The sequence below is a fragment of the Motilibacter peucedani genome (assembly GCF_003634695.1).
GTDB classification, from domain to species: domain Bacteria; phylum Actinomycetota; class Actinomycetes; order Motilibacterales; family Motilibacteraceae; genus Motilibacter; species Motilibacter peucedani.
On sequence record NZ_RBWV01000009.1, the window covers coordinates 167878 to 279727 of the forward strand.

Below are 111850 nucleotides of genomic sequence, written 5' to 3' on the forward strand. Positions count from 1 at the left end.
GGAGCTGACCCGCGACGCCGTCGAGTACCGCGCACCGGGCGCGCGCGGCCAGTCGGACCGTGCGTACCCCGTCGAGTCCGACCAGGAGGCTGCGGCATGAGCACGACCACCGCCCCCACCCGCCCGGCCCACACCCCCGGCGTGTCGGCCGGCGCCGGGATCGTGACCTTCCCCCGCGTCGTCGCGTCGGAGTGGGTCAAGTTCCGGACGCTGCGGTCGAGCTGGCTGACCCTGCTCGGGGCCGTCCTCGCGCCGATCCTCATCGCGATCCCCATCGGCTACAACACGGGGAAGAACTGGGGCGGCCTGGCACCGGAGGACCAGGCACCGTCGGGCGTCCTGCAGGGCTACTTCCTGGCGCAGCTGCTCATCGGCGTGCTCGGTGTGCTGTTCGTCTCCGGTGAGTACTCCACCGGCATGATCCGCTCCACCCTGGCGGCGGTGCCGAAGCGGGTGCCGGTGCTCGTGGCCAAGGCGATCGTCTTCGGTGCGCTGTCGGCCGTGGCGCTGACAGCCGCATCCGTCCTCGCCTTCCTCGTCGGCAACGTCTACCTCCACGCCGACGGCCACGGCTACTCGCTGACCGACGCGACCGTTCCCCGTGTCGTCGTCGGCACCGGCATCTACCTCGCGCTCGTGGGGCTGCTCGGCGGGGCGCTCGGCTGGATCGTGCGCAGCACGCCGGGAGGGATCTCAGCGCTGGTGGCGATCGTCATCGTCATCCCCACGGTCTTCGAGATCCTGCCGGGCACGTGGGCGAAGGACGTCGGCCAGGTCCTGCCCAGCAGCGCCGGAGGCTCGTTCGTGTCGAGCGTCCACGCCGCGCATACCCTGCCGCCGTGGACGGGACTCGGGGTGATGGCGCTCTGGGTGGTCGGCTCGCTCGGAGTGGCGGCGGTGCTCCTGAAGCGGCGGGACGGCTGACGGCGCCGCCCTGGCGCTCGCACGCAGCCGATGCCGGCGTGGCGGCGGCGGTCCTGGTCTTCTCCCTCGCCAGCCGCGAGGAGGACGGCCGTCAGGGGGCGGCCTGGAGCTGGCTGCTCGCGGTCGCCCTCGCCGTCCCGCTGCTGGCCCGCCGCCGGGCCCCGTTCGCGGTCCTGCTGGTCCAGAGCGCTGTCGCCTTCACCCAGTGGCTCGTCGACACCCAGCCGCCGGCCGACCTCGCGTTCCTGGCGGGGCTGTACGCCGTGGGCGCCTACGACTCGCGGCGCCCTCCGATCGTGGCGTCCGCCCTCATCGCCGAGGTCGGCGTCGTCCTCGCCACCCTGAAGTGGGCACCGCCGGGCCACAGCTGGAGCGCGCTCGTCCTGCTGACCGGCACTGTGACCGCAGCATGGGTCCTCGGCGTCCACATGCGGACGAGGCGCGCGTACCTCGCGTCGGTGCTGGAGCGGGCGGCAACGGCCGAGCGCGAGCGCGACCAGCAGGGCGTCATCGCCGCCGCGTCGGAACGAGCGCGGATCGCGCGCGAGATGCACGACATCGTGGCGCACAGCCTCTCCGTCATCATCGCCCTCAGCGACGGTGCCAGCGCGACGGTCCGCCGGGACCCCGAGGAGGCGGCGGGGGCGATGGACCAGGTGTCCCGCGTGGGACGCCAGGCCCTCAGCGACACCCGCAGACTGCTCGGCGTGCTCCGGTCCGGTGACGAGCCCGAGCTCGAGCCTGCGCCGGGTGTCGACCAGCTCGACGGCCTGATCCGTGACGTGCGCGGCGCTGGGCTCCCCGTGGAGCTGGTCGTCGAGGGCAGGGTGGTGCGGCTGGCGCCGAGCGCTCAGCTCGCTGCGTACCGTCTGGTCCAGGAGAGCCTCACGAACGTCCTGAAGCACGCCCCGTCCGCGACCGGGGCCAGCGTCCTGCTGCGCTACGGCCCGGAGGTCCTCGACATCGAGGTCACCAACGACGCAGCTCCGGACGGCACGTCTGCGGCGGGCGCCGCCGGTCACGGCATCCGGGGGATGAGTGAGCGCCTGACGATGTTCGGAGGGAACCTCGAGGCCGCACCGCGGCCCGGAGGAGGCTGGCGCGTGGCCGGGTCACTGCACCTCGACCCCGACAGGAGGAACCAGTGAGCGCGATCCGGGTCCTGCTCGCGGACGACCAACCGCTCGTGCGGCAGGGCTTCCGCATGGTGCTGTCCGCGCAGGAGGGCATCGAGGTCGTCGGTGAGGCGGGCGATGGTCGACGAGCGCTCGAGCAGACGCTGGCCCTGCGGCCCGACGTCGTCCTGATGGACGTCCGCATGCCCGTGGTGGACGGGATCGCGGCCACGCGCCGCATCGTCTCCGAGGCTCCGGACTCCCGGGTGCTCATCCTCACGACGTACGACATCGACGAGTACGCCTTCTCCGGTCTCCGTGCCGGAGCCAGCGGCTTCCTGCTCAAGGACGTCCTGCCGGAGGAGCTCGTGGCGGGGATCCGCACCGTCGCAGGAGGTGACGCCGTGGTGGCGCCGCGCGTCACCCGCCGACTCCTCGACGTCTTCGCCGCCCAGCTCCCCGGAGGCACGACACCCAGGCCCGACGTGCTGGCCTCGCTGACCGGGCGCGAGCGGGAGGTCTTCCAGGAGATCGCCGCCGGGTCGAGCAACGCCGAGATCGCACGCACGCTGCACCTGTCGGACGCCACCGTCAAGACCCATGTCGGCCGCATCCTCGCCAAGCTCGGACTGCGCGACCGTGTCCAGGCGGTCATCCTGGCCTACGACCACGGCATCGCGTCGCCCCTCCAACGGCCCTGACGACGTGATGGCTGCCGCCCCGCAGGTCCTGCGTAGCGTCGAGGGCATGGCTCTCCGGGCGCTCGCGCTCGCCGTCGTCCTGGCGGGGTGCGGCACGAGCAGCGGGGCCGCCGTGTCGGCTGCGACGCCCTTCTCCAGCGGCGACCTGGGCAAGGTGGCTGCGTCACCCGCCCGCAGGGCCACACCGCCCGCCACCGCGGCACGGGTGACGAAGGTGCTGACGGTCGTGGAGGAGAACCGGCGCTCGAGCGGGGCCGCACTCGCGATGCCCTACCTCGCCGCCTTGGGCCGCACGTACGGCGAAGCGGGCGACTACCGCTCACTGACGCACCCCTCGCTGCCGAACTACCTGGCGATGGCAGGGGGCAGCACCTTCGGCGTGACCGACGACAAGGGCCCGGCCAGGCACCCCCTCCACGGCCCCTCTGTCTTCGACGTGGCCCTGGCCGCCGGCGCGAGCGCGAGGGTCTACGCAGAGGCGATGCCAGCGCCCTGCACCACGCGCACGACCGGCCGGTACGCCGTGAAGCACAACCCGTGGGCGTACTTCGCGGACGCTGCCTCACGACGCAACTGCGCCCGGTACGACGTCCCGGCGGGCTCGCCGTCGAGCGGCCTGCTCCACGCCGACATCGCCGCGGGGCGCCTGCCGGAGGTCGGGCTGCTCGTGCCTGACATCTGCGACGACGGCCACGACTGCTCGCTGGGCAGGGCCGACGCGTGGCTGCACCGGTGGCTGCCACAGGTCTTCGCCGGCCCCGACTGGCGCGCGGGACGGCTCGCCGTCGTCGTGACCTTCGACGAGGTCGAGGGCCACGGCGGAGGGCACGTGCTGACCGTGGTGATGGCGCCGGGGCTCACCGGCGCCAGGCCTCGCTCCGCTCTCGACCACAGGTCGTGGAGCCGCTGGATGAGCGAGCTCACCGGCACGGCTCCCCTGCGGGAAGCCGCGAGCGCGCCCTCGCTCGGTCGTGCGTTCGGACTCGACTGAGCGGGACCACGCGGGACCGCCCGGGTCGCAGCACGTGTCAGCCTGCGGTTCGTCGTTCAGGCGGTTGTCATGCGCGCGAGCGCAGGATCGCTCGTATGCAACGGCTCCCTGACCACCTCGTCGACGACGCAGCGCCCCGCGCGCACTGGCACAACAAGGTGCCCGAGATCACGATCTTCTTCTGGGTGGTGAAGGTCCTCTGCACCACGGTCGGCGAGTCGGCCGCCGACTACATCAACGAGACGCTGGGCTTCGGCCTCGGCCCCACGACCGCTCTCATGACCGTCGTCCTCGTCGTGGTCCTGGCCCTCCAGTTCAGGACCCGCGTCTACACCCCGTGGGTCTACTGGCTCACTGTCGTGCTCGTCAGCGTGGTGGGGACGCTCGCGACGGACAACCTGACCGACGGGCTCGGCGTCAGCCTGCTGGTCACCACCCCCGTCTTCGCCGTGCTCCTCGCCGCGGTCTTCGCCGCCTGGTACCGCAGCGAGGGCACGCTCTCCATCCACTCCATCGTCACGCCTCGCCGGGAGGCGTTCTACTGGCTGGTCGTCCTCGTGACCTTCGCGCTCGGAACGGCGGCGGGCGACCTGCTGGTCGACCGGCTCAGCATGTCGCTGCTGGCAGCGGTCGCGGTGTACGCGGCAGCCCTCGCGCTGGTCTTCGTCGTGTGGCGCACGCGCCTCGTCGGGCCGCTCACGACCTTCTGGGTGGGGTACGTGCTCACCCGGCCGCTCGGGGGTTCCACCGGCGACTACCTCAGCGGCGACAAGGCTGACGGTGGCGCCGGGCTCGGTACGGCCGTCACGACCTCGGCGTTCCTGCTCTGCATCCTCGCGACCGTCGCCTACCTCAGCGCGAGCGGGCGTGACCGAACGCCGGATCCGACGATCGCCGGCTGAGAGGCGTACGAGGACGCGGAGCGCTCGGCGTGCGACCGGGTTCTTGGCGCAGCGCGGCGGTGCAGTGCGCCTGGGCGGCGGGCGCCCTCGCTCTGCTGGCTCTGGTGGTGGTCCGGCAGCCGGCGGCGGTGGTGCAGGGACTGCGTACCCTCTCGACAGCGAGTACGCCGTGGCTGGGGCTCGCCGGCGCGGCGGTCGTCCTGCTGTGGGTCAGCGGGACGCTCACGCAGCTCGGGGCCCTGCCGCTCAGCCCACCCGTCGTCCGACTGTTCGCCGTCCAGGTCGCGGGTTCGTTCGCCAACCACGTCTCCCCCGCCGGCGCCGGCGGCTTCGCCGTCAACTTCCGGTTCCTGCGCCGCCAGGGCCTCACCCGCGAGTCGGCCGCCGCGTCACAGGTGCTGGGCTCGGCGGCCGGGGTCACCGCTCACCTGGCGCTGCTCGTCACCGTCGCGGTCGCCGCCCCGCGCGTCGAGCAGCACGCTGCCCTCGTGCCGCTCCGGTCGCTGCTCCGGGAGCCGACGGGCTGGGTCGTGCCGGCAGGGGCAGTCCTCCTGCTGCTGCTGGGTCTGCTGGGCGTGATGACGGGGGCCCGCGGCGGCTGGGTGGCGACGCGGACCAGGGCGGCGGCCGCTGGTGCCCGGCGTACGCTGCTCGCCCAGGCTGCGATCCTGCGCGACCCGCGGCGCGCCGTGCTCCTGTGGGGCGGCGCCGTCACCGGGCCGCTGTTGCACGCACTGGTGCTCTTCGCCGTTCTCCGAGCACTGGACCACCCGCTGCCGCTGGTCACCGTGACGCTCGCCTACTCGGCCGGCTCTGCGATCAGCGCCCTCGTGCCTTCACCGGGCGGGCTGGGAGCGCTGGACGTCACCCTGCCCGCCGCCCTGGTGGCAGTGGGGCTGCCGGCTTCCGTGGCGGTCGACGCACTGCTCGGCTACCGGTTCATGACCGTGTGGGTGCCGCTGCCGCCCGGGGCGGCCACGCTCGCCGTCCTGTCCAGCCGGCGGATCATCTGATGTGCACCGACGCGCAGGTCAGCGGGGTGGGCCGCCAGGGGATCGAACCCTGAACCCGCGGATTAAAAGTCCGCTGCTCTGCCGATTGAGCTAGCGGCCCGTGGCGCCCATCTGCAGCACCACGGCGAGCCTACCGAGGCCTGTCGCCCCCCACCGCGGACCGCGAGGCTCCGCAGCGAGGTCGCCACCTCATGCCGGAGCCACTCGATCACGAACAGATCACAGTCGGTCGAACCAGAGCACCCGTGGACTCAACCGGACCTTGACGCACGTACGCTCGGGCCACTTCGCTAGTACCGCCCGAGTCGGGCGCTCCCCGGCGCCCGCTTTCAACGTTGAAAGGGACCACGTGCCCACACGCCTGCGCAGACGCCTCGCCGAGCTCGGAGGGGCGGCGCTCGCCCTCGCCCTGCTCGTGCCCGTCGGAGCCGGGACCGCGTCCGCGGCCGAGAAGCTCCCCGACGGCTCGCGCCTCTCGGTCGCCCCGGTGATCGACTCGAACTTCGCCGACCCCGACGTGCTGCTGGTCGACGGCGTCTACCACGCCTACGCGACCAACGACAGCGGTCAGAACGTCCAGCACCAGACGTCGAAGAACCTGCGGAGCTGGACGCCGCAGCCCGACGCGGCCCCGACGCTCGGGCCGTGGGTCGGCGACTGCAGCTTCACGCCCGGCGGTGCTACCGACCGCTGCGTGTGGGCGCCCGAGGTGACGAAGGTGGCCGGCGGGTACGCGCTCTACTACACCGCGCGCGACCGCGCCTCGCAGCGCCAGTGCATCGGCGTCTCGACCGCGACCTCGCCGAACGGGCCGTTCCTCCCGGTCGGAGACGGCCCGCTGGTCTGCCCGTCCGACCTCGGCGGCGCGATCGACGCCAGCACCTACACCGAGGGCGGCCAGCAGTACCTCCTGTGGAAGGCCGACGGCAACTGCTGCGCGCTGCCTGCCACGATCTTCGTCCAGCCCCTGTCGGCTGACGGGAAGACCCTGACCGGCCCGGCGACACCGCTGATCCACAACGACCAGCCCTGGGAGGGCGCGGTCAACGAGGCACCGAGCCTGGTCAAGCACGGCTCGACCTACTACCTCTTCTACTCGGCCAACGACTTCTACGGCGGCAACTACCGCACGGGCTACGCGACCGCGACGAGCCTGACCGGGCCCTACACGAAGTCGAAGACCGAGCTCATGACGAGCGACCGCTTCCAGGGCGACGTCCGCGGCCCCGGTGGCGAGGACGTCATCACCCGCCGCGACGGCAGCACCGCGATCGTCTACCACGGCTGGGACCCGACCTACACGTACCGCGCGATGTACGTGAGCGACCTCGACTGGACCGCCAGCGGCCCGAAGGTCGCCGATGAGTCCACCCGCTACCAGGCCGAGGACGCCACCGTCACGAACGCCCGCGTCGTCGGCGACGACAGCGCCTCCGGGCTGCAGAAGGTCGGCGGCATGGACTTCGCCGACAGCTCGATCACCTGGAAGGTCTGGGCCGACGCGGCCGGGCCGCAGACCCTGGGCATCCGCTTCGCCAACGGCTCGACCGACGGCCCCACCCGGGTCCTGTCGACCGACCTGCTGAGCGTGAACGGCGCCGCCGCCACGACGGTGACCTTCCCCCACACCACGTGGGGCAACTGGCAGCTCTCGGAGCAGCGGGTGCAGCTCAAGAAGGGCTGGAACACCGTCACGCTCACCCGCGGCACCTACTACGCCGAGATCGACTCGCTCGACGTCTACTCGGCGCTCCCCGACCCCTCGCCCATGGGCGTGCCGGCCGGCGCTCCCCGCGGCACCCGCTACGAGGCCGAGCAGGGCGTCATCACCGACGCGCACGTACGCAGTGACGGCGCCGCGTCCGGCGGCGCGGTCGTCGGCGGGCTCGACAACGCCGACAGCTCGGTGACGCTGAAGGTCTGGGCCGACGAGTCGGGTCACAAGACCCTCGGCATCGTCTTCGCCAACGGCTCCGAGCGCGGTGGCTACCTGCTCGAGTCGACCTCACGCGTCACGGTGGACGGCCGCGACGAGGGCATCGTGGAGTTCCCCCACACCCGTTGGGGCAACTGGACCGAGGTGACGCACGACGTCCGGCTGAAGCACGGCTGGAACAACGTGACGATCACCAAGGAGACGTTCTACGCGGAGATCGACGCGGTCGACGTCTACTAGCCGACCCGCACGCACGACGAAGGGGAGGGAGCCCGAGGCTCCCTCCCCTTCTGCGTCGCTCTGCGCCTCAGCGCACCGGGGTCACTTGGCCGAGTGCGACCAGACGCCGTTGACCGGGCCGTACATCCGGAAGTTGCCGCTGTCGTAGAGCATGCCCAGCAGGTAGAGCATGCCGTCGTAGTAGCGCGCCCGGCCCGAGGGCACCGGCGTGTTCCAGAAGTCCTTCACGAACTCCAGCCGCTTGGGGTTGGTGGACGTGATGGCGGAGGTCGAGTTCATCGCCACGAGTCCCTCGGCGTGCTTGGGCTCGTAGGTGTTCTGACCGCCGACGAGCGGCGTGCCGTTGAGCTGGTAGCGGCTGACGTAGCTGTTCACGCCCTGGCCGATGAAGAAGTTCTCCAGCGTGTTGGAGAACTGGGTCTGCCACGGCTGCACGCCCCACCACGACGCGTCGAGGTTGGCGTTCGCGATCACGCGCCAGGCGTCCTCCTGGAAGGTGATCGAGTAGCTCTCGTCAGACGGCGGGAACTCCCAGAAGGCGCGGTGCGGCGTGCCGTCGAAGTTCGAGTAGCACGGGGAGAGCCCTGTCGTCGGGTTGTGCGCGACCTGCAGCATCTTCTCGCCGGCAGCGACCGCCTTGCCCCACAGCTTCGCGTCGTCCGGGTCGGCCTTGGCGAAGACGCGGTAGAACGCCGGGAGGGCGTAGGACGCGTCGCTCCAGTCGTTGACGCCGGGCGGCGAGAACGTCGGGAGGTAGGCCTTCGAGTCGAACATGTTGACGCCGCCGGTGTCGGCGTTGTGCCACATGGCGTGCAGGATCTGCTTCGCCTCGGGACCGTAGGCGTACTTGCCCTGGCCGTTGCCCCAGCGGCCGGCCGCGAAGGTCAGCGCCGCGGCGATCCACTGGTCGCCGTCGGGAGCGATGCCCGGGTCGATGATCGAGCCGTCGGTGCGGGTGTGCCAGGCGAAGAAGTACTTCGTCGGGCCGCTCTGCAGCTGCATGTTGGTCTTCGCGAAGTTCCACAGCGAGTCGAACTCGTGCTTCTTGCCGAGCTGGACCGCGATCATCATCGCGTAGCCGATGCCCTCGGTGCGCACGTCGTGGTTCGCGACGTCGGTCACGTAGCCCATGTCGGGGCTGACCTGGTAGTAGATCGACTGCCCGTCGAAGTAGTCGGGCGCCGTCCCAGGGTTGCCGTGGAAGAGCTGGTTCCACGCGGCGTCGATCTTGCGCTTGACCGCGTGGTGCGAGTAGCCGGCCTCCTCGAAGACGTTGGCGTAGTGGCCGCCCGTGGGGCCACTGTGCCGGTCGGGCCCCGTCGCCGCCTGGGCGGTGGCCGAGCCGGCGAGCACCGTGGCCGCGGACAGCGCGGCCATCCCGATGCGTACTGCCTTGCGCATGCGGCACTCCTCTGTGTCGTCCCGCCGGGCGACAGCCCGGCGGGGGCACGTTAGGGAGGGTCGTTGAACAAAGTCAAGAGTGCACCGGTATGTCACGGCGTGTCCCCGAGCGCCCCGCGCGTGTCGGGGCGCTCGGCGCGCTCGACCGAGCGCTACTTCTCGCAGGCGATCCCGTCGTGGTCGCGGTCCGACTTCGTGTTGGCGTTGTAGAGCGCGCGGTCGTAGACCGGCCTGTGCTTGGCGTGCCCGCCGCCCTTGCGCTTGTCGACCGCACCGGGCCGCGCGACGCCGCCCTTGTAGACCGCGTTGAGCGCGGTGCAGTTCGCGAACGTACGCGGTGAGGCCTCCGCCGGGCCCGCGGCGACGAGCCCCGCGGCCACCATGCCGGCCGCTGCCGCCGTCACGACGATGCGCTTCATGTCCGTCTCCCCCGTCCGGCTGGTCCGCCCCCAGCCACAGGTTAGGCGAGGCAAGCTTCCGCTGAAGGCCGCTCAGGCGGATTTCAGACCGCCCGACCTACGGTCGTCGGCATGTCTCTGCGCCACCCCCGCTTCCCCGACCCCGTCGCCGCCAAGGTGCCCGAGGTGACCGTGCTGTTCTGGGTCATCAAGGTGCTCACGACCGGGATGGGGGAAGCAGCCTCCGACTACCTCGGGAACACGAGCCTCGTGCTCGGTGGTCTGGTCGGCGTGGGCGGCTTCGGCCTGGCGATGTGGCTGCAGCTGCGCTCGACGCGCTACGCGGCACAGACGTACTGGTTCGCCGTCGCCATGGTCGCCGTCTTCGGCACGATGGTCGCCGACATCCTGCACGTCGCGACGAGCCTGTCCTACTGGGTCACCAGCGCGTTCTACGCGGTCGCCGTCGGCGTCTGCTTCGTCCTCTGGCGCCGCAGCGAGGGCACGCTGTCCGTGCACAGCATCGTCACGGCCCGGCGTGAGCGCTTCTACTGGTGCACCGTGCTGGCGACCTTCGCGCTCGGCACGGCCGTCGGCGACCTCACCGGCATGACCGTGGGGCTCGGGTTCTTCTCCTCCGGAGTCATGTTCGCCGTCGCGATCCTGGTCCCGCTCGTCGCCTGGCGCCTCGGCGCGAACCCGGTGCTGACGTTCTGGACGGCGTACGTGCTGACCCGGCCGCTCGGCGCCTCCTTCGCCGACTGGTTCGGCAAGGAGCGTTCGATCGGTGGCGGCCTCGGCTTCGGCGACGGCACGGTGACCGCCGTGATGCTGGTGCTCATCGTCCTGCTCGTCCTATACGCGGCCCTGTCGGGCACGGACGCGCAGCCCGAGCACGACGAGCTCGTGCCCGCGGCCACCTCGGCCTGACGGGTGACGACGCTGGCCTTCAACCCCCTCGACGCCCACAGCGTCCTCTCGAGCTTCGGGACCCTCGGCATCTTCGTCGTCCTGTTCGCCGAGACCGGGCTGCTCGTCGGGTTCTTCCTGCCGGGCGACTCCCTGCTCTTCACGGCCGGCCTGCTGTGCACGACCGAGACCACCTCGGCGACCCACCTGTCGCTCGGACCGGTCCTGGTGGCCGCGGCGGCAGGGGCGGTGCTCGGAGCGCAGACCGGCTACGTCATCGGCCGTGGCGCGGGCTCGACGTTCGTCGACCGCCCCGACCGGCCGCGGCTCCAGCTGGCCGTCGAGCGGGCGCGTACGACGCTCGAGAGGTACGGCGTGGCCAAGGCCGTCGTGCTCGCCCGCTTCGTGCCGCTCGTGCGGACCGTGCTCAACCCGCTGGCCGGCGCCGCGCGCGTGCCGGTCGTCGAGTTCACGCTGTGGCAGGTCGTCGGCGGGGTGCTGTGGAGCTGCGGCGTGACGCTCGCGGGGTACGCGCTGGGCTCGCGCATACCGAGCATCGACCGCTACCTGCTGCCGATCGTCGCGGTGGTGGTCGTCGTGTCCCTGGTGCCCGTGCTGCTTGAGCTGCGTCGGGCGCGACGGGGCTAGCCGGCCCGCTCGGGCTCGACGGGGATGCGCTCCGGCGCACCGAGGAAGCCGATGAGGACCACGGCGGTCACCGACTGCGCGCACAGCAGCGCGGCGAGGACCACCGCCTGGAAGCGGGCGGCCTGGGTCGGGCTCGCGCCGCCGAGCAGCGCGCCGATGAACGAGCCGGGGAGCGTGACGAGCCCGGTCGTACGCGTCTGGTCGAGCGCCGGCACGAGCGCCTCGGCCACCGAGCTGCGGGCGATGTCGAGCACGGCCTGGCGGGGACGGGCGCCGAGCGCCAGCCAGCCCTCGACCTCCTCGCGCCGTGCGCGGAGCCCCGCGACGAGGTGGCGCCCGGTCAGGGTCGCGCCGGTCATCGTGCCGCCGATGACGATGCCGCCCATCGCGATGAGGTAGCGCGACTCCCGCGGCAGCACGGGGATCGCGAAGACCACGCCCAGGGCGACCGCGGTGCCCGCGGCGCACGCCGCCACGACAGCGCGACCCGCGCGGTCGAGGGCGCGCAGCCGGCTCGTCGCCGTCCACGACGCCGTCGTGAGCATCACCGCGAGCACAGCGATCACCGCGGGCAGAGCGGTGATGGCGCCGCGCAGGACCAGACCGACCACCGCCAGCTGCGCCACCCCCCGCGCCAGGGCGACTGCGGGGGCCCGGCCGATGCGTACGCCGGCCGCGAGCAGCACCCCCTGCGCCACCGCGAGCAGCGCCACGAGCCCGACCGCCAGGTGCACCACCTGCGAGGTGGTCATGCGGGCGGCAGCTCGACCTGGAAGCGCGCGCCTCCCGGGCCCGGCAGCAGGCGCACGTCACCGCCGGACGTCTGCGCGAGCCGGCGCGCCAGCGCGAGGCCCAGGCCCGCACCGCCGTGGCCGTCGTCCACGCGCCGCCCGGGCGTGAAGGGGTCGTCGGCGACGGCCGGGTCGACGCCCGGCCCGTCGTCGCGCACCTCCACGAGCACCGCCTCGCCCTCCCGTCGCGCGCTGAGCACCACCGTGGACGAGGCGTGGCGCAGCGCGTTGTCGAGCAGCGGGGAGACCGTCCGCTCGAGGACCTCGGGCGCCACACCGGCCCACACGGGCGGGTGCCCGATGACCCGCACGCCCACGGCCGCCGTGGGCACTCCGGCGCGCAGCCGCTCCAGCACCTCCACGCACTCGGCGCGGCCACGCACGCCCGCCTCCGTGCGCGCCGTCGTGAGCAGCGTCTCCAGGATCCGCGTCATGCCGTCGGCCTCGCCGAGCACCGAGGACAGCGCCCCGCGCACGTCCTCGAGCGGCCGCCCGGGGCGCAGCGCCAGCTCGGCCTCCGCGGTGATGCGGGCGATGGGCGTGCGCAGCTCGTGCGACAGCTCGGCATTGAGCTGCTGCTCGCGGCGCAGCACGGCCGAGAGCCGGTCCAGCACGTCGTCGAGCCGCTCGGCCAGGACCTCGAGCTCCTCCGGCCGCCGCGCGGCGCCGAAGCGGCGGTCGACCTCGCCGGTGCTCCACTCGGCCGCCTGGGACGCCATCTCCTCCACGGGTCGCAGGGCCCGCGCCACGCTCGCCCTCGTCACGAGGTACATCGCCACGAGGAGCAGCGCACCGAGGGCCAGCAGCGCCACCTGCACGAGGTCCTGGGTGCGGCTGTAGGGGTCGAGCGCGAGAGCTGTGACCACCGTGCCCACCTGGCGGTCGCCCTGGCGCACCGGCAGTGCGAGGAACCGCACGGCCTCCGGCTCGTCCGTCGTGACCAGCACCTCACCGCGCTGGGCGAGGCCGCGTACGGTCTGCTCCCACTCGCCCTCCCCCGCCGCCCGCTCGACCAGCGTGGTGCCCTGCAGCACCCACACTCCCGAGACGGTCGCGGCGTCCTGCACCGCGTCGGCCAGCCGCAGCGTGCCGTCCGGACGGACCTCCACCGTGCTGAGCACGGCGGCCCCACGCGTACGCAGCACGGAGTCCGCGTTGCTGCGCAGCCGCACCGAGAGCGCGACGTCGAACCCCACGGTCAGCACCAGCACCCACGCAGCTGTGACCGCCAGCGCGGAGAGCGCGAGGCGCCCGCGCAGCGACCCCGGCAGGCGCGGCGGCCACACCCTGCGCAGCAGCGGCTCGAGCCGCCTCACTCCGGCGCGGAGCACCGGTAGCCGATGCCGTGCGCCGTCTCGAGGACGACGGGCGAGCCCGCCTCCCGCAGCTTGCGCCGGAGCCGCGCGACGTACTGGTCGAGGGTGTTGTCGTGCACGCGGGCACCCTCCGGCCAGCCGGCCCGCACCAGGTCGCGGCGGCGCACCACCTGCCCCGGCCCGGCGACCAGCGCGCTGAGCAGCCGGAACTCCGTCGGCGTCAGCGGAACCGGGCCGCCGGGCGTCAGCATCGAGTGGCTGACCGGGTCGAGCTGGAGCCCGGGGAGGGTGACCGGCGCGGGCGGCGTCCGCTTCAGCAGCGCGCTCAGCCGGGCCACGAGCTCGGAGAAGTGGAACGGCTTGGTCAGGTAGTCGTCGCCGCCCGCGGCGAAGCCCGAGAGCCGGTCGTGCACGGCGTCCCTGGCCGTCAGGAACAGCACGGGCGCGAGGACGCCGCGGGCCCGCAGCGCCGCGCAGAGGTCACGGCCGTCGGCGTCGGGCAGGCCGACGTCGAGGACGAGCAGGTCGGTGCCCCGCTCGGCCAGCTGCACGGCGGCAGCCGCGTCGGGGGCGGTCGCGACGGTGAAGCCCTCGTCACGCAGGCCCGTCGCGATGAGCCGGCGCAGCGCCGAGTCGTCCTCGACGACGAGGACCCGCGCGGCGACCACCCGCCCATGGTGCCGTACGCAGCGCCCGTCGCGGTCGTGCCCACCGCGTGCGTTCAGGCGGCGTTCAGCGGGTCACGCAGCGGGCAGCCGGTAGAACTCGGCCGGGTCGCCGGCGAGGCTGGCCTTGACGCCCCGGCTCCACTCGTCGACGAGCACCTCGAAGCGCCCTGCCCGGACGCCGTCGAGGGCCGCCCGCGCCGCGTCGGCCGGGTGGATCTTGGGCCCGTCGTAGTCCCTGGTCATGTCGGTGTCGGCGCTGCCGAGGTGCACCCCGGTGACCAGCGTGCCCTGCGCGGCGAGCTCGAGCCGCACGCCGTTCGTGAGGCTCCACGCCGCTGCCTTGGCCGCCGCGTAGGCGTTGGCACCGTCGTAGGAGAACCACGACAGCGCCGACAGCACGTTGACGATGGCGCCGCCGCCGTTGCGGGCGAGCACCGGCGCGAAGGCGCGCACCATCGACAGCGTGCCGAAGAAGTGGGTCTCCATCTCGAGACGCACACGGTCCTCGTCACCCGACACGAGGTTGGCGCCCGTCGAGATCCCGGCGTTGTTGACCAGCAGCGTCACGTCGACCGCCGCCCCGGCCGCCGCGGCGACCGACGCCGGGTCGGTGATGTCGAGGGCGAGCACCTCGACACCGGGTACGTCGACGCTGCGCGGGTCGCGCGCCGTGGCGTAGACCTTCGCCGCGCCGCGCCTCTGCAGCTCGAGGACGAACTCCCGCCCGATGCCCCGGTTGGCGCCTGTGACCAGTGCGGTCGATCCTGCGATGTCCATGTCGTCCTGTCCTCCTGGGTGCGGTCGCGGGGCCCTTCGCCCCGGCCACTGCGTACGCTAGGAGTTGACGTTGGCGTCAAGGGCAAGTGTGGCGACGGATCTCGCAGGCAGGAGTCCCCCATGCGGATCGGTGAGGTGGCGGCGGCGGCCGGGGTCAGCACGCGCGCGCTGCGCTACTACGAGGAGCAGGGCCTGCTCAGCTCGGTACGGAGCACGAGCGGGCAGCGCCACTACGACGCCGGCGCGGTCGAGCGCGTGCACTGGGTGCGGGCGCTCTACGCCGCCGGGCTCAGCAGCAAGGCGATCGTCGGCCTGCTGCCCTGCGTCCACACCGGCGTCGCGACCGAGGAGATGATCGGGCAGCTCTCGGCCGAGCGTGACCGGATCGACGCCCAGGTGCGCGAGCTGGCCGCCACGCGCGACCGGCTGGACGACGTCATCGCGGCGGCCCGGGCCACTGCGGCGGGCCGGTCCTGCACCGACGTGGAGGCTGCCGCTTCCTGACGTCGAGTGCCACCGGCAGGCAGGATGTCGCCATGGCCACCGAGGAGCAGCGCGACGGCGTCCGGCTCACCAACCTCGACCAGGCGCTCTACGAGGGCGCCGGAGCCACCAAGCGCGACCTCGTCGACTACCTCGACGCCGTGTCCGACCGCCTCGTACCGGTGCTCGCCGGGCGAGCGCTCAGCGTGGTCCGCGCGCGGCCCGGGCAACCGCCGTTCATGCAGAAGAACCTGCCCGCCTACGCGCCCGAGACCATCGCGACGCTCGAGGTGCCGACGCAGGACGGCCGGCGGGTCGTGCACTACCCGGTCTGCGACTCCCGCGAGACGCTGCTGTGGTTCGCGAACCAGCGCTCGGTGGAGTACCACCCCACCCTCTTCCGCGGCCACGACGCCGGAGCGCCCACGCACCTGGTGCTCGACATCGATCCGCCGGCGGGCGAGGACGCGTTCGGCGCCGCTGTCGCCGGTGCCCTGCTCGTGCGCCAGGCACTGGCGGACGCGGGGCTGGAGGCGCTGGCCAAGACCAGCGGCGCCAAGGGCGTCCACGTCGTGGTGCCGCTCGCGCCCGGCACGACCTCTGCGGACGCTGCGGCCGCGACGCGGGCCCTCGCCGAGCGCGCCGAGCGGCTCGACCCGGTCCTCGCCACGACCGCCTTCGTCATCGAGGAGCGGCACGGCAAGGTCTTCATCGACGCGACGCGCGCCGGCGGCGCGACGCTCGCCGCCGCGTACAGCCCGCGCTGCCGCCCCGAGGTGCCGGTGTCGTACCCGCTGCCGTGGGACGAGCTCGCGGACGCGTCGCCACGCGACTTCACGATCCGTACGCTGCCCGCGCTCCTCGACGGCCGCGACCCGTGGAGCGAGCTGATGCCGGAGCCGCAGGCGCTGGACGCCGATCTCGTGGCCGAGGGCCAGGAGATCCCGGTGGCGCGGGTGGCCGCGATGCACGCCGGCAAGCGGCGCGCGGCTCAGCGCCGGGCGGAACCGCCCGAGGCCTGAGCCGGCGTCAGTCCCGCTCTGCGACCAGGCCGGGGGCGACGAAGACGCCGTTGTCGAGCGCGACGATGTCGCCCTGGAAGACCAGCTTGCGCAGCGCGACCTCGAGGTCGTCCTCCTCGGCGAGCTCCAGCAGCGCGTCCTCGGCACCGAGCACGACGTCCTCGTTGGCGACGCCGAGCACCGGGCCGTCGACCAGCGAACAACCGATGACGACCTCGGCGACGGGGATCGTGTCGCCGAAGTGGTCCTCGAGCGTGTCGAGGATGACGTCGACGGTCTCGTCCTCGACCGCGAGCTCCTCGACCCACTCCTGCGCTCGCATCTCGCGGGCCGTCCAGACCCGGTCGCCTGCCGGCACGCCCGCGCCCATCTCGCCGAGCGCGACCATCGACTGGAGGGGCACGGGAGAGTCGGTACGCCGCAGCACGAGCGACGGGCGGGTGCGGCGCGAGCTCATGGACGCCATGGTGCCACGAGGCTCACGCCGCGACGGCGGCCCGAGCACGGACGAACGCGTCGACGCACGCGCGTACGTCGTCCTCGGTGTGCGCAGCTGACAGCTGCACCCGGATCCGCGCCTTGCCCTGCGGGACGACCGGGTAGGAGAACGCGACCACGTAGACGCCTTCGAGCAGCATGGCCTCGGCGGTCCGGGCGGCCAGCGTCGCGTCACCGAACATCACGGGAGTGATGGGGTGCTCGCCGGTGAGCAGGTCGAAGCCCTCGTCCAGCATCAGCTGGCGGAACAGCTCGGTGTTCTTGCGCAGTGCCAGCCGCTTCTCGCCACTGCCCTCGACCAGCTCGAGCGCCTTGACAGAGCCGGCCACCACCGCAGGGGCGACGGCGTTCGAGAAGAGGTAGGGACGCGACCGCTGCCGCAGCAGCTCGACGACCTCGGACCGGCCGCTCACGTAGCCGCCCGAGGCGCCGCCGAGGGCCTTGCCCAGGGTGCCGGTGACGATGTCGACGCGGTCCTGCACGCCGAAGTGCTCGGGTGTGCCACCTCCGGTGTCGCCGACGAAGCCGACCGCGTGGGAGTCGTCGACGAGCACGAGCGCGTCATAGCGCTCGGCGAGGTCGCAGATCTCGTCGAGAGGCGCGAGGTAGCCGTCCATCGAGAAGACGCCGTCGGTCACGACCATCCGGCGCCGGGCGCCGCTCGCGGCCTTCAGCTGCGCCTCCAGGTCGGCCATGTCGCGGTTGCGGTAGCGGAGCCGCTGGGCCTTGCACAGGCGGATGCCGTCGATGATGGAGGCGTGGTTGAGCTCGTCGGAGATGACTGCGTCACGGGCGTCGAGCAGCACCTCGAAGACGCCGCCGTTGGCGTCGAAGCACGAGGAGTAGAGGATCGTGGCCTCTGTGCGCAGCAGGTGCGAGATGCGCTGCTCGAGCACGTGGTGCTGGGTCTGCGTGCCGCAGATGAACCGTACGCTGGCCATCCCGAAGCCCCACTCGTCGAGGGCGTCCTTGGCCGCCTGCACCACGTCGGGGTCGTCGGCGAGGCCGAGGTAGTTGTTGGAGCAGAAGTTCAGCACCGGCCGCACCTCGCCCGCGACGGCACTGCCGACGCGCGACGACTGCGGCGTCGTGAGCTCGCGCTCGGACTTGTAGAGGCCCGCGTCGCGGATCTCCTGCAGCGTCTCGCGGAGCTGCTCTCCGACTGCGCCGTACATCTAGGTCTCCGTCCAGTCGAGCACGACCTTGCCGTGCGCACCACCGCGTGCCACCTCGAACGCCGTCTTCCAGTCCCTCGCAGGGAAGCGGTCGGTGATGACGGGGCTCACGTCGAGCCCGGAGCGCAGCAGGGCGCTCATCGCGTACCACGTCTCGAACATCTCGCGACCGTAGATGCCCTTGATGGTGATCATGTGCGAGACCACCTTGGCCCAGTCGATGGTCACCGGCGCGCTGGGCAGGCCGAGGACGGCGACGCGGCCGCCGTGGTTGAGGTTGTCCAGGATCGCCGGCAGCGCTGACGGGCTCCCGCTCATCTCGAGCGCGACGTCGAAGCCCTCCACCATGCCCAGACGTCGCTGCGCGTCGGCGATGGTCCCAGTGGTCACATCGATGGCCAGGTCTGCACCCATCCGGCGGGCGAGCTCGAGGCGGGGTGCGCTGACGTCGGAGACCACGACGTACCTCGCTCCGACGTGCCGGCAGACGGCCGCGGCCATGAGCCCGATGGGGCCGGCTCCGGTGATGAGCACGTCCTCACCGACGAGCGGGAACGACAGCGCGGTGTGCACCGCGTTGCCGAAGGGGTCGAAGACGGCGGCGACGTCGAGGTCGGCGGTGGTCGCAGTCGCACCGGGATGGACCCACACGTTGCTCTCGGGCAGCACCACCAGCTCGGCGAACGCACCGTCGCGGTTCACCCCGACGCTCGAGGTGCGTATGCACAGGTGGCGCCGGCCTGCGCGGCAGTTGCGGCACGTGCCGCAGACGACGTGGCCCTCGCCCGAGACGAGGTCACCGACGCGTACGTCGCGGACCCCTGCCCCGACCTCGACGACCTCGCCGCAGAACTCGTGCCCCGGCACGAGAGGTGCGTCGACCGAACCTGCCGCCCACGCGTCCCACTCCCAGATGTGCAGGTCGGTGCCGCAGATGCCGGTACGCAGCACGCGGATCAGGACGTCGTGCTCGCCGCACGCCGGGTCGGGGCGGTCGACCCACTCGAAGCCCGGCGCAGCAGCCGGCTTGTAGAGCGCACGCACGGCCGGGTCAGCGCCGGTTGAGGGCGAGGACGGAGAGCAGCTCGTAGGCGACGTGCGCGGCGGCGATGCCGGTGATCTCGGCGTGGTCGTAGGCCGGCGCGACCTCGACGACGTCGGCCCCCACGACGTCGAGCCCGACCAGTCCGCGCAGAGTGTTCAGCAGCTCCCGGCTCGTCAGCCCACCCGCCTCCGGCGTACCCGTTCCAGGTGCGTGCGCCGGGTCGAGCACGTCGATGTCGACCGAGACGTAGACCGGCGCGTTCTCCAGCCGCTTGCGCAGCCGCTCCACCGCGCGCGCCACGCCGTCGGTCTCGTAGTCGTCCGAGCGCATCACCGTGAAGCCCAGTCGCGAGTCGTCCTCGAGGTCCTGCTTGCTGTAGAGCGGGCCCCGGATCCCGATGTGCATGCAGCGCTCGAGGTCGAGCAGCCCCTCCTCGCTGGCCCGGCGGAAGGGCGTGCCGTGGGTGTAGGGCGCACCGAAGTAGGTGTCCCAGGTGTCGAGGTGGGCGTCGAAGTGCAGCACCGCGATCTTGCCGTGGTCCTTGGCGAGCGAGCGCAGGATCGGCAGCGCGATGGTGTGGTCTCCGCCGAGGGTGAGCACGGACGCGCCGCTCGCGCGCGTCTCGGTCATCGCGCCCTCGATCGTCGAGATGGCCTCGCCGAGGTCGAACGGGTTGATCCCGATGTCGCCCGCGTCGGCCACCTGCTGCGTGCCGAACGGGTGCACGTCGAGCGCCGGGTTGTAGGGCCGCAGGAGCTTGGAGGCGGCGCGGATGTGCGAGGGGCCGAAGCGCGCGCCCGGCCGGTAGCTCACGCCCGAGTCGAACGGCATGCCGAGCACCGCGACGTCGACCCGCGACACCTCGTCGGTGCGCGGCAGCCGGGCGAACGTCGCGGGGCCGGCGTACCTCGGCACCCGGGTCGCGTCGACCGGGCCGACGGGCGGGACGTCCATGCGGGGTGCCTCCTGGAGTCATCCGGTCGTGCGGACCGTGCGTCGGGCTGGTCCGACGGAGCCAGCGTTGACCCGGCGTTTCGTGCTTGTCAACCTCGGTTTACCGACAGGGCTCCGACGTGCATCATGGGAGCTCGCCCACGTCCCCGGCTGGAGGTGCCCCGCATGACCGCCCCGGCGATCGGCGTGCGACTGCGCGACGCGCGGATGGCCCAGCGGCGCACGCTCGACGAGGTGGCGGAGGCGAGCGGGCTCACCAAGGGGTTCCTGTCCCGGCTCGAGCGCGACCGGGCCAACGCCTCCGTCGCGGCCCTGATGCGGGTGTGCGGCGCGCTCGGCATCGCGCCGGGGAGCCTGTTCGACGCGCCGAGGGCCGGCGAGGTCGTCCGCCGGGGTGCCTGGCCGGAGATCGGCTTCGGGGGTACGGGTCTGGCTGAGTTCCTGCTCACCCCGCGCAGCGAGCGACGCCTCCAGGCGATGGTGAGCGTCATCGAGCCCGGCGGCGGGAGCGGCGCCGAGGCGTACTCGCTCCCCGTCGACGTCGAGTTCGCGTTCGTCCTCGCCGGCTCGCTGCGGATCTCCTTCGAGGACGCGGACGCGGTCGAGCTGCACGAGGGGGACGCCTTCACGTTCACGCCCCGGCGCCGGCACGGCTTCGAGTCGCTGCAGGCGGCCGGCCCGACGCAGGTGCTCTGGGTGCTCTCACCCGCGCTGCCCGACTCCGAGGAGAGCCGCCGATGACCTCCGCCGTCCCTGTCGCCGTCCGCGAGGGCGAGGAGCCGCAGAAGCCGCTCACGATGTTCGGGCCGGACTTCCCCTTCCCCTACGACGACTACCTCGCCCACCCCGCTGGTCTCGGCTCGGTGCCGGAGGCGGAGTACGGCGCCGAGGTCGCGGTCATCGGCGGTGGGCTCTCGGGCATCGTCACCGCCTACGAGCTGATGAGGATGGGGCTGAAGCCGGTCGTCTACGAGGCCGACCAGATCGGCGGGCGCCTGCGCAGCGTGGGCTTCGAGGGTCACCCGGGCGTCGTCGCCGAGATGGGGGCGATGCGCTTCCCGCCCTCCTCCACCGGCTTCTTCCACTACGTCGACGCGCTCGGGCTGTCGACGACCCGCTTCCCCAACCCGCTCGACCCGGCGACGCCGAGCACGGTCATCGACCTCAAGGGCGTCACCCACTACGCGCGCACGCTCGACGAGCTGCCCGACGTCTACCGCGAGGTCGCCGACGCCTGGCACGACACGCTCGTCGCGCAGGCCCGCTCCGACGAGATGCAGGCGGCGATGCGGCGCCGCGACGTGCCGGCCATCAAGGCGATCTGGGACGAGCTGGTGGAACGCCTGGACAACCAGACGTTCTACGGCTTCCTCTGCGACTCGCCCGCCTTCGCGTCGTTCCGACGGCGGGAGATCTTCGGCCAGGTCGGCTTCGGCACCGGCGGCTGGGACACCGACTTCCCCAACTCGATCCTCGAGATCCTGCGAGTGGTCTACACAGGTGCTGACGATGACCACCGCAGCATCGTCGGCGGCTGCCAGCAGGTGCCGGAGCTGCTGTGGTCTGCTTCGCCTTCGGGGATGCCGCACTGGCCCGAGGGCACGTCGCTGGCGTCCCTGCACCGTGACGGACGCCCGCGGCCGGCCGTGACGCACCTGCGGCGTACCGCTCCCAACAACATCACCGTCACCGACGCGAGCGGCGAGATCCGCACCTACCCTGCGGCTGTCTTCACCGCGCAGAGCTGGATGCTGCTCAGCCGCATCGAGTGCGACGAGACGCTGTTCCCGAGCGACCACTGGACTGCGATCGAGCGCACCCACTACATGGGCTCGTCGAAGCTCTTCCTGCTGGTGGACCGGCCCTTCTGGCTCGACAAGGACCCCGTCACCGGCCGCGACACCATGAGCATGACGCTCACCGACCGGATGACCCGCGGCACCTACCTGCTCGACAACGGCCCCGACCGGCCGGGTGTGATCTGCCTGTCCTACACCTGGTCCGACGACTCGCTGAAGTGGGTGCCGCTCTCGACCGAGGAACGGCTCGAGGTCATGCTCAAGTCGCTGTCGCAGATCTACCCGGGCGTCGACATCCGCCGGCACGTCATCGCCACGCCGGTGACGGTGTCGTGGGAGACCGAGCCCGACTTCATGGGCGCCTTCAAGGCGAACCTGCCCGGCCACTACCGCTACCAGGAGCGGCTCTACACCCACTTCGTCCAGGACGCCCTGCCCGAGGTCTACCGTGGTCTGTTCCTGGCCGGTGACGACATCTCATGGACGGCGGGCTGGGCCGAGGGAGCCGTGCAGACCGCCATCAACGCCGTCTGGGGAGTCATGCACCACTTCGGCGGGTCCACCGACCCGGCCAACCCCGGCCCGGGCGACCGGTTCGACGAGCTCGCCCCCCTCCGCTTCCCCGACGAGTGACGTGTCCGAACGCGATCGCCCGTCCGCGCTGGTCAGCGCGGCGCGCGTTCGGACACAGGCGAAGGTGAGGAAGGTGACGCCGGCGAGCAGGTACGCGTTGGCCGCGACGGTCGTGGCGCCGTGCCAGCCGTACTCCCCCGGAGTCCCGTGCGCCGGCGTCCACCACGGCGGCGCGACGACGAACACTGCGTACACGCACCCAGCCGCCACCCGGTGCCCGTCGCGCACCAGCACAGCCAGAGCCGGCAGGACCCACACCCAGTGGTGCGTCCACGAGATCGGCGAGACGAGCAGGCCTGTCGTGCCGGTCGTCGCGGCGGCGGTCAGCCAGTCGCCGCGGCGCGCGTACGCAGCGGCCACCACCAGCCCGACGGCCGCGACGAGCGGTGGCACCACTGCGTACCAGTGCCCGACACCGCCGGAGTCGTGGAGGATGCGGCCTGCCGCGCCGAAGGGCGACTGGTTGCTGATGTAGATCGCGCCGACGCGGCGGGTGTCGTGGAAGGTCCGGGTCCAGTAGAGGAGCGACGCCTCGGGAGCGATGGCCCAGGCGAGCGCGGTGCAGATGGCGAACGTCGACGCCGCCCGCACCGCCGCCCGGGTGCGCCCAGCGAGGAGCAACAGCACCACGAACACCGCGGGCGTGAGCTTCACCGCCGTCGCGAGCCCCACGAGCACACCCGCCCTGCGGCCGTGCGACACCAGCTGCACGTCGACCAGCACGAGCGCGAGCAGGTAGAGGTTGACCTGCCCGAGGAACAGCGAGTGCCACACCGGCTCGAGCAGCAGCCCGAGCGCGACACAGGGACGCAGCTGCACTCGCAGGCCCGCGAGCCGGAGCGTCGTCCGCACCGACAGGGCGAAGGCCGCCACTGAGCCCAGCTCCCACACCAGCCGGGCGAGCAGCAGCGGCACGCAGGACAGCGGCGCGAACACCACCGCGGCGAACGGCGTGTAGGTGAACCAGTGGCCCAGCAGCTGCTCGGTGTAGAGCCGGTCCCCGTCGCCGACGGCTCGCCCGCCGAGCACGTAGATCGAGAAGTCCAGTGACCGCCAGCTGAGCGCGAAGACGGCGACGGCGAGCACCTGGACGGTCAGCACGCGAGAGGCACGGGTCATGGGAGGGCTCCGCGGAGCTAGGGGGAGGGCTGGCTCCGGCCACGCTCCCGGCCGCTCGCGTCATCGGGCATCGGGCCGGCGGCGAGAGGTCGGCGCCGCGCGGTCTCCCACGGGCGTACGTCCCTGGGAGGATCCGCACCGCGCCGCCGAGTCCTACGCTCGACCCGTGTCCACGACACTGCAGCCGCCGGCACCGCCCCAGCCCGGCACCGGCCCTTCGGTCTGGAGTCGCGGCTCGAGGGCCGCCGTCCGACTGGCGCGCGCCGTCGCGACGGCGGTGAGCCTGCTCATGTGCCTCGTGGTGCTGGGCGACATCGGCCACCTGATGCTGATGGGCGGCGGGGGCGCACTCTGGGGGCGCTGGCAGACGCTCGCCTACCCGCTGGCGCTGCTGCTGACCGTGTGGCTGCTGAGGCGCATGCCGCTGGTGACCCTCGGCGTGCTGCTCCTGGACACGCTGTCGGTCGCGTTCGTCTTCACCTCCACGGTCGCACCGCTCGCACTCTTCGTCCTGGTCGACCTGGCGCTCGCCTACGTCGCGGCGACCTGCCGCCGCAGCGCCTCCGCGGTCGCGGCGGGGGCCAGCCTGTTCGTGCTCACCGCCGCGACCTCCTCGCTCACCACCGCCTCCTCCCCGGTCGAGGGCGTCACACTGCGCCACGTGTCGCCGGTGCTCTCCCTCACCGTCGTGCTCGCGGTCGGCCTCGCGTGGTTGGTGGGCAACACCGTCCGGGAGCGGCGTCTGCACGCGCGGACGGTGCGGGACCAAGCCACGCTGCAGGCCGTCACCGCGGAGCGGCTGCGCATCGCGCGCGAGCTGCACGACGTCGTCGCCCACAGCATCGGCGTCATCGCGATCCAGGCCGGCATGGGCAGCCGCGTCTTCGACACGCAGCCCGAGGAGGCCCGCCAGGCGCTGAGCGCGATCGAGCGGACCAGTCGTGAGACGTTGACGGGGCTGCGCACGACGCTGGGCACCCTGCGGCGGACCGACGACCGGGAGGAGCCCGTACCTCGCGCCCCGGCACCGGGGCTCGCCGACCTCGACCGCCTCGTCGCGACGACGGCGGACGCTGGCGTCGCGGTGGAGCTGACGTGGGACGGCCCGCCCCGTGCCCTGCCGGCCGAGCTCGACCTCTCGGCCTTCCGCATCGTGCAGGAGGCGCTGACCAACGTGGTGCGGCACGCGGGCACGAGCTGCTGCCAGGTCCGGGTGGTCACGCGGCCCGACGAGGTCGTGCTCGAGGTCGTGGACCACGGGCGCGGGCTCACGGGCACCGGGGAGGGCTACGGGCTGGTCGGGATGCGCGAGCGGGTGGAGCTGCTGCGCGGGAAGCTGGAGGCCGGGCCGGGGGCAGAGGGCGGCTTCCGCGTGCTCGCCCGGCTGCCGGTGGGCGCGTGACCGCTGACATCGTGCTGGTCGACGACCAGCCGCTCGTACGCGCGGGACTCCGCGTCCTCGTGGCGGACAGCGACGACCTGCGGGTCGTGGGCGAGGCCGGCACCGGTGGCGACGCGGTCGCCCTGGTCGCCGAGCTCCGGCCCGACGTGGTGGTGATGGACATCCGCATGCCCGGAATGGACGGCATCGAGGCCACGCGGATGATCACCGGCTCGTGCGACGCCCGTGTCGCCGTGCTCACGACCTTCGACGACGACGAGTACGTCTACGCAGCCCTGCGCGCCGGCGCGAGCGGCTTCCTCGTCAAGGACATGGCGCTGGACGACATCCTTGCCGGCATCCGCGTGATCGCCCGCGGAGAGGCACTCCTCGCCCCGCGCGTCACCAGCACGCTGATCCGCGACTTCGTCGGTGCGCCGCAGAGGAGCACCGCACGCGTACTCGACGGCATCACCGCGCGCGAGTGCGAGGTCCTCGAATTGGTAGCGCGTGGGCTCTCGAACGCCGAGATCGCCGAGCGGCTCTTCATCAGCATGGCCACCGCCAAGGCGCACGTCGGCAGCCTGCTCACCAAGCTCGACGCGAGGGACCGGGTGCAGCTCGTCATCCTCGCCTACGAGGCGGGCCTCGTCCCCCGCTAGTGTCCGAACGCGATCGCTCGTCCGCCCTGGTCAGCGTGCAGCGCGTTCGGACACTAGAGGGGGAGGACGCCGTTCTCCAGGTCCAGCAGCAGCTTCTTGCGCTCGACGCCGCCGCCGTAGCCGGTGAGGGAACCGCTCGCGCCGATCACCCGGTGGCAGGGCACGATGATGCTCACGGGGTTGCGCCCGTTGGCCAGCCCGACCGCCCGTGCCGCGCCCGGCACGCCCACAGCGGCGGCCAGCTGGCCGTAGGACCATGTGCTGCCGTAGGGGATCTCGACGAGCGCGTCCCACACGCGCCGCTGGAACGGCGTTCCCGTGACCGAGAGCCGGACGTCGAACTCCTTGCGGTCACCGGCGAAGTACTCCTCCAGCTGGGCCAGCACCTCGTCGAAGCCGGCCGCGTCCAGCCGCGCCTCCTCGACCCAGGCAGGCAGGTGGCGGTGGCTCTCCATGAACACGCCGCGCAGCCCGTCGTCGTCGGCCACGAGCGTCAGCGGCCCGATCGGGCTGTCGACGACCGTCTTCCTGTCGCTCATGCGCTCTCCTTCGTCGGTGTGCTGCCCGGCATGGTGTTGACGGCGTGGGTGCCGGTGGCCCAGAGGTACTGCACGGCATAGGCGCGCCACGGCCGCCACCGTTGGGAGTACGTGTCGAGGGGTCCCGCCGCATCCGGCAGTCCCAGCGCGGTCGCGGCGATGCGCACCCCGAGGTCGCCGGGGAGGAACGCGTCCGGGTCGCCCAGTCCGCGCATGGCGACCACCTCGACCGTCCACGGCCCGATGCCGGGGAGGGCGAGCAGCTCGGCCCGGGCCCGGCCCCAGTCGGCTCCCGGACCGAGCTGCACGTCGCCGTCGGCGAGCGCCCGGACGAGCGCGAGGACGGCGCGGCGGCGCGACGCCGGCATGGCGAGGTCCTCCGGCGCGAGCGCGGCGAGCTGCTCGACGGTGGGCCACAGCCGGGTGAGGCCGCCGTCGGGGTCGTCGACGGGCGTACCGAGCGCGGCGGCGATCCGGCCGGCGTGCGTACGCGCCGCCGCCGTCGACACCTGCTGCCCGAGCACCGCGCGCACGGCGAGCTCGTGGACGTCGACCGTACGCGGCACCCGCCGCCCCGGCGCCTTGCGGACGTGCGGCTCGAGAGCGGGGTCCTCGGCCAGCGCCTCGTCGACGGCGACCGGGTCGGCGTCGAGGTCGAGCAGCCGGCGGCACCGTGAGATGGCGGCGGAGAGGTCACGCAGGTCCTGCAGCCGCAGTCGGCACTCGACGTGCTCGGGCTGCGGGCGCAGCGACACGAGCCCCCACCCGTGCGGCAGCGCGAGCGTGCGGCGGTAGGCGCCGTCGCGCCACTCCTCGACACCAGGCACCGCCGTCGCGGCGAGGTGGCCGAAGAGGTTGTCGGGGTTGAGGGGCGCACGGAACGGCAGCCGCAGCGCCAGCTCGCCGGGCCCGGCCGGAGCTGCCCGCCGCCGCGACCGCTCGCGCAGCTGCGTCGGCGACATCGCGAAGACCGTCTGCACCGTCTCGTTGAACGAGCGGAGGCTCGCGAAGCCGGCGGCCAGCGCGACCTCGGTCATGGGCAGGGTGGTCGTCTCGACCAGCAGCCGGGCGGTCTGCGCCCGCTGCGCCCGGGCGAGGGCGAGCGGGCCGGCGCCCAGCTCTGCCACGAGCTGGCGCTCGACCTGGCGGGCGCTGTAGCCGAGGCGCGCAGCGAGACCGGGCACGCCCTCGCGGTCGACGACACCATCGGCGATGAGCCGCATGGCGCGGGCCACCGAGTCGGCACGCACGTCCCACTCCGGCGACCCGGGGCTCGCGTCCGGACGGCACCGCTTGCACGCGCGGTAGCCCGCCGCCTGCGCGGCCGCGGCGCTCGGGTGGAAGCTGAGGTTCTGCGGCTTGGGAGTCACGGCCGGGCAGCTCGGCCGGCAGTAGATGCCGGTCGTGCGCACGGCGGTGAAGAACCAGCCGTCGAAGCGGCGGTCCTTCGCCTGCACCGCGCGCAGGCAGCTGTCGAAGTCCTCATGCACAGCAAGGAGTCTGCCTCCTCCGCGGCCGATCGGCTGGCGGGAATCCGACACGTACGTCTGCGACCCTCGCGCCGCGACAGCCCGGCGGTCGCGCGGGTCCCCGGCGACGAGTGCGACGCATGGGAGAATCCGAGCGCCTGCGCACGAGGCGCGGCAGGGGGCACGGGGAGGGACGCGATGGAGGCGAGAGCCGCCGCACGTCCCGGCGACACCCTGCTCGACGCGCTGACCGACCTGCGCCCGCTGCTCGACGGCCTGGAACTGCCGCTCGAGACGCCGGCGGCGCCGGCCGCCCGCCTCGCTCGCCGCGAGGTGCTCGACCAGCTCGACGACTACGTGCTGCCCCGGCTGCGCGACCTCGACGCCCCGCTCCTGGTGGTGGTCGGCGGCTCCACAGGTGCCGGCAAGTCGACCCTGGTCAACTCGCTCGTCGGCGCTCAGGTCTCGGCGCCCGGGGTGCTGCGCCCGACGACCCGCTCGCCGGTGCTCGCGCACGCCCCGGAGGACCGCGACTCCTTCACCGGCGACCGGGTGCTCCCCGGCTTCGCCCGTGAGACCCGGGCCACCAGCGACGCGCCCGGCACGGGCGGCTCGACCAGCACGCTGGCGCTTGTGGCCAGCGACCGCGTACCCCCCGGGCTCGCGCTGCTCGACGCCCCTGACATCGACTCCGTCGTCGCCGAGAACCGCGAGCTCGCCGGCCAGCTGCTGGCCGCGGCCGACCTGTGGGTGTTCGTCACCACGGCCGCCCGCTACGCCGATGCCGTGCCGTGGGACCTCCTGCGCGCCGCGAGCGCCCGCAGCGCCGCGGTCGCCGTCGTCCTCGACCGGGTGCCGCCCGGCGCCGAGCACGAGATCGAGCCGCACCTGCGCTCGATGCTCGCCCAGCAGGGGCTCTCCGACTCCCCGGTGTTCGTGGTGCCCGAGTCGGCGCTGAGCGGAGGCCTGCTCCCCGAGCAGACCACCGCCGCCCTGCGGAGCTGGCTGTCCGGGCTCGCCGCCGACGCCGGGGCTCGCGCCGGGCTCGTGCGCCGCACGCTCGACGGCGTGCTGGCCGGCTACACCGTGCGCCTGCCCGCGCTGGCGAACGCGCTCGAGGAGCAGGACGACGCGCGCGCCGACCTGGCGACGGCGGCGGCTCGCGCCTACGCCGCGGCCGGCGCCCGGGTCGACCGCGCCCTCGACGACGGCCAGCTCCTGCGAGGCGAGGTGCTCGCCCGCTGGCAGGAGATCGTCGGCACGGGCGAGCTGCTCCGCCAGCTCGAGTCGCGCGTCGGGCGGCTGCGCGACCGCCTGGTCAGCGCCGTACGCGGCCGACCCTCCCCCGACCAGCGGCTGAGCGTCGCGCTCGAGTCGGGGCTCGAGGCGCTCGTCCGGGGCGCCGCCGACGCGGCCGCTGAGCAGACGGTTGACGCGTGGACCGCCGACCCCGGCGGCCGGGCCCTGCTCGGCGACGACGCCGGCGCGCTCGCCCGGTCGTCGGCCGCACTGCCCGAGGCCAGCGCCCGAGCGGTGCGCGACTGGCAGGGCAGCGTGCTGGAGCTCGTACGCAGCGAAGGGTCCCAGCGCCGGTCGGCGGCGCGCGTGCTGTCCTACGGCGTCAACGGCGCCGCGCTCGTCGTGATGGTGGCGGTCTTCGCCTCGACGGGCGGGCTCACCGGCGGCGAGGTGCTCGTGGCGGGCGGCGCCTCCGCGGTCGGCCAGAAGCTGCTCGAGGCCCTGCTCGGCGACGAGGCCGTGCGCAGGCTCGCCGCCCTCGCCCGGGCCGACCTGCGCTCGCGCATCGAGGCGGTGCTGGCGGAGGAGCGGGCGCGCTTCGACGCCCGGCTCGAGCGGCTGCCGCGCGGCACGGGCGCCGACGACCTGCGCTCCGCGGCGGCCCGGCTCACCGTGCTGCACGGGCGGGCCGGCCGGTGACGCGGCTGCTCGCCAGGCGGCGCCGCAACACCGACCTGGTCCCCCGGCTCGACGCGCTCGAGACCGTCCTGCGCGAGGGTGAGGGCCGGCTCGACCCGGCCGCGCTGGTCGAGGGCCGGGCGGTGCTCGACCGCGCCGGCGCCCGGCTGCGGCTCTCGGGCGAGCACACCGTCGTGGCGCTGGCCGGCGGCACCGGCAGTGGCAAGTCCTCGCTGTTCAACGCGCTGGCCGGGGTCGACCTGTCGCCGGTGGGCGTGCGCCGTCCCACGACCGGCACGCCGGTGGCCTGCCTCTGGGACCCCGAGGGCGCGGGCCCGCTGCTCGACTGGCTCCAGGTGCCCGAGCGCCACCGCCTCGAGCCGCCCGCCACCCCCGACCCGGTCGCCGGCGACCTGTCCGGGCTGGTGCTGCTCGACCTGCCCGACCACGACTCCACCGTCGAGTCGCACCGGCTCGAGGTCGACCGGCTCGTCGAGGTCGTCGACCTGCTTGTGTGGGTGCTCGACCCGCAGAAGTACGCCGACGCCGCCGTGCACGAGCGCTACCTGCGCCGGCTGCGGCAGCACCGCGCGGTCACCCTCGTCGTGCTCAACCAGGTCGACCTGCTCGGCGAGCAGGCCACCGAGGCCTGCCTCACCGACCTGCGCCGGCTGCTCCACGACGACGGGCTCGGGGAGGTCGCGCTGGTCGCCACCAGCGTGCGCACCGGGCTCGGCGTCGACACCGTCCACAAGGCCCTGCTCGACGCGGTCGGGCGCCGGGCCGCCGCCGTCGAGCGGCTGACGGGCGACGTCGACCGTGTGGTCGCCGCCTTCGAGGCCGACCTCGGCACCGCCGACGCCGCTGCCGGACGTGCGACCGTGGGACGGCAGGAGCGCGCCCGGCTGCGCGAGGCGCTGGCACTCGCCGCAGGCGTACCCGTCGTCGAACAGGCGGTCGAGCAGGCGGTGCGCCGCCGCGTCGCCGCCTCCACCGGCTGGCCGTTCACCCGCTGGGCGGGGCGGCTGCGCCGCGACCCGCTGCGCCGTCTGCACCTCGAGCCGGCGGCGCGCTCGTCGCTGCCGCCCGCGAGCCCCGTGGCCCGCGCGTCGGTCGACGTGGCCGTGCGCGCGGTGGGCGACAGCGTCGTGACCGGGCTGCCGCCGCGCTGGGCCGGAGCCGTGCGCACCGCCGCGCGCTCGCGCGAGGCCGACCTCGACGACGCGCTCGACCGCGCGATGACCGCGAAGCCGGTGGCCCCGCCGCGGCGAACGTGGTGGGAGCCGCCGCTCGGCGCGCTGCAGCTCGTGCTCGCGCTGGTGACCCTCGCCGGCGCCCTGTGGCTGGTCGGGCTGTTCGTCGTCGACTGGCTGCGCCTGCCCGACCCGCCGACCGCCGACCTGGGCGCCCTGCCGCTGCCGACGGTGCTGGCGGTGGGCGGAGCGCTCGCGGAGCTGCTCGTGGCCGCGCTCGGGCGCACGCTCGGCCGGCTGTCGGCACGTCGGGCCGGCCGCCGGGCCGGTGCCGCGCTGCGCGACGAGGTCAGCGCCGTGGGCGAGGAGCTCGTCGTCGCGCCGGTGAAGGCCGAGCTGGCCCGCTACGCCGCGACGCGCGAGGCGCTGCGGCGCGCGGGCTGACGGGGCTCCTCAGAGCGCCTCGACGTCGCGCTCCCCCGTGCGGATGCGGACGACCGCGTCCACCGGCATCACCCACACCTTGCCGTCGCCGATCTTGCCCGTCCGCGCCGCACTGACGATGGCCGCGACGACGTCGTCGGCCTCGGGGGCGTCGACCAGCACCTCGAGCCGCACCTTCGGGAGGAAGTCGACGGTGTACTCGGCGCCGCGGTAGACCTCGGTGTGGCCGCGCTGACGGCCGTGTCCCGACACCTCGGAGATCGTCAGGCCGCGCACGCCGAACGCCTCGAGGGCCTCCTTGACGGGCTCGAGCATGTGCGGCTTCAGGACGGCGGTCACCAGCTTCATGCCCCCATCCTCCCTGCCACCCGGCGACCGCCGATGTCGTAGGCCGACTCGGCGTGCGAGTGCATGTCGAGGCCCTCGAGCTCACCCTCGGGCGGCACCCGCAGGGGCATCACCCGACCGACGCCCCGGGCGACCAGCCAGGTCACGGGGAAGGCCCAGGCGATGGTGACCACGACCGCGAGCAGCTGCAGGAGCAGCAGGTGCACCCCGCCGCCGTCGAGCAGCCCGCGGTGCGCGATGCCCGCGTTGACCGTGTGGGTGGCGAAGACGCCGACGGCCAGGGTCCCGACGACACCCGCCACACCGTGCACCCCGACGACGTCGAGGGAGTCGTCGTAGCCGAACCGCACCTTCTGCTCCACCGCCAGCACGGAGACCACGCCGCCGGCGAAGCCGATGGCCAGGGCGCCCAGGCTGTTCACGAAGCCGGCCGCCGGCGTGATGGCGACGAGGCCGGCGACGGCGCCCGACGCCGCGCCCAGAGTCGTGGGGTGGTCGGTCTGCAGCTTCTCGACGAGCAACCAGCCGAGCAGCCCGGCGCACGCGGCGAGGTGCGTGGAGAGCAGCGCCTGGCTGGCCAGGCCGCCCACCGCCAGGGCGGAGCCGGCGTTGAAGCCGAGCCACCCGAACCACAGGATGCCGGCTCCGACCAGCGTCAGCGGCAGCGAGTGCGGGGCCATCTGCTCGCGCGGCCAGCCCCGCCGGGCACCAAGCACCAGGGCGAGGGCGAGGGCCGACGCGCCGGAGTTCGTCTCGACGACGGTGCCGCCGGCGAAGTCGAGCACGCCGCGTGCGGCGAGCCAGCCGTTGGGCGAGAACACCCAGTGCGCGAGCGGGGCGTAGACGAGGAGCACCCAGAGCCCCACGAGGACCAGGAAGCTGCCGAAGCGCATCCGGTCGGCACCCGCTCCGGCCAGCAGAGCCGCGGTGATGACGGCGAACATCATCTGGAAGGCGGCGAAGGCGGTCGAGGGGACGTGCAGGTCGAAGCCCGGCACGGGGTCGTCGGGGTGGGCCATGCCGGCCAGCCGCAGCGACCCGACCACGCCGTGCAGGTCGGGGCCGAAGGCGAGCGAGTGGCCGAGCAGCACCCAGAGGACGCTCACCACCGCTGCCGCCCCGAAGACCTGGGCCATCATCGCGAGGACGTGCTTGCTGCGGACCATGCCGCCGTAGAACAGGGCGAGCCCTGGTGCCATGAAGAGCACCAGGGCTGCGCACACGAGCACCCACGCCGTGTCGGCACCGTCGACCATGACCGCGAACCCTCCACCCAGGTCTGGCCGCGACGGCGGGTGTCAGCGGCAGCGCCCGAGTGTCGGCACGGCGTGTTACGCGGAGGTTTCCGCCGCGTTGCCGTGCGTGTCGGAGGGGCTCAGCTCTGCGAGAGGGCGGGGTCGTCGGCGAAGACCACGGTCACCGAGTCGTAGCCCAGTGAGCCTGCCAGCGTGGTGAGCGTCGCTCGGGCGTTGTCCTCGGCGCGGGCCAGCACGCTCGGGTCGGCCGCTGCAGCAGCGTCGATCTTCTGCTGGCCGGCCTTCCAGTAGGCGGTGTCGGAGCCGCCGTTGCCCAGCGCCTCGGTCGCCCGGTCGACGACCCCGCGGTCGCGCTCGAGGACACGGCTCTGCGTGGCGTCGAGCCGCGCCTGCCCGAGGTACGCGTGGGGCAGCGTGATCGTCACGGCCTTGCCGTCGACGACGACGTCGGAGGGCGAGAGCTTCGAGAAGTCGACGATGCCGTCGGCGCTGCCGGTGGCCAGGAACGTCGTCGACTGCCCGGCGACGAAGCCGGGCACGAACTTGTGGCTCTCGTCGATGCGCACGACCTGCTGGTACTGCGCGCTCGAGCCGTGGAACTCCTTGAGGTCCGTGAGCGCCTTCATGAGCGCCGGCCCGCTGCGGTCGGTGCGCGTCGCCGCGAACGGGTTGCGCAGGTCGAGCAGCCCCAGGCCCCTGCCGAGCGCGAAGAGCAGCAGCGCGGCGACGACGACCGCGAGCACGGGGCGCGCGGTGCGGGAGGCGGTGCGGGCGGGGGCGGCGTACAGGGCCATGCAGGGTCCTTCTCGGCAGGAGGGAAGACGAAGCGGGCACAGCGGGCGTCTGATGACAGAACGCCCGCTGTGCCCGGAGTATTTCGCCGAGAGCGGACCGGAGTCCGCGCTGTCGGGTCAGGCCGACTTGATGACCGAGATCTCGAACTCGAGGGTGGTCTTGTCGCTGATCAGCACGCCGCCGGTCTCGAGCGCGGCGTTGTAGGTCAGGCCCCAGTCGGTGCGCTTGACAGTGGTCTTGCCGTCGAAGCCGGCGCGCACGTTGCCGAAGGGGTCGGTCGCGGTGCCGGTGAACTCGAGGTCGAGCTCGACCGGGCGCGTGACGTCCTTGATCGTCAGGTCGCCCTTGAGCTTGATCTCGGCGCCGTCGACCTCGACGTCGGTGCTGCGGAAGGTGATGGTCGGGTAGGCCGCGGCGTCGAAGAAGTCGCCGGTGCGCAGGTGCTCGTCGCGCTGGGCCTGGCCGGTGTCGACGCTGGCCACCTGCAGGGTGACGACGGCGCTGGACGCCTTGTGGTCGGCGGCGTCGATCACGATGGTGCCCTCGACGTCGCGGAACTGGCCGCGGACCTTGGTGACCATCGCGTGGCGCGTGACGAAGCCGACGCGCGAGTGCGCGGCGTCGATCGTCCAGGTGCCGGTGAGGGCGGCGGTGTCGGTCGAGGGCTCGAAGTCGGTGGACGTCATGGCGGTTCTCCTTGGTGTGCTGAGCTGCTGGCGGGCGGTGGTGGGGGTGTACGGGTGCGGGTCAGACGGGCGTCGAGATGCCGACGCCGCCGCGGGTGGTGGCGCCGTAGCGCGCCACCTCGGCCTCGAGGTCGAGCCGGCCGATGGAGGCGCGCGCGCTGAGCGCGCTCTCGTCGAGCAGGTCGGCCGGGATGATCCAGGCGACCTCGAACTCGAGGCCGTCGGGGTCCTTGCCGTAGAGGCTCTTGGTGGTGCCGTGGTCGGAGCTGCCGACGAGGGCGCCGCGGGCGGCGAGTTCCTGGCCGATCCGGCCGAGCTCGTCGAGCGTGTCGACCTCCCACGCGAGGTGGTAGAGCCCGACGCTGGTGCGCCCGGCGCCGGACGCGGCCGCCGCGCTGCCGATCTCGAAGAGCCCGAGGTCGTGGTCGTTGGTGGAGCCGGCGGCCTGGAGGAACGCCGCCCCGGGCAGCGGCGCGCCGCCCAGCGAGATCTCGCGGAAGCCGAGCGCGCTCGTGTAGAACTCCCGGCTGCGCTCGAGGTCACGGACGAAGAGCACTGCGTGGTTGAGCCGAGTGATGCCCATCGCCCTGCCCCTTCCTGCTGGTCGTCGACCTGGTCGTCGTCGTTGAGCCCTCAACTACGTACAGCGTAGAGGCATTCCCTTGAAACTTCAACTACCATGGTTGCATGACTTCCCAGACCGCTCCCACCGGCCCCGAGCCGCGGTGGCTCAGCGCCGACGAGCAGCACGTCTGGCGCACGTTCCTCGACGCGATGACCGGGCTGTTCGACGAGCTCGACCGCCAGCTGCAGGCGGAGGCGGGGATCCCTCACGCCTACTACGAGATCCTCGTGCACCTGTCGGAGGCGCCCGGCCGCCGGCTGCGCATGTCCGAGCTCGCCGACCGGCTCACCTCCTCGCGCAGCCGGCTCTCCCACGCGGTGTCCCGCCTCGAGGAGCGCGGCTGGATCCGGCGCGAGGCCTGCCCGAGCGACCGCCGCGGCCAGGAGGCGGTGCTCACCGACCTCGGCTTCGAGTCCCTCGCCGCTGCCGCACCGGGCCACGTCGCGGCCGTACGCCGCTACCTCGTCGACGCCCTCTCCCCCGAGGACTACGCCGCCCTCGGCCGCATCAGCACCGCCCTGCGCGCCGCCCGGGGTGCGGAGACGCCGCCCGCCGGCTGCCCCGGCGCGGCCTGACCCGCTCAGCCGGACAGGTTGCGCTGGGCCCACAGCGCCGCGGCGGTGCGGTCGCGCACGCCGATGGCGGCGAAGACGCTGGTGAGGTGCGCCTTGACCGTGCTCTCGCGGATGCCCAGGGCGCGCGCGATCTGCTTGTTGGGCAGCCCCCGGCCCACCAGGCCGAGCACCTCGCGCTCGCGGTCGGTCAGCTCGGCGGCGGGGTCCGCGCGGCGGGCGGCCAGCAGCGTACGCGCCACCCTCGGGTCGAGCGGCGACTCGCCGCGCGCCACGGCGCGCACCGCCTCGAGCACCACCGACGGCTCGCTGTCCTTGAGCACGTAGCCGACCGCTCCGGCGTCCAGGGCGTCGGTCACGCGCTCCCGGTCGGAGAACGAGGTCAGCACGAGCACGGCGGTGCCCGGGTGCTCCGCCGTCAGCCGCCGGGTGGCCGCCACCCCGTCGAGCACGGGCATCGAGAGGTCCATCAGCACCACGTCGGGCGCCAGCGAGACCACCAGCTCGAGCGCCTGCGCGCCGTCGGAGGCGGAGCCGACCACGTCGAGGTCGGGCTCCGCGCCCATGAGGCTCTCGAGCCCGGAGCGCACGAGGGCGTGGTCGTCGACGAGGAGCACCCGGACCCCGTTCACAGCGGCAGCCCGACCCGCAGCGCGGTCCCCTGGCCGGGTGCGGACGCCAGCTCGACCGTGCCACCCGCCTCGGCGACCACGTCGCTCACGACCTCCAGCCCGACGTGGCCGGCCTCGCGCGGCACGTCGCCCGCGTCGAAGCCCCGCCCGTCGTCGCGCACGACCAGCTCGACGCGGCCGCGCTGCACCCGCACGCCCACCTCCACCTCGCAGGCGTCGGCGTGGCTCGCGACGTTGCGCATCGCCTCCTGCGCGACGCGGAAGAGCACCGCCTCGGTGGCGACGGGTACGCGGGCGGCGACGTCGTCCGGGACCTCGACGCGTACGCGGACGCCCCTCGAGCGCAGCGCCGACGCCGCGTCGGTGAGCGCGGCAGCCAGACCGGCGCGCTCGAGGCTCGGCGGGTAGAGCTCGACCAGCAGCGAGCGGAGCCCGCCGATCGACTGGCGCACCGCGTCGAGCGCCGGGCGCAGCGCCTGCGGCGCCGGGGGCTCCGCGTGGGCGATCGCCCCGGCGAGGACGAACGACGCACCGGCGAGGTCCTGCACCACGCCGTCGTGCAGGCTGCCCGCGATGCGGCGCCGCTCCTCCTGCGAGGCCTCGACGGCCCGGCGCGCCAGGTGGTCGCGCGAGCGCTCGCTGCGCCGCAGCTGCCCCAGCATCCGGGCGACCAGCGGCAGCTGCACGAGCTGGGCGAGGACCAGCGCGAGCAGCGTGATGAGGCCGAACTCGCGCCAGATGTGCCAGGAGCGCTCGGTCACGACGCGGTGGTAGGGGAAGTACGCCTCCAGCTCGAGCAGCTCGCCGCCCGGCGTGCGCACGGGGCGGTAGACCTCGAGCAGCCGGCCCTGCGAGCGCTCGTAGACGTTCTCCGGCCGCTGCAGGTCGCTCACCTCCGCCACCGTGCGCCCCTCGTCGAGGGCCTCGACCTCGTCGGCCTCGAGCGCGAAGGTGCGCCCGACCAGCCGCGGCTCGTCGGACCAGAGGACGCGCCCGTCGCGCGACCAGATCTTCACCCGCACGACACCCGACTCCGGCGTGAGGACCGCGTCGACGGCGGTGTCCATCGCCGCGAGCGCCGCGGGGTCACCGCGCAGCAGGCCGTCGCTCAGCGCGGGGGTGACCGCGATGCGGGCGAACAGGTCGGTCGAGCGGCGGGCGTCGTCGATCGACTCGCTGCGCGCCGCGCGCTGGCTCAGCCACGTGCTGAGCGCGAGGAAGACCAGCGCGACGGCCAGGCTGCCGGCGACGAACGTGCCGACGATGCGGCGCATCGAGGCGGGGGTGCGCGGTGCCCGCCGCGGCTCGGCCAGCACGCGCCACGGGGGTGCGCCGGTCTGCTGCTGCACGCTGCGCGCACCCCTTCTCGTCGGCACCTGCGGTCGGTCCAGTGTGCGGGCCGGTGCCGCTCCCTAGTGGTGGTTCGGGCCGTCGTCACCGTGGCGGCCCTTGCCGCCCTTGCCGCCCTTGTCGTCGCCGGGCTCGGCGTGCCGGCCCTTGCCGCCCTTGTCGTCGCCGCGCTCGGCGTGGGAGCCCCGGCCGCCGTGGTCGTCGGCGGTCCGGGTGGAGTGCGAGCTGGAGCTGGCCGCGCTGGCGACGCCGGGGACGGCGGCGGCCGCGCCACCGGCGAGCAGCAGGGCGGAGAGGGTGAGTGCAGCGGTGCGACGCATGAGGACTCCTCGGGGAGCGGTGTTCTGACCCCTCAGTTGTCGCACCGGCCGGGTGGGCCCTGCCATCGGCCGATGGTCGTACGACCTCGCCGCGGGACAGCCGGCCCGTCGACCCGTCAGGAGGTCCGGTCGCCCGCCGGCGCCAGCGCCGCCAGGCGCGGGTCGTAGAGGTGGCAGGCGATCTCGGCGCCGCCGGCCCGCAGCAGCGCGGGGTCGACCGCCTCGGCCAGCTCGACCACCACGGAGCCGTCGTCCACCCGCATCGACTCGACCCCGAGCCAGAAGCGCTCCTCGGGCGCGTCGCTGCGTACCTTCTCCAGCAGTGCCAGCAGGTCCTCGGGAGCGATCTCGTGCGGCGGGCGCACCCGGATCGTGCGCCCCGGCTGGTCGAGCGCCGCGAGGTCGCCGACCAGCCCGCGCTCGGCGTCGTAGGTCTCGGGCCGCAGGGTCGCCCACCGCACCTCGAGCGCGGCGGCGAGGTCGCGACCCTCCCAGCCGCAGGGCGCGAAGGCGCGCGGGCAGCGGGGGTGGAACGAGCAGCCGGCCGGGGGGCGTACGGCGTCGGGCACCTCGCCGCGCGGCAGGTCGCGCGGCACGTCGGTGACCTCGCCCGGCTCGGGGATCGCCGCCAGCAGCGCACGGGTGTAGGGGTGGCGCGGGTGCGCGAAGATCTCGTCGGTCGGGCCGATCTCGACGACCCGGCCGAGGTACATGATGGCGACCCGGTCGCAGAAGAGCTTGGCGGTGGCCAGGTCGTGGGTGATGTAGACGTAGGTCAGCCCGAGCCGGTCGCGCAGGTCCTGCATCAGTTGCAGGATCTTGGCGCGCACGCTCATGTCGAGCATCGAGACCGGCTCGTCGGCGACCAGCAGCTCGGGCTCGAGCACCGCAGCGCGCGCGATGACGGCCCGCTGCTTCTGCCCGCCCGAGAGGTTGGCGGGCAGCTGGGTGAGGAAGCGCTCGGGCGGGGTCAGCCCCACCGTCTCGAGCGCGGCCGCCACCCGGGCACGGGTCTGCTCGGCGGACGACGTGATCTTGTGGATCTTGAGCGGGTGGGCGACCGCGGTGGCGATGTCCATGGCCGGGTTGAGCGCGGCGTGGGGGTCCTGGAAGACCATCTGCAGCCGCCGGCGCATGGGACGCAGCCGACGCTCGCTCCGACCGACGATCTCGGTGCCGCCGACCTGGATGCTGCCGCCGGTCGCCGGGGTGAGGCCGAGCAGGGCGCGCCCCAGGGTGGTCTTGCCCGACCCGCTCTCGCCGACCAGGCCCAGGACCTCACCACGGCGCAGGTCGAACGACACGCCGTCGACCGCCTTGACCGACGCGCTCTCGCGGCCGAACAGCCGCGCGAGGAGCCCGCCGCGCAGGGAGAAGTGCACCCGCAGGTCGCGCACGCGCAGGAACGGCGCCTCGTCAGCGGGCGTCGCCGGGGACGCCGCCTCGGCGGAGAGGGCGTGGGAGCCGCCCACCTCGTCAGGCTTCGTCGGCAACGGCCATCTCCTGTCGCTCCAGTGGCATGCGCTCGATGTCCGAGAGCTCGTCGAGCCGGTGCAGCCAGCAGCTCACCCGCTGGCCGGTCGCCGCGCGCACCTCGCCGGGGTGGCGCACGGGGCAGACGCGCATGGCGTCGGGGCAGCGCGCGGAGAAGCGGCAGCCCTGCGGCGGGTCGGCGAGGTCGGGCGGCGAGCCGGGGATGCTGTGCAGCTCGGTCGTCGACAGCGAGATCGTCGAGGCGAGCAGCTCGCGGGTGTAGGGGTGCGCCGGCTCGCGGAACACCGTCTGCGACGGCCCCTCCTCCATGATCTGGCCGGCGTACATCACCGCCACGCGGTCGCAGGCCTCGGCCACGATGCCGAGGTTGTGGGTGATGAGCAGCAGGGAGGTGCCCGAGCGGCGACGCAGGTCGGCGAGCAGGGCGAGGACCTGCGCCTCGACGAGCACGTCGAGGGCGGTCGTCGGCTCGTCGGCCACGATGACCGGCGGCTTCAGCACCAGCGTCAGCGCGATCATGATGCGCTGGCGCATCCCGCCGGAGAACTCGTGGGGGTACTGGTCGTAGCGGCTCGGCGGGATGCCGGTCTCGCGCAGGGCCTCGAGGGCGCGCGCCCGCCGCTCCCGACGGCCGAGCCGCCGTTCGTGGGTACGCAGCAGCTCCTCGAAGTGGTCGCTGACCTTCATGAGCGGGTCGAGGCGGGTCATCGGCTCCTGGAACACCAGGCCGAGGACCTTGCCCCGCAGCCGGCGCATGCGGCGCCGGCCCATGCGGACGAGGTCCTGGCCCTGCACGTCGACCGAGCCCTCGAGGCGGGCACCGTCGGGGAGCAGCCCGAGCAGGCCGCGGCCGAGCGTCGACTTCCCGCAGCCCGACTCGCCCACCAGGCCGATCGACTCTCCGGCGGCGATGTCGAGGTCGACGCCGTCGACCGCCCACACCGGACCACGGGCGGTGGCGTAGGCGACCCGCAGGCCCTTGACCGAGGCGACCGGGCCCGCGGGGGCGGTCGTCGATGGCGCTGCGCTCATCGGGTGGTCGCCTCCTCGAGCGTCACGGCGGCGCTGACGCCGCGGCGGCGCAGCGAGGGGTTGAGGACCTCGTTGAGGCCCTCGCCCACCAGTGTGAGCGCCACGACGAGCAGCGTGATGGCCAGGCCCGGGTAGAGCGCGGTCCACCAGATGCCGGCTCCCGCGTCCGAGATGGCGCGCTGCAGGTCGTAGCCCCACTCGGCGGCCTCGGTCGGCTGGATGCCGTAGCCGAGGAAGCCCAGGCCGGCGAGGGTCAGGATCGCGTCGGCGGCGTTGAGGGTCGCGATGACCGGCACGCTCTGCACGACGTTCGAGAACAGGTAGCGCACGACCACCGTGCTCGGCTTGGCGCCCAGTGCCCGCGCCGCCTCGACGTAGGTGGCCTCGCGCGCACTCAGGGTGCTGGCGCGTACGACCCTGAAGTACTGCGGCACGTAGACCACCGTGATCGCGGTGGCGGCGGTGACGACACCGCCGCCGGCGCCGCCCGCGAGGACGAACGCGATGACGATGGCGAGCAGCAGGTAGGGGAAGGCGAACAGCGCGTCGGTGACGAGCACCAGCACGCGGTCGAGCCAGCCGCCGCGGTAGCCGGAGAGCAGGCCGAGCGGCACGCCGATGACGATCGAGACCACGACTGCCAGCACGACGACCTCGAGCGCCGTACGCGCGCCGAACACGACGCGCGAGAGCACGTCGAGCGACTGGACGGTCGTGCCCATCCAGTGGTGGGAGTCGGGGCCGGCGAGCTTGTCGAAGCGGGTGCCGCCCGAGGTGTACTGGTCGAAGCCGTAGGGCGCGATCAGAGGTGCGAAGACCGCCATGACGACGAAGAGCAGCGAGAGCAGCACGCCGACGTAGAGCAGCCAGCGCGGGATGCCGCGCGCCGAGCGGACGGCGCCGAGCAGCGGGTGACGGGCCATCAGTAGCGGATCCTCGGGTCGATGAGCGCGTTGACGACGTCGATCAGCAGGCTCATGACGACGACCACGAGCGCGATCGCCGTGATGATGCCCTGGACGGCGGTGTAGTCGCGGTTGTTGAGGTAGCGGACCAGCTCGTTGCCGACGCCGGGCCAGTTGAAGGTCTCCTCGGTGAGGACAGCGCCGCCGAGCAGGGCGGCCACCTGGAGCCCGAAGACGGTGACGACGGGCACGAGCGCGTTGCGGAAGCCGTGGCTGCGCACGACCTGGCGCTCGCGGATGCCGCGGGCCCGCGCCGCTTCGACGTAGTCGCTCTGCAGGGTCGAGATGAGGTTGACCCGCACGAGCCGGATGAGCACGCCCACGACGAGCAGGCCCAGGGTCACCGAGGGCAGCACCAGGTGCTTGAGAGCGTCGGTGATGTCGCCGGTGTCGCCGGTCAGCAGCATGTCGAGCAGCAGGATGTGCGTCTTGGACTCGGCCGTCGCCTGCACGACGGGGCTGGCCTGGCCTGAGGTGGGCAGCCACCCCAGCGCCTTGCCGAACACCAGCTGCAGCAGCAGTCCGATGAAGAACACCGGCGCGGCGTAGGACACGATGCCGAACAGCCGGATGCCGACGTCCAACACCGAGTCGCGGCGGCGCCCGGCCACCAGGCCCAGCGGCAGGCCGAGCCCGACCGCGACGACGAGCGCGCCGATCGACAGGGTCAGCGTCGCCCCGCCGTTCTCGACGAAGATGTCGGAGACGGCGCGGTTGTCGGTGATGGTCCGCCCGAAGTCGAGCCGGGCGACGTGCGAGACGTACTCCCAGTACTGCTGGAGCAGCGGGCGGTCGAGCCCGGCGGCGGCTCTCCGCTGCGCGAGGTCGGCAGCGGAGAGCCGGTCACCGAGGGCTGCCGTGACGGGGTCGCCGGGGGCGACCCGCATCAGCAGGAACACGAAGGTGAGCAGCAGGAGCACCATCGGCACCGCCAGCACGATCCGTGTCACCACGAACCGTGCCAGCGAGCCTGAACGGACGGCCACGGGTCGAGGACCTCAGCTCTTGCCGACGAGCCAGAAGCGGAAGGTGAACGACGGGTCGAACGTCTTGTCGACCCCCGTGACGCCGGTGCGCACCGCGGCGATCTGCTTGCCCTGCCAGACCGGGATCATCGGCACGTCCTCGGCGGTGATCTTCTGGATCTGGGCGAACGTCGCGTCGCGGGTCGCCGCGTCGGTGCTGCCCTGCTCCTTCGCCGTCAGCGCCGTGAGCTGCGGGTTGATGTAGTTGTTCTGGAAGTACCCGCCCTTGCCGTCCAGGAAGGGCGCGCTGTAGTTGTCGGGGTCCGGGAAGTCCGGGAACCAGCCGAGCTGGAACACCGGGTAGGTGCCGGCCTTGTAGGCCTTCTGGTACTCCTGCCACTCGGTGCTCTTGACCGTGGCGGTGAACAGCCCGCTCGAGTCGAGCTGGCGCTTGATCTCGGTGAGCTCGTCGACGGAGTTCGGGCCGTAGTGGGTGGGGGTGTACCACAGGTCGACCGGCACGGGCGTCTTCACGCCGGCCGCGTCCAGCAGGGCCTTGGCCTTCGCCTTGTCAGGAGCGCCGTACTTGTCCTTGAACGGCTGGCCCGCGCCCGCGAGCCCCTGCGGGATCATCGAGTAGAGCGGGGTGACCGTGCCGTCGTAGGCGTTCTGCGCGATGGCGTCGCGGTCGATGACCTGCGCGATCGCCTGGCGCACGGCCTTGTTGTCGAGCGGCTTCTGCTTGAGCTGCATGACGAGGTAGCGGATCTCGGTGCCGTTGCCCTCGACGACCTGCACGCCCTTGTCGGTCTCCTTGCGCAGGGCGGCGATGTCGGTGGGCGCGAGGCTGCGGTAGGCGACGTCGACGTCGCCCTTCTCGATGGCGAGCTTGAGCGCCGAGGCCTGGTTGAAGTACTGGATGATGAAGGCGTTGTTGGCGAGCTGGTCGTCGCCCATGTAGTTGTCGTTGACGGCGAAGACGGCCTGCTGCTGCGCGGTGTACTTCGTCAGCTTGTAGGGCCCGGAGCCGACGACCTGGTCGCTGGGGAGCAGCTTGTCGGCCGGGAACTTCGCCGCCTCGACGATCGCCCCGGCGCCCGTGGTCAGCACGAACGGGAACGTCGCGTCGGCGTGGTCGAGGTGCATCGTCACGGTCGTGTCGTCGGTCGCGTCGGTGCTCTTCAGGTTGGCGAGCAGCGAGGCCGAGCCGGCGGGGTCGTTGATCTTGACCATGCGGTCGAACGACGCCTTGACGTCCTTGGCCGTCAGCGGCGTGCCGTCGGAGAACTTCAGGCCCGCGTTCAGGGTGCAGGTGTAGGTCGTCGGGTCGGTGAAGTCGCACTTCGACGCCGCGTCGGGGACCGGGGTCGAGGTCCCCTCCTTGATCTTCAGCAGGTTCTGGTAGACGTTGTAGATGACCGTCCACGACGGCAGGTCGTAGGCGCCCGCCGGGTCGAGGCTCGTCACCGTGTCGGTCGTGCCCAGGATGATGGCGGTCTTCTTGCCGCCTCCCGACCCGCTGCTGCTGCCGCCGGTCGAGCCCGAGCCCTCGTCCTTGCTGCTGCTGCCGCCGCAGGCGGTCAGAGCCAGCCCGAGCACCACGGCACCAGCCAGTGCCTTGCGTGCCATCGCGTACACCTTCCTCCAGCCGAACGGCCGCGACCCGGACGGGTCGCGGCGCTGCGGCGACCGAGCTCTCGAAGTGAGCAGTCGTATCACGCGTCCGCCCGTCCGCCGCCCAGACCCGCCGCACGGGCCGGGTTGCGAAACGGCCTCGGTACGCCGCGGTTGCGCAGCGCAGTCCCTCACACCCGCGTTGCCGGGACGTCACGCGCGGGTCTCGTCCAGGTGTCCGCTTTGATGGTGCGCATGCTCGAGGTGACCGACCTGCGCAAGACCTTCGGGACGACCGTGGCCCTCGACGGCCTCTCGCTGGCCGTGCGGCCCGGCGAGGTCTACGGCTTCGTCGGGCAGAACGGCGCCGGCAAGACGACCACGATGCGCGTCGTGCTCGGCGTGCTGAGCGCCGACTCCGGCCGGGTGCAGTGGGAGGGCCGCGACATGGATCCCGCCGCCCGCCGGCGGATCGGCTACATGCCCGAGGAGCGCGGCCTCTACCCGAAGATGAAGGTGCGCGACCAGCTCGTCTACCTCGCCCGGCTGCACGGTCTCGACCCTGCCCGCGCCGGCGCCAACTCCGCCGAGCTGCTCGACACCCTCGGGCTCGGCGAGCGTGCCGACGACCGGATCGAGGCGCTGTCGCTGGGCAACCAGCAGCGCGTCCAGCTCGCGGCCGCGCTCGTGCACGAGCCCGACCTCCTCGTGCTCGACGAGCCGTTCTCCGGCCTCGACCCGGTGGGCGTCGACGTGCTGGCCGGGGCGCTGCGCGCGCGGGTCGACCGCGGAGTGCCCGTCGTCTTCTCGAGCCACCAGCTCGAGCTCGTCGAACGCATCTGCGACAGCGTCGGCATCGTCAAGGCGGGTCGCATCGTCGCCCAGGGCCCCGTCGACGAGCTGCGCACGAAGGGCCGCGACCGCCGGGTTCGCCTGGTCATGGACGGGCCGCCCGGCGCCGTGACCTCCTTGCCAGGCGTCCGCCAGGTCGAGGGCCGAGGGCCGGCGCTCGTGCTCGAGCTGGCCGACGGCGTCGACGACCAGGCAGTGCTCGACACGGCTCGCGCGGCCGGGCCCGTGCGGGAGTTCACGCCCGTCACCGCGACCCTGACCGAGCTCTTCCGCGAGGTGGTGGCCGCATGAGCGGGCTCTCGTTCTCCCAGGCCGCACGGCTCGTGGCACAGCGCGAGGTCGTCCAGCGGGGCAAGGACAAGTCGTTCCTGATCTCGCTCGGCATCACGCTCGCGATCGTGCTGGCCATCATCGGCATCAACAAGGTGGCCAGCGGCGCCGACTCCTACGACGTGGGGGTGGTCCAGGGCTCCGGGGTCCCGGTCGCGGCGGTGCAGGCCGTCGGGCGCGCCTCGGGCGTCGAGCTGCACGTCTCGGACGTCAGCGCCGAGCAGGCGACCGCACGCGTACGCAGCGGGGACCTCGACGCGGCGCTGACCGCGCCGGGCACCGTCCTGGTGCACAAGAAGCTGTCGGGCACCCTGCGCCCGCTGCTCGAGCAGGCCAACACCCAGGCCGTGGGCGCCTCGCGCCTGCGCGACAAGGGCATCGACCCGGCGCAGGTGAGCTCGGCGTTCGACGTCCCGGCGCTGTCGGTGCGGGCGCAGGACCCGGTCGACAAGAACGCCGACGAGCGCACGAAGGTCGCCACCGTCGGCACGTTCCTGCTCTACGGCCAGCTGATCGGCTACGCGATGTGGGTCGCGCTCGGCATCGTCGAGGAGAAGTCGAGCCGGGTCGTCGAGCTGCTGCTCTCGACCGTGTCGGCGCGCGCCCTGCTCGCCGGCAAGGTCGTGGGCATCGGGCTGCTCGGGCTCGTGCAGCTGCTGCTCATCGCAGCCGTCGGGCTCGGGGCGGCGCTGGCCACCGGCACGGTCGAGGGCACCTCGAACGCGATTGTGCCGATCGCCATGGTGCTCGGGTGGTTCCTGCTGGGCTACGCGTTCTACAGCGTCGCCTACGCAGCGGCCGCGGCGCGCGTCAGCCGCCAGGAGGACCTGCAGAACGTCACGACGCCGATGACGCTGGTGATCGTCGCGAGCTTCTTCGGCGCGCTGTGGGCCGGCAGCCACGCCGACTCGCCCGTGGCGCGCGTGCTCGGCGTGGTGCCACCGTTCAGCGCGCTGGTCAACCCGCAGCGGGTCTCCTCCGGCGACGCAGCAGGGTGGGAGACGCCGCTGGCCGTGGTGCTCATGCTGGCCGTCATCGCCGGGCTCGTCGTGGTGGCAGCGCGGCTCTACGAGGGTGCGGTCCTCCACAGCGGGTCGGTGGTGTCCTGGCGCACGGCGTGGGGCGGGCGCACACCGGCGGCGGCGAGCCGCGAGTCCTAGCGACGCAGCGCCAGGGACGCCGCGAAGACGCCCAGCGCTGCGGCCGACATCGCCGCTCCGACCAGGGTGGTCGCCGCGTAGCCGTGCCCGGCGTCGATCACCACACCGCCCAGCCACGCACCGGTCGCGTTGCCCACGTTGAACGCGGCCACGGCGGCCGACGACGCCAGCAGGTTGTCGGCCGCCGCACCGCCAGCCAGCAGCACCGAGGTCGTGAAGGCCGGCACGGTGGCGAAAGCCGCCATCCCCAGCACGAACAGCGTCACGGCGGCCGCGGCGTGGTGGTGGGAGGTCCGGTCGAAGACCAGGAAGACCACGACCAGCACCGCCAGCGCGCCCGCGACCGTCGCCCGCAGGTCGAGGTCGGCGAGCCGGGCGCCGGCCAGGTTGCCGAGCACCAGGCCCACCCCGAACATCGCGAGCAGCCACGACATGGAGGACGACGCGTACCCCGCCACGTCGGTCATCAGCGGCGCCACGTAGGTCAGCGGCGCGTAGACAGCACCGAAGCCCAGCGCCGTCACCGTCAGCGCCGCCCAGACGGGCGGGCGGGCGAAGGGACGCAGCTGCGTACGCAGTCCGCCCCCCGCCTCGCCGCTGACGTCGGGCACGAGGACGGCGACGGCAGCCATGGCGAGCAGGCCGAGCGCCGCGATCGTCCAGAACGTCGTGCGCCAGCCGAAGCTCTGGCCGACCAGCGTGCCGAGCGGTACGCCGGCCACGTTGGCGACGGTGAGCCCGGTCAGCATCGTGGCGATCGCCTGGGACTTGCGCTCGGGCGCGACCAGGCTCGTCGCCACGAGCGACGCGATGCCGATGAAGGCGCCGTGGCAGAGCGCCGCCACGACGCGGCCGGCCATCATGCCGACGAACGTGGTGGATGCGGCGGAGATGGCGTTGCCGGCGACGAAGAGGCCGAGCAGGCCCACGAGGACCCAGCGGCGAGGCAGCCGGAGGACCAGCATGGTCATCAGTGGTGCACCGACGACCACGCCCATGGCGTAGCCCGAGACCAGCAGCCCCGCCCGCGAGATGCTCACGTCGAGGTCGTCGGCCACCTCCGGCAGGAGCCCGCTGACGACGAACTCGGTGACGCCGATGGCGAAGGTGCCGGCGGCCAACGCACCGAGGGCAGCACCGCTGCCGGTGGTGCCCTCGAGAGCCTGGTCCCCCACGCCGGTCAGCGTAGGGCGGTGGCGCTGCCCGTCACTCGGCGCCGGGGAGGGTGTCGGCCGCCTGCGCGCGGCGGGTTCCCATCGGCTGCGGCGCGCCCTCGGTGGTGTCCTTGCGGGTCTGGCGCTCCGCCTCGGCGTTGACCTCGGCGCCGAAGAGCACGATGAACGAGGTGATGTAGAGCCACATCATGAGGATGATCACGCCGGCCAGCGCGCCGTAGGTCTTGCTGTAGCTGCCGGAGAACTGCGCGTAGAGCGCGAAGGCGACGGAGGCGACGACCCAGATGAGGCCGGCGGCGACGGCGCCGAGGCTGGTCCACGAGAACTTCGCGTTGTCGCGGTCGGGGGCGTAGCGGTAGACGATCGCGAGGGCGACCATGACCGCGACGATGAGGCCGACCCAGCGCAGCACCTGGATGCCGACGCCGGCGAGGACGCCGAGACCGGCCGAGTGCAGGACCGCCGGCAGCACCGCGATGAGCGCGACGGCCACCACGACGAAGACGATCGCGCCGAGCGTCAGGGCGAGGGCCAGCCCGCGCAGCTTGACGAACGTGCGGGTCTCCTGCTCGTCGTAGGCGATGTTGATGCCCTTGATGAGGTTGCCCATGCCGCCGCTGGCGGACCACAGGGCGCCGAGGATCGACACGACCAGCCCGATGCTGAGGGCACCGCCGCTGCTGCTCGTGATGTTCGTCAGCTGCGTGGAGACGACGTCACGTGTCGCCTGCGGTGCGCTGTCGAGCAGGTTGTTCACCTGGTCCGTGACGTCGGCCGGGTTCGCCACCAGGCCGTAGATCGACACCGCGGCGATGACGGCCGGGAAGATCGCGAGGAAGGCGAAGAACGCGACGCCCGCTGCCAGCAGCGAGATGTTGTCGTCCTTGGTCTCCTTCCACGCACGCTTGACGATCTGCTTCCAGCCCGCGGCCGGGATGTCGGTGGGCTTCTCGGCGTCGGCGCCCGGCTGGCCGGCGGGGCTGCCGTCGCGCAGCACCTGTGGCCGGTCGTCGTGCTGGCGCTCGGTGGCGTTCGATGCGGCTGCCATGGCGGTGGACCCCTCTGGTCGAGCTGGTGCGGTGGGCACGCGGTCCGCATTGACGTCGTCGCGTTCCAGGAAGGGGTACCCCTTGCCCTCGTCCGGACAAACCGGACCCGCTGGCCCAGCAGCACCCAGCCTGTCGAGGGCGGGTGGCAGGATCGGTGCGTGACCCGACCGTTCGACGCCGCACCCCGACCCCTGCGCCTCGAGGGGCGCCCCGTGCACGCGGTCGGGACCTTCCGCATCTACGTCTGCGGCATCACGCCCTACGACGTCACCCACCTCGGCCACGCGTCGACGTTCCTCTGGTCCGACCTCGCCGCGCGGGTGCTGCGCGCGACCGGCAGCCGGGTGCAGGTGACCCGCAACGTCACCGACGTCGACGAGGCGCTGCTCGCCGAGGCGCGTCGGCGCCAGGAGCCCTACGACCTGCTCGCCAGCCGCCAGCGCTTCGCGTTCGACTCCACGATGACCCGGCTGGGAGCGCGGCTCCCCGACGCCGAGCCGACCGCCCGCCAGGCGGTGAGCCAGGTCGTCGACCTCGCCTCGGCGCTGCTCGAGCGCGACGCGGCCTACGTCGTCGGCAGCACGGTCTACGCGCGCGGCGCCGGCACGCTCGCCCGCGCCGGCCTCGACGAGGCCCGCGCGCTCGAGCTCTCGGCGGAGTACGGCGACTTCCCTCGCGACCCGGCCAAGGAGCACCCGCTCGACGTCGTCGTGTGGCGGGGCTCCGACGACGTCGACGCCGACGTCAGCTGGCCCAGCCCCTGGGGCGCGGGCCGGCCGGGCTGGCACGCGCAGTGCGCGGCGATGGTGCTCGGCGCGTACGGCTCCGGTGTGGACCTGCACGCAGGCGGAGCGGACCTGCGCTTCCCGCACCACGCGGCCGAAGCGCTGCTCGCCGAGGCCGCGACCGGCGTCGCGCCCTTCGCCCGCGCCTGGCTGCACCCCGGCATCGTGTCGGTCAACGGCGCGAAGATGGCCAAGTCCACCGGCAACCTGGTGCTCGTCGACGACCTGCTCGCCGACGTCAGCCCCGCCGCCGTGCGGCTGCTGTGCCTGCACCGGCCGGTGTCCGAGCCCTGGTCCTACGACGACGCGGCGCTCGAGCGGGCCGCGACGCTCGCCGACGACATCTGGGCCGCGGCGGCCCGGCCGGGCAGCGGGTCCGGCGCCCGCGCGGTCGAGGACGCGCTGCTCGACGGGCTCGACGTGACCCGCGCGGTCGCCGTCGCCCTCGAGGCGGGCGGGCCGGCCGCGCGTCGGCTCTCGGAGGTCCTCGCCCTGGGGTGAGGCGCCGGCCGCGGCGCGACCCGGTGCTCGCTGTGGCGGGGCAGGTGCGTCAAGTGATCGCCACGGGGGTAGTGCCCCGCGCATGAGCCTCGGACTGACCCGCACCAAGCCCGTCGACGACATCCTGGCCCAGGGCGGGGACGACGACGGCACGGAGGGCCCAGGCCGGCTCAAGAAGCAGCTGGGCGTCTTCGACCTCATCGGCTTCGGCATCGGCATCGTCATCGGCGCCGGCATCTTCACGCTGACCGGCGTGGAGGCGAAGGCGCACGCGGGACCGGCGATCGTGCTCTCGTTCGCCTTCGCCGGGCTGGCCTCGTTCCTCGCCGCGCTCTGCTACTCGGAGCTCGCCTCGAGCGTGCCGACCGCGGGCAGCGCCTACACCTACGCCTACGCCACGATGGGAGAGATCTTCGCGTGGATCGTGGGGTGGGACCTCGTCCTCGAGTTCGCGCTCGGCGCCGCGAGCGTCGCCCGCGCATGGTCCGGCTACCTCGGGAACCTGTTCGACCTGCCGACGCGGTGGTTCGCGGAGGACGGCTCGACGGTCAACGTCGGCGCCGTGGCGCTGACGCTGGTGCTGGGCCTGGTGGCGTACGTCGGGGTGCGGCAGTCGGCGCGCGTGACCGGCGTGCTGGTCTCGATCAAGGTCGCCATCTGCATCTTCATCGTGGTCGTCGGGCTGTTCTACGTGAAGGGCTCGAACATCACGCCCTTCATCCCCGCCTCGAAGCAGAGCAGCGGCGACGCCGGCGTCAAGCAGACGGTCGTCGAGGCGGTCTTCGGGCTGGACCCTGCGGTCTACGGCATCGGCGGCGTCCTCACCGCCATGGCGATCGTCTTCTTCGCGTTCACCGGCTTCGAGGCGGTCGCGAACGTCAGCGAGGAGACGCGCAAGCCGCAGCGCGACCTGCCGCTCGGTCTGCTGGGCACGCTGGGCATCGCGCTGGCGCTCTACATCGGCGTCTCGTTCGTGCTCACGGGGATGGTGGAGTACGACAAGATCGACGACGACGCCGCCATCGCCTCGGCGTTCAAGTCCGTCGGGGCCGGCTGGGCGGCCACGCTCGTCGACGTCGCCGCGGTCGCCGGACTCACCACGGTGGTGCTCGTCGACATCGTGGCCATGGGCCGCATCGGCTTCGCCATGGCCCGCGACGGCCTGCTCCCCCGTGCCGCCGGCGTCGTCCACCCGAAGTTCGGGACGCCGCACCGCGTCACCGTCGTCGTGACGGTGCTGGTGGCCGTGCTCGCCGGCTTCGTCCCGCTCGCGACGCTGGTCAACCTGGTCAGCATCGGCACGCTGTTCGCGTTCGTGCTGGTCTCGCTGGCGGTGCCGCTGCTGCGCCGCAGCGACCCCGGCCTCGAGCGCACGTTCAAGGTGCCGTTCTCGCCGGTCGTGCCGCTGCTCTCGGCGCTCGCCTGCATCTACTTGATGCTCAACCTGACGCTCGAGACGTGGATCCGCTTCGCCGTGTGGATGGCGATCGGCCTGGCGTTCTACGCGTTCTACGGACGGCGCAAGGCCCGGCTCGCCGCTGGTGTCGCCAGCAGCTGAGCCGGGCCTCGAGGCCTGTCTCGTACGTCGGGGCGAGCCGTCAGCCGCGCGCCTGCTTGGCCGACTGCGGGATGCCGACGAGGTCGACGACGAAGACCGCGGCCGCCTGGCCGTTGGTCGTGTCGGCCGGCACCTCGAGCAGCACGCGGCTGCCGACCGGCACGCCCTTGAGCAGCTGGAACGGGCCCGCCTGCGCGTCGCTGACCGGGACGGTCTGCGGGCCGTCGGCGTCCCACGACGACTCGGTGGCGCCACCGGCCTGCGCCGCGGCGTACTGCACGAGCACGGCGGTCGTGACCGGCTTGCCGGTGCCCTTGGCGAGCACGGTCATCTTGGCCTTGGCAGGCGCCTTGTAGTCCTTGGCGGCCACGACCTTGGCCGGCGAGCCGGGCTTGCCGGTGATCGTCAGCGTCGAGGGGACCGTCGCCCCCTGGTCGACCGCCTTCGGGTCGCTGGCCGCGGTCTTGCTGTAGGTGCCGACGATGTCGACGACGAACACGATCGTGTCGGTGCCCTTGATGCCGGCCTCGGACTGGCCGCCCGAGCCGTAGCCCTCCGACGGCGGGATCGAGAGCAGCACCCGGCTGCCGGCCTTGAGCCCGACGAGCGTGCGGTCCCAGCCGGAGATGACCTTGCCGGTGCCGATCGGGAACGCGGCGCCGGTGCCCTTGTCGTAGGAGTTGTCGAAGACCTTGCCGCCCCAGACCTGGCCCAGGTAGTCGGCGTCGAGGATGTCGCCGGCCTTCACGACCGCGCCGGTGCCCGGCGTCACGACCTTGACGCCGAGCGAGGTGCCGGGCTTGCCCGTGAAGGTGAGAGTCGGCTTGTCGCCGTAGGCGCCGGAGGCGGTGAAGCCGACCTCCGTCGAGATCGGCACCTTCGGCGCGGGCGTGCCGGAGGCGTCGGCGCTCGCGCCGGGGGCGCTGGAGCTCGGCGCACTGGAGCTCGGTGCGCTCGACCCCGGCGAGGCGGCGGACGAGCCCGCGTCCGGAGAGCTGCTGGCGCCGCAGGCGGCGAGCAGGAAGGAGCCGGACAGGGCGAGCACAGCAAGACGGCGCACGAGCAACCTTCGGGGCAGGAGGTGGAGAGCGGGGGGTACGGGCGTCGCAGCTCTGCTGCGGCCCTTCCTCACACTAACCGCCGTACCTGTGTGCTGCGTTCCGAGCGACCGGGGGCCTAGCGGTCGGTGGCGCCGGCGAACGCCGCCCAGGCGGGCAGCCGGCGCATGGCGGCGAGGTCCGGCTCGTCGGCCACCGCCGAGAGGTCGCGCAGGCCCAGCGTGGTGGCGTAGACGACACCGTCGTAGGCACGCTCCGGTGCACCGGCCGCACCCCAGCACCGGGCGGTCAGGTAGGCCAGCTGGGGGTCCTTGGTCCAGGGCAGCGCCGCCTGGCCGAGGGCCGCGCCGAAGCGCGGCTGGCCCGACGTGCGCGCCGCGCCCATCGCCCACACGACCACGTCGACGGGCAGCGGCCCGCCGGCCACCGCGGAGACGGCGCGCTCCCAGTCGCGGGCGGTGACCGCCCAGACCAGCAGCGACGTACGCCGCAGCGGGTCGGGCCGCTCGGCCACCAGGCCCTCGAGGCGGGTCGCCGCACCAGGGTCGCCGAGGCCCGCGAGCAGCGCCTGCACGGACGCGTCCACCCGCCCGGCGGACGCGGTGGTGCGGGCGGCGTCGAGGCGGCCGGCGACGACGTCGGCCACCACGGCGTACGACCGCTCCTCGGCGCTGGTCGCCGACCCGCGCCGGCGCTCCGGCAGCAGCGTGAGCAGGTTGATGACCGCGACCACCAGGAACATGCCGGCGGTCCAGGTGCTGCGCTGGTAGGCCCAGGCCGCGACGGCGAGAGCGAAGACGACCGAGATCGCGGAGGCGAGCCGCACCCGCGTCGGCTCGCTCCCCGGCAGCGCCGACTCGAGCACGTGGCCGCCGTCGAAGGGGCGCACCGGCAGCAGGTTGAGCACCGCCCAGCCGAGCGTCACGAAGACCAGCGACTCGAGCACGCGCGCGGTGTCGTAGGAGAAGTCGCCCGCGAGGCGCACGGCGAGCAGCGGCACGCCGATCGCGACCCCGGTCAGCGGGCCGGCGACCGCGATGCCGATGCGCGACCACCGCGACTGCGGCGGCGAGACGTAGGTGGTGACGCCTCCCAGCGCCACCAGCGCGATCTCGATCTCGCGGGCCCCCGCGGCGCGCGCGGCGAACGCGTGGCCGAGCTCGTGGACCAGGATGGCCACCACCCCGCCGACCACGAAGGCGACGAGCCCCGCGGTCGACCCGCCGCCCTGGCCCAGCGCGAGCAGGACCACGGGCAGCAGGGGGCTGACCCGCAGGGGGAAGCCGAAGATCCTCACCGGGTCCAGTGTGCCCGAGGTCGGGCTACTGGGCCGCGCGCGAGTCGGGCTGCTGGCCGGTGGCCGCCATGCGCGCGCGCAGCTTGTCGCGCTTCTCCTCGAACCGCGTCGCGGTCGCGTCGGTCTTGGCCATGAACTCGGCGAGCTCCTCGCGCGCGGCCTCGCCGTCGGCGTCGAGGCCCTCCATGTCCCAGACGCCCCAGGCGCGCAGCACCGGCGAGATGACGTCGTCGTGGTGGATGCGCAGGTCGTAGATGCCCGCGAGGGCGATCTGCAGCGACTTGCGGCCGAAGTCGTCGATGGTGCTGCCGGGCATCTCGAAGGTCTTCACGACCTCGGTCACCGCGCGCATCGTCTCGTTGGGCGAGAGCTGGAACGAGGCCGCGAGCAGGTTGCGGTAGAAGACCATGTGGAGGTTCTCGTCGGTCGAGATGCGGGCGAGCAGCGCCTCGCACATCGGGTCGTCGGTGAACCGGCCGGTGTTGCGGTGGGAGATGCGGGTGGCGAGCTCCTGGAAGGAGACGTAGGCCACCGAGCGCAGCATGTCCTCGTCCTGCTTGGTCTCGAAGCCCTGGCCCATGTGCACCATGCGGGCGCGCTCGAGCGCGTCGGGGTCGACCGCGCGGGTGGTCAGCAGGTAGTCGCGGATCGCGATGCCGTGCCGGCCCTCCTCCGCGGTCCAGCGGTGGACCCACGTGCCCCAGGCGCCGTCGCGGCCGAAGACCTTGGCGATCTCGTGGTGGTAGCTCGGCAGGTTGTCCTCGGTGAGCAGGTTGACCACCAGCGCGGTGCGGCCCACCTCGGTGATGCGCGACTGCTCGGGGTCCCACGCCTCGCCGCCGAGCGGGCCGTCGAAGTCGCGGCCCTCGCTCCACGGGATGTACTGGTGGGGCATCCACTCCTTGGCGACCTTGAGGTGGCGCTCGAGGTTCTCCTCGACGACCGGCTCGAGCTCGTGGAGCAGCTCGAGCTGGGTGGGGCGGCGCTCGGTCATCGTCGAGTTCCTGTTCGTCGAGGAGGCTTCCCTACGGCTACGGAACCGTAGGTTTCGTCGAATCCTACCCCTGCTGGGCCAGCCGGGCGGGGAACCCCCCGGTGGCGATCGGCGACCAGCGCTCGATCCCCACGCGGATCAGGCACTTGCCCTGCCGGACCATCGCGGCGCGGTAGTCGTCCCAGTCGGGGTGCTCCCCCACGAGCGCGCGGTAGTAGTCGACCAGCGGCTCCACGGCCTCGGGCAGCTGCAGCACCTCGGCCCGGCCGTCCACCTGCACCCACGGACCGTCCCAGTCGTCGGACAGCACGCACAGCGAGACCCGCGGGTCGCGCTCGGCGTTGCGGGCCTTGGCGCGCTCGGGGTAGGTCGAGACGACCATCCGGCCCTCGCCGTCGACCCCGCACGCGACCGGCGACACCTGCGGCCGGCCGTCCTGCCGGGTCGTCACGAGCAGCCCCTTGCGGCGGGGGCGGAGGAACTCGAGGAGCTCGTCGCGCTCGACACGCGTGGAGGAAGCGGTGGCCACGGTCGAGCAGGGTACGCCGCGGCCTCCTCCCAGCGCAGGGTCGCCACGACCGCGTCGAACAGCACTCGGTAGGCATCGGCCAGCTCGGGCACGGGTGCCTCGAACGCCAGCAGCAGCAGCGTGCCGCGCGGCCCGGCGCACCAGTAGGTGACCGACCCGGGGGCAGCGCTCGCCCTGAGCACAGCAGGCGCGCCGCCACCGACGCCGGGGAGCCGCTCGACTGTCCCGCCCGCCGACGAGAGGGCCGCCTGGACCGCGTCGATGCCGCCGGGCGGCAGGGCCGCGCGGCTGGTCGTGAGCGAGGCCGCCAGGGGCACGCCGTCGACGCTGCGCGCGCACAGGTGCAGCGACTCGACGCCCCGCGCCGCCGCCCGCGCGGTGAACGCGTCGAGCTCGCGGCGCAGGTGCCGCTCGGTGCCCGGCGGCAGCGGTCCCGCGCTGCGCAGGAGCCGGCCCACCGCGCGGCGCCGCCGCCCGTCCAGGGGCACGTCGACCCAGCCGGACGGCAGCGCCAGCGTGCAGCCGGCCCACGTCGCGCGGGGACGGGCGGTCACCACGCGACCGCCGCCCGGCCCCGCGACCTTCGCGCCCGCCCCTCGTGGTGGCGCGGCGTGACGGCGCCTACGGCCGCCCCGACGGCCACGGGGACCTTGCCCCACAGGTCGTAGGCGCTGGCGAGGCCGCGTGCGACACCGATCCGGCGCACGAGGACGCCGGCGTCGGCCGCGGCTCGCGCCACGCCGAGGTCAGCCGGGTGCGCCGCCGCAGCAGCCTGCGCGAGCTTGGCCGCGCGCGCGGCGGCCAGGTCGCCGCCGGCGACCACCATGAGGCGCAGGTCGCCGCGGGTGATCCGCGGCAGGTCACCGGCGAGCGAGGCACCCGCCGCCGAGCTCCGGGCGGCGGCGACCGCGCCCTCGACGTCGTCGAGGACGAGCTGAGCACGCGCTCGGGAGAGCGCTCCGGCGCCGGGGCGGCGCAGCGTACGCGTCGCTGCCGCCACCCGAGGAGCAGCAGCGGTGCGCGTGGCCGACTCCGCCGCCGCGGCGCTGACGCGGGCCGTCTCGCTGCGCAGGCCGGACACCGCGCCCAGCAGCCCCTTGCCGCCGACCCTGCCCAGCGCGATGCCGAGCGCGTCGGCGCCGACGGTGGCGAGGCTGCCCTGCCCGCGGCGGGCCAGCTCGGCGTCGGCCAGCAGGCCGACGCAGCCGGTCAGCAGGGAGGCGGCCGCGAGGGCGCCGTTGAGACCGGGGACCAGGCAGAAGACCAGGGAGAGCACGCCGGTGACGGTGGACACCCAGCTGCAGAGGGCCGCGAGGTGGTGCAGGTCGGCGAACCAGTGCCCCGTGCCGGTGATGCCGCTCCACGCCTCGTGGAGAGCCTCGTGGAGGGCCGCGTGGACCCCGGCGAACCGGCCGTCGTCGAGGTGGTCGCTGTGCCGCGCCCGCTCGAGGGCGTCGCGAGCCCTCCGCTCGGCGCGGTCGCGGGAGTCGACCGCCTCGGCGAGCAGGTGCTGCGCGCGCCGCAGCTCGTCGCGCGCCAGCTCGGTCGGCCCGTCCGGAGAGACGTCCGCTGCGGCCGCCTGCGCCCGCAGCAGCGCGCGGTCGGCGAGCTCCTGGGCGGACTCGAGCTCGCCGGCCCACTCGGTCAGGGCGCCCGCTGCGACGCGGTAGCGGCTCGGCACGCGCCCGAGCCGCACGGCCACCGCGCCCGCCGCGTCGCGGAGCGCGTCGACCGCCTCCGACGTCGCGCCCGGCGCCTGGGCGAGCGCCCGCAGCTCGGCCGCCTGTCGCTCCACCTCGTCGGCGACAGCGGCGAACTGCCTGGCAGCACGCAGGATCTCGACAGGGTCACCCGGCACGGGGTCGTGCTGTGCCAGAGCAGACCAGTCGCGAGGGCGCATCACCGCCCGCTGCTTCTGACGGCCCGCGCCAGGGCATGGTCCGTCGACTCGAACCCGTCGGCCACCTCGGCCGTGCGTGCCCGCAGGGCCTCGACGTCGGCGCCCAGCGCGGCGCGCCTCCTGCGCCAGCCGTCCGAGAAGTCCTGCAGGGCGTGGGAAACGGCGTGCGAGCCCGACGCCTCGACCGCCGGCGTGACGAGCGCAGCTGCCGACAGGGCGCGGGACACCGCGTCGAGCCCAGCCGCCACCCGGCGCAGTCGTGCCGTGTCGAGCTCCAGCCGCTCATCCACCGCGTACCTCCCCGTCCCACGTCGTGAGGTCGCCACGGTAGGCGGGTCGGGCGGTCCGTGCGCTGCGTCATCCACAGGCACGTCAGGACTGGGCCAGCGCGACGACCCGCTGCTCGCGCGACGAGGTGCGCGCCGCCTCGAGGACCGCCAGCACGCGCACGGAGTCGGCCGAGTCGACCGGCACCGGGCCGGCACCGAGCAGCGCGTCGCGCCACTGCACGTAGAACTCCTGCCACGCACCGGGCAGCGAGGGCACCGGCCGGACGTCGTCACCGGCGCCGAGCCGTCCCCACGCGCTCTCTGGCACCGCACCCCACGAGGGGTCGGCCGGCGTGCGTCCCGCGCGCAGGGCCTCCTCCTGGCCGTCGAGGCCGTGCACCACGTAGGCGCCGGCGCTGCCGAGCACCCGCAGCCGCGGTCCGAGGTCGGCCGCGACAGCGCTCGCCCACAGCGTGCTGCGCACCCCGGACGCGTGCGTCAGCGCGACCATCACGTCGTCGTCGACCTGCACCGTCGCCCGCCGCGTGTCGACCTCGGCGTAGACCGAGGTCGCCGGCCCGAACAGGTGCAGCGCCTGGTCGACGAGGTGGCTGCCGAGGTCGTTGAGCAGCCCGCCCGCGTCGGCCGGGTCGCCGCTCTCGCGCCAGCCGGGCTTGGGCACCGGGCGCCAGCGCTCGAAGCGCGACTCGAACCGGTGCACGTCGCCGAGCGCGTCGTCGGCGAGCAGGGCCTGCAGCGTACGCAGCTCGGAGTCCCAGCGCCGGTTCTGGTAGACGGTGAGCAGCACCCCCGACTCGCGCGCGAGGCTCACGAGCGACTGCCCCTCGTCGTGGGTGACGGCGAGCGGCTTGTCGACGACGACCGGGAGGCCCGCGAGGAGGGCGGCGCGCGCGAGGTCGAGGTGCGTACGGTTCGGCGTCGCGACCACGACGCTGTCGAAGCGCTCGGGCGCGGCGAACACCTCGTCGGCCGACGCGAGCACCTCCACCCCCGGCAGGACCGCACGTGCCGCCGCCGCCCGCTCCTCGGATCGGGTGACGACGGCGGTGACGCGCAGCCCGGGCACCGCGTTGATCACAGGGGCGTGGAAGGTGGAGCCGGCCAGGCCGTAGCCCAGCACCGCGACTCGCAGCTCGCTCGACATGCCCCCATCCTCCCCACCACGACGTCGTGGTCCCCCATCGCCCCGTGGGGGCGACCAGGACCCCCGACGTCGTGGGGAAGGGTCAGATGACGCGGCCGGCGACCCAGCTGTGCGAGCTGATCGGGGTGAGCGCGACGCCCTGGCCGGGCTGGCGGGCGTGCCAGATGCGGTTGTGCCCCGCGTAGATCGCCACGTGGTAGACGTGAGAGCCGGAGCGGAAGAAGACCAGGTCACCCGGCTTCATCGACCCCTTGGAGATCTTCTTCGAGGCGGCGTACTGCTGGCCGCTGGTGCGGGGCAGCGAGGTGCCTCCGGCGTGGCGCATGACCCAGCCGGTGAAGCCGGAGCAGTCGAACGAGCGGGGGCCCGTGGCGCCGTAGACGTAGGGCCGGCCCTTGAGGGCGGCGGCCGTCTTCAGCAGCTTGGCGACCTTGTGGGCGCGGACGGCGGCGGCGCGGCGGACCACGGCGGCGTGCCGGGCGGCGGCGCTGCGGTGGGCGGCGGCCGTGCGGGTCACGGCGCTCGGCGTGACGGTCGGCGCGGCCTGCGCGACGACCGCAGCCGCAGGGGCGGCGGGAGTGGCGGCGGCCTCCCCGGCGAGCGGGACGACGACCGCGGCGGCGCTGAGCGAGAGGGCGAGGGCGAGGCGGCGCACGGAGGTGCGCGCGCCGGTGACGGCGTGCAGCAAGGCAGGACCTTCCAGGTACGCCTGCGAGGTGAGCTGTCGGGTTCGGGGACTGGAAGCGCCCCGGCCGCTGCGTCGCGGCTTCACCCCGAGCCGGTGGCTGTGCCACACGGCGGAGATCCTCTGGAGGAGTGGGTCCCCCGCTCCTGTCCCGGTGTTCGGGAGTACGTCGCCTGGCGGGACAGGACTCGGCGAGGCCTGGCGACGACCGGTGGTGCACCGGTGATGAGAACAACGTCAGCCTAGGTGCGGCACCTGAGCCTTCTTGCGCTCTCAACCTGTTGCGCATCTCACGGCGGGTGCACGAACCGCCTCCCACCTGGGGAGACACGGGTGCCGGCCAGTGCCCGGTGACCTTCCTCACGCCTGCGGGCTCAGCGCCTGGCAGCGACGACAGGTACGCGATGGACGCCTGCCGCAGAACCCCGCGCCTTCAGCGACATGATGAAGGCCAGCACGCGGGCGACCGCGTTGTAGAGCTCCGGCGGCACCTCGCCGCCGATGTCGACCGCCTTGTGCAGCGCCCGTGCCAGCGGCACGTCCTGCACCATGGGCACGCGGTGCTCCTCCGCCAGGGCACGGATCTTGGCCGCGACGACGCCCTTCCCCTTCGCGACGACGCGCGGCGCGCCCTTGGCCGGGTCGTAGCGCAGCGCGACGGCGACGTGCGTCGGGTTCACGATGACGACGTCGGCGCTCTGCACCTCGGCCATCATGCGGTTGCGGCTCATCTCCATCTGCCGCTGCTTGATCTTGCCCTTCATCTGCGGGTCGCCGTCGGCCTGCTTGTGCTCGTCCTTGATGTCCTGCTTGCTCATGCGCAGGCCCTTGTCGATGCGCTTCTTCACGATGGCGAAGTCGGCGCCGGCCAGCACCAGGCCGGCGAGCGCGGCCTCCCGCATCGCGGTCAGCGCGGTGCTTGCAACGATGCGCAGCACCCCGGAGAGCGGCAGCACGTTGCCGTGGCCGAGCAGCGGCTTGATGCCCTGGGCGGCGTGCCAGACCACCAGAGCCAGGATGGTCACCTTCAGCAGCGACTTCGTCGCCTCCCACGCACCCTGCGGCCCGAACATGCGCTTGAGCCCGCCGATCGGGTTGAGGTGCTTGAAGTCGGGCTTGAGCTTCTTGGTGGCGATGGGCAGGCCGCCCTGCGAGGCGGTCGACATGACGGCCACGGCGATGATGCTGAGCGAGAGCGGGCCGACCAGCGAGGCGATGTCGCCCAGGCCGGTCCTCAGCAGCCGGGCCGCGTCGGCCGGCTGGGGGTCGGAGATCTCGGCGAGCGAGTCGATCGAGAGCTGCCGGATCTTGTCGGTCGCCCGGGAGGCAGTGAGTGGTATGACGAAGCTGGCGGCCAGCACCCCGAGCCAGGTGGAGAGGTCGTTGGTGCGGGCGACGCGCCCCTCTTTGCGGGCTTCGCGCAGCTTCTTGGCTGTCGGCTTCTCGGTCTTCTCGCCGCTCACCGCTCAGCCCCCCATCCCCATCGTGGCCGCCATCGCGTGGAGGCACAGGTCGGTGATGCGCTGCACGGCCGAGGGCAGCAGCGGCACGCAGGCGCCGAAGATGAGCAGCGTGGCCAGGATCTTCGCCGGGAAGCCCAGCTGGAAGGCGTTGAGGGCGGGTGCGATGCGGGTCAGGAGCCCGAGGCCCACGTCGACGACGAACAGCACGCCGATCATCGGTGCCGCGATCTGCAGCGCCGCGAGGACGAACTGGCCGAGGCAGGTGGTCAGCACGTGCATGATGCGGTCGAGGTCGAGCCCCGTGCCGAGCGGCACGGCGTCGTAGGACGACTCGAAGCCGCGGACCATGAGCAGGTGGCCGTTGAAGGCGAACAGCAGCATGGTGGAGATCTGTGAGGTGAGCCGGCCGAAGACGCTGTTCTGCGTCATCGAGAGCGGGTCGTAGCCGCTGGCCAGCTGGAAGCCGCCGAAGAGGTCGATGAGGTCGCCGGCGGCCTGGATCGCCGCGAACAGCAGGTAGGTGACGAAGCCGAGCGCCATGCCGATGAACGTCTGCAGCACGACCGCGCTGACGAGCGCGGCGGTGTCGAACCCGGTCACGTCGACCTTGAGCCGGGGCGCGACCGGCAGGGCGAGGGCGAAGGCGATCACCGCCTTGACGGGCGTCGGCACCGCCCTCGAGGAGAACGGCGGGGCGACGAACAGCCAGGCGGCGGCGCGTACGGTCGCCAGCAGGAAGCTGACGAGCAGCGGCGTCGCGATGGAGACGTTCACGGACGCGACGCGTCAGCTTCCGAGCAGCGAGGGGATGCGGGCGAACATCTCGTTGGTGAAGCTCATCAGCGTGTGCAGCATCCAGTTGCCGCAGACCAGGATGGCGATGCCGACCCCGGCGGCCTTGGGCACGAAGGCGAGCGTCGCCTCCTGGATCTGGGTCACCGACTGGAAGAGCGAGATCGCGAAGCCGATGACCAGCGCGGTCAGGAGCATGGGGGCCGACAGCTTCGCGGCGACCAGCATGGTCTGCAGCGCGATGTCGAGGATCGCCGAGTCGGTCACAGCCGCGTCCGATCTGGTGGAGGGGGGAGGGGGGCGGTGGTCGTCAGTGGTAGCTGGAGACGAGGGAGGAGATCACCAGGCCCCAGCCGTCGACCAGCACGAACAGCAGCAGCTTGAACGGCAGCGAGATCATCACGGGCGGCAGCATCATCATGCCCATCGACATCAGGCCGGCGCTGACCACGATGTCGATCACGAGGAACGGGATGAAGATGATGAAGCCGATGATGAACGCGCTCTTGAGCTCCGAGAGGACGAACGCCGGGACGAGCGTGGTGAGCGGCACCTCCGCGGCGGACTTCGGCTTCTCCTTCTGCGCGACCTTCGTGAAGAGCGCGAGCTCCTCCTTGCGGGTCTTCTTGACCATGAACTGCTGGAGCGGCTTGACACCGTCCTTGAAGGCTTCGGACTGCGTCTTGTCGCCCTTGAGGTAGGGCTGCACACCGTCCTTGTTGACGTCCGAGAGCACCGGCGCCATGACGAACAGCGAGATGAACAGCGCGAGCCCGGCGAGCACCTGGTTCGGCGGCACGTTCTGCACGCCGAGGGCGTTGCGGGTCAGGCCCAGCACCACGAACACCTTGGTGAAGCAGGTGCACATGAGCAGCAGGGCCGGCGCGACCGACAGCAGGGTGATGGCCAGGATGACCGTCAGCGAGGTCGACGGCTTGCCGACGATGCCGCCGAGGTCGACCGTGACGCCGGTCGGGCTGGTGGGACCCGTCGGGCCGGTGGGGCCCTTGGGCGCAGTCGGGGCGGCGGAGGCAGCGCCCGCGGTCAGGAGCGAGGTGCCGACGGTGACGCCGGTGGCCAGCGCGAGCTTCGCCAGGCGGCTCATCCGCGCCGAGCCGTGCGCTCACGCAGGACCTCGACGGTCTGCTTCCAGGTGGTGGGGCTCAGGATGCTGCCGGTCAGCGCGCCGGCAGCGTCCGCGTCGGCGGCCGGCCGGGCAGCCGGGCGGGCGGCGGTCAGCGCACGGCGGCGGCCCGGGGCGCGCACCGCGGGGACGGCCGGCTCCTCGACCTCCAGCTCGAGCTCCTCGAGCGTGGTCTCGCCGAGCATCGTGACCGTGCCCTCGGTGACGCCGAGGATGATCGCGCGCTCCCCGATGCGGACGACGGAGACCGACGCGCTGCGCGAGAGCTGCTTGCGGGCGACGACGTCGAGCGTGGTGGCCACGCGGCCGCCGCCGGCCCGGCGCATCACCTTGGCCGCGAGCCACATCAGCGCGAGGACCGCGCCGAGCGAGACGACGAGCTGGCCCATCAGGTGGGCGGTGCTCAACGCGCACCGTCCTCGGCGCCGGGGCCGACGAGCTCGGTGATCCGGATGCCGTACTCCTCGTCGACCACGACGACCTCGCCGCGGGCGATGAGCGTGCCGTTGACCAGCAGGTCGGCGGGGCTGCCGGCGGCGCGGTCGAGCTCGACGACGGCGCCGGGCGAGAGGGAGAGCAGCTCGCGGACGGTCATCCGCGTACGCCCCAGCTCGGCCGTGACCTCCATCTCGACGTCGCGCAGCAGCTCGAGGCCGGCGGCGCGGCCGCCGGGACGGCCGGCACCGGCGCGGCGGGCCGGGGGCACGGTGCCCGCGATCGCCACGGCGTAGACGACCGTGACCTCGCCGCCGTCGAGCAGCGGGACGTAGACCGCGGTGCCCGCGCCGGCGAGGCTCTCGAGGGCGACCTCGACGGGGAGCTCGGTGCCCGCCTCGACGACCACCTGGCCGAGCGTCTCGGCGCCGGCGACGAGACCGGCACGCACGGCGGCGGCGAGGTCGAGCTGGCCGAGCGGGCTCTGCGCGAGCGCCTCGACCAGGTCGGAGGGGACGATGACGAGGGAGGAGCCGCGTACCCCGCCGCTGAAGCCGGCCAGGACCGCGACCGCGGCGTTCTGCGGCAGCGGCAGCATGCCCAGGTCGGTGACGGGCGAGCCGACGGCCAAGGGCGCGGCGCTCGGCAGCGCGGCGGCGGCAGCGCCCGCTGCCGCGAGGACGACCTCGACGATCTCGGGGGCGACGACGGTGCTCACGCGTACTCCTTGGCGACTGCGGGGTGGGTGGAGGGGAGGGGGCGGCCGGACGAGACCCGGGGCGGGCCGTCGTCCGGGGGCGGCGGGTCGACGACCAGCACCGCGAGGCGCTTGCCGGCCGAGCCGGGCGTCGCGTGGGCGAAGACCACGTCGGCGGCGCGCACGGTCAGCGGGAGGGAGGTGACGTGGTGCAGCGGCACCACGTCGCCGACGGAGAGGTCGACGAGGTCCTCGGGGCGCGTCAGGGAGGAGTCGAAGCGCACGGTCACCTCGACCGGCACGTCCTCCATGCGGTTGGCGAGCATGACCGCGGCGTTCTCGCGCAGCATCCGCTCGCGCGCGCTGCTGATGTGCTGGTTGGCGTGCGCCTCGAGCAGTGCCAGCGTGGGCGCGAAGGGCAGGCAGACCGTGGCGACCGTCTCGGTCTCGCCGACCTTCATGTCGAAGGAGGCGACCATGACGAGGTCGTTCGGGGACGCGACCTGGGCGAACTGCGGGTTGTACTCGAAGGTCATGACCTGCAGCTCGAGCGAGACCAGACTCTCGAAGGCGTAGCGCAGCTCGTGCAGGATGCGGCCGAGCAGGTCGCGCAGGAGCGAGGACTCGATGTCGGTGAGCGGGCGCTCGGGCTGGTTGCCGGAGCCGCGGCCGCCGAGCATGTGGTCGACGCAGGCCATCGCGCTGCCGATGCTCATCTCGAGCACGCCGGCGCCGGGCAGCGGGTCGACCGACAGCGTGACCATGAGGGTCGGGTTGGCCAGGCCGGAGACGTACTCGTCGTAGGTCAGCTGCTCGATCGAGACCAGGCTGACCTGGGCGACCGCGCGCAGCGTGGAGGTGAGCAGCGTCGTGTACTGCCGCGCGAACGTCTCGAAGACGAGCTGCAGCGTGCGCACGTGGTCGCGCGAGAGCTTCGTGGGGCGCCGGAAGTCGTAGAGCTCGGGCCCGCTGCTCTTCGAGCCGACGCGCGAGCCGCTCTTGCCCGGGGTCTGTCCTGCTGTCACGACAAGGGTGTCGGCAGCGGTCGCGGGCGAGGTTAGCCCGAAAGGGGTACTTCGATCGGGCCTCCCGCGGGCGGGCGTGCCGCCCGCGGGAGGGCGCTCGTCAGGACGTGGGCGCCTGGACGACCAGCGTCGTGAAGTAGAGGTCCATGACGTACGACTCCGGCTCCTCGGTCGCGCCGGTCTCCTTCTCGGGGGTGTAGCGCTCCTCGATCTCGTGGAGCAGCTCGGCCTTGAGCTTGGCGACCGCCTTCTTCGACTGCAGCGTGGCGATGTCCTCGCCCGAGAACAGCGTGATCGCGGAGTCGAGCGCCTTGCCCGGGTCGAGCGGCTCCGCCAGGCCGGCCGCCCCCTCGGTGAGCTGGAGGGTCATGCCGAGACGGAGCAGGGCGCCGCTCGAGAGGTTGATGTTGATCGGGTCGATGACCAGCACCGGGCCGGGCTTGGGCGCCGGCTTCTCGGTCGCGACGGCGGCCGACGGCTTGGCGAGCACGAACTTGTAGACGCCTCCGAGCAGCAGCACTGCCACGACGGCGATGATGATCATCTTCTTCTTGCCGCCCTTGGCGGGGGCTTCCTTCTCCTCGGCCGAGTCCTTGGCCATGATGTGCGTTCCTTCGCTGGTGGGGGTCGTTCTCTGGGGAGTTCGGCCGCGCGGTCGGTGGACCGCAGCCGCCTAACGGGTGGTTGCGGGCGGCTAGTGGGTGCCCGTCCCCGCGTCGGCCTTCTTGTTGGCGGCCACCTCGTCGGCGATCTGCTGGTCGGCGTCCGCCGACGTCGAGGCTGCAGCCAGCTTCGAGGCCTCCGACTCGCTGAGCGAGTCGGCGGAGTCCTTGTTGACCGCATCGGCGAGCACGACGATCTCCACGCGGCGGTTGAGGGTGTTGGCCTCCGCGCTGGTGCCCGGGTAGAGCGGGTTCTGCTTGCCGTTGCTGGTGCACGTCATGCGCGCCTGGTCGATGCGCTCGGTCCGGGCGAGGTAGTTGACGACGTTGCACGCCCGGTCGCCGGCGAGGTTGTACTCGCTGGCGTAGCCCTTGGGCGACGACATGGTGGTGTCGGTGTTGCCCTCGACCGACAGGTCGTTGTCGACCGTGCGCAGCACGGGGGCCAGCGTGTGGATGATCTTCTGCCCGCCCGAGCGCAGCACCGCGCTGTTGGCCTCGAACACCACCTCGTTGGTGATGACCGTGACCACGACGCCGCGGGCGGTGACCCGCGTGTTGACCGTGCTCTGCAGCCCCTTCTTGGTCAGCTCGGCGTCGAGCTTCTCCTTCAGCTGCTCGAGCTTCTCGGCCTTCTCCGAGGCGGCCGCCAGCTGCTTGGCGAGCAGCTTCTTGGTCGCCGCGTCGACGGCCGCCTTGCTCGGCGAGCCGGCAGCGCCGGTGACCGTCGCGACGGCCATGTCCACGGCCTGCGGCTGGGTGCCCGGGTCGTTGAGGACACCGGTCGAGCCGCTCAGTCCGCCGAGCGGCGAGCCGAAGCCCTTGGCCATGCCGTCCTTGAGCGCGTCGAACTTCTGCTGGTTGACCGAGCTGATGGCGTAGAGCACGACGAAGAGCACGAACAGCAGGGTGAGCATGTCGGCGTAGCTGAGCACCCAGCGCTCGTGGTTCTCGTGCTCCTCCTCGTGCCCGCCCTTGTGCTTCTTGCCCTTGGCGTGGCCGGCGTGCCCGCTCACGGCGTCACGCCGCCTTCTTCTCGACCTCGCCGCCACCGGGCAGCAGCGACTTGAGCTTCTGCGCGACGACGCGCGGGTTCGACCCGGCCTGGATGGCGAGGATGCCCTCGACGACGAGCTCCATCTCGGCGCACTGCAGCTCGGAGATGCGGGCGATGCGCTTGCCGATCGGGAACCACAGCACGTTGGCCGAGCAGACGCCCCACAGGGTCGCGATGAACGCGCCCGAGATGGACTCACCGAGGGTCTCGGGCTTGTCGAGATTCTCGAGCACGTGCACGAGGCCCATGACGGTGCCGATGATGCCGATCGTCGGGCCGTAGGCGCCCGCGTCGTTGAACCAGTTCTTGCTCGCCTTGTCGCCGCCCTTCTTGGCGGTGATCTCGGCCTCGAGGATCTCGCGCAGCTCGTCGGGGTCGGTGCCGTCGATGGCCATCTGCAACCCCTTCTTCAAGAAGTCGTTGTCGATGTCCTTGGACGCGTCCTCGAGGGCGAGCAGGCCCTCGCGGCGGGCGCGCTCGGCGAGCTTGACGATGTCGTCGACGACGCCGTTGCTGTCGATCGCCTTGGCGGTCAGCGCAGCGATCGCGGCCTTGACCGCGCCGATCGTGTCCTTGAGCATGCCGGACGCGAGGCAGGCGCCGATGGTGCCGCCGAACACCAGGATGATGGCCGGGATCTTGAGCATGGACATCGGGCTGCCGCCCTCCATGATCGTCGACACCATGATGCAGACGAAGCAGAGGACGATGCCGGCGAGGGCTGCGGGGTCCACGGGTCAGCCCTCTCGGGTCGGCAGCGGCACGAGGTGGCCCCTGCGGTGCTCGGTGTCGCGGCGGGACTCGTCGCCCGGGCGGGCGGCGGGCGGGTAGGTCCCGTCCTCCATCGCCTGCGCGCCGGCGATCACCGAGGCGCGGAAGTCGCGGATGAGCCCGACGATCTCGTGGATCGACTCGGCCACGACGTACTTCGTGCCGTCGACGAGGGTGATCACCGTGTCGGGGTTCGACTCGGCCCGCTCGATGAGGTCGGGGTTGAGCGCGAACGCCGCTCCGTTGAGCCGGCTCAGCACGATCATCGCCTGTCCCCCTCTCCTGGTAGGTGCGGTGCTGCCCGGACGGCAGGTACGCCGTGGGCGGCGCAGGCGACCGCGTACGGTCCTCCTGCTCCTTCCTCATCGGCGCCGCGCGCCCGGGCCTGAGGTCCCGGGCCCAAGTGCCCGTCCCCGAACGGGCGAACGCGGCCGGGCTGGTACGCGGTGGTGCGCCCGCGGCGCCAGGGCCCGCGGGCGCCGGCGCAGCGCGCGTACGAAGCAGCCCCCCGCGCCGTCGGGCGCGAGGGGCTGCTGCTGAGCTGGAGCGCTATCGCTTGAGGTTGACCAGGTCGTTGAGGATCTCGTCGCTGGAGGTGATGACCTTCGAGTTCGCCTGGAAGCCGCGCTGGGCGACGATCAGGTTGGTGAACTCGGCGGCGAGGTCGACGTTCGACATCTCGAGGCTGTTGCTGACCAGGGCACCGCGGCCGCTGCCGCCCGGGGCGCCGAGCTCCGGCGTGCCCGAGTTGACGGTGTCGCGGAACATCGTGCCGCCGACCTTCTCGAGGCCTGAGGGGTTGTTGAAGTTCGCCGTGGCGATCTGGGCCAGTGGCTGCTTGAGCCCGTTGGTGAAGACACCGATCAGCGTGCCGTCGGGGGAGATCGTGAAGGACTGCAGCGAGCCCATCGCCGAGCCGTCCTGCGCCTCGACCTGGAAGGTCTTGTCGCCGCCGTACTCCTTGAGCTTGCCGACGTTGAGGGCGACGTCCTTGCCCCACGGGGTGGCGATGGTGAGCGCCTGGGTGGGCGGCGTGCCCGCGGCGGCCGGGCCGACCAGCGTGCCGGTGGCCTTGTCGAACTTCAGCGCGAGGTTGGCGGCCGGCGTGGTGGTGTCGGTGCCGTCGATCTTGACGGAGACGGACCAGTTGTCGATGTAGGGGTCGGCCGCGGTGCCCGTGCCGGTCGTCGCGCCCTTGGTGAGCGAGTAGACGATCTCGTGCGAGTTGCCCTGCGGGTCGTAGTAGGTGTCCTTGCCGTTGATCGGGTCGGTGCTGTCGGCGGGCAGGTTGCCCTTCCACGACGCGTTGGCCGTCGCGCTCGGCGCGAGCAGCGACCCGGTCGGCAGCTGGATGTCGCCGACGGCGCCGTTCTTGTCGATGGCGCCGTTCACGCCGCTCCAGCCCTGCACCAGGCCGCCGGAGCTCGTGACGAGCCGGCCGTCCTGGTCGAACGAGAAGGAACCGTTGCGGGTGTACATGTTCTCGCTGCCCTGCTTGATGGCGAAGAACCCGTCACCCTGGATCATCAGGTCGGTCGAGCGGCCGGTCGACTGCGTCGAGCCCTGGTTGAAGTTCGTCGAGATGCCGCCGAGGCGCACGCCCAGGCCCACCTGCGAGGGGTTCGTGCCGCCGATGCCGTCCTGCGGCGCGCCGGCCGAGCGCATCATCTGGCTCAGGGTGTCCTCGAAGACGGTGCTCGAGGACTTGAAGCCGGCGCTGTTGACGTTCGCGATGTTGTTCGCGGTGACGTCCATCATGGTCTGGTGCTGCTTCAACCCGCTGATGCCGGTGAAGAGTGAGCGCAGCATGGGGTGCTCCCTGCGGTTCGGACTGGGCTTTCGGAGTGTGGGGCTTCCGGCTGTGTGCCGGGACGACTACGCCGTTGCGGGCGCGGCCGTCACCTCCTTGACGGAGGTGAGCGGAACATCCTTGTCCCCGACACGAAGCACCGGTCCGTCGGCGCTGAAGCGGGCAGAGCTGACGACGCCTGTCACGTCGACGTTGTCGGCGCCCGGGTAGGTCACGCTGCGACCCACCATCGAGCTGGCCGCCTGGAAGTTCGAGGCGGCGATCATCGAGGCCTGGCCCTCGGCGATGGTCGTGAGCTTCTCGACCGAGGTGAACTGCGCTGTCTGCGCCATGAACTCCGAGCTGTCCATCGGCTTGCTCGGGTCCTGGTACTTCAGCTGGGCGACGAGCAGCTTGAGGAACGCGTCCTTGTCGAGCTCGTCGTTCGAGGTCTTGGGCTTCTGCTCGCTCGGTGCCTTCGCCCCGAGGACGTCGGCGATCGGCGTGTAGCTGCTCGTCGGTGCGACCGCCATGACCCGTCTCCTCTCAGACCCGGATGTCGAGTGCTCGACTTCCTGCAGAGAGGTTCGGTGCCGCGTCGCTCTGGCTTGATGACACGCGAGAGTGACGCGCGTCGTCGGTGGGACGCTGCTGCCCGGAGCGGGACGCGCCGCGGCCGTCGCCGCCGTCCCCGGGCTGGCCGGCGCCGCCGCTCGCGCTCTCGCGCGACCACGATCCGGCCGACTCGCCGCCGACGTCGAGCGACCCGGCGGTGATGCCGGCGTCGCTGAGGTCGCGGCGCAGGTCGTCGAGCGAGCCGCGGAGGGCGTCGCGCCCCACTTCGGTGGCGCCGTGGAGCTGGAGGTGGATGGTGCCCTCCCGCAGCTCTGCGGTGATCTGCACGGCGCCGAGCTCGGCCGGGTGCAGCTGCAGGACCATGCGGTGCACGCCGTCGGGCGAGTGGCGCAGCGGCGCGACCGCCGCCAGCATCTGGGCCGAGACCTCGGTGGGCGTCGCGTAGGGCGCCAGCACCGTCGGGTTCGCCGGCGTGGCCGCCGTCGTCCCGGTCACGGGGGCGGGTGCGGCCAGGTGCGCCGGCAGGGTCGGCGCGGGGGCCTGCGGCGCCTGCTCGTGGAGGGCGGGTGCCGGCGCCTGCGGTGCGGCGGGGTCGGCCGCCGGCGCGGGAGCGGCAGGTCCGGGCGACGCGACCGCCGTGGTGGCGTCGGCCGCGTGCTCACGGGGTGCGCGGGCGGGGTCGACCGTCGGCGTCGTGGGCGTCTGCGCTGACGCGGGTGCTGCAGCTGCGGCGGGCACGGGGGTCGTCGCGACCGGCGCAGCGCCCGGCTGCGTCGGGGCGGCCGCAGGGTCCGGTACGTCTGCGGCCGCGGCCGCCGGGACGGCGGCAGCGGTCGGGGCGACCGGCACCTGCAGCGCTGCGGGCGCCCGGTCGGGACCGGGGGCTGCAGCGGGAGCGGAGCTCGCGGCCACCGTCGCCGTCGCCACGGTGGTCGCCTGACGGGCCGGGGGCTGCGGCGTACGCGTCGCGCGGGTCGCCGGCACCGGCCCGGCGGCCTGGGTGGTCGGGGTGGGCTGGGTGGTCGGCGTGGGCTGGGTGGTCGGCGTGGGCTGGGTGGTCTGCTCCGCAGTCGGGACCGCGGCTGCGGCCTGCGGCTCGGCGGTGACGCCGGCGACCGGCTGCGCAGCAGCGGCCGGAGCCGCGGCCGGGACGGTCGCGGGGACGGGCTCGGTCGCCGGCGCGGGACCGGGCGGCGGGACCGCCTGCGCACGCGCCAGCTGGACCGGCATCGGCTGGGGAGCGGAGGCGACGGGCGGCGCAGCGGCCGGTGCCGCGTCCGCGGGGACGGCCACCGGGACGACGGGCGCAGCGGCGGCGGCACCGGCGGTGACCCCGGCGGCGGCCGAGCCGGCCGGCGCGGTGTCGCTCTGGGCGTCGGCCAGCGAGGCCATGAGGTCGGTCACGACCGAGGCGAAGTCCTTGCCGTCGGCGGCCTCAGCCGCCGTGTGGTCCTGCTCGTCGGAGGCTGCGGCCTTGCCCCGCCCGGTCGGGGCGGCGTTGCGCGACGCGTGCGCGTGCCCGTGCGCACGCGCTCCCGCCTGCTGGTGCCCGAGGGACGTGCCGCCGGCCGGCGATGCCGCCTTCTTCGGCGCTGCCCCACCCGCAGGCGCGGGCAGGGTCAGGGGCGCGGGCAGCATCGTCACGTGGAAACCTCCTGCATGGCAGCGCGCACTCTGGCGACGTATGCCTTCGTCTCTCCGTACGGCGGGACGCCGCCGTACGAGCGCACAGCCGCAGGTCCTGCGTTGTACGCCGCAAGAGCGGTGTCGACGTCTCCGGAGTAGTCCTTGAGATAACCGGCGAGCAGCGTCGCAGCACCGCGTACGGCCTGGCGCGGGTCGCTCGGGTCGACCCCGAGCCCGGCGGCCGTGGACGGCATGAGCTGCATGAGCCCCACGGCCCCCGCCGGGCTCGTCGCGTCGCTGCGGAAGCCGGACTCCGTCTTGGCCACCGCGGCGAGCAGCGCCGGTGAGACGCCGGCGCGGGCGCCCTCCGACTGGAACAGCGCGGAGTACGGCGTGCCGGTCAGTGCACCCGCCGCGCCGGTCGCCGCCGTGGCCGAGGGACCCGAGGGCAGCACCCGCCGGATCACCGACGGCGTCGCCCACACGTCGGAGACGCGCACCTTGGCGCCGGTGTGCGGCGCCTCGACCATCTTGCCGCCGCCGGCGTAGATCGCCACGTGGGTCACCGGCGAGTGGAAGAAGAGCAGGTCGCCCGGCTGGGCCTGCGCCAGCGAGGGGATCTTCTCCCCCACCTTCGACTGGTCGGCGCTGACGCGCGGCAGGGTGACGCCGAGCTTGCCGTAGACGAGCTTGGTGAGCCCGGAGCAGTCGAGCCCCTTGGCGGGGTCGGTGCCGCCCCACAGGTAGGGGATGCCGAGGTAGTCCTTGGCCAGCGAGACAGCGACCGAGCCGGTCGAGCCCGCGCCGGTCGCCGACGCGGTGCCGCTGACTCCGGCGGTCGAGCCGAGGGCGCCGACGCCGAGGGCGCTGCTGCTGCCGAGCCCGAGCACGCCGTCGGAGCCCTCCGACCCGTCCGACGACGGGTCGGAGGAGCCGAGCGCGGAGGCCAGGCTGTCGGAGAAGCTGCCGGTGGCGGCCGACGCGGTGAGGCCCAGCGAGCCCGAGAGCGGCTTCGCGACGTTGCCGCCGGCGGCCAGCGTGCCGATGCGGGCCTGGATGGCCGCGATGCGGGCCTGCACGTCGGTCATGCCCGAGGGCGCAGCGGCAGCGACGCTCACGACGGGTCCTGCTCTGCTGCGGCGCGGCGGCGGCGCGCGACCGAGGCGAGGTCGTCGCGCTCGGCGGCGTCGGCGGCCTCCTCCGCGGCGCGGGCCTCTGTCTCGTGGCGCGTGACGACCCGGTCCACGCCCTCGGCCCGGCCGGCGGCCTCCGACCAGACGGCGAGGCGGGTGTCGACGGTGGCGCGCGCCTCGACGGCGCGGCGGCGGGCGGCGAAGGCGTCCGCAGCGTACGACCGTCCGGCCACCAGGCTGGCGACGAACGTGCGCGGGTCGCCGTCGACCGGGCCGGACCGGGTGGCGGCGGCCTCGCGCGCGGCGGCGTTCTCCTCGGCGAGCACGGCGAGCGCCCGGGCCGTGACGACCTCGGCGCGGGCGATGTCCTCCTGGATGCGGCGTACGCGGAGCAGCGTCGCGAGCGGGGAACGGCGGGCCACGTCAGCCTCCCGCGATCAGCGTCTGGAGCCGGTCCCACGCCTCGGCGGCGGGGGTGACGTCGGAGACCTCCTGCTGGAGGAAGCCGAGCAGCTGAGGCAGCAGCGCGACGGCGCGGTCGACCTCGGGGTTGCTGCCCGGCGAGTAGGCGCCGATGTCGATGAGGTCCTTGGCGTCGCGGTGGGCGGCCAGCAGCCGGCGCATCTCGCCGGCCGCGAGCTTCTGGCCCGGGTTGGTGACGGCGCCTGCGACGCGGGAGATCGACTCCAGCACGTCGATCGAGGGGAAGTGGCCTGCAGTGGCCAGCTTGCGGGTCAGCACGAGGTGGCCGTCGAGGATCGAGCGGGCCGCGTCGGCGATGGGCTCGTTGTGGTCGTCGCCGTCGACGAGCACGGTGTAGAGCCCGGTGATGCTGCCGGCCTCGCCCGGCCCGGCGCGCTCGAGCAGCTTGGGCAGCAGGGCGAAGGTGCTCGGCGGGTAGCCCTTGGTCGTGGGCGGCTCGCCGGCCGACAGGCCGACCTCGCGCTGGGCCATCGCCACGCGGGTGAGCGAGTCCATCATGAGCACGACGTCGGCGCCGGCGTCGCGGAACGACTCGGCGATGCGCGTAGCCGTGAAGGCGGCGCGCAGGCGCACCATGGGCGGCTCGTCGCTCGTGGCGATGACGACCACCGAGCGGGCCAGGCCCTCGGGGCCCAGGTCGTTCTCGAGGAACTCCCTCACCTCCCGGCCGCGCTCGCCGACGAGGCAGACGACGCTGACCTGCGCCTCGGTGCCGCGCGCGATCATCGAGAGCAGCGTCGACTTGCCGACGCCGGAGCCGGCGAAGATGCCCATGCGCTGCCCGCGCCCGATGGGCGTCAGGGTGTCGATGGCGCGCACGCCGAGCGAGAGCGAGGCGTCGACCCGGCCACGGCGCAGGGGGTGCGGCGCGCTGCCGGCGACCGGCGCGTACGGCACGCCGACGAGCTCCGGCCCGCCGTCCATCGGGCGGCCGAGCCCGTCGAGCACGCGGCCGAGGAGCTGGGGGCCGACCGGCACCTGGAGCGCGCCGCCGAGGGCGACGACCGGGGAGCCGACGCGTACGCCGGCCATCTCGCCGAGCGGCGTGCACGAGAGCGACTGCTCGCCCAGGGCGACAACCTCGGCCAGCAGCGGCTCGGGCGTGCCGGGGACGGTGATCGACACGACCTCGCCGACCGCGGCGTCGACGCCGGACACCGCGACCTCCAGGCCGACGACGCGCGAGACCCGGCCGCTGCGGACCGGAGCCGCGGCCCCGACCGCCTCGGCGAGCAGCGCCTGCAGCAGCGGAGGGGCCGACAGCACGCTCACGGCGACAAGATCTCCTTCACCCGGGCGAGCGCGGGGGCGATCCGCGCGTCCAACGTCGTTGCTCCACACTCGGCGACCGAGTCGCCCGACCTGAGCGACGGGTCGGCGACCAGCGTGACGACGTGCGTGCCCACGGGCAGCCCGTCCTGCGAGAGCCCGTGCAGCGTGGCGGCGTCGTCGGGGTTGAGGCGCACCAGCACCTGCGACACCTCGGCGGGCGCCGCGGCGAGCGCGCGCTGCACCGCGTCCATGCCCGGCGTGCGGGTGGTGCGCAGGTCGTGGGCGACGAGCGCCTCGGCGACGTCGTACGCGGTGGTCGCGATCAGCTCGCACGCCGCGTCGACCTGCGGTGCCGACCGGCGGGCGAGGTCGGCGGCGGCCTGCTCCAGCACCGCGAGCGCGGCGTCGAGGCGCGCGGCCTTGGCCTGGTAGCGCGCCTGCTCCTGGGCGATGAGCGTCGCGGTCTGGTCTGCGACGGCAGCAGCGGCGGCACGGTGGCCGGCGGCCCAGCCGACCGAGAACCCCTCGGCCTGCGCCTGCTCGCGGACCTTCTCGGGCGAGACGGTCGCGGCGGCGAGGCGCTGGTCGATCTGCGCGGCGCGCACGGCGGGCGCGGGGTCGAAGGCGGGGCGCCGCTCGACGCCGGGGAGGAACTCAGTCGATGAACTCATCGTCGCCTCCCCCACCGGGCCGGCGGATGACCAGCTGGCCGCTCTCCTCGAGCTTGCGGATCGCCTGCACGACCTTGGCCTGCGACTCCTCGACCTGCTTGAGGCGCACCGGGCCGAGCATCTCGACCTCGTCGGCGAGGTTCTCGGCCGCGCGCTCCGACAGGTTCTTCATGATCTTGTGGGAGACGTCCTCGCGGACGCCCTTCAGCGCGACGGCGAGGTCGCCGGTCTCGACCTCGCGCAGCACGAGCTGGATCGACTTGTCGTCGATGGTCACGATGTCCTCGAACATGAACATCTTGCTGCGGACCTCTTCGGCCAGCTCGCGGTCGAGGCCCTCGAGACCTTCGAGGATCATGCGCTCGGTCGAGCGGTCGGAGCGGCTGATGATGTCGACCAGCGGCTGGAGGCCTCCGACCGCGGTCATCTCCGCCGGCTGCAGCACCGACGAGAGCTTGCGCTCGAGCATGTTCTCGACCGCGCGGACGACCTCGGGCGAGGTGCGGTCCATGACCGCGATGCGGTGGGCGACGTCGGCCTGCATGTCGGGCGAGAGCCCGCTCAGGATCACCGAGGCCTGGTCGGCGCTGATGTGCGCCAGGACGAGGGCGATGGTCTGCGGGTGCTCGTCGTGGAGGAACGAGAGGACCTGGCGCGGGTCGGCGCGGTGCAGGAACTGGAAGGGCAGCTCGGCCACGGCGGCCGAGAGCCGGTACATCAGCTCGGTGGCCTTCTCCTCGCCCATGCTGCGGGCGAGCATCTCGCGGGCGAAGTTCGAGCCGCCCTGGGCGTAGAACGAGCGCGCCTTCGCGATGCCGTGGAACTCGTGGAGGATGTCCTTGGCCACGTCGCCCTCGACGTCGCGCATGCGCATGATCTCGGCCGTGATCTCCTCGACCTCGTTCTCGCGCATCTTCGAGAGGATCTTGGCGCTGGCCTCGGGGCCCATGCCGACCAGCAGGATCGCGGTCTTCTGCAGACCGTTCATCTCAGGCACCGCGGAGTCCTCCCGTCGTGGTCGTCGTGGCGTCGTGCGTCGCGCTCATGCCCTGGGCATCGGCAGCCGGGGCGTGCCGGTCAAGCCCCCGGGCCCCACGACGTCGTGGTCCTCGGTCGCCGCTCTGGGGCGACCAGGGACCACGACGTCGTGGGCGGAGGGTGGGGTCAGGTGCGGCGGTCGGCGAGCCAGCCGCGGAGCAGCTGGGCGACCTCTTCGGGCTGGCTGTCGACCATCTCGCCGATCTCGGTCCGGACCCGGGCGAGCCCCTCGCCGTTGTCGTCCTCGGGCTCGGCCGCGCCGATGGCCAGCTGGCCGGGTGCGCCGGTCAGCATGAGCTGGGCCTTCTCGGCCTCCAGCTCGGCGTTGCGCCGCTCCAGCTCGTCGAGCCGCTCGAGCTCGGCGCGCGAGACCGGCATGCGGGTGCGTGCCTTCTTCGACTTCAGCCAGGTCATCAGCAGCGTGAGCAGCAGGGCGAGGACGAGGACGCCGGTCTTGGCGTACTTCATCATCTGGCCCTTGCTGGCCAGGGCGGCCTGCGCCTTGGCGGCCTGCGCCGCCTGGGTCGCGGCCGAGGTGTTGAACTGCATGGTCGAGACCTGGATGGCGTCGCCGCGCTTGGTGTCCAGGCCGGCGGCCTGGGTGACCAGGGACTGGATCTCCGAGGTGTTGACCGACTTGGCGGCCGAGGCGTCCAGCACGACGGCGATGCTGAGCTTGCGCACGTCGCCGGGGGCCTTGACCTTGACCTCCTGCACGGTGCCGAGCGCGTTGTCCCGAGCCGACTTCTCGTGGGTGTAGCCGTTGCCGGGCGTGGCGCCCGGAGTGGCTCCGGGTGCCGGCGTCGCGCCGTTGACACCGATGTTGTCCGGGCCCATGACGCCGCTGACGGCCTGGGAGTCGCCGGCGTACTTCTCGACGTCGCTGCTCTCGGAGATCGCCAGCGGGGTGCCGGTCGGCGCGACGTAGGTGTTGCTCGTGGTCTTGGTGTTGTCGTAGTCGAGGTCGGCGTTGACCCGGACGACCGCGGCGCCGGGCCCGACGATCGGGTCGAGCAGCGTCTGCAGCTTCTGGACCATCTCGTCCTGGTAGGCGAGCGTCTGCGCGGAGCGCTCGTCGGCGCTGGCCGCCCCGCTGCCCGAGGTCGAGCTCAGCATCCGGCCGGTGGCCGCGTCGGTGACCGTGACGTCCTCGGGGCTCATGCCCGAGACGCTGGCCGCGACCAGGTGCGTGATCGAGTTGACCTGCGAGCTGGTCAGCGTCGCGCCCGACTTCATGGTCATCAGCACCGCGGCGGTCGGCTTCTGCGTGTCGTCGGAGAAGACGTCCTGCTTGGGCACCGCGATGGTCACGCGGGCGTCGCTCACCCCGGCGATCGCCTTGAGGGTGCTCGCCGCGTCGATCTCGGTCGCCTGCTTGAGCGCGGCGTCCTGCTGGAGCTGCGAGGAGGTGACCGACATGCCGGTGAGCACGGAGTAGCCGTTGTCGGTGCTGTCGTCGATGAGGCCGGCGCCGGCCATCTGCAGCTTGAGCGCCGACACCTGGTCGGAGGGCACCAGGATCGTGGTGCCGCCGTTCTGGAGCTGGTAGGCGACGCCCGAGCTCTGCAGCTGGGTGACGACCGCGGCCGCGTCCTTCGCCGAGAGGTTGACGTAGAGCGGCTCCATGGCGGTGCCGCCGGTCAGCTTCGAGAAGAAGACGCCGCCGAGCAGCAGCACGACGACGGCCACCATCGTCACGGCCTTCTGGCCGGGGGTGAAGGAAGCGAACGCCTGCCACGGCTTGTCGGCGATGCGCTTGAGGTTCTTCGGCATCAGGCCTGCATCCTCATGATCTCGTTGAAGGCACCGACAGCCTTGTCACGCAGGGCGACGGTGAGAGAGGTGGCGAGCTTGGCCTCGGCGGCGGCGACGGTGTAGTCGTGCACGTTGGTGAGGTCGCCGGTCGCGGCCTGGACCGCGAGGGTGTCCTGCTTGGTCTGCGCGTTCTGCAGGCTCTGCAGGCCCTGGGCGAGGATGGAGCCGAACGACGCGCCGGAGTCGGAGCCCGCCCCGACGCCGCCTGCCGCGCCGGCGCCGGCCGCCTTCGTGACCCCGCCGAGCGCGCCGGCGAAGCTGATCGGTGCGATGCTCACACGCCACGACCGACGGAGATGGCGCCCTGGTAGGACTCCTGGGCGGCCTCGACGACCTTGAGGTTGGCCTGGTAGCCGCGCTGGGCCATGATCAGCTGGGTCATCTCGCTGCCGAGGTCGATGTCGGGCATGCGGACGTTGCCGTCCGCGTCGGCCAGCGGGTTGTCCGGGTCGCTGACGACCCGGCCCTGCGCGTCGCCGAGGGCGATGCCGCCCACCTGCACACCACCCGCGCCGGAGCCGTAGTCGACGGCCTGCGCCACGACGTACCGCGCCTGGAAGGCGTTCTCGCTCGTGCGGCGTGCGGTGTTGATGTTGGAGATGTTGTCCGAGACCGCGTCCATCCACTTGCGGTCGACCGTGACGCCGCTCGCGGCCGAGTCGATCGCGTTGAAGATCCCGGTCACGCGGCACCGCCGATCGAGGCCTTGATGAGACCGAACTGGTCGTCGACCGCGCGCATCATCAGCGAGTAGGACAGCTGGGTCTGGGCGCTCGAGAGCGTCTCCTCGTCGAGGTTGACGTTGTTGCCGTCCTCGCGGGTGGGCTCGATCGAGCGGGCGACCGAACCGGTGACCGACGCGGCAGCGCCGGCGTCGCCGGACTGGACCGCGGAGCGCAGCGCGTCCTCGAACTGGACCTTGTTGGCCAGGAAGTGGGGCGTCTGGAGGTTCGCGACGTTGTCCGCGATCGCGCGCTGGCGCATCGCGTACCCGTCGAGCGCGCTCTTCAGGGTGACGTTCGTGACGTCGTCAAACACGGCCGCAGGTCTCCCGGGTAGGAAGCGGTCGCCGAGTCCTTGGCTGGTGGAGTGAGCAATCCGTGCTCCACACCAACGTCGGGGCGCGGGACCCGCGGCTTGAGCCCTTCGACCTCGCTCGATCGGGCGAGCGTCAGCGCGGCTGGGGCACGCGGGCGCGCAGCGAGCGCAGCAGGGAGCGCAGCTCGTCGAGCTGGGCCTGCGGGTGGCGGCGGCCGGCGGTGTCGACGACCTCGTCGACGCCCTGGAGCAGGTCGTGAGCGCGCTCGACCTGCCCGAGCTGGGCGAGCGCCTGCGCCTCCAGCCAGTCGCAGTACGCGCGGGGCGCGCCGCCGGCGCGCAGCTCGCCGACCAGGTGCAGGACGACGGAGTCCATCCCGGCTCCGAGCAGCAGCCGGGCGAAGGCGTCGGTGCCCTGGAGCGCCTGCGGCGTGCCGGGCGCGAGGGAGCGCAGCGCCTCGAACGCGTCGACGGCCTCCTGGAGCCGGTCGGCGCCGACCAGGCTGCGGCCGAGGTCGAGCAGGACCTGGGCGACCCGCGCCGGGTCGGGGTGGGGGGTCGCGGCGAGGGCGTCGAGGTCGGCCTGGGCCAGGGCGACGTTGCGCACCGACTTCGCGGCGCGGACCTCCCCGGTGGCGTAGCCGGTGTGGTCGAGGTGCAGGACGCCGGCCGGCACGTCGGCGACCGGGAGCCCAGCACCCGTACGCGCCACCAGCCGCTCGTGCACGCGGCCCTCCCAGCGCGCCACCGCGGGGCGGAACAGCCGCTCGGCGCGGTGGGTCCAGGCGCCGCTGTCGGCGTCGTTGCGGATGGACACGGCGTACGCGTCGGCGCGCCCCGCCGTCAGCAGCGCCCGCAGCGCGTCGACGTCGGCCTCGACGCGCTCGTCGGCGTCGATGCTGAGCACCCAGCCGCTGGAGACGCCCTCGAGCGCGGCGTTGCGGGCGGCGGCGAAGTCCCCGGTCCACGGGCCGGAGGCGACCTGCGCGCCCCAGGCGCCGGCGAGCTCGCGGGTCGCGTCGGTCGAGCCGGTGTCGTGCACGCGCACGGCGTCGAGCAGGCCGGCGTCGCGCAGCGGCTCGAGCGAGCGCAGCGCGCCCGGCAGCGCGGCGGCCTCGTCGCGCACGATGAGGACGACGCTCAGCACGCCCGGTCCACCAGCTGGGCGCGGGGGCGCACGCGCCCGGTCTCGATGCGGTCGGTCAGGGCCGACTGGCGGCCCAGGTCACCCAGGCGGCGGGTCATCCGGGCGGCGACGTCGAGCTGGCGGGCGTGGATGCCGCGGGCGCGCTCGACCATGTCGGGCGGGATCGGCGGCAGCGCCGGCGGGCGCCAGGTCGTCTCACCGGGCAGCCCGGCAGCGGGCAGCGCGTCGGCGCGCAGCATCGCCTCGGCACGGTCGACCTCGAGCTCGAGGTCGTCGAGCGCCGCGCTCCACGCGTGCGACCACTCAGCCCCGACGGCGGGGCTCCGCTCCGGTGACACGGCGGGTCACGCGCTGGCGAGGGCGGGAGCGGCGGCCTTGGCGGCCTCGTGCCACGCGTCGCGCAGCGGCTCCACCTGGCGGCGGACGGCGGCGGTGCGCTCGGGGTCGCGGCGCACGTTGGCGCCGAGCAGCTCGGTCAGCCACCACCCGTACAGCGCGTGCAGGCCGGCGGCACCCTCCCAGACGTCGAGCTTCAGCGTGACCCGCAGCTCGGTGATGATGTCCTGGGCGTGCGTGAGCTGGGCGTGCGCGACGTCGAGGTCGCCGCTGCGCTGCGCGTTCTCGCCGCGGGTGAGGTCGAGCACGAGCCGGTCGTAGAGCATGGTGAGCAGCCGGGCCGGGCTCGCGTGGAGGATGCCGTCGTCGGCGTAGCGGCGGGACGCGTTCGCGTACATCGGGGAGTCCTTCGGAGTTCGGGGAGCGGGTGCGGTGAGGGGCTGGACTAGCCCAGGCCGGCGAGCTGGCCGGCGAGCCAGTTGCCCTGGTCCTTGAGCTTGCCGAGCGCGACCTCGAGGGCGCTGTACTGCTTCTGCAGCGAGGTCTTCTTGTCGGCCAGGCGGACGTCCCAGCTGGCGATCTGCGTGTTGAGGTCATCGACCGAGCTCTGCCGGCCGTTGATCGCTCGTGTGAGCGATCCGTTCGACGAGTCGGTCGCCGCCTGCGCCACGTTGGCCAACCGCTGGGCCAGGCCCGCGTTCACCGTGATCGTGGCCGTGCCGGTGGCCGTGGCGTTGACCGACAGGCCGGCGCCGAAGGAGTCGAGGTCGGTGACGGTGAGCACGTTGCCCGCCCCCGTGGTACCCAGCGCGGGCTTGCCCACCGGGCTGATCGTGCCGGTCACGCCGGCGCCGGTGGAGCTGTCGGCCAGCGCGCTGACGGACACGGTGTAGGTGCCCGGCTGGGTGCGCTGGGTCGCCGAGGAGAAGGTGATGGCGGGGTTGTCGGTGGTCGCGGTGGCGCCGAGGAGCTTCTTGAGCCCGTCGGGGTTGCTGGCCAGCGTCGCCTTGAACTTGGCGCTGTCGAAGGTCAGCTTGCCGTCGCGCGAGAGCTGGACGCCCGCGTCGGCCGCCGACATGCCGCCGGTGGCGGACAGCCCGATCGCCGAGGTGATCTGCTGCGAGAGCTGGCGCACGGTGAAGTCGCCGCTGAGCGGTGACCCCTTGTTGTTGGCAGCGTCGTACTTCGTCTGGGCGGTGATCGTGGAGATCGCCGCGTTCGCCGCGTCGACCAGCTTCTGCATGTTGCTGGTGACGGTGTCGGCGTCCTGCGACACCGAGAGCGAGATGTCCTGGTTGGCGACCGCCGTGGGCTTCACCGTGAACGTGAGCCCGGGCGTCACGTTGCTGAAGGTGTTGGTGGACGAGCGCACGACCGCGGTCGAGGCGCCCGCCAGCGCGATCTTCGCGTCCTGGCCGGGCTGCGTCGTGGTCATCGCCGAGGTGAGGCCGCCGAGGCTGAAGGCGCCGGCCTCGCCGGTCTTGCTGTTGGAGACCTGGAGCCGGAAGGTGCCGTCGCCCATCGAGATCGCGGCGGCGCGCAGCCCGAGGTCGGAGCGGCCGTTGATGGCGTCGACGAGGGAGCCGAGGCTGCTGTCCTTGGGCGTGAGGTCGGGCATCGCCTTGCCGCCGACGGTCACGGTCACGGCGGAGCCGGTGGTGGCCGCGTCGCCGAGGCCGCCGAAGGAGTCCGAGAGCTGCACCTCGCTCTTGGCGGTCTGGAGCAGCTTGAAGTCGAAGGTGCCCGCCTTGGCCGAGCTGGTCACGCTGGCGGCGACGTCGGTGCTGCTCGAGGTGGCGCTCATGACGTCGAGGGCCGTGGAGCTGCTCATCGCCTGCGCCGCCGTCATGAGCGACGACATGGAGGTGTTGACGGTGCGGTAGCTCGAGATCGCCAGCTGCTGGTCGCTGACGCGCGACTTGAGCTGGTTCTGGGTCGTCGACTCCGCGCTGATCAGCGAGTTGATCAGCGAGGTCGTGTCGAGACCGCTGACGAGTCCGTCGATGCCGCTAGCCATCACTGTCCTTCTTGCGCAGGCGCCACAGCGCTGACTCGAGCATGACGAGCACGCCTTCGGGTGGTGACTGGTAGATCGGCTCGCCGGTCCGCGGGTTTAGCACCCGGACGACGTTGATCCCCATCTCACCCGCACGGCTGTCGCGGCGCACGACCTGCACGTCGAGCTGCGAGGCCGGGGCGAGCTCCGGCGAGGGCTCTTCCCGGGAGCCGTGCGGCGCGGGCGCAGCGGCGCCGGGCGGCGCGCTCTGGGGCGGGGGCGGCGGCGGGCTCTGGGGCTGGCGCGGCCAGCCACCGGCGTACGCGCCGGAGCTCCGTGCCACCGGGTCGACCGGTTCGACCATGACCTTCCCCCTGTGGGTCCAGCCGGCCCGCGTTCGGGTCCGGCCGCCTGAGATGGCGGTGGGGAGGGACCGGCGTCCGTGCCGGCCCCTCCCCACCCCCAGCGGTGCGAGCTACGAGCGCGCCTGGTCAGCGCGCGACGGAGCTAGCGGAGCAGGCTCAGCACTCCCTGGGAGGACTGGTTGGCCTGCGACAGCATCGACGTGCCCGCCTGCGACAGGATCTGGTTGCGGGTGAACTTCGTCATCTCCTCGGCCATGTCGGTGTCGCGGATCCGCGACTCCGACGCGGAGAGGTTCTCCGTCGCCACGTTGATGTTGTTGATCGCGTGCTCGAACCGGTTCTGGAACGCACCGAGCGTGGAACGGGTGCTCGACACGGTCGAGATCGCGGCGTCGATCGAGGCCAGCGCCGCCGAGGCGTTGTTGACCAGGTCGATCCCCGTGACCCCCAGGCCCGAGGCGCTCATGTCACCGACACCGGTGACGTCGATCGTCTCGCCGGCGTTCGCGCCGACCTGGAAGGTGCCCGAGAACGAGCCCGCGAGCAGCTGCTGCGAGCCGAACTTGGTGGTGCTCGAGATGCGGCTCAGCTCCGCGGAGAGCTGGGTCACCTCGGTGTTGGCGGCGGTACGGGCGCTCGAGTCCTGCGAACCGGTCGAGGACGCCTGCACAGCCAGGTCACGCATGCGCTGCAGGATCGCGTGGCTCTCGCCCAGCGCACCTTCAGCGATCTGGACGACGCTGACGCCGTCCTGGGTGTTGCGGGCGGCGACCTTGAGGCCACCGATCTGCGAACGCAGGCCCTCGGAGATCGAGAGGCCGGCAGCGTCGTCCGCGGCGCGGTTGATGCGGAAGCCGCTCGACAGCTTCTCCAGCGACTTGCCCATCTGGCTGTCCGTCACGGAGAGGTTCCGGTAGGCGTTCATCGCCGCGACGTTGGTGTTGACGCGCAGTGCCATGGCACTTCCTCCTTGAGATGCAGCTACTCCGACCCATCCGTGGGCCGGACCCTCACCTCATCGACCCGGCCACCGGGCGTCTGAAAGGCCGGCACTGCTGCAGACGGGTGGTCTCGGGCCCCCGCGCGGGCTCCGGGCAACGACGCGAAGGGCCCGCAGCAGCTGCTGCGGGCCCTTCGGGTGTCAGTCGTGCGTCCCCGCGCCGTCGCGGAGGACCACTACTAGCGGAGCAGGCTCAGCACTCCCTGGGAGGACTGGTTGGCCTGCGACAGCATCGAGGTGCCGGCCTGGGAGAGGATCTGGTTGCGGGTGAACTTCGTCATCTCCTCGGCCATGTCGGTGTCGCGGATCCGCGACTCCGACGCGGAGAGGTTCTCCGTCGCCACGTTGATGTTGTTGATCGCGTGCTCGAACCGGTTCTGGAACGCACCGAGGGTCGAACGAGTGCTCGACACGGTCGAGATCGCGGCGTCGATCGAGGCCAGCGCCGCTGAGGCGTTGTTGACCAGGTCCACGCCGGTGACGCCGAGGCCGGAGGCGCTCATGTCGCCCACGCCGGTGACGTCGATCGTCTCGCCCTGGTTCGCGCCGACCTGGAAGGTGCCGGAGAACGAGCCGTTGAGCAGCTGCTGCGAGCCGAACTTGGTGGTGCCCGCGATGCGGGTCAGCTCGGCGGAGAGCTGGGTCACCTCGGTGTTGGCGGCGGTACGGGCGCTCGAGTCCTGCGAGCCGGTCGAGGACGCCTGGACAGCCAGGTCACGCATGCGCTGGAGGATGGCGTGGCTCTCGGAGAGAGCACCTTCAGCGATCTGGACGACGCTGACGCCGTCCTGGGTGTTGCGGGCGGCGACCTTGAGGCCACCGATCTGCGAACGCAGGCCCTCGGAGATCGAGAGGCCGGCGGCGTCGTCCGCCGCGCGGTTGATGCGGAAGCCGCTCGACAGCTTCTCCAGCGACTTGCTCATCTGCCCGTCGGTGACCGAGAGGTTCCGGTAGGCGTTCATCGCCGCGACGTTGGTGTTGACGCGCAGTGCCATGGCACTTCCTCCTTGAAAGTTGTTCACCGGCCCGTCCGTGGGCCAGCACTCCTCTCATCGGTGGAGCGTGCAGGCGGCTGAGGAAAGCCCGCCACTCGTCCGGGTGAACCGCTCAGGCGACGGCGACCGGCGTGCGCTCGTCGGGACGGTGCGCAGTGCCCGCACCACGGCGTACGCGGTGGCGCAGGGCGTCCCAGCCGGCCAGCAGCGCGAAGGTGAGCAGCAGCAGCACGACCGACACGGCACCGTCGGCCCAGTAGTGGTTGCCGGTCACGACCACGACCGTGGCCATGGTCAGCGGGTGCAGCACGCTGAGGTAGCGGCGCCAGGTGCGGCCGAGGCGGATGAAGGTGACCGCGAACAGCACCGACCAGCCGACGTGGATGGAGGGCATGGCAGCGAGCTGGCTGATGGCGCCGAGCCCGCCGGCGTCGTAGACCGACTGGCCGAAGAGCGTCGGGGTGTCGACGACCAGGTGCCCGGGCAGCAGCCGCGGCGGCGCGACGGGCACGACCTGCACGGCCGTCGCCATCAGCGTGAACACGATGATGGTCAGCCGCAGGCGCGGGTAGGCGTCGCGGTGGCGCAGCCAGACCCACGCCAGCATCGCGATCAGCACGTTGAAGTGGCCGTAGATGTAGTAGGCGTTGGCGACCTGCGTCAGGTGGGGGTGGGGGAGCAGGTAGCTCTGCAGCCAGTCCTCGCCCGGCACGTGCAGCCGGCGCTCCCACTTCCAGATCGACTGCCCGCGCGAGATGGCGGCCGCGCGGTCGGTGAGCGTGTAGGCGCCGACCACGCCCCAGAGGCCGTAGAGCGTCACCATCAGCGCCGACTCGCGCAGCGCGAGCGAGGCGAAGCGCGCCCAGCGGGTGCGCGGCAGCATGAGCACCAGGCTGAGCGTGATGAGCACGAGCGCGATCTCGAGAGCGGTGTGCCACCCGAACGACAGGTGTGGCATCCGACCTCCTCGAGCGCTGAGGCCGACCATGATGCCAGGCGCTCGCTGGAGTGCCGGTCGGAAGCGCCTGCCTGGTGGGAGGGCCTGCATGGGCGAGATCGCGGTGCACGAGTTCATCAGCCTCGACGGGGTCGTCGAGGACCCGCGGTGGACCTTCGAGTTCGGCTTCGACCCGGAGATGGGCGACACCCTCGCTGCGGTGACCTCGGCGTCGAACGCGATCCTGCTCGGGCGCACGACGTTCGAGATGTTCGCCCCCGCCTGGTCGGGCCGCACGGCCGCCGACGACCCGGGCGCGCCCTTCTTCAACGACACCCCGAAGTACGTCGTGGGGTCGCAGGCGCCGAGCGTCGAGTGGTCGCGGTCGACTCTGCTCGGTGCCTACGACCCGGCGCGGATCCAGGCGCTGAAGGACGAGACCGAGGGCGGGATCTACGTCTCCGGCAGCCCCACGCTCGTGCGCGCCCTGCTGGCTGACGGGCTGGTCGACACCCTGCACCTGTTCGTCTACCCCGTGGCTCTGGGTCGGGGGCTGCGGCTGTGGCCCGAGGGCTCCGAGCGCACCCGGCTCGCGCTGCAGGCGCACGACTCCTACGACAACGGGATCGTCCACCTGGCCTACGGCCCGGCGGGCGACCCCGCTGCGTGAGGTCTCCCTGAGCCCGAGCAGGACCCCAGCGACTAGCGCACGGCGGCCGGCTCGTCCTGCTCGTCATGCTCGACCGCCGGCTCCTCGGGCCGGCGCAGGCTGAGCACGACCGAGGCGGTGAGGACGGTCACGATCACGCCGAGGCTGACCAGCGACGGGATCTCGGGCACCGAGGTGCTGACCGTCTTGTGCAGTGCCTGGAGCACCAGCTTGACGCCGATGAAGGCGAGGATCAGCGAGAGGCCCTTCGAGAGCAGGTGGAACCTCTCGAGCAGGCCGGCCAGCAGGAAGTACAGCGCCCGCAGGCCGAGGATGGCGAACGCGTTGCTCGAGTAGACGATGAATGCGTTGTCGCTGACGGCGAGCACGGCGGGCACGCTGTCGACGGCGAAGACCAGGTCGGCGGCCTCGATCGCGACGACCACGGCGAGCAGCGGGGTGGCGACCCGGCGGCCGGCCTCCTTCACGAAGAAGCGGGTGCCGTCGTAGTCCTCGCGGACGGGGACGACTTTGCGCAGCAGGCGTACGCCGAGGCTCGTGCTGGGGTCGAATGCCTCGTCGTCGTCCTTGAGCATCTTCCACGCGCTGTAGAGCAGCACGGCGGCGAAGACGAACAGCACCGCGGTGAACTTCTCGACGACGGCGACGCCGAGCATCAGGAAGATGCCACGGAAGACCAGTGCGCCGAGCACGCCGAAGAACAGGACCCGGTGCTGGTAGGCGCGCGGCACGGCGAAGTAGCCGAAGACCAGGGCGAAGACGAACAGGTTGTCTACCGACAGGCTCTTCTCGAGCAGCCAGGCCGTCGTGAAGTCGACGCCCGCGCCCGGGCCGACGACCACGGCGACGAGGACGGCGAAGGCGAGCGAGAGCCCGACCCAGACGGCGCTCCAGCGGGCGGCCTCCTTGAAGCCGATGACGTGCGGGCCGCGGTGGGCGACGAGGTCGACGACGAGGCCCGTCAGCACCGTGCCTCCGAACACGAGCCAGAGCCAGAAGGGGACGTCCACGAGGTGCTCCTGCGAGAGGTGAGGGGGTGGTGCCTCAAGCCTCCCCTTGCCGAGTCCCCGCAGCCAGGGCTGCTGCCGGACGACATCCCGCCTTTTCTTGCCGGTCGTCGGCAACCGCTAGTCGCCGAGAGGCGCCTGCGGCCAGCCCAGCAGACGGGCACCGAGCGAGGCCGCGTGCAGAGCCAGCCGGTGCTCCGGGTCGGCCGGGTCGCGGCCCAGCAGCCGCTGCACGCGGGCCAGCCGGTAGGTCACCGCCCGCACCGAGAGGTGGAGCCGGCGCGCGGTCTCGGTCGCGACGGCTCCGGTGGCGTAGTAGGTGACCAGCGTCTCGAGGAGTTCGGCACCACCGCGTACGCCCTGCAGCGGGCCGAGCGTCGTCTCGATCAGCTCGGTGATCGCCGCGCGGTCGCGCAGCAGCACGCGGTAGACCGCGAGGTCGGCCGGGCGCACGACCGGCTGCTCGAGCCCGAGGCGCACCGCGAGCTCGAGCGCGTCGGCGGCGGAGTCGAACGAGACGCGTACGCCGCCGGCCCCCGCCAGCGCGCGCCCGACCGCGAGCTGCCAGCGCTGGCCGGCCGGTCCGGCGAGCAGCTGGGCGACCCGGTCGGAGACCTGCTCGACCGCTCGCTCGTCGGGTGCGGCGAACAGGCAGACCAGCCGGCCCTCGCGCACGGCGACCAGGGGCTGGGCGTCGCCGAGCCGGCCGGCGAGCGCGCGCTCGAGGCGGCCGACGACCGCGCCCGCGGCCTGTGCGGACCCGGCGCCCGGGGCAGATGGAGCGGCGAGCAGCACCGCGTGCGGGCTCGTCAGGTCCAGCCCGATGTCGGCCGCCCGGGGCAGTGCGGCCGTGGCCGCCGCCCCGCCGGCGAGCAGCTCGTCCAAGACGTCGCGCCTCTCGACCTCCTCACGGCGCACGAGGTCGGCGCGCGCCAGCTGGAACCCCTCGGCCAGCGCGGCGACCCCGTCGTCGGCGGCCCGCAGCACCGCCAGTCCGGCGGCGCGCACCTGCTCGGCGCTGCCCTGCTGCACGACGTCGAGCTCGCCCCACAGCCGCCAGCTGGCCGAGAGGTAGAGGTCGACCAGCGCGCGCAGCGGCACCCCGGCGCGGGCGGCCTCCGCCCCGCGCTCGCCGTAGCGGTCGAGCTGGGCGCGCCGCAGCGTGCGACCCGACTGCGCCGCACCCACGACCGTGGGGAGGAAGTCGCCGAGCAGCGCCGGGTCGAGCCCGCCCGCGTCGTCGGCCGCGCCGCGGGCCACGGCGTCGAGGTCCATCCGGGCACGCTACCGGTGCGGCTGCGCACCCGCGCCGGACGCACGAAGGGCCCGCAGCGTCGTCGCTGCGGGCCCTTCGTCGCCGTGCTGCTGGAGCAGGGCTACTTGAGCAGGCTCAGCACTCCCTGGGAGGACTGGTTGGCCTGCGACAGCATCGAGGTGCCGGCCTGGGAGAGGATCTGGTTCCTGGTGAACTTGGTCATCTCCTCGGCCATGTCGGTGTCGCGGATCCGCGACTCCGACGCCGAGAGGTTCTCGACGGACACGTTGATGTTGTTGATCGCGTGCTCGAAGCGGTTCTGGAACGCACCGAGCGTCGACCGGGTGCTCGACACGGTCGAGATGGCCGTGTCGATCGAGGCCAGCGCCGCCGAGGCGCTGCCCACCAGGTCCAGCCCGGTGACGCCGAGGCCGGAGGCGCTCATGTCACCGATGCTGTTGACGTCGATGGTCTCGCCGGCGTTGGCGCCGACCTGGAACGTCCCGGTGAACGAGCCGTTCAGCAGCTGCTGCGAGCCGAACTTCGTGGTGCTGGAGATGCGGGTCAGCTCGGCCGTGAGCTGCTGCACCTCGGTGTTGGCGGCGGTGCGGGCACTGCTGTCCTGCGAGCCGGTCGAGGACGCCTGCACGGCCAGGTCGCGCATGCGCTGGAGGATGGCGTGGCTCTCCGAGAGCGCGCCTTCAGCGATCTGCACGACGGACACGCCGTCCTGGGCGTTGCGGGATGCGACCTTGAGACCTCCGATCTGCGACCGGAGCCCCTCTGAGATCGAGAGACCGGCCGCGTCGTCCGCGGCCCGGTTGATCCGGAATCCGCTCGACAGCTTCTCCAACGACTTCGACATCTGGCCGTCCGTCACCGTGAGGTTCCGGTAGGCGTTCATCGCAGCGATGTTGGTGTTGACGCGCAGTGCCATGAGAATTTCCTCCGTGAAGACCTGTTCCCGGCCCGTCCGTGGGCCAGCACTCACCTGATCGGCCCAACCACAGGGCGATCTGAGCCGACGGGCGTCACCCGTTCGGTCGAACGTGTCCGAGCGCAGCCCCGCTCGACCGCAGGTCGGCGGCGCGCGCGTTCGGACACAGGGCGCTAGTTGACGATGTCGCCGGCCTGGCCGGTGCGCAGGCGCGCCAGGCGCTCGCGCCACACCTGCAGCGCCTCGGACGTCAGGCGGGTCCACCCCGTCACCTCGGCGACCACGCGCAGGGGATCGCTGCTGCGGTAGGAGCGCAGAGGGTTGCCGGGGAACTTCTTGTCGGTGACGTTGGGGTCGTCCTCGAAGGGCCCCGTCGGCTCCACGCGGTAGACGCGCGGCGCGGGGTGGTCGGACGCGAGCTCGGAGGCGATCTCGGCCGCGAGCCCCGCCCCGTCGACCAGTGCGGTGAAGTAGACGTGGTTCATGACGACCTCGGGGCGGTAGTTCGACCGGCGCCCCGCGGTCAGCAGGTCGCCGGGGCGCAGGTCCGCCACCGTGCCGTGGAAGAACGGGCCTTCATCGGGCATGCCGGCGCTCACGAGCCGAAGCCTCGCATCGCCGCGGCCATGGCCGCGACCGGGTCGAAGTCGTCGTCGTGGAGGGCGAGCTGGTCGACGACCAGGCCGTTGCCGTAGGAGAGCAGGTAGCGGGCCTTCATCTCGACGTCGTCGGTGACGCCGGCCGCTCGGAGCATGTCGGCGATGGCGCTCGCCCAGAGCCGGTTCGTACGCGCCGCGACCTCGCGGAGCGACGGGTCGACGGCCGCTTCGGTGAACAGCGCGGCGAGCGCTCCGGCGGCCACCCGGCCGGGGCCGAGCGCCGCTCCCAGGTTGGCCCCGAGGACCTGGGCGACGTCGGACGCGTTGCGCACGGTCACCGTCCCCAGGTCGCCGATGACCGCGGCCATCCCCTCCCCCAGCCGCTCGAGGGTGCCGACGAGCAGCGCGGTCCTCGACCGGAAGTAGTTCGACGTGGTGCCGTTCGGGAGGCCGCCGGCCCGGTCGACGTTGCCGTGCGTCAGCGCGCGTACGCCGCCTGCCGCCGTGACGCCGATGGCTGCCTCCAGCACCTGGTCGCGCCGGCTCACGCGCCTGCCAGCGCCGGTGCGCCCGAGCGTGCGCCCAGGGGCACGGTGATGCGGACGACCGTCCCGGCACCCCGCGGGCTCTCGACCGACACCGTGCCGTCGAGCGCCCGCAGCCGCTCGCTCATGCCGGCCAGACCGGTGCCCTTGGCGGGGTCGGCCCCGCCCGGGCCGTCGTCGCGGACCGTGCCCTCGAGCACGTCGCCCGACAGGGCGAGTGCGACGTCCACCCGGTGGGCGCCGTACTTCGTCGCGTTCGTCAGCGCCTCGGCCACCAGGAAGTAGACCGAGGTCTCGACCAGCGGCGGGAGCCGCCCGGGGACGTCGAGCGAGACGACCACCTCGAGCGGCGAGCGGCGGGCGAGGTGCGCGACCGCGGCCGCGAGTCCGCGCTCGGTGAGGACCCCGCTGTGCACCCCTCGTGCGAGCTGGCGCAGCTCGTCGATGGCGTCACGCAGCCGCCCGAGCGACTCGTCGAGGATCGCGGCCGCGGCGTCGGGGTCGTGCGTCACGCGCGCCCGGACGCTGGACAGCGAGATCGCGAGGGCGACGAGGTGCTGCTGAGCACCGTCGTGCAGGTCGCGCTCGAGCCGGCGCCGGGTGTCGTCGGAGACGCGCATCAGGCGCATGCGGCTCTCGCGCAGGTCGGCCAGCATGCGGGCGCGCTCGGTGATGTCGCGCAGGAAGCCGACGAAGACGGTCCTGCCGTCGCGCTCCACCCGGCAGATCGTGAGCTCGACCGGGAAGCGGGTGCCGTCGGCGCGCTGCCCGACCGTCTCGATGCGCCTGCCGAAGCGGCCCGGGTCACCGGCGGCCACGCGGGCCAGGCCGGCCCGGTGGGCGTCGCGCAGCTCGGGCGGCACGACCGTCTCGGCGAGCTCGCGCCCCAGGACGCTCGCCGCCTCACGGCCGAACATCACTGCGGCCGACGCGTTCCAGGAGCGGATGCGGCCCTCCGCGTCGACCGTGACCACAGCGTCCATGGACGCGTCGAGCACCGCGTCCGCACCACTGCCCGTCTCACTGCTCCGGTCCATCGAGCCCCCGACCGCCGCACCCGTCCCAGCGCCATGCCGGTACTACGTTCATAGTAAGCAGACAGCACCCGTCCGGCGCAAGGGTCTCGAGCGCCCCGTCAGGACTGGGCGAGGTAGAGCAGCACTGCGCGCACCCGCGAGTGGTAGTCCGGCTCCGCGCCCAGGCCGAGCTTGCCGAACAGCGCGTTGATGTGCCGCTCGACGCCGCGCACCGTGACGTGCAGACGAGCTGCGATCGCTGCGTTGTTGGCACCGGTCGCCATCAGCTCGAGGACCTCGCGCTCACGGGGGCTGAGCAGGCCCAGCCGTGGCCCCGCAGGCGTACGCGGCCGGCTGCCGGCACCCAGCAGCGACTCGACGACCCGCGGGTCGATGACCGAGCCGCCCCGGGCCACCTCCTGCACGGCGGCGACCAGCTGGCCCGGCTCGGCCACCCGCTCCTTGAGGAGGTACGCACGCCCCGCCGCCCCCTCCTGGAGCAGGTCCAGGGCGTGCTGGGGGTCGTCGCGGCTGGAGAGGACGACGACACCGGTGCCCGGCCGGTCGCGCCGCAGCTCGCGCGCGACCGCGATCCCGTCGTCGTCGAGCAGCGGCGGCATGTGGATGTCGGTCACCACCACGTCGGGGTCGTGCGCCGCGACCGCGGACCTCAGCTCGGTCGCATCGGCGCAGACCGCGACGAGCTCGAGCCCCGGCTCGGCGGCGAGGATGCCCCGCACACCCTCCCGCACGAGCAGGTTGTCCTCGGCCATCACGACTCGGATGCGCTCGGTCATGATCGCCACTCTGCTGCACCACAGGCGCTCGCGCGCGTCTTCAGGCGCATCCGGCACGGCGGGGAGCACCGGGGCTCAGCTGTAGGAGACCAGGTACTGCCCGCGCACCACGAAGCCCACGGGGCCGTCGACCTGCGCCTGGAAGGGCACGTACGCCTTGGTCTCGGTGAGCGTGTCGAGGGTGGTCGACGCGGTCGACCAGTCGGCCGCCCAGGAGGACCCGGTCGTCCAGAAGGGGTGGCTGCCGTAGTAGGTCCAGTCGTCCATCCACGGCAGCCGCGGGTTCGAGACGTCGGTGTCGAACATCTCGGTCTTGACGGCCGTGCTGGCCGGCGCGTCCGGCAGGCTGATGAACTGGGTCGCGTTGACCGTCGTGCCGCTCTCGATCGAGGTCGGGACCATCAGCGAGTGGACGGCGGTCGGTCCCACCTTGAAGTCGGTGCGGAACTCGCCCGCGCTGCCCGAGTCGGAGTCCTTCGTGACGGTGATCGTCTGGACGTAGACGAGCAGGTTGCGGTGCTTCGTGGTCGTGGTGCCGACCCGTTCCTGCGTGTTGCCCTGCGCGTCGGTCACCGTCACGTGCCAGGTGTAGGCGGTGTTCGGCGTGAGCACCGCGGGCGAGCTGAGCTCGTGGTGCAGCCGCATGGTCGGGTTGACGCCGGTGGCGACCAGCGTCCCGTCCTTGTAGACGCGGATGGCGTCCTTCGTCGGCACCGTCGTGTCGAACGACGCCGACGTCGAGAGGCCGCTGCGCTGGCTCTCGAAGTTGACGATGCACGAGGCGCTCGCGCAGGTCGTGGTCGCCGAGGCGGCGGCGGGGGCGACGAGGGCCGCTGCTGCGGCGCCGGCGCTGAAGACGCCCAGGATGCGGGCGCGGCGAGCGGTGGTCTTCGGTGGCATGACATGTCCTCCGGTTCGGTGCCGCGGGCCGTTCCCCCGGCTGACATGACGATGCCGTCTCGAGTGTGGTCGCGGCGACGGCGTACGCACCACGATGTCGACGTGGTGCGCGCCCCGACGAGATGTGGTGCGTGCACGTCTCGCGTGGTGCCTGCACCACGGTCAGCGCACCGCCTCGACCAGGTGCCGGCTCGAGTGGGCGACGAACGAGCCCTCCGCACGGATCCGGGCGTCCAGCTCCAGGAGCCTGTCGCGGTAGCGCTCGACGGTGAAGTCGGGCACCCACCAGACGCACGTGCGCAGCGTCCACACGACGGCGCCGACGTCGAAGAACTCCATCCGGCAGCGGGCTGTCCGGAGGTCGGTGACCGTCAGGCCGGCCGCCCGCGCCTGCCGCGCCTCCACCTGCGGGTCGCGACCCAGGCGCTGGCGGGGCAGCGGCCCGAGGAAGAACTCGATCAGCTCGAACGCCGACGCAGGCCCGACGTGCTGGGCGAGGTAGGTGCCACCCGGCCGCAGCACCCGGTGGACCTCCGCCCAGTCGGGCCGGACCGGGTGCCGCGAGGTGACCAGGTCGAACGACTCGTTCGGGAAGGGGAGCGCGCCACCGTCCTGCGTCTGGTGCACCTCGACGCCGCGGGGCTCGAGACGCTCGCGCGCGCGGGCGAGGTTCGGCGGCCACCCCTCGGTCACGCACATGCGCGCCGGCAGGACCCCCGCCTCGGCGAGCACCTCCCCGCCGCCGGTGTCGATGTCCAGAGCGGCCGTCGCGGTGGCCAGCCGCTCGGCGAGCACACGGGCGTACTGCCAGGGCGGCCGCTCCTCCGTGGCCCTGCCGTCGAGCCACGCGAAGCTCCACCCCGTGACGTCAGCCGCGGCCGCTTCCGCGACCAGCGCGTCGAAGGTGCGCACTGCACCAGTCTGCAGGTCCGGCGGGTCGCGGACTGCCTACCGTTGCGGTTGCTCACCGAGGACGAGACGCAGGTCGAGGCGTGGCTCAGCACGGAACCCCATCAGCGGCAGCGGCGCCCTGGCCGGTGTGACGGGGCACGTCGACGTCGAGTTCAGCGAGCGTGGGCGGCGCACGGTGGTCACCTCCGTCGGCGACCTCCACACGCCCTGGGACTGCTAGTCACCGTCACGCCGGGCCCCAGCTCGCGGCCCCTGCGGGTAGAACGTCTCGCCCCGCGCCAGCATGGCCACGAACTCGCCGATGCGGCGCTCCCGCGTCTCCGCCCGCTTGGCCGTGCCCAGCCGGTAGAGCACCGCGAAGCGGTTCTGGCTGCTCAGGCCGGCGAAGGCGGCCTGAGCTGCCGGCTCGGCGGCCAGCGCGGCCGCGAGGTCGGGCGGGACCTCGATCGCGGCGGGCCCTGCGTACGCCGCGTCCCACCGCCCGTCGGCCCGAGCGCGCTCGACCTCCGCCAGGCCGCGGGGCTGCATGCGACCCTCGTCGACGAGCCGCGCCACGATGGTCGTGTTGCGGCGCGACCACGCGCTGCGCGCCCTGCGCGGGGTGAAGCGCTGCTGGAAGGTCCCCGCGTCGCGCCGCTTGACCTGCCCGTCGATCCAGCCGTGGCAGAGCGCCTCCTCCAGCGCCTGGTCGTAGCTCATGCTCGTCGGCTCGGTCGTGCCCTTCTTCGCGAGCACGAGCCACACCCCGGGCTCGTCGTCGGCGTGCTCGGCGAGCCAGGCGCGCCACGCCCCTTGGTCGGCGACCACCAGCTCCGGCAGCTCCACGGCCATGCCCGCACCGTAGCGGCGGACGAGCCGGTCAGGCGAGGTAGGCACCCAGCGCGTCCAGCAGCCCCCGCGTACCGACCTCGCGCCCTGCCCCGTCTGCCCAGAACTGGTCGAAGAAGACGCCGTGCTCGACGTGCGTGAACCGGGTCCCCTCGTCGAGCGGCTCGAACTCCAGCGACGCCACCGACGTCGACATGTGCACGCCGTCGAGCCACATGTCGTAGGTCGTGACGATGCGGACGTGCTCGACGATGTCGGTGTAGGTGGCCTCGTAGCGCGTCACCGGGCCGTCGTGGAACTTCCCCTCTGCCACGTCGCGGCCGCCGACGCGGAAGTCGAAGGCCCACTCACGAGGCTCGATGACGTCCGGCGAGCCCCACCAGCGCAGCTTCTGCTGCTCGTCGGCGAAGGCGTCCCAGACGCGCGCGGGCTCCGCGGGGTAGTCGCGGGTGAGGGTGAACCCTGCCCGGGCCAGCCGGCGCCCGGGCGTCACGAGCGCCTCAGCGTCACGTGGATCTCGCCGCTCTCGGCGACCTCCGTGGTCACCGCGTGGGTCGCCTCGATGCCGGTGAGGTGGTCCCACAGGCGGTCCCCTCGACCGAGGAAGACCGGGGCGACCAGCAGGTGCAGGTCGTCGACCAGGCCGGCGCGCAGGAACGCGCGCGCCGTGCGGGAGCCGCCACCGACGCGTACGTCGAGGCCCCCCGCCGCCGCGGTGGCCTCGGCGAGCACCTCCTCGACCGGCGCGTCCCGGAAGTGGAACGTCGTCCCGCCCTTCATCTCGATCGAGGGCCGCGGCGCGGTGTGCGTGAGCACGTAGACCGGGGTGCCGAACGGCGGCTCGTCGCCCCACCAGCCCTTCCAGTCCGGGTCGTCGGGGTAGGAGTGCAGGCCGAACATCGCCGCCCCCATGACCTCCGCGCCGACGCCCTCGAAGTACGCGCGGGCGTACCTGTCGTCGACGCCGGTCGTGCCCTCGCCGCTGGTGTCGCCGAGGCGCTCGCGGAACGTGCGCGTCGCCGTGTAGGAGGCGGTCAGGCGCCCCCAGTCCGCACCCATCGGGGCGTCCGGCGTCGGGTCCGACGGCGTGAAGCCGTCGAGGGAGACGAACAGGTCCATGCGTACACGGGTCATGTCAGCGTTCCTCCGGGACGTAGCGGGCGAGGTGGGTGCCGAGCCGGTCGGCCGCGAGCTCGGCGGGAGTGCGCTGCTGGGCGAGCCAGAGGTGCAGGACGTCGAGGCCGCCCGGCCGGAGGCTCACGGTGCGGACGCGACCGTGCTTCTCCGAGGTGACGAGCCCCGCGTCCTCGAGCACGCGCAGGTGCTGGAGCAGCGAGGGCAGTGCCATGGGGAACGGCGCTGCGAGCTCGGAGACGACGGCCGGCGACTGCGCCAGCCTCTCGACGAGTGCCCGACGCGTCGGGTCCGCGAGCGCCCGCAGGACCCCGTCGAGCTCGTCGCGATGGTTAGGCACACACCTAACCATTGCGCACCCGGACGCCCCGCGTCAACAGACGACGAAGGACCCGCAGCGCGGGGTGCGCTGCGGGTCCTGGGGTCGCGACGGGTCCGGCTCTGCCGCAGCCCGTCGGGCGGGTGGTGCTACTTGAGCAGGCTGAGGACGCCCTGGGAGGACTGGTTGGCCTGCGACAGCATCGAGGTGCCGGCCTGGGACAGGATCTGCGACCGCGTGAACTTGGTCATCTCCTCGGCCATGTCGGTGTCGCGGATGCGCGACTCCGAGGCGGAGAGGTTCTCGACCGAGACGTTGATGTTGTTGATCGCGTGCTCGAAGCGGTTCTGGAACGCACCGAGGGTGGAGCGGGTCGCGGAGACCTGCGAGACGGCTGCGTCGATCGAGGCCAGCGCCGAGGAGGCGTTGTTGACCAGGTCGAGCCCGGTGACGCCGAGCCCCGAGGCGCTCATGTCGCCGACGGTGCTGATCGTGATGGTCTCGCCGGCGTTGGCGCCGATCTGGAAGGTGCCGCTGAACGAGCCGCTCAGCAGGGGCTGCGAGCCGAACTTCGTGGCGGTCGCGATGCGGCTGAGCTCCGCGGTCAGCTGCTGGACCTCGGTGTCGGCGGCGGTGCGGGCGCTGGAGTCCTGCGAACCGGTCGAGGAGGCCTGGACGGCCAGGTCGCGCATGCGCTGCAGGATCGCGTGGGTCTCGGTCAGGGCGCCTTCAGCGACCTGCACGACGCTGACGCCGTCCTGGGCGTTGCGGGCGGCGACCTTGAGGCCACCGATCTGCGAACGCAGGCCCTCGGAGATCGAGAGACCGGCCGCGTCGTCGGCGGCCCGGTTGATCCGGAAGCCGCTCGACAGCTTCTCCAGCGACTTCGACATCTGCCCGTCCGTCACCGACAGGTTCCGGTAGGCGTTCATCGCCGCAATGTTCTGGTTGACACGCAGTGCCATGACACTCGCCTTCCTCGTGAACCTCGTCGGTCCGGCCGGTGCGGCTGGACACCTAGTGCATCGGCGGCTGGTTGGGCCGCTTGAGTGAACTCACTCGTCTTTCTGGGGGGACTTCCCCGGTTCTGCTCAGGCGGCGAGCAGCTGTGCCGCCACGCGCGGCGCGACCGTGCGCAGCTCGGCGCCCACGGCGTCGGCCTCGGCGTCGGGGATGAGCTCCGCGGCAGCGACGAGGTCCGGCATGGTGCGGTCGTCGCCGAACGCCTCGATCACCAGCGCCGCGGCCAGGACCCGGTCGCGGGGGGAGCGGCCGGTGTCGCGGGCGAGCGCGACGAGCGCGCAGTCCGAGACGCCGGCCCCGCGCAGCCGGGCCGCCCACTCGAGCGCCCGGAGGACGGTGAGCCGGGGCGCCACCACGGTGGCGGCGGCCAGCACGGCGCTGCGGGCGCGACCGGCGCGCCACATCGCCTCGAGCAGCGCGTCGGCACGCTCGGGGCGCACCCAGCGGCTCTCGGCGAGGGTCAGCATCACCATCGAGTCGTGGAGCGCCGCGACGTAGGCGTCGAGCGCGGCGGGCTCGGCCTCGAACAGCGCGAGCACGCGCTCGAGCGAGATGTTCATCGAGCCCGTACGCACGACCTCCACCACCCGCCACGCCGCCTCGGGCGCGCGGCCGAGGCGCGAGAGCGCCGCGATCTCGAAGGTCAGGGCGCCGTCGCGGCGCACGACCCGGTTGTTCTCGTCCTTGCCCTCGACCGGCATCCGCGAGACGACGTCGAGCACGTCCTCGTAGCGGCCCTCGGCGAGCAGGACCTCGGCGGCGATCTCGTAGGAGCCGACGGGGTCGGTCATCGACGCGGTCAGCTTGTCGAGCCACTCGTGCGCCACGTCGAAGCGGCCGAGCGACGCGGCGGCGACCGCCGCGGCGTGGCACAGCTCGCGCCAGTTGATCGGGGGGAAGCTCTCGCCCTCGGCCAGGGCGGCGGTCCGCAGCACGCCCTCGTTGTCGCCGGCGAAGCGCTGCGAGCGGGCGAGGTTCGCCAGGGCCGTGCCCTTGGTGAGCCCCTCCGGCACGGCGTCGGCCAGGCCCAGCGAGGCGAGACGCAGGTTGCGCCCGGCCTTGTCGCGCTCCTCGGTGCGCGCGGCGAGGTAGCCGGAGTGCACGAGCGTGACGCCGCGGAGGGCGCCCTGGACGGGGCCGCGGCCCTCCCGGTGGAGGACCTCCTCGTGCAGGCGGCCGGCGAACCAGCCCTCGTCGCGGCGGGCGAGCCGGCGCACGAGACCGGTCTGCGGCGTGCCCATGCCGTTGCCGGTGATGTTCTCGACGTCGATGGCCAGCGCCTCGGTGGTGGCCTCCTGCAGCGCGCGCCGGAAGAGCGCCACGTCGCCGACCTCGAGGACCTCGTCGGCGTCGACCTGGAGGTGCCAGTCGCCGAACGCGTGCGAGAGGGCCCGGTTGCGGGCGTCGCCGAAGTGCTCGTCCCAGTAGCCGAGCACGACGCGCGCGCCCGCGGCGCGCGCGATCTCGACCGTGCGGTCGGTGGAGCCGGTGTCGTAGACGACGACCTCGTCGGCGACGCCCTCGAGCGCCGCCAGGGAGGACGGGAGCAGCTCCTCCTCGTCCTTGACGATGTAGACGGCGCTGAGCAGCGGCGCGCGGCGCGGCGCGAGACCGCACCCGCGCGTACCCCTGTGGTGCCAGACGCTGTCGGCCACGACCGTGAGCGTCCCGACGGCGCCCAGGCGCTCGCCGAGGCCCGGCAGCCCGCCGTCGGCGAGCAGCGCGTCGGTGCGCACGGCGATGACGCCCTCGCCCAGGGCGGGGACCGTACGCGTCTCGCCCCGGTGCTCGTCGCGCCAGACCCGCGCCCAGTCGCGCAGGGCCTGCGGGCTGGCCAGCGCCTTGACCGGCGCGGTCACGCACTGGCGCCCGACGCCGAGGTCGTGCAGCGGGCCTGCGGCGACTGACCCGGCGGCGACGGCGACGACCAGCGGGTCGATCGCGTGCGAGGGGGGCAGGCAGTCGGCGCACACCAGGACGGTGACGGCGTGCTTCGCGCGCCGAGCGCCGGAGAGCCGGCGGGCCGCGAGGTCCTGGGCGTCGTCGAGGCGGGCGGCAGCGATCTCGCTCATCCCGGGCTCGCCGTCGGCGACGACGACCAGCTCGTCGCGCACGCCGAGCGACGGGCGCAGCGCCCGGGCCAGGAAGTCGGCACGGGCGCGACCCTCCGGGCCGTGCTGGGCGACGACGACGACCGATGCGGGAGAGCGCTTCATGCGGGTGTCTTCGGCCGTTGCGCCGGTCGGGTGAAGCGGTCGGCGGCACCTGGTCGAGGCCCGCGGCCCGCCGATCAGGCAGGGTCGCCGGAGTTCGTGCCCGCGCAGTGCTCAAGCCCACACCCCGCCCGGTCGTTAGAGACGCATGGCCAAGAGCTCCCTCCTCACGGTGTGCGTCGTGCTGCCGCCGTCGCCGACCCCGTCCCCGGCGCTCCAGCAGGTCAAGCGCCACGCGAAGCGGCTGGCCCGCGGCCGCGTGCGCGTCCTGCTGGTCGAGCCGGTCGTCGACGCGGTCGCGGCCGCCGAGTGCCCCAGCGCCCCCGGCGTGTGGAGGGTGCCGCTGCCCTACGACTCGGGCGCGCTGCCGGCCTACGGCGACACGCTGTTCGAGACCGCGCTCGCCGAGCTGTTGCTGCGCGAGCAGGCCGACGTGGTGCACCTGCACTGGAGCGGCGCGACGACCGTCGTGCCGGCGGTCGAGCGCTGCTGGCTCGTCGGTGTGCCGGCGATCGTCTCGATCCACGACGACTGGGCGCCCGCGGCCGACGCACCTGCGCTCACGAGCCCCGTGCAGGTCGTGCGCCAGATGCTGACGATGGCCTCGCTGGTCTGCTCCCCCGACCCGGCCACGGCGCAGCGCGCGAGCGTCGCGAACTGGGCCCCGGACGTGCGCCACCTCTCGCACGCCAGCGGCAGCGCGCCGCGCTGGGAGGACGCCTACCGCGAGCTCGCCGCGCTCGACGAGGACCACTCGCGCGACCGCACGACCCTCAGCGCGGTCGTCACGACCTACCAGCGCAACGAGGAGCTCGCGGCCTGCCTCGACTCCCTCGTGGCGCAGACGCTGCCGCGCGAGCGCTTCGAGGTCGTCGTCATCGACGACTGCAGCGAGCCGAGCGCGGAGCCGGTCGTACGCGGCTACGAGGACCGCCTCGACGTGACCTACGTGCGCATGGAGCGCAACGTCGGCATCGGCGAGGCCCGCAACGCGGGCATCGACGCCAGCCGCAACGACGTCCTCGCGTTCCTCGACGACGACGACGTGCTCGCGCCGCGCTACCTCGAGGAGCTGCTCGCGACCTACGACGACGGCACGGGCGAGGTCGACGCCGTGCTGGCGTGGACCGGCGCCAGCCCGCGCGCGGCCGCTAGCCCCGCCGGCGTGATGGCCTTCCGCGGCGGGCTCTACATGAACTACACCTCGTTCCACGAGGGCCAGGACCTCGAGTGGGGCTTCTGGTGGGGCGGGCGCTGCAGCATCCGGCGCACCCGGCTCGGCGAGCACCGCTTCAACGTGCGCTTCTGCGAGGACACCGAGCTCGCCTACCGGATCACGCAGGACGAGACGCTCACCGTGCGCCACACCCGGCGCGCCGTGCAGCGCGTCGACCAGGGCCTCGAGCCGATGACCCTCGTGCGCCGCCACGGCCGGCTCGGCCAGGCGCAGGCCCAGCTGGCCGAGCTGCACCCGCAGCTGGTCGAGAACCACCCGTGGTTCCAGGACAGCACCCGGGTGCGCGCGCTGCAGTCCGGCCTGCCGCTGCGCCCGGCGATGAACGCGCGCATCGCTACCGACGTGACCGCGACGCTCGAGCTGCCGGCCCTGCGCGCCTGCGCGTCGGGTGCCACGAGCCTGCTCGACCTGGTGGGCCACAGCTACGGGATGCTCGGCTCGGTCGAGAACGGCCTCGGCTGGTTCGCCGCCCGTCGCGCCGCCCAGGCCCGCGCCGACGGCCGCCGCCTGCGGCTGGGCATCGACGTCGCCTCCCCCCTCCTGCCGGCGTTCCTCGACTGGGCGCGCACCGCTCCCGACGAGGCGTTCCCCGAGCTCGTCCTCGCGGTTCCCGGCCCGGGCGCCCGCGCGGCCTACGACACGGTGCGCGCGCTCGCCCAGGAGAAGGGCGGCACCGCGCGGCTGACGATGGAGCGCGGCGCGGCCTTCTGGGCCGGCGTCGACGCCGTGCTCGACCACCGCGCCCCCGAGGGCTGGACCATCGCCGACGGCCTCCCGCTGCCGCGCGGCCCCCTCGACGAGGCCCTGAACCGCCTGTTCCTGACCGACAGCCTGCTGGGGAGCTTCCGATGAGCACGTCTTCTGCGCTGCGCACCGCCATCGACGCCTTCCGCCACGTGCACCAGCACGGGGGCGCGGCGCCGCAGGGTCACCCGGCCCTGCGCCGCGAGCTCGAGCGCGTGGTCGCGACAGGTACGCAGCTGGTCGTCGTCCGCGCCCTCGACGGCGCGCTCTCGCCGACCGATGTCGCCGCCCCCGCGGGCAGCCCGCTGGCCGCCCTGGTGCTCGGCGAGCTCGAGCGCAGCGTCGCCTGGGCCGAGCGCGTCGACCCCGCCACCGTGGTGGAGCGCGCGCTGCAGACCGCCGCACTGCTGACGATGCCTGTTCCCGCCGAGGTCGTGGGCGGCAGCTTCTCGCCGCTGCCCTACGACCGGCTCTCGGTCGCCGTCCACGTCGACCCGCAGGACCCGGCGCGCACGAGCCTGCCGATCCGTACGCTGCTCGACCTGCTCGGCAGCGACCCGACCGCGACGGTGACCTTCGTGCTCGACGGTGCGCCCGAGGCGACCGAGGAGACGGCCGGCGAGGTCGTGTCGCTCGTCGGCCGGCTCGCGACCGGCTCGCTGGTCGCCGACCTGCTGGTCGTGGGCGACGAGGAGGAGCGTGCCGCTGCCGACCTCCGCGTCAGCGAGGCCAGTGACCCGGCTGCGGTCCGCGCCGCGCTCGAGGCGCGCGTGGCCGAGCGGCGCAGCCCCGTCGCGGCGTTCGCGCTGGCCGGGTTGCGCCCCTAGCGGCGTCGTCCAGCCTCACACCGCGTCGTCGGAGAGCCGCAGGACGTCGGGCTCTCCGCGCGCGGCGGTCAGCCGCCCGTCGACGACGTGGAGCTCGGCGACGTGCACCGACGAGCGCCGTGCCCGCGGCAGGTCACTGGCCGCGGTGTGCCGCTCGGGGTGGGTGAAGTAGACGACGTAGGCGCGGCTCCCGTCGACGACCAGATCGGCATGGTGGCCGGCGCCGACGTCGTCGGTGCCCGGGCGGCCGGTGGCCGGCTCGAGGATGCGTCCAGCCTCTTCCCACGACTCCAGGTCGTCGGACCGGTAGGCGAGCTGGCCCTTCCAGCCGTCGACGAGCAGCCACCAGGCGCCCTCGAAGAAGAAGACCTTCGGGCCCTCGTGGCCTCCCATGGTCTGCAGCACACGGCGGTGGCCGGACCACGACGACAGGTCAGCACTGTCCGAGGACCACGTCGTGCCACCGTCGGCCTCGTCCTTGTAGTACATGCGGTAGCCACCGCCGGGCAGCGCGACCACCGCAGCGTCGATCACCCGGTCGCTCGACAGCTCGAGCCGGCCCTGGTGCTCCCACGCCCACATGTCACTGCTCGTGTAGTGGTGGATGTGCCGTGCGTGGCCCTCCCACCGGTCGGGGACGCCACGCACGTAGGACACGAACATGTGGCAGGTGTCCCCCACCCACAGCAGCTCCGGTGCCCAGAAGGTGTTGCGGCCCGGCTCGTGCTCGAGGCCGGCGAGGGTGCCGCGGTAGGTCCACGACGCACCGCCGTCGGCTGAGATCGCCACGCCGAGGTCACTGCCGTGCACCCACTCGACTCCGGCAGTCGGCACCGACGCGCGGCGGGCGGTGTAGACGAGCCACCACGTACCTTCGGCACGGTTGCGGACGAGCACCGGGTCAGTGGCGCCGTCGAAGACGGGGTCACGGAACAACGGCGTCGGGCGGCCGACGGCCGCGGTGGAGGCCGACCGTCCCGCCGGCCCGAACTGCGCCACGAACTCGGCCGCCGGCCTGCGGAACCACTCGAGGCGCTCGCTGATGACCTCTTCGGTCCAGTCCCACCAGCGGATCTCGAGCATGGCGTCGATGACGCCCTGGTCGTAGCGGTAGCGCACGACCTGGGCAGGGTTGCCGGCGACGACGGCATAGGGAGGTACGTCGCGGCTGACGACCGCGCCCGCTCCCACGATCGCGCCGTCGCCGACCGTCACGGGGCCGACCACGACGGCCCCCTGCCCGATCCACACGTCGTTGCCGATGACCTGCGGCGCGCCGAGCTGGTCGGGCCGGGGCCACTCCGGCTCGACGTAGCCGAGCCGGTTGAGCGGGAAGGTCGTCGCGGTGCCCGGGCGGTGGACGCCGAAGAGGTTCAGCGTGGTCTCGACGCCGTCCGCGCCGACCACCCGGCCGTCCCGCGGGTGCGGGTTGAGCAGGCGCACCCCTTCGGCGATCGAGCAGTAGGCGCCGATGCGGATGCGCTGGGTCGAGACGTAGGCGACCGCCTTCGAGTCGCCGGCGAGGTAGGTGTGGGCGCCGACCGTCACCCAGCCCGCCGGGTCGAGGGGGCGGGGCGGCTGCACGACCGGCACACCGCGTACGACTGCACCCGGCACCACGACGCGCCGACCCGGCTCGAGCAGCAGCCACAGGTGGTGCCACACCTCGGGGGCCGCGTCGGGCCACGCCAGGCCGAGGCCCTGGAGCCCCCCGACACCCCGCAGGTAGGAGCTGCGGGCGAGGACGGCGGGCGCCGCCGACGTGCCCGGGAAGGCGACGACCGCCTCCGGGTGGGCCAGCAGCGCGCGCACCAGCTCGACGAGCGCGTCCGGCCGCGGGGCCGAGACGTCGGTGCACAGGTAGACGAGCTCGGCCGTGGTGGCGGCGACACCCCGGTCCCACGCGGTGGCGAGCCCCTCTCCCGGCGCCACGTCGACGACCGCCCCCTCCACCGAGCGCAGCAGCGGCTCGGTCTCCGGGTCGGGGCCGACGGCGACCAGGCGCGCGTCGACCTCGACGCCGAGCGCGTCCTCGACGGCGTTGGCGGCCTCGACCGTCGCCCAGACCGCGCTGGCGGTGGCCGGCGGCGTCTGGTCGGCGAGCAGGACGACGGTGAGCTTCACGCGGGCGGCCTCTCGTCGACAGCGGGCAGCTCGGCGCCGGTGCCGCCGCCGGGGAGCCACAGCATAGGACGCACAGCGCGTAGCGAGCCGGTGACGGGCGGGCTACGCTGCTGCGACCTCGACGTCGCCCAGCGGAGGAGCGTTGCCGTGAAGGTCCACCTCGCCGAGGACCTGCCCTCGTTCTACGAGCACCTCGTCCTGTGGAAAGCGGCCGACGGGCTCAACGCCCTCGACCTCGGCGCCTTCGAGCGCCGCAACCCCTCGGTGCTCTCGCTGGTCGAGCAGGCCGACGCGGAGTCGCCCCTGCCGGAGTTCGGCCCGGTGCTGCTCGGCACCGGGGACCAGCCGACGTGCACCGACGGCTCGTGGGCGGCCTACGCGTTCTCCACCGCCGACGGGTTCTCCGACCTCCCGGTGCCCGACTTCGTCTTCGACCGCTGGCTGGAGGCCGGTATCGGCGACTACGAGGAGGTGGCGGCCGCGATGGCCGCCGCGGGCGACGCGCCCGCCGCGGCCGGGGTCGTCGGGTGGATCGGCAACTGCCACACGGCACCGGTGCGCTGGGAGCTCCACGCCCTGGCCGAGCAGCACCCCGACGCGCTCGACGTGCGCCACGCCGGCTGGGTGCCCGACGAGGACGGCGTCCTGCACCGCGACGGCGTGCCGCCGATGAGCCTGCCCGAGCAGGTCGCAGCCTGGGGCGCCTTGCTCGACGTGGAGGGCCGCGGCTGGAGCGCCCGGCTCAAGCTGCTGCTGCACAGCGGGCGTCCGGTGCTGGTGCAGGAGCGGCCCTGGCGGGAGTGGTGGTTCGACGAGCTGCGACCCATGGAGAACTGCATCCCGGTCGGGCGCGACCTCGGCGACGTCCTCGAGCGCGCCCAGTGGGTCGTCGAGAACCCCGAGGAGGCCGCCGCGATCGGCCGCGCCGGCCAGCAGCTCGCCCGGGAACGGCTGACGCGGCCGGCGGCCCTGGCCACCTGGCGCGAGGTGCTCGCCGGCGCCGACGCCCGGCGCACCGCAGCAGGGCTGCCGTGGGCTCCGGCCGAGGCCCGCGAGGCCCTCGACCCGATGCTGATGATGCTGGGCGCCGACGTCCCCAGCTAGGACCGCGCGGGGCTACGCGGCCTCGGGCAGCGCCGTGCCGGCGACCAGCGAGGGCACCAGCTGGAGGGCGCGGCCGACCGCCTGGTGCATGTCGTAGTAGCGGTAGTCGCCGAGCCGGCCGGCGAAGTAGACCTTCGGCTCGAGCTCGCGGCACGCGGCCTGGTAGACCTTGTGCAGCGCGCGGCTCTCGTCGTCGTGCACCGGGTAGAACGGCTCGTTCACGCCGGGCACGTGCGTCTCGGAGTACTCCACGCCGAGCGTCGTGCGCAGCGTCGCGCGCGGCGAGAAGTGCGCGTGCTCCGTGATGCGCGTCCACGGCTCGGTGCCCGGGTAGTTGACCTGGGCGACCGGCTGCACGCGTCGCTCGTCACGGGTCTGCAGGTCGAAGCGCAGGCTGCGGTAGGGCAGGTGCCCGTGCTCGTGGGCGAAGTAGGAGTCGACCGGTCCGGTCCACAGCGCGCGGGCGCGCGGGTTGGCGGCGATGGCGGCGTGGCCGTCCTCGCCGAGGGCGACCGTGACGCCGTCGACGTCGGCCATGCGCGCGGCCATGGCGGTGTAGCCGTCGAGAGGTATGGCTTGGTACTCGTCACGGAAGTAGCGGTCGTCGTAGGACAGAACCACGGGCACCCGGCCCATGACGCCGCGGTCGAGCTCCTCGACCGGGCGGCCCCACTGCTTGGCGGAGTAGCCACGGAAGACCACGTCGAGCACGTGCTCGCCGAACTCGGCGATCTGCGGGTCGGTGTCCTCGAGCAGGCGCAGGACGGGTACGCGGCTGCCCGGCACGTGCCGCGCCAGCAGTGCCGCCTTCAGCGACTCGGCGCGCGCGGGGAGCAGCGCCTCGAGGGTGGTGAAGTTGTAGGGCACCGGGAGCAGCTTGCCTTCGATGCTCGCGAGGACGCGGTGCTCGTAGGGCATCCACTCGGTGAAGCGCGAGAGGTAGTCCCACACGGGCTTGGACCCGGTGTGGAAGGCGTGCGGCCCGTACTTGTGCACCAGTACGCCGTTGTCGTCGACCTCGTCGTAGATGTTGCCGCCGATGTGCGTGCGCTGGTCCACGACGAGCACGCGCGCGCCCTGGCCGTTGGCCAGCTGCTCGGCGACGGTCAGGCCGGTCAGCCCGGCTCCGACGACGACCCAGTCGTAGGCGGTCATCGGGCCACGCCCGCGAGGAGCTCGGGGTGGCCGGCGAAGTAGCCGATGGTGGCGGACAGGCCCTCGAGGTAGCCGACCCGCGGCTCCCAGCCCAGCTGCTCCCGCGCGACCGTGATGTCGGGACGGCGCAGCGACGGGTCGTCCTGCGGGCGCGGGACGTAGGTGATCGGCGAGCTGGAGCCGACGAGGTCGCGGATGGTCTCGGCGAGCGAGAGCATCGACACCTCGTGCGGGTTGCCGATGTTGACGGGGCCGGAGAGGTCGGAGTGCAGCAGGCGCACGATGCCCTCGACCAGGTCGTCGACGAAGATGATCGAGCGGGTCTGCGAGCCGTCGCCGGCGACGGTGATGGGCTCGCCCGACAGGGCCTGCGTCGCGAACGCCGGGATCGCGCGGCCGTCGTTCGGGCGCATGCGCGGACCGTGGGTGTTGAAGATCCGCACGATCTTCGCGTCGAGCCCGTGGGTGCGGCGGTAGGCCATGGTCAGCGCCTCGCCGAAGCGCTTCGCCTCGTCGTAGACGCTGCGCGGGCCGACCGGGTTGACGTTGCCCCAGTAGGACTCGGGCTGCGGGTGCACCAGCGGGTCGCCGTAGCTCTCGGAGGTCGAGGCCAGCAGGAAGCGGGCGCCCTTCGCCTTGGCCAGGCCGAGGGAGTTGAGCGTGCCGAGGGAGCCGACCTTCATCGTCTCGATGGGGTGGCGCAGGTAGTCGACGGGCGAGGCCGGCGAGGCGAAGTGCAGGACGACGTCGACCGGGCCCGGCACGTCGACGTAGGCCGACACGTCGCAGGTCCGGAGCTCGAAGCCGTCGACTCCGCGCAGGTGCTCGACGTTGCGCGCGTGCCCGGTGAGGAAGCTGTCGAGCGCGAGCACCTCGTAGCCGTCGGCCAGCAGCCGCGTGCACAGGTGCGAGCCGAGGAACCCCGAGCCGCCGGTGACGACGGCGCGCCCCCTGCGCGGAGGGGTGGTGCCTGGGGTGTCGCTGACGCTCATGGTCGCTCCTGCGCGGTTCTGAGGACGAGGACGGATGCCCGGTGCTTCGTCGCGAGCGGCCGGCGACCTTAGGCCGGACGGGTGACGAGCTGAGGACGACCGGTCAGACGCGTACGCCGGCCGCCTCGAGCAGCGTGTTGACCGTCGGCGCGAGGTAGACGTACTGCTCCGCGGCGGACTGCAGGACGCGCGGCGAGCTGCCGCCCAGCAGCGCGTTGGCGAGCTCGAGCGCGTCGAGCAGCCGGCCGCTCGGGTCGAGCGCGCCGAGGACGCGGTGCTGCAGCGGCCAGGAGACGCCGTACTCCGCGGCGAGCTCGACGGCCTCCTCCTCGGGCGACTTGGTCAGCGTGCCGTAGAGCGTGCCGCCGCCGACCGGGCGCGTGTGCCGCACCGGGGTGGCGTCGAGGATGCCGACCTCGAGGCCCGCGGCGGCGAGCATGGTGGGCCAGATGGTGTCGAGGCCCCAGCCCGACACGCTGCGGCCGAACGACGGCAGGCAGGCCTGCAGCCCGGCCCGCGAGAACACCGGGCCCATGACCTCGACGAAGCTGGTCCAGCGCATCGCGAGGCCGGCCACCTGGAGCGTGATGCCGTGGCTGAAGTAGGAGTCACCGGTGAGGGCGGGCTGCGCCGCGCCCAGGCCGAGCGCGGTGGTCAGCTCGAGCATGTCGCTCACCGTGTCGCCGGTGGCGTAGAGGTCGTCGTCGGGCAGCCACACGGCCTCGTACTCGCGCACGAGGGCGGCGTTGTCCTGCAGCCACTCCCCGACCGGCGCGAACTTCGGGCCCTTGCGCTCGAGGTAGACGTCGGCGTCCTCCCGCCACAGCCCCGGCGTGGAGCCGTAGTAGTCGACCACCAGGTCGAAGTTGCGCCGCCCCCGCAGCCACTCGCGGTGCAGGGAGCGGTCGCCGGCCCGGACGACCACGAGGTAGGGGCGCGTGGGAGATGCCATGGCGGAGGTGTCGGCGGGTGCCGGGGACGACTGAAGCCCTGGCGCGCACGCGCCAGGGCTCCAGGTCGGGACGCTCCGGGTCGGGAGCAGGAGGGGTGGGGTCAGGCGGACGCCACCCGTGCGTACGCGGTGCTCGCGTAGGAGGGCACCTGCGCCGAGAGGCGGGTGCGGTAGTCGCCGCGGGCGGCGACCTCGGCGAAGTACGCCTCGCGGCGGCGCGCGGCGCAGCCGTTCGGGCGCTCGTGCTGGGTCACGAGCGAGGGCTCGAGCTGGGCGTTGAGGCCGTCCTTGAGCAGGGCGAGCGCCTCGGCGCGCATCTGGGAGACGCGCGACTCGCTGACGCCGAGCTCGGTGGCGATCTCGAGCATGGGGCGCTCCTCGAAGAAGTAGCGCAGGACGACCGTCTTGAGCCGGTCGGGGAGCACCTCGACGGCGTCGTAGAGGTAGCCGACCTTCTCGCGGTGCAGCACGACCTCGTCGGGGGCCGGCTCGTGCACGGCGACGACCTCGTCGAGGCTGCCGGAGTCGGAGAAGCCCTGGAGGCTCAGCACGACCGCGCGCTGCACGTCCTCCTCGACCGCGCCGATCTCCTCGGGCGCCACGCCCAGGTGGTCGGCGACCTCCTGCAGCGTCGGCGTGCGGCCGAGCAGCGCGGTGAGCTGCTCCTCGGCGACGTCGCGCTTGCGGGCCCGGGACCGCACCGAGCGGCTCGCCCAGTCGTAGCTGCGCAGCTCGTCGATCAGCGCGCCGCGGATGCGGGTGCTGGCGAAGCGGCCGAACGGCACGCCGCGCGAGTCGTCGTAGGAGCGGGCGGCCTGCGCCAGGGCGGCGAGGCCGGCCGAGGTGAGCTCGTCGCGGCTCACGTGTGCGGGGAGCCGGCCGATGAGCTCGTTGACGAGGTAGCCCACGAGCGGCAGGTTCTCCCGGCAGAGCTCGTCCTCGCGGCGGGTGGAGGATCGAGGCTGCGTCAGTGCGGTCATGGCCGGTGGTTCGGGTCGACCCCCGAGACCTCTTGAGGGATCCGCAGCCAACCCAACCCGGTCGGGTCAATCCCGGGCGCTGGAGCCACGAACGGGTGACCACAGGTGGGCCATGCGGGTGCTGCCCCGGGCTAGGCCGTCAGATACCTCGGCCCGAGCCCTCAGGTCGGTCGCCGCCCCGCCGATGCACCGTGCATGAAGGGTCGCAGACCGACGAGCTCGACGGGCCGCCCGTGCGGTCGAGGAGTGACCAGATGAGCCTTGCCGCGGTGTCCAGCACCCTGTGGCGCGAGCGTGAGCTGCTCGAGCTGCTGCTGTTCAAGCTCGAGGAGGAGCAGCTCGTGCTCGCCTCCGCGCGCTCGCGCTGGCTCGCCCGCGCGACCAAGGAGGTCGAGATGGTCCTCGAAGAGGTCCGCCGGGCCGAACTGCTGCGCGCCGTCCAGGTCGACGCCGCGGCTGCCGAGCTGGGCCTGCCCGCCGGCCCGAGCCTGCGCGAGCTGGCCGAGGCCTCCGAGGAGCCGTGGCGCTCGCTGCTGCTGGAGCACCGCCAGGCGTTCCTCACCGCGACCGCCGAGATCCAGGCGATGGCCGAGTCGAACCGCGAGCTGCTCGCGACCGGCTTCCGCGCCACCCGCGAGGCGCTCCTGTCGCTCGGTGACAACGCCGAGACCTACACCGCAGCCGGTGCGCCGGTGACCGTGGGCCGCTACAGCCGGCTCTTCAACGAAGCCGTCTAGGACGAGGGAGGAGGGCACGATGGGCAGCACCTTCGGCGGCATCAACACCGCCTACACCGGACTCGTGGCGCAGCGCCGTGCCCTCGAGGTCACCGGCCAGAACGTCGCCAACGCCAACACCCCTGGCTACAGCCGCCAGCGCGTGACCATGCAGTCGCAGGGCGCCGGCGTGCAGCCGGCGGTCTACTCGCGCTACGAGGGCGCCGGCGACGGCGTCGCCGTCACCGGCGTGGAGCGCATCACCGACGGCTTCCAGGTCGCCCGCCAGCAGGTCGAGCACGGCAACTACTCCGCGGCCGACACCCACGCGGCGACCCTCAAGGACATCGAGGGGACCTTCGCCGAGCCGTCGGAGAACGGCATCCAGGAGTCCATGCAGGACCTCTACAACGCCTTCGCCGCCGTCGGCGAGTCGGCCGACCCCTCCGCGTCGGGCCCGCGCGCGACGCTGCTGCAGGCGGCGCAGGGCGTCACCGACAAGCTGCACGACGCCTCGACCAACCTCGACCAGCAGTGGTCGACGATGCGCACCACGCTCGACAACAGCGTCGCCGAGATCAACACGACCACGCAGACCATCGCCGACCTGAACCTGGCGATCAAGCGCAACACCCAGGCCGGCGTGCCGGCCAACGAGCTCGCCGACCGTCGCGACCAGCTGGTGCTCAAGCTCAGCGACTCGATCGGCGCCGTGGGGCGCCCCGGGGAGGACGGCGTCGTCGACGTGCTCGTCGGCGGCTCCCCGCTCGTCTCGGGCGTCAGCGCGTCCGCGCTCTCGGTGAAGGGGAACACCAACCCCAACCAGCTGCCGCCGGACCCGCCGCGCGTCACCTGGGGCATGGACGGCACGTCGCTCTCGGTCACCACCGGCACGGTCGGCGGTCTGTTGACCGGCATGAACAAGACCATCCCGTCCTACAAGTCCTCGCTGGACTCCGTGGCAGCGAGCCTCGCCTCGACGGTCAACGCGATCCACCGCACCGGCTACGACACCGACCCGACGGGCGACCCCGCGACGGGCGGCGAGGGACGCGACTTCTTCGGCCCTGCCGACGGCACGACCACCACCCCGGTCACCGCCGCCAACATCACCGTGCGCATCACCGACCCGGCCAAGATCGCGGCCAGCGCCACGCCGGGCGGCAACAAGGACGGCTCGGTCATGTCGCTGATCGCCAACGCGAGCGACGCGGCCGACGGCCCGATGGCGTCGTACAAGTCGCTGATCGGGAACCTCGGGGTCGAGTCGCAGACGGCGCAGACCCGGCTGACGACGCGCAAGGACGTGGCGACCAAGGCCGACGAGGCGGTGGGGAGCACCTCGGGCGTCGACACCGACGAGGAGCTCACGAACCTGCTGGGCTTCCAGCGCGCCTACGAGTCGGCGGCCAAGATCCTGAGCACGCTCGACAGCTCGATCGAGACGATCATCAACATGGTGAGAGGCTGACGATGACCGGCATCAGCAGGGTGACCTACACCTCGCTCGCAGCGTCCTCGCTGCGTGGCATCCAGGGCAACCTCGAGCGCTACAGCCAGAGCCAGGCGCGGCTCTC

At 73.1% G+C, this 111850-nt stretch carries 117 protein-coding genes, 1 tRNA gene, 1 pseudogene and 1 riboswitch (2 of these 120 running past the window's edge); of the genes and pseudogenes, 30 read left to right on the top strand and 89 right to left on the bottom strand.

Annotated elements, in window-relative coordinates; genetic code table 11:
* The 7 genes from CLV35_RS02290 to CLV35_RS02320 all read left to right on the top strand — a co-directional run.
* A protein-coding gene (locus CLV35_RS02290; RefSeq protein WP_121191794.1) for an ATP-binding cassette domain-containing protein crosses the window boundary here: on the top strand, positions 1-100 show its 3' end. The gene continues 863 nt to the left of window position 1, outside the view; the window shows 100 of its 963 coding nt (coding positions 864-963); the start codon falls outside the window, past its left edge; the stop codon is at positions 98-100.
* Positions 97-924 (top strand): ABC transporter permease, encoded by an 828-nt coding sequence (locus tag CLV35_RS02295; RefSeq protein ID WP_121191795.1) that lies wholly within the window; start codon positions 97-99, stop codon positions 922-924. The genes CLV35_RS02290 and CLV35_RS02295 overlap by 4 nt, the downstream gene beginning before the upstream one ends.
* Entirely contained in the window at positions 840-2072 is a 1233-nt protein-coding gene (locus CLV35_RS02300; RefSeq protein ID WP_456238336.1) for a sensor histidine kinase, read from the top strand. Before CLV35_RS02295 ends, CLV35_RS02300 begins: the two co-directional genes overlap by 85 nt.
* Positions 2069-2740, top strand: coding sequence for a response regulator (locus tag CLV35_RS02305; protein WP_231121379.1), 672 nt, complete (start codon positions 2069-2071; stop codon positions 2738-2740). Before CLV35_RS02300 ends, CLV35_RS02305 begins: the two co-directional genes overlap by 4 nt.
* A gap of 46 nt (positions 2741-2786) precedes the next feature.
* Positions 2787-3731 (top strand): alkaline phosphatase family protein, encoded by a 945-nt coding sequence (locus tag CLV35_RS02310; protein WP_121192300.1) that lies wholly within the window; start codon positions 2787-2789, stop codon positions 3729-3731.
* A gap of 95 nt (positions 3732-3826) precedes the next feature.
* Entirely contained in the window at positions 3827-4633 is an 807-nt protein-coding gene (locus CLV35_RS02315) for a COG4705 family protein (RefSeq protein WP_121191798.1), read from the top strand.
* A 29-nt stretch (positions 4634-4662) separates the two neighbouring features.
* The gene (locus CLV35_RS02320) at positions 4663-5646 is read left to right on the top strand and encodes a lysylphosphatidylglycerol synthase transmembrane domain-containing protein (RefSeq protein WP_183061619.1); all 984 of its coding nucleotides are present in this window, start codon (positions 4663-4665) and stop codon (positions 5644-5646) included.
* A gap of 27 nt (positions 5647-5673) precedes the next feature.
* On the opposite strand, the gene CLV35_RS02325 is transcribed toward CLV35_RS02320, so the two are convergent.
* Positions 5674-5746, bottom strand: a tRNA-Lys gene (locus CLV35_RS02325).
* 249 nt (positions 5747-5995) lie between these two features.
* Here CLV35_RS02325 and CLV35_RS02330 point away from each other — a divergent pair.
* Positions 5996-7822, top strand: coding sequence for a family 43 glycosylhydrolase (locus tag CLV35_RS02330; RefSeq protein WP_183061621.1), 1827 nt, complete (start codon positions 5996-5998; stop codon positions 7820-7822).
* A gap of 81 nt (positions 7823-7903) precedes the next feature.
* Here CLV35_RS02330 and CLV35_RS02335 read toward each other — a convergent pair whose 3' ends face one another.
* Both CLV35_RS02335 and CLV35_RS02340 read right to left on the bottom strand, forming a co-directional pair.
* A complete protein-coding gene (locus CLV35_RS02335) occupies positions 7904-9223 on the bottom strand; it encodes a glycosyl hydrolase family 8 (RefSeq protein WP_121191801.1) in 1320 nt (439 codons plus the stop codon).
* A 152-nt stretch (positions 9224-9375) separates the two neighbouring features.
* A complete protein-coding gene (locus tag CLV35_RS02340) occupies positions 9376-9642 on the bottom strand; it encodes an excalibur calcium-binding domain-containing protein (RefSeq protein WP_121191802.1) in 267 nt (88 codons plus the stop codon).
* A 111-nt stretch (positions 9643-9753) separates the two neighbouring features.
* Between CLV35_RS02340 and CLV35_RS02345 the strand changes: the two genes are divergently transcribed.
* On the top strand, positions 9754-10551 hold the full coding sequence (locus CLV35_RS02345) for a COG4705 family protein (RefSeq protein WP_121191803.1): 798 nt from the start codon (positions 9754-9756) through the stop codon (positions 10549-10551).
* A 3-nt stretch (positions 10552-10554) separates the two neighbouring features.
* A complete protein-coding gene (locus tag CLV35_RS02350) occupies positions 10555-11178 on the top strand; it encodes a DedA family protein (RefSeq protein WP_121191804.1) in 624 nt (207 codons plus the stop codon).
* On the opposite strand, the gene CLV35_RS02355 is transcribed toward CLV35_RS02350, so the two are convergent.
* The 4 genes from CLV35_RS02355 to CLV35_RS02370 form a co-directional block, all read right to left on the bottom strand.
* Positions 11175-11930, bottom strand: coding sequence for an ABC transporter permease (locus tag CLV35_RS02355; RefSeq protein WP_121191805.1), 756 nt, complete (start codon positions 11928-11930; stop codon positions 11175-11177). The two genes, CLV35_RS02350 and CLV35_RS02355, sit on opposite strands and share 4 nt — an antisense overlap.
* Complete coding sequence (locus CLV35_RS02360) at positions 11927-13285, bottom strand: sensor histidine kinase (protein ID WP_231121387.1); 1359 nt, start codon at positions 13283-13285, stop codon at positions 11927-11929. The genes CLV35_RS02355 and CLV35_RS02360 overlap by 4 nt, the downstream gene beginning before the upstream one ends.
* Positions 13282-13953 carry a response regulator transcription factor gene (locus CLV35_RS02365; RefSeq protein ID WP_121191806.1) on the bottom strand — a complete coding sequence of 224 codons (672 nt, stop codon included), beginning with the start codon at positions 13951-13953 and terminating at the stop codon, positions 13282-13284. Before CLV35_RS02365 ends, CLV35_RS02360 begins: the two co-directional genes overlap by 4 nt.
* 72 nt (positions 13954-14025) lie before the next feature.
* The gene (locus tag CLV35_RS02370) at positions 14026-14730 is read right to left on the bottom strand and encodes an SDR family oxidoreductase (RefSeq protein ID WP_121191807.1); all 705 of its coding nucleotides are present in this window, start codon (positions 14728-14730) and stop codon (positions 14026-14028) included.
* A gap of 120 nt (positions 14731-14850) precedes the next feature.
* Between CLV35_RS02370 and CLV35_RS02375 the strand changes: the two genes are divergently transcribed.
* Together CLV35_RS02375 and CLV35_RS02380 are read left to right on the top strand one after the other, a co-directional pair.
* Positions 14851-15234, top strand: a complete 384-nt coding sequence (locus CLV35_RS02375; protein WP_121191808.1) for a MerR family transcriptional regulator — start codon at positions 14851-14853, stop codon at positions 15232-15234.
* 32 nt (positions 15235-15266) lie between these two features.
* Complete coding sequence (locus tag CLV35_RS02380) at positions 15267-16235, top strand: DNA polymerase domain-containing protein (RefSeq protein WP_121191809.1); 969 nt, start codon at positions 15267-15269, stop codon at positions 16233-16235.
* Between the two features lie 7 nt (positions 16236-16242).
* Here CLV35_RS02380 and CLV35_RS02385 read toward each other — a convergent pair whose 3' ends face one another.
* From CLV35_RS02385 to speB, 4 genes are read right to left on the bottom strand one after another with little or no spacing between them, the layout of a single operon-like run.
* Positions 16243-16692 carry a hypothetical protein gene (locus CLV35_RS02385; protein ID WP_147431848.1) on the bottom strand — a complete coding sequence of 150 codons (450 nt, stop codon included), beginning with the start codon at positions 16690-16692 and terminating at the stop codon, positions 16243-16245.
* A gap of 22 nt (positions 16693-16714) precedes the next feature.
* A complete protein-coding gene (locus CLV35_RS02390; RefSeq protein WP_121191811.1) occupies positions 16715-17908 on the bottom strand; it encodes a glycine C-acetyltransferase in 1194 nt (397 codons plus the stop codon).
* Positions 17909-18952 (bottom strand): L-threonine 3-dehydrogenase, encoded by a 1044-nt coding sequence (gene tdh / locus CLV35_RS02395; RefSeq protein WP_121191812.1) that lies wholly within the window; start codon positions 18950-18952, stop codon positions 17909-17911.
* Between the two features lie 7 nt (positions 18953-18959).
* Positions 18960-19907: an agmatinase gene (gene speB / locus CLV35_RS02400; protein ID WP_121191813.1), complete on the bottom strand. Its 948-nt coding sequence runs from the start codon at positions 19905-19907 to the stop codon at positions 18960-18962.
* Between the two features lie 165 nt (positions 19908-20072).
* On the opposite strand from speB, the gene CLV35_RS02405 reads away from it, so the two are divergent.
* Together CLV35_RS02405 and CLV35_RS02410 are read left to right on the top strand one after the other, a co-directional pair.
* Entirely contained in the window at positions 20073-20648 is a 576-nt protein-coding gene (locus tag CLV35_RS02405; RefSeq protein WP_121191814.1) for a helix-turn-helix domain-containing protein, read from the top strand.
* On the top strand, positions 20645-22339 hold the full coding sequence (locus CLV35_RS02410; RefSeq protein ID WP_121191815.1) for a flavin monoamine oxidase family protein: 1695 nt from the start codon (positions 20645-20647) through the stop codon (positions 22337-22339). The genes CLV35_RS02405 and CLV35_RS02410 overlap by 4 nt, the downstream gene beginning before the upstream one ends.
* Before the next feature lie 291 nt (positions 22340-22630).
* Here CLV35_RS02410 and CLV35_RS20330 read toward each other — a convergent pair.
* Positions 22631-23458: pseudogene (locus tag CLV35_RS20330) on the bottom strand (glycosyltransferase 87 family protein); the annotation flags it as partial.
* 166 nt (positions 23459-23624) lie between these two features.
* Here CLV35_RS20330 and CLV35_RS02420 point away from each other — a divergent pair.
* Together CLV35_RS02420 and CLV35_RS02425 are read left to right on the top strand one after the other, a co-directional pair.
* A complete protein-coding gene (locus CLV35_RS02420; RefSeq protein ID WP_231121389.1) occupies positions 23625-24860 on the top strand; it encodes a sensor histidine kinase in 1236 nt (411 codons plus the stop codon).
* On the top strand, positions 24857-25501 hold the full coding sequence (locus CLV35_RS02425; protein WP_121191817.1) for a response regulator: 645 nt from the start codon (positions 24857-24859) through the stop codon (positions 25499-25501). Before CLV35_RS02420 ends, CLV35_RS02425 begins: the two co-directional genes overlap by 4 nt.
* A gap of 53 nt (positions 25502-25554) precedes the next feature.
* Here CLV35_RS02425 and CLV35_RS02430 read toward each other — a convergent pair whose 3' ends face one another.
* Both CLV35_RS02430 and CLV35_RS02435 read right to left on the bottom strand, forming a co-directional pair.
* On the bottom strand, positions 25555-26040 hold the full coding sequence (locus CLV35_RS02430; RefSeq protein ID WP_121191818.1) for a methylated-DNA--[protein]-cysteine S-methyltransferase: 486 nt from the start codon (positions 26038-26040) through the stop codon (positions 25555-25557).
* Positions 26037-27530, bottom strand: coding sequence for a DNA-3-methyladenine glycosylase 2 (locus CLV35_RS02435; protein WP_121191819.1), 1494 nt, complete (start codon positions 27528-27530; stop codon positions 26037-26039). The genes CLV35_RS02430 and CLV35_RS02435 overlap by 4 nt, the downstream gene beginning before the upstream one ends.
* A 177-nt stretch (positions 27531-27707) precedes the next feature.
* On the opposite strand from CLV35_RS02435, the gene CLV35_RS02440 reads away from it, so the two are divergent.
* Together CLV35_RS02440 and CLV35_RS02445 are read left to right on the top strand one after the other, a co-directional pair.
* The gene (locus CLV35_RS02440) at positions 27708-29447 is read left to right on the top strand and encodes a dynamin family protein (protein ID WP_121191820.1); all 1740 of its coding nucleotides are present in this window, start codon (positions 27708-27710) and stop codon (positions 29445-29447) included.
* On the top strand, positions 29444-31063 hold the full coding sequence (locus CLV35_RS02445) for a GTPase (RefSeq protein WP_121191821.1): 1620 nt from the start codon (positions 29444-29446) through the stop codon (positions 31061-31063). The genes CLV35_RS02440 and CLV35_RS02445 overlap by 4 nt, the downstream gene beginning before the upstream one ends.
* Before the next feature lie 9 nt (positions 31064-31072).
* Here CLV35_RS02445 and CLV35_RS02450 read toward each other — a convergent pair whose 3' ends face one another.
* From CLV35_RS02450 to CLV35_RS02470, 5 genes are all read right to left on the bottom strand, one after another.
* Positions 31073-31411: a P-II family nitrogen regulator gene (locus CLV35_RS02450; RefSeq protein WP_121191822.1), complete on the bottom strand. Its 339-nt coding sequence runs from the start codon at positions 31409-31411 to the stop codon at positions 31073-31075.
* On the bottom strand, positions 31408-32667 hold the full coding sequence (locus CLV35_RS02455) for an ammonium transporter (protein WP_121191823.1): 1260 nt from the start codon (positions 32665-32667) through the stop codon (positions 31408-31410). The genes CLV35_RS02450 and CLV35_RS02455 overlap by 4 nt, the downstream gene beginning before the upstream one ends.
* Before the next feature lie 119 nt (positions 32668-32786).
* Positions 32787-33461, bottom strand: coding sequence for a DUF4230 domain-containing protein (locus CLV35_RS02460; protein ID WP_121191824.1), 675 nt, complete (start codon positions 33459-33461; stop codon positions 32787-32789).
* Positions 33462-33578: 117 nt separating this feature from the next.
* The gene (locus CLV35_RS02465; protein ID WP_121191825.1) at positions 33579-34148 is read right to left on the bottom strand and encodes a YceI family protein; all 570 of its coding nucleotides are present in this window, start codon (positions 34146-34148) and stop codon (positions 33579-33581) included.
* Positions 34149-34209: 61 nt separating this feature from the next.
* Complete coding sequence (locus tag CLV35_RS02470; protein ID WP_121191826.1) at positions 34210-34731, bottom strand: VOC family protein; 522 nt, start codon at positions 34729-34731, stop codon at positions 34210-34212.
* A 104-nt stretch (positions 34732-34835) separates the two neighbouring features.
* Here CLV35_RS02470 and CLV35_RS02475 point away from each other — a divergent pair, with 104 nt between their 5' ends.
* Positions 34836-35348, top strand: a complete 513-nt coding sequence (locus tag CLV35_RS02475) for a MarR family winged helix-turn-helix transcriptional regulator (RefSeq protein ID WP_121191827.1) — start codon at positions 34836-34838, stop codon at positions 35346-35348.
* A 5-nt stretch (positions 35349-35353) separates the two neighbouring features.
* Here the strand turns inward: CLV35_RS02475 and CLV35_RS02480 are convergent, their stop codons facing one another.
* From CLV35_RS02480 to CLV35_RS02515, 8 genes are all read right to left on the bottom strand, one after another.
* Positions 35354-35977: a response regulator gene (locus CLV35_RS02480; RefSeq protein WP_121191828.1), complete on the bottom strand. Its 624-nt coding sequence runs from the start codon at positions 35975-35977 to the stop codon at positions 35354-35356.
* On the bottom strand, positions 35974-37326 hold the full coding sequence (locus CLV35_RS02485) for a sensor histidine kinase (protein ID WP_121191829.1): 1353 nt from the start codon (positions 37324-37326) through the stop codon (positions 35974-35976). Before CLV35_RS02485 ends, CLV35_RS02480 begins: the two co-directional genes overlap by 4 nt.
* Positions 37327-37389: 63 nt before the next feature.
* Entirely contained in the window at positions 37390-37647 is a 258-nt protein-coding gene (locus tag CLV35_RS02490) for a hypothetical protein (RefSeq protein WP_121191830.1), read from the bottom strand.
* Between the two features lie 116 nt (positions 37648-37763).
* Positions 37764-39140: an oligopeptide/dipeptide ABC transporter ATP-binding protein gene (locus CLV35_RS02495; protein WP_121191831.1), complete on the bottom strand. Its 1377-nt coding sequence runs from the start codon at positions 39138-39140 to the stop codon at positions 37764-37766.
* Positions 39124-40173, bottom strand: coding sequence for an ABC transporter ATP-binding protein (locus tag CLV35_RS02500; RefSeq protein WP_121191832.1), 1050 nt, complete (start codon positions 40171-40173; stop codon positions 39124-39126). The genes CLV35_RS02495 and CLV35_RS02500 overlap by 17 nt, the downstream gene beginning before the upstream one ends.
* Complete coding sequence (locus CLV35_RS02505; protein ID WP_121191833.1) at positions 40170-41096, bottom strand: ABC transporter permease; 927 nt, start codon at positions 41094-41096, stop codon at positions 40170-40172. The genes CLV35_RS02500 and CLV35_RS02505 overlap by 4 nt, the downstream gene beginning before the upstream one ends.
* Positions 41096-42124, bottom strand: coding sequence for an ABC transporter permease (locus CLV35_RS02510; RefSeq protein WP_121191834.1), 1029 nt, complete (start codon positions 42122-42124; stop codon positions 41096-41098). The genes CLV35_RS02505 and CLV35_RS02510 overlap by 1 nt, the downstream gene beginning before the upstream one ends.
* Before the next feature lie 12 nt (positions 42125-42136).
* A complete protein-coding gene (locus CLV35_RS02515; RefSeq protein WP_121192305.1) occupies positions 42137-43732 on the bottom strand; it encodes an ABC transporter substrate-binding protein in 1596 nt (531 codons plus the stop codon).
* Positions 43733-43972: 240 nt separating this feature from the next.
* On the opposite strand from CLV35_RS02515, the gene CLV35_RS02520 reads away from it, so the two are divergent.
* The gene (locus CLV35_RS02520; protein WP_231121391.1) at positions 43973-44860 is read left to right on the top strand and encodes an ABC transporter ATP-binding protein; all 888 of its coding nucleotides are present in this window, start codon (positions 43973-43975) and stop codon (positions 44858-44860) included.
* Positions 44857-46059, top strand: coding sequence for an ABC transporter permease (locus tag CLV35_RS02525; RefSeq protein ID WP_121191836.1), 1203 nt, complete (start codon positions 44857-44859; stop codon positions 46057-46059). The genes CLV35_RS02520 and CLV35_RS02525 overlap by 4 nt, the downstream gene beginning before the upstream one ends.
* On the opposite strand, the gene CLV35_RS02530 is transcribed toward CLV35_RS02525, so the two are convergent.
* On the bottom strand, positions 46056-47234 hold the full coding sequence (locus CLV35_RS02530) for an MFS transporter (protein WP_121191837.1): 1179 nt from the start codon (positions 47232-47234) through the stop codon (positions 46056-46058). The genes CLV35_RS02525 and CLV35_RS02530 overlap by 4 nt on opposite strands.
* Before the next feature lie 31 nt (positions 47235-47265).
* Entirely contained in the window at positions 47266-48282 is a 1017-nt protein-coding gene (locus CLV35_RS02535) for a YihY/virulence factor BrkB family protein (protein ID WP_121191838.1), read from the bottom strand.
* Positions 48283-48441: 159 nt separating this feature from the next.
* Here CLV35_RS02535 and CLV35_RS02540 point away from each other — a divergent pair, with 159 nt between their 5' ends.
* Positions 48442-49569: a cysteine--tRNA ligase gene (locus tag CLV35_RS02540; RefSeq protein WP_121191839.1), complete on the top strand. Its 1128-nt coding sequence runs from the start codon at positions 48442-48444 to the stop codon at positions 49567-49569.
* Between the two features lie 82 nt (positions 49570-49651).
* Complete coding sequence (locus CLV35_RS02545; protein WP_121191840.1) at positions 49652-51127, top strand: amino acid permease; 1476 nt, start codon at positions 49652-49654, stop codon at positions 51125-51127.
* A gap of 40 nt (positions 51128-51167) precedes the next feature.
* Here the strand turns inward: CLV35_RS02545 and CLV35_RS02550 are convergent, their stop codons facing one another.
* The 40 genes from CLV35_RS02550 to CLV35_RS02745 form a co-directional block, all read right to left on the bottom strand.
* Positions 51168-52187, bottom strand: coding sequence for an FKBP-type peptidyl-prolyl cis-trans isomerase (locus tag CLV35_RS02550; protein ID WP_147431849.1), 1020 nt, complete (start codon positions 52185-52187; stop codon positions 51168-51170).
* Between the two features lie 116 nt (positions 52188-52303).
* A complete protein-coding gene (locus CLV35_RS02555) occupies positions 52304-53482 on the bottom strand; it encodes a M50 family metallopeptidase (protein ID WP_121191842.1) in 1179 nt (392 codons plus the stop codon).
* Between the two features lie 25 nt (positions 53483-53507).
* Complete coding sequence (locus CLV35_RS02560; protein ID WP_121191843.1) at positions 53508-54476, bottom strand: acyl-ACP desaturase; 969 nt, start codon at positions 54474-54476, stop codon at positions 53508-53510.
* 64 nt (positions 54477-54540) lie between these two features.
* Positions 54541-55005 (bottom strand): PPOX class F420-dependent oxidoreductase, encoded by a 465-nt coding sequence (locus CLV35_RS02565; RefSeq protein WP_121191844.1) that lies wholly within the window; start codon positions 55003-55005, stop codon positions 54541-54543.
* The gene (locus CLV35_RS02570; RefSeq protein WP_147431850.1) at positions 54924-55559 is read right to left on the bottom strand and encodes a hypothetical protein; all 636 of its coding nucleotides are present in this window, start codon (positions 55557-55559) and stop codon (positions 54924-54926) included. The genes CLV35_RS02565 and CLV35_RS02570 overlap by 82 nt, the downstream gene beginning before the upstream one ends.
* The gene (locus tag CLV35_RS02575) at positions 55556-56863 is read right to left on the bottom strand and encodes a hypothetical protein (protein ID WP_121191846.1); all 1308 of its coding nucleotides are present in this window, start codon (positions 56861-56863) and stop codon (positions 55556-55558) included. The genes CLV35_RS02570 and CLV35_RS02575 overlap by 4 nt, the downstream gene beginning before the upstream one ends.
* Positions 56864-56904: 41 nt before the next feature.
* Positions 56905-57195 (bottom strand): hypothetical protein, encoded by a 291-nt coding sequence (locus tag CLV35_RS02580; RefSeq protein WP_121191847.1) that lies wholly within the window; start codon positions 57193-57195, stop codon positions 56905-56907.
* 82 nt (positions 57196-57277) lie between these two features.
* Positions 57278-58339 carry a Gfo/Idh/MocA family protein gene (locus tag CLV35_RS02585; RefSeq protein ID WP_121191848.1) on the bottom strand — a complete coding sequence of 354 codons (1062 nt, stop codon included), beginning with the start codon at positions 58337-58339 and terminating at the stop codon, positions 57278-57280.
* Positions 58340-58421: 82 nt separating this feature from the next.
* Entirely contained in the window at positions 58422-59027 is a 606-nt protein-coding gene (locus tag CLV35_RS02590) for a C40 family peptidase (protein ID WP_231121395.1), read from the bottom strand.
* Between the two features lie 3 nt (positions 59028-59030).
* A riboswitch (cyclic di-AMP (ydaO/yuaA leader) is annotated at positions 59031-59191 on the bottom strand.
* A gap of 207 nt (positions 59192-59398) precedes the next feature.
* Positions 59399-60487 carry an EscU/YscU/HrcU family type III secretion system export apparatus switch protein gene (locus CLV35_RS02595; RefSeq protein ID WP_121191849.1) on the bottom strand — a complete coding sequence of 363 codons (1089 nt, stop codon included), beginning with the start codon at positions 60485-60487 and terminating at the stop codon, positions 59399-59401.
* A 3-nt stretch (positions 60488-60490) separates the two neighbouring features.
* Positions 60491-61261 carry a flagellar biosynthetic protein FliR gene (gene fliR / locus CLV35_RS02600; RefSeq protein WP_121191850.1) on the bottom strand — a complete coding sequence of 257 codons (771 nt, stop codon included), beginning with the start codon at positions 61259-61261 and terminating at the stop codon, positions 60491-60493.
* 12 nt (positions 61262-61273) lie between these two features.
* Positions 61274-61546 (bottom strand): flagellar biosynthesis protein FliQ, encoded by a 273-nt coding sequence (fliQ, locus tag CLV35_RS02605; protein ID WP_121191851.1) that lies wholly within the window; start codon positions 61544-61546, stop codon positions 61274-61276.
* A 43-nt stretch (positions 61547-61589) separates the two neighbouring features.
* Positions 61590-62384, bottom strand: a complete 795-nt coding sequence (gene fliP, locus CLV35_RS02610) for a flagellar type III secretion system pore protein FliP (protein ID WP_121191852.1) — start codon at positions 62382-62384, stop codon at positions 61590-61592.
* Complete coding sequence (locus CLV35_RS02615; RefSeq protein WP_147431851.1) at positions 62381-62830, bottom strand: flagellar biosynthetic protein FliO; 450 nt, start codon at positions 62828-62830, stop codon at positions 62381-62383. Before CLV35_RS02615 ends, fliP begins: the two co-directional genes overlap by 4 nt.
* Complete coding sequence (gene fliN / locus CLV35_RS02620) at positions 62827-63576, bottom strand: flagellar motor switch protein FliN (RefSeq protein ID WP_121191854.1); 750 nt, start codon at positions 63574-63576, stop codon at positions 62827-62829. The genes CLV35_RS02615 and fliN overlap by 4 nt, the downstream gene beginning before the upstream one ends.
* Positions 63573-64580 carry a flagellar motor switch protein FliM gene (locus tag CLV35_RS02625; protein ID WP_121191855.1) on the bottom strand — a complete coding sequence of 336 codons (1008 nt, stop codon included), beginning with the start codon at positions 64578-64580 and terminating at the stop codon, positions 63573-63575. The genes fliN and CLV35_RS02625 overlap by 4 nt, the downstream gene beginning before the upstream one ends.
* Positions 64581-64680: 100 nt before the next feature.
* Positions 64681-65181 (bottom strand): flagellar basal body-associated FliL family protein, encoded by a 501-nt coding sequence (locus CLV35_RS02630; RefSeq protein WP_121191856.1) that lies wholly within the window; start codon positions 65179-65181, stop codon positions 64681-64683.
* A 93-nt stretch (positions 65182-65274) separates the two neighbouring features.
* Positions 65275-66258 (bottom strand): OmpA/MotB family protein, encoded by a 984-nt coding sequence (locus tag CLV35_RS02635; RefSeq protein ID WP_183061623.1) that lies wholly within the window; start codon positions 66256-66258, stop codon positions 65275-65277.
* Between the two features lie 4 nt (positions 66259-66262).
* Positions 66263-67033 (bottom strand): motility protein A, encoded by a 771-nt coding sequence (locus CLV35_RS02640; RefSeq protein ID WP_231121397.1) that lies wholly within the window; start codon positions 67031-67033, stop codon positions 66263-66265.
* 3 nt (positions 67034-67036) lie between these two features.
* A complete protein-coding gene (locus tag CLV35_RS02645; protein WP_121191858.1) occupies positions 67037-67336 on the bottom strand; it encodes a flagellar FlbD family protein in 300 nt (99 codons plus the stop codon).
* 283 nt (positions 67337-67619) lie between these two features.
* Complete coding sequence (locus CLV35_RS02650; protein ID WP_121191859.1) at positions 67620-68879, bottom strand: flagellar hook protein FlgE; 1260 nt, start codon at positions 68877-68879, stop codon at positions 67620-67622.
* Positions 68880-68945: 66 nt separating this feature from the next.
* A complete protein-coding gene (locus CLV35_RS02655) occupies positions 68946-69392 on the bottom strand; it encodes a flagellar hook assembly protein FlgD (RefSeq protein ID WP_121191860.1) in 447 nt (148 codons plus the stop codon).
* A gap of 13 nt (positions 69393-69405) precedes the next feature.
* On the bottom strand, positions 69406-71073 hold the full coding sequence (locus tag CLV35_RS02660; protein WP_231121497.1) for a flagellar hook-length control protein FliK: 1668 nt from the start codon (positions 71071-71073) through the stop codon (positions 69406-69408).
* A gap of 2 nt (positions 71074-71075) precedes the next feature.
* Positions 71076-72179 (bottom strand): transglycosylase SLT domain-containing protein, encoded by a 1104-nt coding sequence (locus tag CLV35_RS02665; protein WP_231121399.1) that lies wholly within the window; start codon positions 72177-72179, stop codon positions 71076-71078.
* Positions 72176-72616, bottom strand: a complete 441-nt coding sequence (locus tag CLV35_RS02670) for a hypothetical protein (protein ID WP_121191862.1) — start codon at positions 72614-72616, stop codon at positions 72176-72178. Before CLV35_RS02670 ends, CLV35_RS02665 begins: the two co-directional genes overlap by 4 nt.
* Position 72617: 1 nt before the next feature.
* The gene (locus CLV35_RS02675; RefSeq protein ID WP_231121401.1) at positions 72618-73949 is read right to left on the bottom strand and encodes a FliI/YscN family ATPase; all 1332 of its coding nucleotides are present in this window, start codon (positions 73947-73949) and stop codon (positions 72618-72620) included.
* A complete protein-coding gene (locus CLV35_RS02680; protein ID WP_147431852.1) occupies positions 73946-74620 on the bottom strand; it encodes a FliH/SctL family protein in 675 nt (224 codons plus the stop codon). The genes CLV35_RS02675 and CLV35_RS02680 overlap by 4 nt, the downstream gene beginning before the upstream one ends.
* The gene (gene fliG, locus CLV35_RS02685; RefSeq protein WP_121191864.1) at positions 74604-75608 is read right to left on the bottom strand and encodes a flagellar motor switch protein FliG; all 1005 of its coding nucleotides are present in this window, start codon (positions 75606-75608) and stop codon (positions 74604-74606) included. The genes CLV35_RS02680 and fliG overlap by 17 nt, the downstream gene beginning before the upstream one ends.
* A 176-nt stretch (positions 75609-75784) precedes the next feature.
* Entirely contained in the window at positions 75785-77431 is a 1647-nt protein-coding gene (fliF, locus tag CLV35_RS02690; protein ID WP_121191865.1) for a flagellar basal-body MS-ring/collar protein FliF, read from the bottom strand.
* On the bottom strand, positions 77431-77751 hold the full coding sequence (gene fliE / locus CLV35_RS02695) for a flagellar hook-basal body complex protein FliE (protein ID WP_231121403.1): 321 nt from the start codon (positions 77749-77751) through the stop codon (positions 77431-77433). The genes fliF and fliE overlap by 1 nt, the downstream gene beginning before the upstream one ends.
* Entirely contained in the window at positions 77748-78095 is a 348-nt protein-coding gene (locus tag CLV35_RS02700; RefSeq protein ID WP_121192315.1) for a flagellar basal body rod protein FlgC, read from the bottom strand. The genes fliE and CLV35_RS02700 overlap by 4 nt, the downstream gene beginning before the upstream one ends.
* Before the next feature lie 59 nt (positions 78096-78154).
* Positions 78155-78511 (bottom strand): flagellar basal body rod protein FlgB, encoded by a 357-nt coding sequence (flgB, locus tag CLV35_RS02705; RefSeq protein WP_121191866.1) that lies wholly within the window; start codon positions 78509-78511, stop codon positions 78155-78157.
* A gap of 133 nt (positions 78512-78644) precedes the next feature.
* Positions 78645-79658 (bottom strand): glycosyltransferase family 2 protein, encoded by a 1014-nt coding sequence (locus CLV35_RS02710; RefSeq protein WP_121191867.1) that lies wholly within the window; start codon positions 79656-79658, stop codon positions 78645-78647.
* Entirely contained in the window at positions 79652-79996 is a 345-nt protein-coding gene (locus tag CLV35_RS02715; RefSeq protein WP_121191868.1) for a hypothetical protein, read from the bottom strand. The genes CLV35_RS02710 and CLV35_RS02715 overlap by 7 nt, the downstream gene beginning before the upstream one ends.
* 6 nt (positions 79997-80002) lie before the next feature.
* Positions 80003-80392: a flagellar export chaperone FliS gene (gene fliS, locus CLV35_RS02720; RefSeq protein WP_121191869.1), complete on the bottom strand. Its 390-nt coding sequence runs from the start codon at positions 80390-80392 to the stop codon at positions 80003-80005.
* A 47-nt stretch (positions 80393-80439) separates the two neighbouring features.
* Positions 80440-82011, bottom strand: a complete 1572-nt coding sequence (gene fliD / locus CLV35_RS02725; protein ID WP_121191870.1) for a flagellar filament capping protein FliD — start codon at positions 82009-82011, stop codon at positions 80440-80442.
* Positions 82004-82354, bottom strand: a complete 351-nt coding sequence (locus CLV35_RS02730) for a hypothetical protein (RefSeq protein ID WP_121191871.1) — start codon at positions 82352-82354, stop codon at positions 82004-82006. The genes fliD and CLV35_RS02730 overlap by 8 nt, the downstream gene beginning before the upstream one ends.
* 143 nt (positions 82355-82497) lie before the next feature.
* Entirely contained in the window at positions 82498-83313 is an 816-nt protein-coding gene (locus tag CLV35_RS02735) for a flagellin N-terminal helical domain-containing protein (protein WP_183061625.1), read from the bottom strand.
* 221 nt (positions 83314-83534) lie between these two features.
* On the bottom strand, positions 83535-84350 hold the full coding sequence (locus CLV35_RS02740) for a flagellin N-terminal helical domain-containing protein (RefSeq protein ID WP_121191872.1): 816 nt from the start codon (positions 84348-84350) through the stop codon (positions 83535-83537).
* Positions 84351-84462: 112 nt separating this feature from the next.
* Positions 84463-85308: a phosphatase PAP2 family protein gene (locus CLV35_RS02745; protein WP_183061627.1), complete on the bottom strand. Its 846-nt coding sequence runs from the start codon at positions 85306-85308 to the stop codon at positions 84463-84465.
* A gap of 88 nt (positions 85309-85396) precedes the next feature.
* Between CLV35_RS02745 and CLV35_RS02750 the strand changes: the two genes are divergently transcribed.
* Positions 85397-85957 (top strand): dihydrofolate reductase family protein, encoded by a 561-nt coding sequence (locus CLV35_RS02750; protein WP_121192318.1) that lies wholly within the window; start codon positions 85397-85399, stop codon positions 85955-85957.
* 32 nt (positions 85958-85989) lie between these two features.
* Here CLV35_RS02750 and CLV35_RS02755 read toward each other — a convergent pair whose 3' ends face one another.
* The 15 genes from CLV35_RS02755 to CLV35_RS02825 form a co-directional block, all read right to left on the bottom strand.
* Positions 85990-86967 (bottom strand): TerC family protein, encoded by a 978-nt coding sequence (locus CLV35_RS02755; protein ID WP_121191874.1) that lies wholly within the window; start codon positions 86965-86967, stop codon positions 85990-85992.
* Between the two features lie 117 nt (positions 86968-87084).
* Positions 87085-88239, bottom strand: a complete 1155-nt coding sequence (locus CLV35_RS02760; protein ID WP_121191875.1) for a PucR family transcriptional regulator — start codon at positions 88237-88239, stop codon at positions 87085-87087.
* A 101-nt stretch (positions 88240-88340) separates the two neighbouring features.
* On the bottom strand, positions 88341-89156 hold the full coding sequence (locus CLV35_RS02765) for a flagellin N-terminal helical domain-containing protein (RefSeq protein ID WP_121191876.1): 816 nt from the start codon (positions 89154-89156) through the stop codon (positions 88341-88343).
* 173 nt (positions 89157-89329) lie between these two features.
* On the bottom strand, positions 89330-89743 hold the full coding sequence (gene arr, locus CLV35_RS02770) for an NAD(+)--rifampin ADP-ribosyltransferase (RefSeq protein ID WP_121192319.1): 414 nt from the start codon (positions 89741-89743) through the stop codon (positions 89330-89332).
* Positions 89744-89751: 8 nt separating this feature from the next.
* Positions 89752-90303 (bottom strand): TetR/AcrR family transcriptional regulator, encoded by a 552-nt coding sequence (locus CLV35_RS02775; RefSeq protein ID WP_121191877.1) that lies wholly within the window; start codon positions 90301-90303, stop codon positions 89752-89754.
* Entirely contained in the window at positions 90300-91337 is a 1038-nt protein-coding gene (locus CLV35_RS02780; RefSeq protein ID WP_121191878.1) for a PAS domain-containing sensor histidine kinase, read from the bottom strand. Before CLV35_RS02780 ends, CLV35_RS02775 begins: the two co-directional genes overlap by 4 nt.
* Before the next feature lie 98 nt (positions 91338-91435).
* Positions 91436-92113 carry a response regulator transcription factor gene (locus CLV35_RS02785; RefSeq protein WP_121192321.1) on the bottom strand — a complete coding sequence of 226 codons (678 nt, stop codon included), beginning with the start codon at positions 92111-92113 and terminating at the stop codon, positions 91436-91438.
* A 75-nt stretch (positions 92114-92188) separates the two neighbouring features.
* Positions 92189-93013 carry a hypothetical protein gene (locus CLV35_RS02790; protein WP_121191879.1) on the bottom strand — a complete coding sequence of 275 codons (825 nt, stop codon included), beginning with the start codon at positions 93011-93013 and terminating at the stop codon, positions 92189-92191.
* A 162-nt stretch (positions 93014-93175) separates the two neighbouring features.
* The gene (locus CLV35_RS02795; protein ID WP_121191880.1) at positions 93176-93925 is read right to left on the bottom strand and encodes a class I SAM-dependent methyltransferase; all 750 of its coding nucleotides are present in this window, start codon (positions 93923-93925) and stop codon (positions 93176-93178) included.
* Positions 93926-94141: 216 nt separating this feature from the next.
* On the bottom strand, positions 94142-94756 hold the full coding sequence (locus CLV35_RS02800) for a YdeI/OmpD-associated family protein (RefSeq protein ID WP_121192322.1): 615 nt from the start codon (positions 94754-94756) through the stop codon (positions 94142-94144).
* 28 nt (positions 94757-94784) lie between these two features.
* Positions 94785-95246: an SRPBCC domain-containing protein gene (locus CLV35_RS02805; protein ID WP_121191881.1), complete on the bottom strand. Its 462-nt coding sequence runs from the start codon at positions 95244-95246 to the stop codon at positions 94785-94787.
* Positions 95243-95887, bottom strand: a complete 645-nt coding sequence (locus CLV35_RS02810) for a dihydrofolate reductase family protein (RefSeq protein ID WP_121191882.1) — start codon at positions 95885-95887, stop codon at positions 95243-95245. Before CLV35_RS02810 ends, CLV35_RS02805 begins: the two co-directional genes overlap by 4 nt.
* Position 95888: 1 nt before the next feature.
* Positions 95889-96227 (bottom strand): ArsR/SmtB family transcription factor, encoded by a 339-nt coding sequence (locus tag CLV35_RS02815; RefSeq protein WP_121191883.1) that lies wholly within the window; start codon positions 96225-96227, stop codon positions 95889-95891.
* A gap of 128 nt (positions 96228-96355) precedes the next feature.
* Positions 96356-97171, bottom strand: coding sequence for a flagellin N-terminal helical domain-containing protein (locus CLV35_RS02820; protein WP_121191884.1), 816 nt, complete (start codon positions 97169-97171; stop codon positions 96356-96358).
* Positions 97172-97297: 126 nt separating this feature from the next.
* Positions 97298-99445, bottom strand: coding sequence for a glycosyltransferase family 2 protein (locus CLV35_RS02825; RefSeq protein WP_121191885.1), 2148 nt, complete (start codon positions 99443-99445; stop codon positions 97298-97300).
* 145 nt (positions 99446-99590) lie between these two features.
* Here CLV35_RS02825 and CLV35_RS02830 point away from each other — a divergent pair, with 145 nt between their 5' ends.
* Both CLV35_RS02830 and CLV35_RS02835 read left to right on the top strand, forming a co-directional pair.
* Entirely contained in the window at positions 99591-101531 is a 1941-nt protein-coding gene (locus CLV35_RS02830) for a glycosyltransferase (RefSeq protein WP_121191886.1), read from the top strand.
* The gene (locus CLV35_RS02835) at positions 101528-102250 is read left to right on the top strand and encodes a hypothetical protein (RefSeq protein WP_121191887.1); all 723 of its coding nucleotides are present in this window, start codon (positions 101528-101530) and stop codon (positions 102248-102250) included. The genes CLV35_RS02830 and CLV35_RS02835 overlap by 4 nt, the downstream gene beginning before the upstream one ends.
* Positions 102251-102265: 15 nt before the next feature.
* On the opposite strand, the gene CLV35_RS20720 is transcribed toward CLV35_RS02835, so the two are convergent.
* Positions 102266-104374 (bottom strand): hypothetical protein, encoded by a 2109-nt coding sequence (locus CLV35_RS20720; protein WP_269203875.1) that lies wholly within the window; start codon positions 104372-104374, stop codon positions 102266-102268.
* 147 nt (positions 104375-104521) lie between these two features.
* Between CLV35_RS20720 and CLV35_RS19860 the strand changes: the two genes are divergently transcribed.
* Positions 104522-105478 carry a glycosyl transferase family 90 gene (locus tag CLV35_RS19860; RefSeq protein ID WP_183061629.1) on the top strand — a complete coding sequence of 319 codons (957 nt, stop codon included), beginning with the start codon at positions 104522-104524 and terminating at the stop codon, positions 105476-105478.
* Between the two features lie 12 nt (positions 105479-105490).
* Here the strand turns inward: CLV35_RS19860 and glf are convergent, their stop codons facing one another.
* From glf to CLV35_RS02865, 4 genes are all read right to left on the bottom strand, one after another.
* Complete coding sequence (gene glf / locus CLV35_RS02850) at positions 105491-106633, bottom strand: UDP-galactopyranose mutase (RefSeq protein ID WP_121191889.1); 1143 nt, start codon at positions 106631-106633, stop codon at positions 105491-105493.
* Positions 106630-107625: a UDP-glucuronic acid decarboxylase family protein gene (locus CLV35_RS02855; RefSeq protein WP_121191890.1), complete on the bottom strand. Its 996-nt coding sequence runs from the start codon at positions 107623-107625 to the stop codon at positions 106630-106632. Before CLV35_RS02855 ends, glf begins: the two co-directional genes overlap by 4 nt.
* Before the next feature lie 103 nt (positions 107626-107728).
* Entirely contained in the window at positions 107729-108577 is an 849-nt protein-coding gene (locus tag CLV35_RS02860) for a DUF707 domain-containing protein (protein ID WP_121191891.1), read from the bottom strand.
* A gap of 101 nt (positions 108578-108678) precedes the next feature.
* Positions 108679-109557 (bottom strand): sigma-70 family RNA polymerase sigma factor, encoded by an 879-nt coding sequence (locus CLV35_RS02865; RefSeq protein ID WP_121191892.1) that lies wholly within the window; start codon positions 109555-109557, stop codon positions 108679-108681.
* 254 nt (positions 109558-109811) lie between these two features.
* Between CLV35_RS02865 and flgN the strand changes: the two genes are divergently transcribed.
* The 3 genes in view from flgN to flgL are tightly spaced (at most 19 nt apart) and all read left to right on the top strand, a layout consistent with a single transcriptional unit that may run on beyond the window.
* On the top strand, positions 109812-110294 hold the full coding sequence (flgN, locus tag CLV35_RS02870; protein ID WP_121191893.1) for a flagellar export chaperone FlgN: 483 nt from the start codon (positions 109812-109814) through the stop codon (positions 110292-110294).
* Positions 110295-110313: 19 nt separating this feature from the next.
* On the top strand, positions 110314-111744 hold the full coding sequence (gene flgK, locus CLV35_RS02875) for a flagellar hook-associated protein FlgK (RefSeq protein ID WP_121191894.1): 1431 nt from the start codon (positions 110314-110316) through the stop codon (positions 111742-111744).
* A 2-nt stretch (positions 111745-111746) separates the two neighbouring features.
* Positions 111747-111850 carry the beginning of a flagellar hook-associated protein FlgL gene (gene flgL / locus CLV35_RS02880; protein WP_121191895.1) on the top strand. It continues 790 nt past the right edge of the window, so 104 of the gene's 894 nt are visible here — the first part of the coding sequence; the start codon lies at positions 111747-111749; its stop codon lies off the right edge, out of view.

Coding starts and splice junctions, on each gene's coding strand:
- CLV35_RS02295 (WP_121191795.1), top strand. CDS start 97: ATGAGCACGACCACCGCCCCCACCCGCCCGGCCCACACCCCCGGCGTG.
- CLV35_RS02310 (WP_121192300.1), top strand. CDS start 2,787: ATGGCTCTCCGGGCGCTCGCGCTCGCCGTCGTCCTGGCGGGGTGCGGC.
- CLV35_RS02315 (WP_121191798.1), top strand. CDS start 3,827: ATGCAACGGCTCCCTGACCACCTCGTCGACGACGCAGCGCCCCGCGCG.
- CLV35_RS02335 (WP_121191801.1), bottom strand. CDS start 9,223: ATGCGCAAGGCAGTACGCATCGGGATGGCCGCGCTGTCCGCGGCCACG.
- CLV35_RS02340 (WP_121191802.1), bottom strand. CDS start 9,642: ATGAAGCGCATCGTCGTGACGGCGGCAGCGGCCGGCATGGTGGCCGCG.
- CLV35_RS02345 (WP_121191803.1), top strand. CDS start 9,754: ATGTCTCTGCGCCACCCCCGCTTCCCCGACCCCGTCGCCGCCAAGGTG.
- CLV35_RS02355 (WP_121191805.1), bottom strand. CDS start 11,930: ATGACCACCTCGCAGGTGGTGCACCTGGCGGTCGGGCTCGTGGCGCTG.
- CLV35_RS02370 (WP_121191807.1), bottom strand. CDS start 14,730: ATGGACATCGCAGGATCGACCGCACTGGTCACAGGCGCCAACCGGGGC.
- CLV35_RS02375 (WP_121191808.1), top strand. CDS start 14,851: ATGCGGATCGGTGAGGTGGCGGCGGCGGCCGGGGTCAGCACGCGCGCG.
- CLV35_RS02380 (WP_121191809.1), top strand. CDS start 15,267: ATGGCCACCGAGGAGCAGCGCGACGGCGTCCGGCTCACCAACCTCGAC.
- CLV35_RS02385 (WP_147431848.1), bottom strand. CDS start 16,692: ATGAGCTCGCGCCGCACCCGCCCGTCGCTCGTGCTGCGGCGTACCGAC.
- CLV35_RS02390 (WP_121191811.1), bottom strand. CDS start 17,908: ATGTACGGCGCAGTCGGAGAGCAGCTCCGCGAGACGCTGCAGGAGATC.
- speB (WP_121191813.1), bottom strand. CDS start 19,907: ATGGACGTCCCGCCCGTCGGCCCGGTCGACGCGACCCGGGTGCCGAGG.
- CLV35_RS02405 (WP_121191814.1), top strand. CDS start 20,073: ATGACCGCCCCGGCGATCGGCGTGCGACTGCGCGACGCGCGGATGGCC.
- CLV35_RS02410 (WP_121191815.1), top strand. CDS start 20,645: ATGACCTCCGCCGTCCCTGTCGCCGTCCGCGAGGGCGAGGAGCCGCAG.
- CLV35_RS02430 (WP_121191818.1), bottom strand. CDS start 26,040: ATGAGCGACAGGAAGACGGTCGTCGACAGCCCGATCGGGCCGCTGACG.
- CLV35_RS02440 (WP_121191820.1), top strand. CDS start 27,708: ATGGAGGCGAGAGCCGCCGCACGTCCCGGCGACACCCTGCTCGACGCG.
- CLV35_RS02450 (WP_121191822.1), bottom strand. CDS start 31,411: ATGAAGCTGGTGACCGCCGTCCTGAAGCCGCACATGCTCGAGCCCGTC.
- CLV35_RS02455 (WP_121191823.1), bottom strand. CDS start 32,667: ATGGTCGACGGTGCCGACACGGCGTGGGTGCTCGTGTGCGCAGCCCTG.
- CLV35_RS02460 (WP_121191824.1), bottom strand. CDS start 33,461: ATGGCCCTGTACGCCGCCCCCGCCCGCACCGCCTCCCGCACCGCGCGC.
- CLV35_RS02465 (WP_121191825.1), bottom strand. CDS start 34,148: ATGACGTCCACCGACTTCGAGCCCTCGACCGACACCGCCGCCCTCACC.
- CLV35_RS02470 (WP_121191826.1), bottom strand. CDS start 34,731: ATGGGCATCACTCGGCTCAACCACGCAGTGCTCTTCGTCCGTGACCTC.
- CLV35_RS02475 (WP_121191827.1), top strand. CDS start 34,836: ATGACTTCCCAGACCGCTCCCACCGGCCCCGAGCCGCGGTGGCTCAGC.
- CLV35_RS02490 (WP_121191830.1), bottom strand. CDS start 37,647: ATGCGTCGCACCGCTGCACTCACCCTCTCCGCCCTGCTGCTCGCCGGT.
- CLV35_RS02500 (WP_121191832.1), bottom strand. CDS start 40,173: ATGAGCGCAGCGCCATCGACGACCGCCCCCGCGGGCCCGGTCGCCTCG.
- CLV35_RS02505 (WP_121191833.1), bottom strand. CDS start 41,096: ATGGCCCGTCACCCGCTGCTCGGCGCCGTCCGCTCGGCGCGCGGCATC.
- CLV35_RS02515 (WP_121192305.1), bottom strand. CDS start 43,732: ATGGCACGCAAGGCACTGGCTGGTGCCGTGGTGCTCGGGCTGGCTCTG.
- CLV35_RS02520 (WP_231121391.1), top strand. CDS start 43,973: ATGCTCGAGGTGACCGACCTGCGCAAGACCTTCGGGACGACCGTGGCC.
- CLV35_RS02525 (WP_121191836.1), top strand. CDS start 44,857: ATGAGCGGGCTCTCGTTCTCCCAGGCCGCACGGCTCGTGGCACAGCGC.
- CLV35_RS02535 (WP_121191838.1), bottom strand. CDS start 48,282: ATGGCAGCCGCATCGAACGCCACCGAGCGCCAGCACGACGACCGGCCA.
- CLV35_RS02545 (WP_121191840.1), top strand. CDS start 49,652: ATGAGCCTCGGACTGACCCGCACCAAGCCCGTCGACGACATCCTGGCC.
- CLV35_RS02560 (WP_121191843.1), bottom strand. CDS start 54,476: ATGACCGAGCGCCGCCCCACCCAGCTCGAGCTGCTCCACGAGCTCGAG.
- CLV35_RS02585 (WP_121191848.1), bottom strand. CDS start 58,339: ATGTCGAGCGAGCTGCGAGTCGCGGTGCTGGGCTACGGCCTGGCCGGC.
- fliP (WP_121191852.1), bottom strand. CDS start 62,384: ATGAGCCGCCTGGCGAAGCTCGCGCTGGCCACCGGCGTCACCGTCGGC.
- CLV35_RS02630 (WP_121191856.1), bottom strand. CDS start 65,181: ATGGCCAAGGACTCGGCCGAGGAGAAGGAAGCCCCCGCCAAGGGCGGC.
- CLV35_RS02645 (WP_121191858.1), bottom strand. CDS start 67,336: ATGATCGTGCTGAGCCGGCTCAACGGAGCGGCGTTCGCGCTCAACCCC.
- CLV35_RS02650 (WP_121191859.1), bottom strand. CDS start 68,879: ATGCTGCGCTCACTCTTCACCGGCATCAGCGGGTTGAAGCAGCACCAG.
- CLV35_RS02655 (WP_121191860.1), bottom strand. CDS start 69,392: ATGGCGGTCGCACCGACGAGCAGCTACACGCCGATCGCCGACGTCCTC.
- CLV35_RS02660 (WP_231121497.1), bottom strand. CDS start 71,073: ATGCTGCCCGCGCCCCTGACCCTGCCCGCGCCTGCGGGTGGGGCAGCG.
- CLV35_RS02680 (WP_147431852.1), bottom strand. CDS start 74,620: ATGAGTTCATCGACTGAGTTCCTCCCCGGCGTCGAGCGGCGCCCCGCC.
- fliG (WP_121191864.1), bottom strand. CDS start 75,608: ATGAACGGTCTGCAGAAGACCGCGATCCTGCTGGTCGGCATGGGCCCC.
- fliF (WP_121191865.1), bottom strand. CDS start 77,431: ATGCCGAAGAACCTCAAGCGCATCGCCGACAAGCCGTGGCAGGCGTTC.
- CLV35_RS02700 (WP_121192315.1), bottom strand. CDS start 78,095: ATGGACGCGGTCTCGGACAACATCTCCAACATCAACACCGCACGCCGC.
- fliS (WP_121191869.1), bottom strand. CDS start 80,392: ATGTACGCGAACGCGTCCCGCCGCTACGCCGACGACGGCATCCTCCAC.
- fliD (WP_121191870.1), bottom strand. CDS start 82,011: ATGGCTAGCGGCATCGACGGACTCGTCAGCGGTCTCGACACGACCTCG.
- CLV35_RS02730 (WP_121191871.1), bottom strand. CDS start 82,354: ATGGTCGAACCGGTCGACCCGGTGGCACGGAGCTCCGGCGCGTACGCC.
- CLV35_RS02735 (WP_183061625.1), bottom strand. CDS start 83,313: ATGGCACTGCGCGTCAACACCAACGTCGCGGCGATGAACGCCTACCGG.
- CLV35_RS02740 (WP_121191872.1), bottom strand. CDS start 84,350: ATGGCACTGCGCGTCAACACCAACGTCGCGGCGATGAACGCCTACCGG.
- CLV35_RS02745 (WP_183061627.1), bottom strand. CDS start 85,308: ATGCCACACCTGTCGTTCGGGTGGCACACCGCTCTCGAGATCGCGCTC.
- CLV35_RS02750 (WP_121192318.1), top strand. CDS start 85,397: ATGGGCGAGATCGCGGTGCACGAGTTCATCAGCCTCGACGGGGTCGTC.
- CLV35_RS02760 (WP_121191875.1), bottom strand. CDS start 88,239: ATGGACCTCGACGCCGTGGCCCGCGGCGCGGCCGACGACGCGGGCGGG.
- CLV35_RS02765 (WP_121191876.1), bottom strand. CDS start 89,156: ATGGCACTGCGCGTCAACACCAACATCGCTGCGATGAACGCCTACCGG.
- arr (WP_121192319.1), bottom strand. CDS start 89,743: ATGCCCGATGAAGGCCCGTTCTTCCACGGCACGGTGGCGGACCTGCGC.
- CLV35_RS02780 (WP_121191878.1), bottom strand. CDS start 91,337: ATGGACCGGAGCAGTGAGACGGGCAGTGGTGCGGACGCGGTGCTCGAC.
- CLV35_RS02785 (WP_121192321.1), bottom strand. CDS start 92,113: ATGACCGAGCGCATCCGAGTCGTGATGGCCGAGGACAACCTGCTCGTG.
- CLV35_RS02790 (WP_121191879.1), bottom strand. CDS start 93,013: ATGCCACCGAAGACCACCGCTCGCCGCGCCCGCATCCTGGGCGTCTTC.
- CLV35_RS02800 (WP_121192322.1), bottom strand. CDS start 94,756: ATGGCCGTGGAGCTGCCGGAGCTGGTGGTCGCCGACCAAGGGGCGTGG.
- CLV35_RS02810 (WP_121191882.1), bottom strand. CDS start 95,887: ATGACCCGTGTACGCATGGACCTGTTCGTCTCCCTCGACGGCTTCACG.
- CLV35_RS02820 (WP_121191884.1), bottom strand. CDS start 97,171: ATGGCACTGCGTGTCAACCAGAACATTGCGGCGATGAACGCCTACCGG.
- CLV35_RS02825 (WP_121191885.1), bottom strand. CDS start 99,445: ATGAAGCGCTCTCCCGCATCGGTCGTCGTCGTCGCCCAGCACGGCCCG.
- CLV35_RS02830 (WP_121191886.1), top strand. CDS start 99,591: ATGGCCAAGAGCTCCCTCCTCACGGTGTGCGTCGTGCTGCCGCCGTCG.
- CLV35_RS02835 (WP_121191887.1), top strand. CDS start 101,528: ATGAGCACGTCTTCTGCGCTGCGCACCGCCATCGACGCCTTCCGCCAC.
- glf (WP_121191889.1), bottom strand. CDS start 106,633: ATGACCGCCTACGACTGGGTCGTCGTCGGAGCCGGGCTGACCGGCCTG.
- CLV35_RS02855 (WP_121191890.1), bottom strand. CDS start 107,625: ATGAGCGTCAGCGACACCCCAGGCACCACCCCTCCGCGCAGGGGGCGC.
- CLV35_RS02860 (WP_121191891.1), bottom strand. CDS start 108,577: ATGGCATCTCCCACGCGCCCCTACCTCGTGGTCGTCCGGGCCGGCGAC.
- CLV35_RS02865 (WP_121191892.1), bottom strand. CDS start 109,557: ATGACCGCACTGACGCAGCCTCGATCCTCCACCCGCCGCGAGGACGAG.
- flgN (WP_121191893.1), top strand. CDS start 109,812: ATGAGCCTTGCCGCGGTGTCCAGCACCCTGTGGCGCGAGCGTGAGCTG.
- flgK (WP_121191894.1), top strand. CDS start 110,314: ATGGGCAGCACCTTCGGCGGCATCAACACCGCCTACACCGGACTCGTG.